98 protein-coding genes and 1 pseudogene are annotated in these 102,093 nt (G+C 68.1%); 52 read left to right on the forward strand and 47 right to left on the reverse strand.

The annotated features are described in order from the left end of the window. Positions 1-90 precede the first annotated feature (90 nt). The 3 genes from ACWDTS_RS18270 to ACWDTS_RS18280 form a co-directional block, all read right to left on the reverse strand. Positions 91-1,479, reverse strand: coding sequence for a glutamate decarboxylase (locus ACWDTS_RS18270; protein WP_197251833.1), 1,389 nt, complete (start codon positions 1,477-1,479; stop codon positions 91-93). A 122-nt stretch (positions 1,480-1,601) separates the two neighbouring features. After that, on the reverse strand, positions 1,602-2,564 hold the full coding sequence (locus ACWDTS_RS18275; protein ID WP_450118765.1) for a DUF1648 domain-containing protein: 963 nt from the start codon (positions 2,562-2,564) through the stop codon (positions 1,602-1,604). 72 nt (positions 2,565-2,636) lie between these two features. Then, positions 2,637-3,041, reverse strand: a complete 405-nt coding sequence (locus ACWDTS_RS18280; protein WP_248674522.1) for an SdpI family protein — start codon at positions 3,039-3,041, stop codon at positions 2,637-2,639. 104 nt (positions 3,042-3,145) lie between these two features. On the opposite strand from ACWDTS_RS18280, the gene leuS reads away from it, so the two are divergent. Beyond that, positions 3,146-5,995 (forward strand): leucine--tRNA ligase, encoded by a 2,850-nt coding sequence (gene leuS, locus ACWDTS_RS18285; protein WP_450118766.1) that lies wholly within the window; start codon positions 3,146-3,148, stop codon positions 5,993-5,995. Between the two features lie 33 nt (positions 5,996-6,028). Here leuS and ACWDTS_RS18290 read toward each other — a convergent pair whose 3' ends face one another. Beyond that, entirely contained in the window at positions 6,029-6,844 is an 816-nt protein-coding gene (locus tag ACWDTS_RS18290) for an alpha/beta hydrolase (RefSeq protein WP_450118767.1), read from the reverse strand. A gap of 156 nt (positions 6,845-7,000) precedes the next feature. Here ACWDTS_RS18290 and ACWDTS_RS18295 point away from each other — a divergent pair, with 156 nt between their 5' ends. Genes ACWDTS_RS18295 through ACWDTS_RS18305 form a run of 3 tightly spaced genes read left to right on the forward strand, consistent with a single transcriptional unit; the run spans position 7,001 to position 9,507 of the window. Continuing rightward, entirely contained in the window at positions 7,001-7,384 is a 384-nt protein-coding gene (locus tag ACWDTS_RS18295; RefSeq protein ID WP_197251828.1) for a nuclear transport factor 2 family protein, read from the forward strand. Beyond that, entirely contained in the window at positions 7,384-8,385 is a 1,002-nt protein-coding gene (locus ACWDTS_RS18300; protein WP_248674518.1) for an alpha/beta fold hydrolase, read from the forward strand. The genes ACWDTS_RS18295 and ACWDTS_RS18300 overlap by 1 nt, the downstream gene beginning before the upstream one ends. Positions 8,386-8,433: 48 nt before the next feature. Further along, positions 8,434-9,507, forward strand: a complete 1,074-nt coding sequence (locus ACWDTS_RS18305) for a DUF6777 domain-containing protein (RefSeq protein ID WP_450118768.1) — start codon at positions 8,434-8,436, stop codon at positions 9,505-9,507. Positions 9,508-9,517: 10 nt separating this feature from the next. Here ACWDTS_RS18305 and ACWDTS_RS18310 read toward each other — a convergent pair whose 3' ends face one another. Then, positions 9,518-10,189: an SDR family oxidoreductase gene (locus ACWDTS_RS18310; RefSeq protein WP_197251465.1), complete on the reverse strand. Its 672-nt coding sequence runs from the start codon at positions 10,187-10,189 to the stop codon at positions 9,518-9,520. Between the two features lie 117 nt (positions 10,190-10,306). Between ACWDTS_RS18310 and ACWDTS_RS18315 the strand changes: the two genes are divergently transcribed. Both ACWDTS_RS18315 and ACWDTS_RS18320 read left to right on the forward strand, forming a co-directional pair. After that, positions 10,307-11,317, forward strand: coding sequence for a PHP domain-containing protein (locus ACWDTS_RS18315; RefSeq protein WP_450108834.1), 1,011 nt, complete (start codon positions 10,307-10,309; stop codon positions 11,315-11,317). Positions 11,318-11,325: 8 nt separating this feature from the next. Continuing rightward, positions 11,326-12,762, forward strand: a complete 1,437-nt coding sequence (locus ACWDTS_RS18320) for a flavin-containing monooxygenase (protein ID WP_450108835.1) — start codon at positions 11,326-11,328, stop codon at positions 12,760-12,762. Here ACWDTS_RS18320 and ACWDTS_RS18325 read toward each other — a convergent pair. After that, the gene (locus tag ACWDTS_RS18325) at positions 12,752-13,633 is read right to left on the reverse strand and encodes a spermidine synthase (RefSeq protein WP_450108836.1); all 882 of its coding nucleotides are present in this window, start codon (positions 13,631-13,633) and stop codon (positions 12,752-12,754) included. The genes ACWDTS_RS18320 and ACWDTS_RS18325 overlap by 11 nt on opposite strands. Before the next feature lie 97 nt (positions 13,634-13,730). Here ACWDTS_RS18325 and ggh point away from each other — a divergent pair, with 97 nt between their 5' ends. The 5 genes from ggh (at position 13,731) to ACWDTS_RS18350 (ending at position 21,307) form a co-directional block, all read left to right on the forward strand. Beyond that, the gene (gene ggh / locus ACWDTS_RS18330) at positions 13,731-15,068 is read left to right on the forward strand and encodes a glucosylglycerate hydrolase (protein ID WP_450108837.1); all 1,338 of its coding nucleotides are present in this window, start codon (positions 13,731-13,733) and stop codon (positions 15,066-15,068) included. A 196-nt stretch (positions 15,069-15,264) separates the two neighbouring features. Next, positions 15,265-16,719 carry a class I adenylate-forming enzyme family protein gene (locus ACWDTS_RS18335; RefSeq protein WP_450108949.1) on the forward strand — a complete coding sequence of 485 codons (1,455 nt, stop codon included), beginning with the start codon at positions 15,265-15,267 and terminating at the stop codon, positions 16,717-16,719. 82 nt (positions 16,720-16,801) lie between these two features. Next, a complete protein-coding gene (locus tag ACWDTS_RS18340; protein WP_450108838.1) occupies positions 16,802-18,601 on the forward strand; it encodes a DUF3556 domain-containing protein in 1,800 nt (599 codons plus the stop codon). After that, positions 18,598-20,025 (forward strand): phytoene desaturase family protein, encoded by a 1,428-nt coding sequence (locus ACWDTS_RS18345; protein ID WP_450108839.1) that lies wholly within the window; start codon positions 18,598-18,600, stop codon positions 20,023-20,025. Before ACWDTS_RS18340 ends, ACWDTS_RS18345 begins: the two co-directional genes overlap by 4 nt. Next, a complete protein-coding gene (locus ACWDTS_RS18350; RefSeq protein ID WP_450108840.1) occupies positions 20,018-21,307 on the forward strand; it encodes a PucR family transcriptional regulator in 1,290 nt (429 codons plus the stop codon). Before ACWDTS_RS18345 ends, ACWDTS_RS18350 begins: the two co-directional genes overlap by 8 nt. A gap of 55 nt (positions 21,308-21,362) precedes the next feature. On the opposite strand, the gene ACWDTS_RS18355 is transcribed toward ACWDTS_RS18350, so the two are convergent. Continuing rightward, positions 21,363-23,414, reverse strand: a complete 2,052-nt coding sequence (locus ACWDTS_RS18355) for a PhoX family protein (protein WP_450108950.1) — start codon at positions 23,412-23,414, stop codon at positions 21,363-21,365. Positions 23,415-24,223: 809 nt separating this feature from the next. On the opposite strand from ACWDTS_RS18355, the gene ACWDTS_RS18360 reads away from it, so the two are divergent. Further along, positions 24,224-25,042, forward strand: a complete 819-nt coding sequence (locus tag ACWDTS_RS18360; protein WP_450108841.1) for a glycoside hydrolase family 19 protein — start codon at positions 24,224-24,226, stop codon at positions 25,040-25,042. On the opposite strand, the gene ACWDTS_RS18365 is transcribed toward ACWDTS_RS18360, so the two are convergent. Together ACWDTS_RS18365 and ACWDTS_RS18370 are read right to left on the reverse strand one after the other, a co-directional pair. After that, positions 25,043-25,786: an amino acid ABC transporter ATP-binding protein gene (locus ACWDTS_RS18365; RefSeq protein ID WP_450108842.1), complete on the reverse strand. Its 744-nt coding sequence runs from the start codon at positions 25,784-25,786 to the stop codon at positions 25,043-25,045. Positions 25,787-25,794: 8 nt separating this feature from the next. Next, complete coding sequence (locus ACWDTS_RS18370) at positions 25,795-27,594, reverse strand: ABC transporter substrate-binding protein/permease (RefSeq protein ID WP_450108843.1); 1,800 nt, start codon at positions 27,592-27,594, stop codon at positions 25,795-25,797. Positions 27,595-27,709: 115 nt separating this feature from the next. Between ACWDTS_RS18370 and ACWDTS_RS18375 the strand changes: the two genes are divergently transcribed. Continuing rightward, entirely contained in the window at positions 27,710-28,516 is an 807-nt protein-coding gene (locus tag ACWDTS_RS18375; protein ID WP_450108844.1) for an acyl-CoA thioesterase domain-containing protein, read from the forward strand. Positions 28,517-28,661: 145 nt separating this feature from the next. On the opposite strand, the gene ACWDTS_RS18380 is transcribed toward ACWDTS_RS18375, so the two are convergent. The 5 genes from ACWDTS_RS18380 to ACWDTS_RS18400 all read right to left on the reverse strand — a co-directional run bounded on the left by ACWDTS_RS18380 (position 28,662) and on the right by ACWDTS_RS18400 (position 33,654). Then, positions 28,662-29,615: a winged helix-turn-helix transcriptional regulator gene (locus ACWDTS_RS18380; RefSeq protein WP_450118769.1), complete on the reverse strand. Its 954-nt coding sequence runs from the start codon at positions 29,613-29,615 to the stop codon at positions 28,662-28,664. A 9-nt stretch (positions 29,616-29,624) separates the two neighbouring features. Beyond that, a complete protein-coding gene (locus ACWDTS_RS18385) occupies positions 29,625-31,139 on the reverse strand; it encodes a carotenoid oxygenase family protein (RefSeq protein ID WP_450108846.1) in 1,515 nt (504 codons plus the stop codon). 147 nt (positions 31,140-31,286) lie between these two features. Then, positions 31,287-32,150: an LLM class F420-dependent oxidoreductase gene (locus ACWDTS_RS18390; protein ID WP_450108847.1), complete on the reverse strand. Its 864-nt coding sequence runs from the start codon at positions 32,148-32,150 to the stop codon at positions 31,287-31,289. 26 nt (positions 32,151-32,176) lie between these two features. Next, positions 32,177-32,971: an LLM class F420-dependent oxidoreductase gene (locus ACWDTS_RS18395; RefSeq protein ID WP_450108848.1), complete on the reverse strand. Its 795-nt coding sequence runs from the start codon at positions 32,969-32,971 to the stop codon at positions 32,177-32,179. A 47-nt stretch (positions 32,972-33,018) separates the two neighbouring features. Continuing rightward, complete coding sequence (locus tag ACWDTS_RS18400; RefSeq protein WP_450108849.1) at positions 33,019-33,654, reverse strand: TetR/AcrR family transcriptional regulator; 636 nt, start codon at positions 33,652-33,654, stop codon at positions 33,019-33,021. A 111-nt stretch (positions 33,655-33,765) separates the two neighbouring features. On the opposite strand from ACWDTS_RS18400, the gene ACWDTS_RS18405 reads away from it, so the two are divergent. Together ACWDTS_RS18405 and ACWDTS_RS18410 are read left to right on the forward strand one after the other, a co-directional pair. Continuing rightward, positions 33,766-34,938 (forward strand): acyl-CoA dehydrogenase family protein, encoded by a 1,173-nt coding sequence (locus ACWDTS_RS18405; protein ID WP_450118770.1) that lies wholly within the window; start codon positions 33,766-33,768, stop codon positions 34,936-34,938. A gap of 9 nt (positions 34,939-34,947) precedes the next feature. After that, the gene (locus tag ACWDTS_RS18410; RefSeq protein ID WP_450118771.1) at positions 34,948-36,087 is read left to right on the forward strand and encodes an acyl-CoA dehydrogenase family protein; all 1,140 of its coding nucleotides are present in this window, start codon (positions 34,948-34,950) and stop codon (positions 36,085-36,087) included. 7 nt (positions 36,088-36,094) lie between these two features. On the opposite strand, the gene ACWDTS_RS18415 is transcribed toward ACWDTS_RS18410, so the two are convergent. Genes ACWDTS_RS18415 through ACWDTS_RS18460 form a run of 10 tightly spaced genes read right to left on the reverse strand, consistent with a single transcriptional unit; the run spans position 36,095 to position 41,586 of the window. Continuing rightward, positions 36,095-36,388, reverse strand: a complete 294-nt coding sequence (locus ACWDTS_RS18415) for a gas vesicle protein K (RefSeq protein WP_197250157.1) — start codon at positions 36,386-36,388, stop codon at positions 36,095-36,097. After that, complete coding sequence (gene gvpJ / locus ACWDTS_RS18420) at positions 36,385-36,606, reverse strand: gas vesicle protein GvpJ (protein WP_197250158.1); 222 nt, start codon at positions 36,604-36,606, stop codon at positions 36,385-36,387. Before gvpJ (ACWDTS_RS18420) ends, ACWDTS_RS18415 begins: the two co-directional genes overlap by 4 nt. Beyond that, positions 36,603-37,391 (reverse strand): GvpL/GvpF family gas vesicle protein, encoded by a 789-nt coding sequence (locus ACWDTS_RS18425; RefSeq protein WP_450118772.1) that lies wholly within the window; start codon positions 37,389-37,391, stop codon positions 36,603-36,605. Before ACWDTS_RS18425 ends, gvpJ (ACWDTS_RS18420) begins: the two co-directional genes overlap by 4 nt. Then, complete coding sequence (gene gvpJ, locus ACWDTS_RS18430; protein WP_197250160.1) at positions 37,381-37,794, reverse strand: gas vesicle protein GvpJ; 414 nt, start codon at positions 37,792-37,794, stop codon at positions 37,381-37,383. Before gvpJ (ACWDTS_RS18430) ends, ACWDTS_RS18425 begins: the two co-directional genes overlap by 11 nt. Then, positions 37,791-38,114, reverse strand: coding sequence for a gas vesicle protein GvpO (locus tag ACWDTS_RS18435; RefSeq protein WP_197250161.1), 324 nt, complete (start codon positions 38,112-38,114; stop codon positions 37,791-37,793). The genes gvpJ (ACWDTS_RS18430) and ACWDTS_RS18435 overlap by 4 nt, the downstream gene beginning before the upstream one ends. A gap of 13 nt (positions 38,115-38,127) precedes the next feature. Next, positions 38,128-38,373: a gas vesicle protein GvpG gene (locus ACWDTS_RS18440; RefSeq protein ID WP_450118773.1), complete on the reverse strand. Its 246-nt coding sequence runs from the start codon at positions 38,371-38,373 to the stop codon at positions 38,128-38,130. A 3-nt stretch (positions 38,374-38,376) separates the two neighbouring features. Continuing rightward, positions 38,377-39,180: a GvpL/GvpF family gas vesicle protein gene (locus ACWDTS_RS18445; RefSeq protein ID WP_450118774.1), complete on the reverse strand. Its 804-nt coding sequence runs from the start codon at positions 39,178-39,180 to the stop codon at positions 38,377-38,379. A gap of 2 nt (positions 39,181-39,182) precedes the next feature. Further along, entirely contained in the window at positions 39,183-39,590 is a 408-nt protein-coding gene (gene gvpJ, locus ACWDTS_RS18450) for a gas vesicle protein GvpJ (protein ID WP_450118775.1), read from the reverse strand. Further along, positions 39,587-40,879 carry an SRPBCC family protein gene (locus ACWDTS_RS18455; protein ID WP_450118776.1) on the reverse strand — a complete coding sequence of 431 codons (1,293 nt, stop codon included), beginning with the start codon at positions 40,877-40,879 and terminating at the stop codon, positions 39,587-39,589. The genes gvpJ (ACWDTS_RS18450) and ACWDTS_RS18455 overlap by 4 nt, the downstream gene beginning before the upstream one ends. Positions 40,880-40,884: 5 nt before the next feature. Then, positions 40,885-41,586, reverse strand: coding sequence for a hypothetical protein (locus ACWDTS_RS18460; protein ID WP_450118777.1), 702 nt, complete (start codon positions 41,584-41,586; stop codon positions 40,885-40,887). 218 nt (positions 41,587-41,804) lie between these two features. On the opposite strand from ACWDTS_RS18460, the gene ACWDTS_RS18465 reads away from it, so the two are divergent. Then, on the forward strand, positions 41,805-42,050 hold the full coding sequence (locus ACWDTS_RS18465) for a CsbD family protein (protein WP_450118778.1): 246 nt from the start codon (positions 41,805-41,807) through the stop codon (positions 42,048-42,050). A 24-nt stretch (positions 42,051-42,074) separates the two neighbouring features. Here ACWDTS_RS18465 and ACWDTS_RS18470 read toward each other — a convergent pair whose 3' ends face one another. Beyond that, positions 42,075-42,590: a TIGR04338 family metallohydrolase gene (locus tag ACWDTS_RS18470; RefSeq protein WP_197250168.1), complete on the reverse strand. Its 516-nt coding sequence runs from the start codon at positions 42,588-42,590 to the stop codon at positions 42,075-42,077. Then, a complete protein-coding gene (locus ACWDTS_RS18475; RefSeq protein WP_450118779.1) occupies positions 42,587-43,396 on the reverse strand; it encodes a DUF2786 domain-containing protein in 810 nt (269 codons plus the stop codon). The genes ACWDTS_RS18470 and ACWDTS_RS18475 overlap by 4 nt, the downstream gene beginning before the upstream one ends. 47 nt (positions 43,397-43,443) lie before the next feature. Between ACWDTS_RS18475 and ACWDTS_RS18480 the strand changes: the two genes are divergently transcribed. The 12 genes from ACWDTS_RS18480 (at position 43,444) to pcaDC (ending at position 56,326) form a co-directional block, all read left to right on the forward strand. Next, complete coding sequence (locus ACWDTS_RS18480) at positions 43,444-44,517, forward strand: ABC transporter ATP-binding protein (protein ID WP_197250170.1); 1,074 nt, start codon at positions 43,444-43,446, stop codon at positions 44,515-44,517. Positions 44,518-44,672: 155 nt separating this feature from the next. Next, positions 44,673-45,950: an ABC transporter substrate-binding protein gene (locus ACWDTS_RS18485; protein WP_248675665.1), complete on the forward strand. Its 1,278-nt coding sequence runs from the start codon at positions 44,673-44,675 to the stop codon at positions 45,948-45,950. Between the two features lie 19 nt (positions 45,951-45,969). Then, positions 45,970-47,079 (forward strand): carbohydrate ABC transporter permease, encoded by a 1,110-nt coding sequence (locus tag ACWDTS_RS18490; RefSeq protein ID WP_197250172.1) that lies wholly within the window; start codon positions 45,970-45,972, stop codon positions 47,077-47,079. Further along, positions 47,076-47,927 (forward strand): carbohydrate ABC transporter permease, encoded by an 852-nt coding sequence (locus tag ACWDTS_RS18495; protein WP_197250173.1) that lies wholly within the window; start codon positions 47,076-47,078, stop codon positions 47,925-47,927. The genes ACWDTS_RS18490 and ACWDTS_RS18495 overlap by 4 nt, the downstream gene beginning before the upstream one ends. Beyond that, positions 47,924-48,115, forward strand: coding sequence for a hypothetical protein (locus ACWDTS_RS18500; RefSeq protein WP_248675664.1), 192 nt, complete (start codon positions 47,924-47,926; stop codon positions 48,113-48,115). The genes ACWDTS_RS18495 and ACWDTS_RS18500 overlap by 4 nt, the downstream gene beginning before the upstream one ends. 232 nt (positions 48,116-48,347) lie before the next feature. Continuing rightward, positions 48,348-50,399: a transglycosylase domain-containing protein gene (locus tag ACWDTS_RS18505; RefSeq protein ID WP_450108866.1), complete on the forward strand. Its 2,052-nt coding sequence runs from the start codon at positions 48,348-48,350 to the stop codon at positions 50,397-50,399. A gap of 36 nt (positions 50,400-50,435) precedes the next feature. After that, on the forward strand, positions 50,436-51,215 hold the full coding sequence (locus ACWDTS_RS18510) for an IclR family transcriptional regulator (protein WP_450108867.1): 780 nt from the start codon (positions 50,436-50,438) through the stop codon (positions 51,213-51,215). A 70-nt stretch (positions 51,216-51,285) separates the two neighbouring features. Further along, positions 51,286-52,482, forward strand: a complete 1,197-nt coding sequence (locus ACWDTS_RS18515) for a 4-hydroxybenzoate 3-monooxygenase (RefSeq protein WP_450108868.1) — start codon at positions 51,286-51,288, stop codon at positions 52,480-52,482. A gap of 45 nt (positions 52,483-52,527) precedes the next feature. Then, positions 52,528-53,247 (forward strand): protocatechuate 3,4-dioxygenase subunit beta, encoded by a 720-nt coding sequence (pcaH, locus tag ACWDTS_RS18520; protein ID WP_450108869.1) that lies wholly within the window; start codon positions 52,528-52,530, stop codon positions 53,245-53,247. Next, positions 53,240-53,821: a protocatechuate 3,4-dioxygenase subunit alpha gene (gene pcaG, locus ACWDTS_RS18525; protein WP_450108870.1), complete on the forward strand. Its 582-nt coding sequence runs from the start codon at positions 53,240-53,242 to the stop codon at positions 53,819-53,821. The genes pcaH and pcaG overlap by 8 nt, the downstream gene beginning before the upstream one ends. A gap of 13 nt (positions 53,822-53,834) precedes the next feature. Then, positions 53,835-55,172: a lyase family protein gene (locus ACWDTS_RS18530; RefSeq protein WP_450108871.1), complete on the forward strand. Its 1,338-nt coding sequence runs from the start codon at positions 53,835-53,837 to the stop codon at positions 55,170-55,172. Continuing rightward, entirely contained in the window at positions 55,169-56,326 is a 1,158-nt protein-coding gene (gene pcaDC / locus ACWDTS_RS18535; protein WP_450108872.1) for a bifunctional 3-oxoadipate enol-lactonase/4-carboxymuconolactone decarboxylase PcaDC, read from the forward strand. The genes ACWDTS_RS18530 and pcaDC overlap by 4 nt, the downstream gene beginning before the upstream one ends. Positions 56,327-56,333: 7 nt before the next feature. Here pcaDC and ACWDTS_RS18540 read toward each other — a convergent pair whose 3' ends face one another. Further along, entirely contained in the window at positions 56,334-56,924 is a 591-nt protein-coding gene (locus ACWDTS_RS18540; RefSeq protein WP_450108873.1) for a TetR/AcrR family transcriptional regulator, read from the reverse strand. 50 nt (positions 56,925-56,974) lie between these two features. Here ACWDTS_RS18540 and ACWDTS_RS18545 point away from each other — a divergent pair, with 50 nt between their 5' ends. Genes ACWDTS_RS18545 through ACWDTS_RS18555 form a run of 3 tightly spaced genes read left to right on the forward strand, consistent with a single transcriptional unit; the run spans position 56,975 to position 60,043 of the window. Then, a complete protein-coding gene (locus ACWDTS_RS18545) occupies positions 56,975-58,207 on the forward strand; it encodes an acyl-CoA dehydrogenase family protein (RefSeq protein WP_450108874.1) in 1,233 nt (410 codons plus the stop codon). A 9-nt stretch (positions 58,208-58,216) separates the two neighbouring features. Further along, a complete protein-coding gene (locus ACWDTS_RS18550; protein WP_450108875.1) occupies positions 58,217-59,281 on the forward strand; it encodes a phosphotransferase family protein in 1,065 nt (354 codons plus the stop codon). Then, positions 59,282-60,043 carry an SDR family oxidoreductase gene (locus tag ACWDTS_RS18555; RefSeq protein ID WP_450108876.1) on the forward strand — a complete coding sequence of 254 codons (762 nt, stop codon included), beginning with the start codon at positions 59,282-59,284 and terminating at the stop codon, positions 60,041-60,043. It abuts the gene before it with no gap. Positions 60,044-60,110: 67 nt separating this feature from the next. Here the strand turns inward: ACWDTS_RS18555 and ACWDTS_RS18560 are convergent, their stop codons facing one another. Beyond that, entirely contained in the window at positions 60,111-60,638 is a 528-nt protein-coding gene (locus ACWDTS_RS18560) for an Lrp/AsnC family transcriptional regulator (protein ID WP_450108877.1), read from the reverse strand. Positions 60,639-60,802: 164 nt separating this feature from the next. Here ACWDTS_RS18560 and ald point away from each other — a divergent pair, with 164 nt between their 5' ends. Continuing rightward, positions 60,803-61,903 carry an alanine dehydrogenase gene (gene ald / locus ACWDTS_RS18565; protein ID WP_450108878.1) on the forward strand — a complete coding sequence of 367 codons (1,101 nt, stop codon included), beginning with the start codon at positions 60,803-60,805 and terminating at the stop codon, positions 61,901-61,903. A gap of 26 nt (positions 61,904-61,929) precedes the next feature. On the opposite strand, the gene ACWDTS_RS18570 is transcribed toward ald, so the two are convergent. The 4 genes from ACWDTS_RS18570 to ACWDTS_RS18585 form a co-directional block, all read right to left on the reverse strand. Next, a complete protein-coding gene (locus tag ACWDTS_RS18570; RefSeq protein ID WP_450108879.1) occupies positions 61,930-62,373 on the reverse strand; it encodes a hypothetical protein in 444 nt (147 codons plus the stop codon). A gap of 192 nt (positions 62,374-62,565) precedes the next feature. After that, positions 62,566-63,660, reverse strand: a complete 1,095-nt coding sequence (locus ACWDTS_RS18575; RefSeq protein WP_197250679.1) for an inositol-3-phosphate synthase — start codon at positions 63,658-63,660, stop codon at positions 62,566-62,568. Beyond that, positions 63,653-64,207, reverse strand: a complete 555-nt coding sequence (locus tag ACWDTS_RS18580; protein WP_197250680.1) for a PadR family transcriptional regulator — start codon at positions 64,205-64,207, stop codon at positions 63,653-63,655. Before ACWDTS_RS18580 ends, ACWDTS_RS18575 begins: the two co-directional genes overlap by 8 nt. A 200-nt stretch (positions 64,208-64,407) precedes the next feature. Further along, positions 64,408-65,247: a DUF1707 SHOCT-like domain-containing protein gene (locus tag ACWDTS_RS18585; protein ID WP_450108880.1), complete on the reverse strand. Its 840-nt coding sequence runs from the start codon at positions 65,245-65,247 to the stop codon at positions 64,408-64,410. A gap of 96 nt (positions 65,248-65,343) precedes the next feature. Here ACWDTS_RS18585 and ACWDTS_RS18590 point away from each other — a divergent pair, with 96 nt between their 5' ends. From ACWDTS_RS18590 to ACWDTS_RS18610, 5 genes and pseudogenes are all read left to right on the forward strand, one after another. Continuing rightward, complete coding sequence (locus ACWDTS_RS18590) at positions 65,344-65,766, forward strand: DUF5318 family protein (RefSeq protein WP_197250682.1); 423 nt, start codon at positions 65,344-65,346, stop codon at positions 65,764-65,766. Positions 65,767-66,338: 572 nt separating this feature from the next. Next, on the forward strand, positions 66,339-68,921 hold the full coding sequence (locus ACWDTS_RS18595; RefSeq protein WP_450108951.1) for a transglycosylase domain-containing protein: 2,583 nt from the start codon (positions 66,339-66,341) through the stop codon (positions 68,919-68,921). 10 nt (positions 68,922-68,931) lie between these two features. Continuing rightward, positions 68,932-70,539, forward strand: coding sequence for a glycosyltransferase family 87 protein (locus tag ACWDTS_RS18600; protein WP_450118780.1), 1,608 nt, complete (start codon positions 68,932-68,934; stop codon positions 70,537-70,539). A 26-nt stretch (positions 70,540-70,565) separates the two neighbouring features. Continuing rightward, positions 70,566-71,027 (forward strand): RNA polymerase subunit sigma-24, encoded by a 462-nt coding sequence (locus ACWDTS_RS18605; RefSeq protein ID WP_197250683.1) that lies wholly within the window; start codon positions 70,566-70,568, stop codon positions 71,025-71,027. Between the two features lie 191 nt (positions 71,028-71,218). Further along, positions 71,219-71,449: pseudogene (locus tag ACWDTS_RS18610) on the forward strand (response regulator transcription factor); the annotation flags it as partial. Positions 71,450-71,453: 4 nt separating this feature from the next. Here ACWDTS_RS18610 and ACWDTS_RS18615 read toward each other — a convergent pair. Next, positions 71,454-71,726, reverse strand: coding sequence for a LuxR C-terminal-related transcriptional regulator (locus ACWDTS_RS18615; protein WP_450108883.1), 273 nt, complete (start codon positions 71,724-71,726; stop codon positions 71,454-71,456). 185 nt (positions 71,727-71,911) lie between these two features. On the opposite strand from ACWDTS_RS18615, the gene ACWDTS_RS18620 reads away from it, so the two are divergent. Then, a complete protein-coding gene (locus tag ACWDTS_RS18620) occupies positions 71,912-75,688 on the forward strand; it encodes an nSTAND1 domain-containing NTPase (RefSeq protein ID WP_450118781.1) in 3,777 nt (1,258 codons plus the stop codon). 67 nt (positions 75,689-75,755) lie between these two features. Here ACWDTS_RS18620 and ACWDTS_RS18625 read toward each other — a convergent pair whose 3' ends face one another. The 4 genes from ACWDTS_RS18625 to ACWDTS_RS18640 all read right to left on the reverse strand — a co-directional run bounded on the left by ACWDTS_RS18625 (position 75,756) and on the right by ACWDTS_RS18640 (position 78,644). After that, the gene (locus ACWDTS_RS18625) at positions 75,756-76,121 is read right to left on the reverse strand and encodes a CD225/dispanin family protein (RefSeq protein ID WP_450108885.1); all 366 of its coding nucleotides are present in this window, start codon (positions 76,119-76,121) and stop codon (positions 75,756-75,758) included. Between the two features lie 117 nt (positions 76,122-76,238). Then, positions 76,239-76,652: a DUF2752 domain-containing protein gene (locus ACWDTS_RS18630; RefSeq protein ID WP_450108886.1), complete on the reverse strand. Its 414-nt coding sequence runs from the start codon at positions 76,650-76,652 to the stop codon at positions 76,239-76,241. 22 nt (positions 76,653-76,674) lie between these two features. Further along, positions 76,675-77,277 (reverse strand): GNAT family N-acetyltransferase, encoded by a 603-nt coding sequence (locus ACWDTS_RS18635; protein WP_248676078.1) that lies wholly within the window; start codon positions 77,275-77,277, stop codon positions 76,675-76,677. Continuing rightward, positions 77,274-78,644 (reverse strand): hypothetical protein, encoded by a 1,371-nt coding sequence (locus tag ACWDTS_RS18640; protein ID WP_450108887.1) that lies wholly within the window; start codon positions 78,642-78,644, stop codon positions 77,274-77,276. Before ACWDTS_RS18640 ends, ACWDTS_RS18635 begins: the two co-directional genes overlap by 4 nt. A 130-nt stretch (positions 78,645-78,774) precedes the next feature. Between ACWDTS_RS18640 and rpsF the strand changes: the two genes are divergently transcribed. The 5 genes from rpsF (at position 78,775) to dnaB (ending at position 84,045) form a co-directional block, all read left to right on the forward strand. Continuing rightward, positions 78,775-79,062: a 30S ribosomal protein S6 gene (gene rpsF, locus ACWDTS_RS18645; RefSeq protein ID WP_068161222.1), complete on the forward strand. Its 288-nt coding sequence runs from the start codon at positions 78,775-78,777 to the stop codon at positions 79,060-79,062. A gap of 64 nt (positions 79,063-79,126) precedes the next feature. Then, the gene (locus ACWDTS_RS18650; RefSeq protein WP_248676080.1) at positions 79,127-79,645 is read left to right on the forward strand and encodes a single-stranded DNA-binding protein; all 519 of its coding nucleotides are present in this window, start codon (positions 79,127-79,129) and stop codon (positions 79,643-79,645) included. 41 nt (positions 79,646-79,686) lie between these two features. After that, positions 79,687-79,929 carry a 30S ribosomal protein S18 gene (gene rpsR / locus ACWDTS_RS18655; RefSeq protein ID WP_197250689.1) on the forward strand — a complete coding sequence of 81 codons (243 nt, stop codon included), beginning with the start codon at positions 79,687-79,689 and terminating at the stop codon, positions 79,927-79,929. Positions 79,930-79,945: 16 nt separating this feature from the next. Beyond that, a complete protein-coding gene (rplI, locus tag ACWDTS_RS18660) occupies positions 79,946-80,401 on the forward strand; it encodes a 50S ribosomal protein L9 (RefSeq protein WP_197250690.1) in 456 nt (151 codons plus the stop codon). Positions 80,402-80,847: 446 nt separating this feature from the next. Then, a complete protein-coding gene (gene dnaB, locus ACWDTS_RS18665; RefSeq protein WP_450108888.1) occupies positions 80,848-84,045 on the forward strand; it encodes a replicative DNA helicase in 3,198 nt (1,065 codons plus the stop codon). 471 nt (positions 84,046-84,516) lie between these two features. On the opposite strand, the gene ACWDTS_RS18670 is transcribed toward dnaB, so the two are convergent. Then, positions 84,517-84,651: a hypothetical protein gene (locus ACWDTS_RS18670; protein ID WP_450118782.1), complete on the reverse strand. Its 135-nt coding sequence runs from the start codon at positions 84,649-84,651 to the stop codon at positions 84,517-84,519. 752 nt (positions 84,652-85,403) lie between these two features. Here ACWDTS_RS18670 and ACWDTS_RS18675 point away from each other — a divergent pair. The 3 genes from ACWDTS_RS18675 to ACWDTS_RS18685 all read left to right on the forward strand — a co-directional run bounded on the left by ACWDTS_RS18675 (position 85,404) and on the right by ACWDTS_RS18685 (position 88,617). After that, complete coding sequence (locus ACWDTS_RS18675) at positions 85,404-86,882, forward strand: glyceraldehyde-3-phosphate dehydrogenase (protein ID WP_450118783.1); 1,479 nt, start codon at positions 85,404-85,406, stop codon at positions 86,880-86,882. A 306-nt stretch (positions 86,883-87,188) separates the two neighbouring features. After that, complete coding sequence (locus tag ACWDTS_RS18680) at positions 87,189-87,944, forward strand: alpha/beta hydrolase (protein ID WP_450118784.1); 756 nt, start codon at positions 87,189-87,191, stop codon at positions 87,942-87,944. A gap of 193 nt (positions 87,945-88,137) precedes the next feature. Then, on the forward strand, positions 88,138-88,617 hold the full coding sequence (locus ACWDTS_RS18685) for a hypothetical protein (protein ID WP_450108891.1): 480 nt from the start codon (positions 88,138-88,140) through the stop codon (positions 88,615-88,617). Between the two features lie 107 nt (positions 88,618-88,724). On the opposite strand, the gene ACWDTS_RS18690 is transcribed toward ACWDTS_RS18685, so the two are convergent. From ACWDTS_RS18690 to ACWDTS_RS18705, 4 genes are all read right to left on the reverse strand, one after another. After that, positions 88,725-89,378 (reverse strand): GntR family transcriptional regulator, encoded by a 654-nt coding sequence (locus ACWDTS_RS18690; RefSeq protein WP_450108892.1) that lies wholly within the window; start codon positions 89,376-89,378, stop codon positions 88,725-88,727. A gap of 96 nt (positions 89,379-89,474) precedes the next feature. Then, positions 89,475-90,464: a transketolase family protein gene (locus ACWDTS_RS18695; protein ID WP_450118785.1), complete on the reverse strand. Its 990-nt coding sequence runs from the start codon at positions 90,462-90,464 to the stop codon at positions 89,475-89,477. Further along, the gene (locus ACWDTS_RS18700; protein WP_450118786.1) at positions 90,461-91,345 is read right to left on the reverse strand and encodes a transketolase; all 885 of its coding nucleotides are present in this window, start codon (positions 91,343-91,345) and stop codon (positions 90,461-90,463) included. The genes ACWDTS_RS18695 and ACWDTS_RS18700 overlap by 4 nt, the downstream gene beginning before the upstream one ends. Next, complete coding sequence (locus tag ACWDTS_RS18705) at positions 91,342-92,727, reverse strand: MFS transporter (protein ID WP_450118787.1); 1,386 nt, start codon at positions 92,725-92,727, stop codon at positions 91,342-91,344. Before ACWDTS_RS18705 ends, ACWDTS_RS18700 begins: the two co-directional genes overlap by 4 nt. Before the next feature lie 183 nt (positions 92,728-92,910). On the opposite strand from ACWDTS_RS18705, the gene ACWDTS_RS18710 reads away from it, so the two are divergent. The 4 genes from ACWDTS_RS18710 to ACWDTS_RS18725 all read left to right on the forward strand — a co-directional run bounded on the left by ACWDTS_RS18710 (position 92,911) and on the right by ACWDTS_RS18725 (position 95,546). Continuing rightward, entirely contained in the window at positions 92,911-93,735 is an 825-nt protein-coding gene (locus tag ACWDTS_RS18710) for a sugar phosphate isomerase/epimerase family protein (protein ID WP_450118788.1), read from the forward strand. Between the two features lie 17 nt (positions 93,736-93,752). After that, complete coding sequence (locus ACWDTS_RS18715) at positions 93,753-94,526, forward strand: SDR family NAD(P)-dependent oxidoreductase (RefSeq protein WP_450108897.1); 774 nt, start codon at positions 93,753-93,755, stop codon at positions 94,524-94,526. A 32-nt stretch (positions 94,527-94,558) separates the two neighbouring features. Then, on the forward strand, positions 94,559-94,861 hold the full coding sequence (locus ACWDTS_RS18720) for a WhiB family transcriptional regulator (protein WP_450118789.1): 303 nt from the start codon (positions 94,559-94,561) through the stop codon (positions 94,859-94,861). Positions 94,862-95,096: 235 nt separating this feature from the next. Beyond that, positions 95,097-95,546, forward strand: a complete 450-nt coding sequence (locus ACWDTS_RS18725; protein ID WP_450118790.1) for a hypothetical protein — start codon at positions 95,097-95,099, stop codon at positions 95,544-95,546. Between the two features lie 54 nt (positions 95,547-95,600). Here the strand turns inward: ACWDTS_RS18725 and ACWDTS_RS18730 are convergent, their stop codons facing one another. Then, positions 95,601-96,074, reverse strand: coding sequence for an SRPBCC family protein (locus ACWDTS_RS18730; RefSeq protein WP_450108900.1), 474 nt, complete (start codon positions 96,072-96,074; stop codon positions 95,601-95,603). Positions 96,075-96,253: 179 nt separating this feature from the next. Here ACWDTS_RS18730 and ACWDTS_RS18735 point away from each other — a divergent pair, with 179 nt between their 5' ends. Continuing rightward, positions 96,254-96,865 carry a phosphoribosylanthranilate isomerase gene (locus ACWDTS_RS18735; protein WP_248674664.1) on the forward strand — a complete coding sequence of 204 codons (612 nt, stop codon included), beginning with the start codon at positions 96,254-96,256 and terminating at the stop codon, positions 96,863-96,865. Positions 96,866-96,930: 65 nt separating this feature from the next. Here the strand turns inward: ACWDTS_RS18735 and ACWDTS_RS18740 are convergent, their stop codons facing one another. The 4 genes from ACWDTS_RS18740 to ACWDTS_RS18755 all read right to left on the reverse strand — a co-directional run bounded on the left by ACWDTS_RS18740 (position 96,931) and on the right by ACWDTS_RS18755 (position 100,579). Beyond that, on the reverse strand, positions 96,931-97,887 hold the full coding sequence (locus ACWDTS_RS18740) for a DUF808 domain-containing protein (RefSeq protein WP_248674666.1): 957 nt from the start codon (positions 97,885-97,887) through the stop codon (positions 96,931-96,933). Positions 97,888-97,992: 105 nt separating this feature from the next. Then, positions 97,993-98,751, reverse strand: coding sequence for a cutinase family protein (locus ACWDTS_RS18745; RefSeq protein WP_248674668.1), 759 nt, complete (start codon positions 98,749-98,751; stop codon positions 97,993-97,995). A gap of 82 nt (positions 98,752-98,833) precedes the next feature. Beyond that, positions 98,834-99,871 (reverse strand): TIGR03857 family LLM class F420-dependent oxidoreductase, encoded by a 1,038-nt coding sequence (locus ACWDTS_RS18750; protein ID WP_248674669.1) that lies wholly within the window; start codon positions 99,869-99,871, stop codon positions 98,834-98,836. A 54-nt stretch (positions 99,872-99,925) separates the two neighbouring features. Next, on the reverse strand, positions 99,926-100,579 hold the full coding sequence (locus tag ACWDTS_RS18755) for a TetR/AcrR family transcriptional regulator (protein WP_248674670.1): 654 nt from the start codon (positions 100,577-100,579) through the stop codon (positions 99,926-99,928). A gap of 176 nt (positions 100,580-100,755) precedes the next feature. Here ACWDTS_RS18755 and ACWDTS_RS18760 point away from each other — a divergent pair, with 176 nt between their 5' ends. After that, complete coding sequence (locus tag ACWDTS_RS18760; protein WP_197252690.1) at positions 100,756-101,982, forward strand: oxygenase MpaB family protein; 1,227 nt, start codon at positions 100,756-100,758, stop codon at positions 101,980-101,982. Positions 101,983-102,093: the final 111 nt, after the last annotated feature.

Genomic DNA, 102,093 nt, shown 5'->3' on the forward strand with positions numbered 1-102,093 from the left:
TCGACGTAGGTGTCCTGCGGGAGCCGGGCGAGCAGTTCCGGGGCCCGGGGAACGAGCCGGCGCGTTTTAGCCGCCACAAAGGCACACCGCTCAGTGAGCGAAATGCTTTTCCGTCGAATGCTTTCCGATTCCGCTCTTACGCAGCTCGTCGCACACCTCGACGAGGTCCGTGTGCAGCATCCGGGCCAGATCGGCGCTGAATCCCTCACGGACGACGATCCGCAGCACCGCGACGTCCTCGGCGTCCGCGGGCATCGTGTATGCCGGCACCTGCCATCCGCGGGCACGCAGTTCGTGTGAGATGTCGAAGACCGTGAAGCCCGGATCGTCGGTCAGTTCGAAGGAGATGACCGGGATGGCGCTGCCGTCCGTGATGACGTTCATGCCCTCGATCTCGGAGATCCCCCGCGCCAACCGGACCGCCGTCGTGCGGAGCGTTTCCATGATCCGCTGGTAGCCGGAGCGGCCGAGGCGCAGGAAGTTGTAGTACTGGCCGACGATCTGGTTGCCGGGGCGTGAGAAGTTCAGGGTGAACGTCGGCATGTCGCCGCCGAGATAGTTGACCCGGAACACCAGGTCCTCGGGCAGCGCGTCCTGGTCGCGCCACACCACGAATCCGATTCCCGGATAGGTCAGGCCGTACTTGTGGCCGCTGACGTTGATCGACGCCACGCGCGGTACCCGGAAGTCCCATTCGAGTTCCGGACGCAGGAAGGGCACCACGAATCCGCCGCTCGCGGCGTCGACGTGCAGCGGCACGTCCGGCCCACCCGACGCGGCGACCTCGTCGAGAACCGCGGAGATCTCCGATACCGGTTCCAGCTCACCGGTGTACGTGGTGCCGAGGATCGCGACGACGCCGATCGTGTTCTCGTCCACGGCTTCTCGCACCTGATCCGGCGTGATCGAGTAGCGCCCGGGTTCCATCGGAAGGTACTTGGGTATCACGTCGAAGTAGCGGCAGAACTTCTCCCACACCACCTGAACATTGCTTCCCAGAACAAGATTCGGACGGGAGGTATCGCCGCCGGCCGCTTCGTGACGTTGCCGCCACCGCCACTTGAGGGCGAGCCCGGCGAGCATCACCGCCTCACTCGAGCCGATAGTCGACACACCCGTCGCCGACGCCGGATCGAACTCCGTGAGTCCCGGCGCGTTGAACAGGTCCGCGACCATTGCGACACAGCGTTCCTCGATCGCCGCGGTCGACGGATACTCGTCCTTGTCGATGAGGTTCTTGTCGAAGGTCTCCGCCATGAGACGGCCCGCCTCCGGCTCCATCCATGTGGTGACGAAGGTCGCGAGATTGAGCCGGGAACTGCCGTCGAGCATCAGCTCGTCGTGGATGAACCGGTACACCGCGTCCGGTTCCATCGATCCCTGAGGCAGTTTCGACGCGGGCACCGGGTCGGTGTCGAGGCGGGTCGTGTAGGCGGGAGCGAGTATCCCGTCGGGGTGTGATCGTCTCCGATGACTCACTGGAACCTCCGGGCATCCGGTCGATTGTGCTCCATGGAAATTCGCATTCCATTGAACCGGACCGGTCCGTACGATGTCCCCGTTTCCCGTAGCTCGGCCGGTTCGGGATTCCGGCGCGGAGTTCAGCGGACGCGAGCGTCGGCGAGGCTGTTGAGCGCCCCGGCCATCTCCTGCGCCCGCTCCGTGGTCACGGTGAACTCGTGACCGCCCGCGGTGGTGAACACCAGCGCCGGGCCCGTGTTGGTGACCAGTCCGTACCGGCCGCGGCCCTTGGCGCGCAGCCCCCAGCCGCCCCAGTCCTCGAACGGCCGGGTCTCGGTGACCTTCGCACCGATCATCTCGTCGAGGCCGTATTCGACCGCCGTCATGCCGAGGTTGCGCACGCTCACGCCGGCCTCGTCGACGGTCACCCGGAACCGCAGCAGGCTCAGCACCAGCACCCCGACCGGCAGGAAGATTGCGAGCGGCCACCAGGATCCGGCGGACCAGCACACGAGCACGGCCGGGCCCAGCACCACGAGTGCCAGCACGGCCGTGGTGCGGGTGCCGGTCCCGACCTGGTCGACGATCGGCAACTCGACGCGACCGCGAGGGAGCTTCGCGTCAGGGGCAGCGGTCGCCGGGACCCGCTCCCGGTAGTCCCGGAGCAGCGCGGCACCGACGAGCCCGACCGCGACACCGAGCAGAACGCCGAGGCCGATCGACCACATCGGCAGCTGCGCCTGCGCCGCGTCGGAAAGGTCCAGCTGCGCCGCCAGCATGGTCACGTGGATGGTCACCAGCAGTCCGGTGACGCCCAGCCCGACGACGAGCATGTACCGCCGCATCATCAGCATGGCCTGCGCGAGCGCCGCGATCGCGCTGCAACCGCCACCGACCAGCACGATGACCAGGGCGATCGTCCACGCGTTCGACATCGGCGAGGAGAACCCGTCCGGGTCCGGACCGGACCAGTGCGTCGCGATCGCGGCGGGCAGGCGAGGTTCCCACGCAGCGGTGACCAGCACCGCGGCCACGGCGGCGGCGATCGGAAGGGCGATGCCGAACAGTGCACCGGCGGGATCGATGATGCGGCGGGTCGTCACCGGCCCAGAGTAGGGACTGCGGGACGATCCGCGAGAGTGCCCGAGACGTGTGTCGTCAGGCGCCGACCGTCGTCAGGCGGTGGGCTCGCACGCGCCGCGCAGGCTGCACGCGCCGCACGAGGTGCCGCAGCCCTCGGTCTCCTCGGGCTTGGTGGCAGCGGCCACCCGCGCCGCGATGGATCCGCCGGCCCCGGCCGTGGCGAACGCCGCCACGATCGTGACGACGACGGCGACGACACCGGCGACGGTCGGCAGCGTCAGCGCGGCGACACCACCGGCGACGAGCAGCACGGCGGAACCGAGGATGCTGGGGGCCGCGACCTTGTTGGCCAGGGCGAACGTCTCGTCGTCGCGCAGCGTGTCCGCGGTGCGGACACCTGCCCAACGGTTGCGTCCGAGCCGTCCGGTGAGCCCGGCGACGGCGACGACACCGACAGCGAGGGCGAGTACGAACAGCACGATGGCGACGATCAACACGGCGACCAGGATACCGCCGGACGCAGCCGCCGGTCCGGTCGGGTTCGGCCACGTTCTACCCTGGTCGGAGGTAACAGACGCCAGCCAAGTAGATAGCGACCGCCGTGACTCGTCCTGATCAGACTTCCACTCCGTCGTCCGACGCCACCCCGCAGCATCGGTACACCGCCGAGCTTGCCGGGCGGATCGAGCAGCGCTGGCAGGAGCTGTGGCGCGAACGCGGCACGTTCGAAGCGCCGAACCCGGTCGGCCCCCTGGCCGGCGACGTGCCCGCCGACAAGCTGTTCGTGCAGGACATGTTCCCGTACCCGTCCGGTTCGGGCCTGCACGTCGGGCATCCGCTCGGTTACATCGCCACCGACGTCTATGCGCGCTACCACCGCATGCTGGGCCACAATGTCCTGCACACGCTCGGTTACGACTCGTTCGGGCTGCCGGCCGAGCAGTACGCGGTGCAGACCGGCACGCATCCGCGCACCACGACCGAGGCGAACATCGCGAACATGAAGCGGCAGCTGCGCCGTCTCGGCCTCGGCCACGACGAGCGTCGTGCCGTCGCGACCACCGACGTGGACTTCTACCACTGGACGCAGTGGATCTTCCTGACCATCTACAACGCGTGGTACGACACGGAGGCCGGAAAGGCCCGCCGCATCTCGGAACTCGAGTCCGAACTCGAGTCCGGTGCCCGCACCCTCGACGACGGCCGCGACTGGGCCGCGCTGTCGGACGCCGAGAAGCAGGACGCGCTCGACGCCTACCGCCTGGTGTACCGCTCGGATTCGCTGGTCAACTGGTGCCCCGGCCTGGGCACCGTGCTCGCGAACGAGGAGGTCACCGCCGAGGGCCGCTCCGAGCGCGGCAACTTCCCCGTGTTCCGGAAGAACCTGCGGCAGTGGATGATGCGCATCACCGCGTACTCCGACCGTCTCATCGACGATCTCGAGTTCCTGGACTGGCCGGACAAGGTCAAGACGATGCAGCGCAACTGGATCGGCCGCAGCCACGGTGCCCAGGTGAAGTTCGCCGTCGACGGCCACGAGGACGCCGAGATCGAGGTCTTCACGACCCGCCCCGACACCCTGTTCGGCGCCAGCTACGTCACGCTCGCGCCCGAGCACGCCCTGGTCGACGAGATCGTCGGCGGCGCGTGGCCCGAGGGCGTCGACGAGCGCTGGACCGGTGGCGCCGCCACCCCGGCCGAGGCCGTCGCCGACTACCGCGCCGCGATCGCCGCCAAGTCCGATCTGGAGCGGCAGGAGAGCAAGGAGAAGACGGGCGTCTTCCTCGGCGCGTACGCCGTGAACCCGGTCAACGGCGAGAAGCTGCCGGTGTTCATCGCGGACTACGTGCTCACCGGCTACGGCACCGGCGCGATCATGGCCGTGCCCGGACACGACCAGCGCGACTGGGAGTTCGCGACCGCGTTCGGCCTGCCGATCCGCGAGGTCATCTCCGGCGGCGACATCACCGCCGAGGCGTACACCGGCGACGGTGTGCTGGTGAACTCCGACTACCTCGACGGTCTCGCCGTCGCGGACGCGAAGAAGACGATCGTCGCGAAGCTCGAGGAATCGGGTGCCGGCACCGGCACCATCCAGTACAAGCTGCGCGACTGGCTGTTCGCGCGTCAGCGCTACTGGGGCGAGCCCTTCCCGATCGTGTACTCCGCCGACGGACGCCCGCACGCGCTGCCGGAATCGATGCTGCCCGTTGAGCTTCCGGATGTGAAGGACTACGCGCCGGTGTCGTTCGACCCGGACGACGCCGACTCGGAGCCGTCGCCGCCGCTCGCGAAGGCGACCGAGTGGGTCGAGGTGGACCTCGATCTCGGCGACGGCCTGCAGCGCTACACCCGCGACACGAACGTCATGCCGCAGTGGGCGGGCAGCTCGTGGTACCAGCTGCGCTACATCGACCCGACGAACCCGGACGAGTTCTGCGCCAAGGAGAACGAGGCGTACTGGACCGGTCCGCGGCCGGAGATCCACGGCCCGAACGACCCGGGCGGTGTGGATCTGTACGTCGGCGGTGTCGAGCACGCCGTGCTGCACCTGCTGTACGCGCGGTTCTGGCACAAGGTGCTGTTCGACCTCGGCTACGTCACGTCCTCGGAGCCGTATCGCCGCCTGTTCAACCAGGGCTACATCCAGGCGTACGCCTACACCGACTCGCGCGGCGTCTACGTTCCCGCCGACGAGGTCGACGAGCGCGACGGCGAGTACTTCCACAACGGCGAGCGGGTCAACCGCGAGTACGGGAAGATGGGCAAGTCCCTGAAGAATTCCGTTGCGCCGGACGAGATCTGCGACGACTACGGTGCCGACACGCTGCGCGTGTACGAGATGTCGATGGGTCCGCTCGACCAGTCCCGCCCGTGGGCGACCAAGGACGTCGTCGGTGCCCACCGCTTCCTGCAGCGCGTGTGGCGCGCCGCGATCGACGAGGAGACCGGCGCGGTGCGCGTCACCGCCGTCGAGCCGGCCGAGGACACGCTGCGTGCGCTGAACCGCACCATCGCGGGTGTGTCCGACGACTACGCGAACCTCCGGGACAACACCGCGATCGCGAAGCTCATCGAGTACACCAACCACCTCACCAAGACGTACCCGGACGGCGCGCCGCGGACCGCGGTCGAGCCGCTCGTGTCGATGCTCGCGCCGGTGGCGCCGCACCTCGCGGAGGAACTGTGGTCGCGGCTCGGGCACACCGAGTCGCTCGCGCACGGTCCGTTCCCCGTCGCCGACGAGAAGTGGCTCGTCGAGGACAGCGTCGAGTACCCGATCCAGGTCAACGGCAAGGTGCGCAGCCGCATCACGGTGCCCGCCGATGCGAAGCCCGACGCGATCGAGGCGGCGGCGCTGGCGGACGAGAAGATCGTCGAGCTGCTCGCCGGTGCCGCGCCCCGCAAGGTGATCGTGGTGCCCGGCAAGATGATCAACGTGGTGCGCTGACCCACCGATTCCGGGTGACAGCGTTCTGCCGGATCAGTTCCGTTCCGGCAGAACGCTGTTCACGAAGTCGAGCACGTCCCCGAGGACCTCGTCGCGGTTGGTCTCGTTGAAGATCTCGTGGCGCGCACCGGTGTACGTGCCGGACCGTGCCTGCGCACCGGAGTACGTCCCCCAGCCCTGCACGGTGCCCTCGATCGGAACCAGGCCGTCGTCGGAGCCGTGCAGCCACAGCACCGGAACCGAATCAACGGGACCGGCCGCGGAGATGGTGTCGAGGCAGTTCTTCAGTGCCTGCACCGTGGGCCGTTTGAACGGGCCGTGCCACACGAGGGGGTCGGCGACGTAGGCGCGGCCCACCGCCGGGTCGCGGGAGAGCGTGTCCGGGTCGATGGGCGTGTCGGGAATCTCGTCGGCGGTGAGCAGGGCGTCGACCGCGGCCCAGGTGCCGAGCACCGGCGCGGACAGGACGACCGCGGCGAGGCTGTCGCCGTATCGCTGGGCGTAGCGCGCGGCGATCATCCCGCCCATCGAATGCCCGACGAGCACGACGGGCAGGCCGGGATTCTCGCGCCGCGCGGTCAGATCGAGCAGGTGGAAGTCGTCGACGACCTTCTCGAAGTCCTCGACGAGGACCCGCTCGCCGTCGCTGAGTCCGTGCCCGACGTGGTCGATCGCGTAGACCGTGGCGCCGTCGGCGGCGAACCGGGTCGCGACGTACTCGTACCGTCCGGAGTGCTCGCCGTAGCCGTGGCACAGCAACACGACATAGCGCGGGTTCTCGGCCGGCCAGCGGCGTCCGGCCAGGGTTCCGCCGTGACCGTCGAGGGTGAACGCGGCCGTCTCGCTCATGAAGACTCCTCTCAGCGCACCTGCAGCGTCATCCAGTTCGTGTCAGCCAAGCATCCCGCGCGCCGGGGCGGAGCCGATTCGCTGCGGGACCTGGTCTGCGGGCTCCGGTGACACTAGTCTCCTGATCTAGAACATGTTCTATTCGAGGAGGCTTTCATGGCACCGACCACCGACGCGATCCGCGAGACCGTCGAGAACTACATCCGCTCGGTCGCGAAGGGCACGACCGACGATGTCCTGGCCCTGTACGCGCCGGGCGCGACCGTCGAGGACCCGGTCGGCACCGAACCGCGCACCACCGAGGAGGCGCTGCGCGAGTTCTACGGCGTCATCGAGCCGCTCGCGCAGACCGGTGAACTGCTCACCCTCAAGATCGCCGCGAACAACGCCGCGTTCCTGTTCCGCCTCACCACGCACCTCGGCGAGCAGGACCTCGTGATGGAGGTCGTGGACGTCATGACCTTCGACGACGACGCGAAGATCACCTCGATGAAGGCGTACTGGAACCAGGACGACATGGTCACGGTGCCCGCGTCCTGATGCGCAACGTCGTGGTCGAGGTCGATGGTTTCACGTGGAACATTGCCGAAGCCGGCGACGCCGGCCGGCCCGCCGTCGTGCTGTGCCACGGATTCCCCGGTCTCGGATACAGCTATCGGCACCAGGTGAGCGCACTCGCCGCCGCCGGTTACCGGGCCATCGCGCCGGACATGCCCGGCTACGGCGGAACCGACCGGCCGACCTCGATCGACGAGTTCACCAACGCCGTGGTCGCGGATCGTCTCGTCGGCCTGCTCGACGCACTCGGCATCGAACGGGCCGTTCTGGTCGGGCACGACTTCGGGGCACCCGCGACGTGGACCGCCGCGCTCCGCCACCGCAGCCGCGTCGCCGGGCTGGTCCTGCTCGCCGTGCCGTACGCGCCGGACCCGCTGCCCGCGCGGCCCACCGAGCTGTACGCGGCGATGGCCCGCCGGCACTTCCTGCACCTGCACTACTTCCAGGACCCGGGGGTCGCGGAACACGAACTCGACGCGCGGCCCCGCGAGTTCCTGCAGCGGCTGTTCCACGCGCTGTCCGGCCGATACCGGTACCTGGACATCTGGCAGCACCCGTCGGACGGAAACGGCTACCTCGACGTGCTGCCCGAGGCGCCGGACCTGCCCTGGGACTGGCTGAGCGAGGACGAACTCGACCACTACGCGAGGGTGTTCGCGAGAACCGGATTCGGGGGCGGCCTGTCCTGGTATCGCGCCTACGACGCCAACTGGGAGGCGGTGGCGGGAAGTGAACCGGCTCTGCTCGAGGTGCCGACGTTGTTCGTCGCCGGCGCGAACGACCCCGTCATCACCATGTCCGGACCGCACGCGCTGGAGCGGATGCGGCAGACGGTGCCGGACCTCAGGGGCGTTCACCTGCTCGACGGCGCCGGTCACTTCGTGCAGATGGAACGCGCGCGCCGGGTCGACGAACTGCTCGTGGACTTCGTGGCGGAGGTGTTCTCCACACAGGACATATCGCCCGACACCCCGTTCCGGTGAATCCGCAAATCCACCGATCGCATTTGTAACCCGTCCTAGGATGTGCGGGTGGCCACCGATGCCGCTGCGCGCGGATTCGGATTGGTGCTCGTTCTGATCGCGCTCGTGGTGAGTGGATGTTCGTCGGGTGGTTCCGAGCGAACCGAACCGGTGCGACTCGAGATCGCGACCGCACAGGACCAGTACCCCTGGACCGGACTGCTGCTGCCGGCCCAGGTCCCGGTCGTGGTGCCGGAACCCGACGACGAGGATGTCGAGGGCACCGGCGATCCGGTGGCCGTGACCGACGACGGCACCGCCGCGGTCGCCGGGGACCGCCCCGCGCTCTACGGCGGCAGCCTCGAGCGCGAACTGTGCGACCGGCAGGAACTCGTCGACAGCCTCGAGCAGGATCCCGCGAAGATCGAGGCGTGGCTCGGCGTCCTGAAGGTCACCGACGCCCGCGAATACGTCCGCAAGCTGACACCGGTGCTGCTGCGGGCTGATACCCGCGTCACCGTGCACGAGTACCGCAGCGGCACCGTCGTCCCCGTGCAGTCGGTGCTCGAGGCGGGCACGGTCGTGCTCGTCGACGATCGCGGCACCCCGAAGGTGCGGTGTGCACGCGGCACACCGTTGACGGCCCCCGTGCTGACACCGGCCCCGGAACTGACGGGCGACGGCTGGGAGGGACTGGATCCGAAGCGATTGTTCGTCGTGCAGCCCGCCGCGACCTCGGTGCCGCAGCTGACGGTCGTCGACATCTCGACCGGCGACCTGCTGCCGGTGCCGATCGGAGCGGGACCGCGGCAGCCGGCACCCGCGCCGCCGGCGGAGTCCGCGGTCGCGAGCCCCACGCCGCGCACGGAAGCCGAAACCCGGACACCCGGGGCCGCCGCTCCGGTGCCGCGCCCGCAGTCCCAGGCACCGGCGCCGCCACCGCCTCCCCCGCCGCCACCGGCCGAAGCGCCACCGCCGCCTCCGCCACCCGAGCCTGCACCACCCGCACCCGAGCCTGCGCCTGCGCCTGCGCCGGCTCCCGCACCCGCACCGGCGCCACCCCCCGCGCCGGCTCCGCCCCCTCCGCAGATCCAGATCCAGATCCCGGGCGCCCCGCCGGTGGTCATCCCGCTGCCGTTCTGACCGATAGCCGCTACCGGGGGCGCAGCACGATTTCCGTCGGATGGGCGTCGGCGGGCGTGCGGATCGCGTTCCCCACCGCCTGCGCGACGGTTGCCGGGCGCAGGTACCGATCGGGCCGGTACTCGTTGCCCTCCTCGGCGACGAGCGCACGCTGCATGTCGGTGTCGATGCGGCCCGGGTGCACCGACGTCACGCGCAGGGCCGGTTCCTCCTGGCGCAGTACATCGCCGAATGCCCGCAGCGCGAACTTGCTCGCCGCGTACGCTCCCCATCCGGCCCGCGCATTCAGGCCGGAACCCGAATTGATCAGCACCACATGCCCGTTCGCGGCACGCAGGGCAGGCAGCAGGGCGCGGGTCAGGGCCACGACGGCAAAGACGTTGGCGTCGAACATCTCCCGCCACTGCGCGACATCGGATTCGGCGACGGTGCCGAGGCTCGCGATGCCCGCGTTGTGCACGAGGACGTCGAGCCGATCGATGCCGGAGCAGGCCGCGGCGACGGCATCGTGGTCGAGCAGATCCACCGGCCACGGGGTCGCGCCGGGAAGTTCCGCGACGATCGCGCCGAGGGACTCCTCGGTGCGACCACCCAGCAGCAGGTCGTGGTCGGGGGCGAGTTCGCGGGCGATCGCGGCACCGAGGCCGCGGGTTCCGCCGGTGATCAGGGCTGTCGGACGCATACGGCCGAGCGTAGGACAGGGCGCCCGGCCCGGTTCCGTGCCGCCTCTCCCGACCGGACGGACCGAATAGCGGTTTCCCGCCACCCGGGCCGCGGTGGGGCGGCCACAATGGAGGATATGGACCCGGTGAGCGCACTGCGCGAAGTCGCGTTCTGGCTCGAACGCGAGCACGCCAAGACCTACCGTGTACAGGCCTACCGCCACGCGGCGGACGTGGTGGCGGCACTCGACGAGACACAACGGGAGCACCGCCGCCGCACCGACACGTGGTCCGAACTGCCCGGCATCGGCCCGAAAACCGCCGCCGTGATCCGCGAATCCTACGACGGAATCCCCGGCTACCTGCAGGAACTGCGCGATGCGGCCGAGCCGATCGGGCGCGGGGCCGACGACCTGTGCACCACCCTGCGCGGCGACCTGCACACCCATTCCGACTGGTCCGACGGCGGTAGCCCCATCGAGGAGATGGCGCGCGCCGCGAAGACCATGCTCGGGCACGAGTACCTCGCCGTCACCGATCATTCGCCGAGACTGACCGTTGCCAACGGGCTGAGCCCGGAGCGGCTGCGCACCCAGCTTGGAGTGATCGCCGAACTCAACGCGTCGGGCGACGGAGCGCGGATCCTGACCGGCATCGAGGTCGACATCCTCGAGGACGGGTCGCTCGACCAGGACGACGACCTGCTCGCCGAGCTCGACATCGTCGTGGCCAGCGTGCATTCGAAACTGCGGGCCGAGAAGTCCGCGATGACCCGGCGGATGGTGCGGGCGGTGACCAATCCCCACGTCGACGTGCTCGGGCACTGCACCGGGCGGCTCGTCACGGGTGGTCGCGGGCAGCGGCCCGAATCGACCTTCGACGCCGAGAAGGTGTTCTCCGCGTGCCGCGACCACGGCACGGCCGTCGAGATCAACTGCCGGCCGGAGCGTCGCGACCCGCCGAGCCGGATGATCGACCTGGCGCTGCGGCTCGGGTGCCGCTTCGCGATCGACACCGATGCACACGCCCCCGGCCAGCTGGACTGGCTGGGGTACGGATGCGAGCGCGCCGCGGAGCGGGGTGTCGAACCGGAGGACGTCATCAACACGTGGCCCGTCGAGGAACTGCTGGCCTGGACCGCCGGATAGGAGCGGATGTGGAACACGTCGATGTCGTGATCGTCGGGGCCGGCCTCTCCGGTATCGGCGCCGGATACCGCCTGCAGACGCAGTGCCCGGACCTGACCTACACGATCCTCGAGGGTCGCGACGCGATCGGCGGAACGTGGGATCTGTTCCGCTACCCGGGTATTCGATCCGACAGCGACATGTACACCTTCGGATATCCGTTCCGGCCGTGGCACGGCGACCGGTCCTTCGCCGACGGCCCCTCGATCCTCGAGTACGTGCGGGCGACCGCCGCGGACTACGGGGTGGATCGACGAATCCGGTTCGGGCACAAGGTGACCGGTGCCACGTGGGATTCGGGCACCGCGACGTGGACGGTGCGGGCGATCGCCGACGGCCTCCCCGTCGAACTGACGTGCTCGTTCCTGTACATGTGCAGCGGCTACTACAGCTACGAATCGGGGTACCTGCCGGACATTCCCGGCCTGAACATCTTCGACGGCCCCGTGGTGCATCCGCAGTTCTGGCCGGAGGACCTCGACTGGTCCGGCAAACGCGTGGTGGTGATCGGCAGCGGTGCCACCGCGGTCACCCTGGTGCCCGCGATGGCCGAGGACGCCGAGCACATCACGATGCTGCAGCGGTCCCCGTCGTACATGATCTCGCTTCCCACTCGCGACCGGTTCGCCGACCGGATCCGGACATGGTTGCCGGGCAACGTCGCCCACCGTGTCGTGCGTATGAAGAACGTCACGAGAATGCTGGCGTTCTACCAGTTCTGCCGGCGGATGCCGCACCTGGCGCGCAAGGTGATTCGCACCGGTGCCGCCCGCCGCCTGCACGGGAGCGCGCCGGTCGATCCACATTTCGCGCCCACCTACGATCCGTGGGATCAGCGCATGTGCCTGGTTCCCGACTCGGACCTGTTCCGGGCGCTCCGATCCGGTCGCGCCGACATCGTCACCGGCCGGATCGAACGGGTCACCGACCGTGGGGTCCGGCTCGAGTCCGGTGAAGAACTCGAGGCCGACGTGCTGATCACCGCGACCGGTCTGCGGATCGTTCCGGCCGGTGGTATCACGCTCGTCGTCGACGGGGAACGGGTCGATCCGAGCGACAGGTACGTGTACCGCGGGACGATGCTCAGCGGCGTGCCGAACTTCGCGTTGTGCCTCGGCTACACCAACGCGTCGTGGACGCTGCGTGCCGATCTCGCGTCCCTGTACGTGTGCCGGCTGTTGAACCATATGAGGCGCAAAGGGTATCGGAGCGCGATGCCCGACTATCGCGGCGACGGACGGACCCGCCCGCTGCTCGATCTCAGCTCCGGATACGTGCAGCGCGCCGCGGGGATCCTGCCGCGGCAGGGCACCCGCAACCCGTGGCGGATGCGCCAGAACTACCTGCTGGACCTGCCGACGATGCGATTCGGCCGGATCGACGAATCGATGGCGTTCAGCCGGTGACGAGGCCCTTCTCGGCCGGTGCCGATTCGTGAGGTAGCGGAATCTCGCTGTCGCACAGTACCTTCGCTCCGGACGCGAACCGCTGCACCTCGTCGTCGCGACGGATCTGCGCCGGGACCGCGCCGCCGAGCAGATCCCGGGCGAGGCTCGCGGAGTCGCCGAGCGGCGAATCGCTGCCGGCGATGACGACGTTGCCGTAGCGGCGGCCCTTGAGCATCGCCGGGTCGGCGATGATCGCGGTGTGCGCGAACACGCTGCCGATCGTCGCTGCCTCGCGCTTGGCGGTCGTGAGGTCGCGGGTGTCCCCGCAGTTCACGACGTAGATCCCGCCGGGTGCCAGCACACGACGGGCGTGCCGGGTGAACTCGACGGTCGTCAGCGCCGCAGGTGTGCGGTTGATCGCGAACACGTCCCGCACGATCAGGTCGCGGGTGCCGTCGGTGAGCGAACTCAGCACCGCACGCGCCTCCCCGACCCGGATGCGCAGCAGCGGTGCCCGCGGGAGATCGAACCACTCGCGCACCAGCTCGGCGAGCCGGCTGTCGATCTCGACGACCACCTGCCGGGAGTTCGGAAAGCACGCGTGGACGTACCGGGCCATCGTGCACGCACCGCCACCGAGGTGCAGCACCCGCAGCCGGTCGGCCCGGGTCCAGTGCGCATCCATCAGGTGCGCGATCCACCGCATGTACTCGAACTCGAGCAGCGTCGGATCGGACAGGTCGATGTGGGAACTGGGCACCCCGTTGATCTCGAGCAGCCACCCGTCCGGCCGGTACCGGTCCTTGACGAGCTCGCACGTGCCGGTGTCGATGTCGTGGATTCCGGGCGACAGAACGGCATCGGAGGCGGGACGGGGACGGGAGCTCACCGTCCCATTGTCCTCCCGGTGCCGCCGGCACGGCACGAGGGGGCGGCCGACCGGGCTCTCGGCGTGCGCTTTTCCTCGGAAGTCGCACAATGAAACGATGCCGGACCGCGGATTCACCCATACGCAGCTCGCCGCGCGCGCTGCCTACCTGTTGCGCGGCAACGATCTGGGCACGATGACCAGTGCGGCGCCGAAGCTCTATCCGCACATGTGGAGCTGGGACGCGGCGTTTGTCGCCGTCGGACTGGCGCCGTTGAGCGTGGAACGCGCCGTCGTCGAACTGGACACGCTGCTGTCGGCGCAGTGGAGCAACGGAATGATCCCGCACATCGTCTTCGCCAACGGCGTCGACGGGTACTTCCCCGGTCCGTCCCGGTGGGCGGTGAGCGAGCTCGCCGCGCACGCCCCGGAGGGTGTGCAGACGTCGGGGATCACGCAGCCGCCCGTGCACGCGATCGCGGTGCAGCGGATCCTCGATCACGGCCGCCGGCACGGCCGCAGCACGCGCGCGGTCGCCGAGGAGTTCCTGGACCGGCGGTGGGCGGATCTGGTGCGCTGGCATCGCTGGCTCGCCCGTGCCCGCGACCTGGAGGGGAACGGCCGCATCGCGCTGTATCACGGGTGGGAGTCCGGGATGGACAACTCGCCGCGTTGGGACGCCGCGTACGCGAACGTCGTGCCCGGTCCGATCCCGGCCTATCTGCGCGAGGATCTGGTGCACGTCGGCGATGCCGGACAGCGTCCCACCGACGCCGAGTACAACCGCTATCTGTGGCTGCTCGAGGAGATGAAGGGCGTCCGGTACAACGACGAGGAACTCACCACCGCGATGAGCTTCGCGGTCGAGGACGTGTTCGTCAGCGCCGTTTTCTCGCTGTCGTGCGAGGTGCTCGCCGTCATCGGTGAGGAGCATTCGCGGCCGCACGCGGACGTGCGCGACCTCTACGGCTGGGCCGAGCGATTCCGGCGGGGCGTCATCGCGACGACGGACGAACGTACCGGCGCGGCACGAGATTTCGATCTCCGATCCGGGAAGTGGATCGCCACCGAGACTTTCGCGATGTTCGCGCCGCTGCTGTGCGGCGGCCTGCCGAGGGCGACCGAACTCGCGCTGCTGCGGACATTCGAGGGACCGAAGTTCTGCGGACATCCGGACCTGCGGTACGCGGTGCCGCCGTCGACGTCGCCGGTGTCGAAGGATTTCAGGTCCCGCGAGTACTGGCGCGGACCGGTGTGGCCGGTGATGACGTGGTTGTACTCGTGGGCGTTCGCGCGCCGCGGCTGGGCCGAGCGCGCGAACATGCTGCGCGCCGAGGGGCTCCGGCAGGCCGCCGACGGTTCGTTCGCCGAGTACTACGAGCCGTTCACCGGCGAACCGCTGGGCAGCATGCAGCAGTCGTGGACGGCGGCGGCCGTTCTGGACTGGCTGGGATAGGCATACAGAAGGCCCGCACGCGGGGCTTTTGTGCTCCGGGGACAACGCCGCGCCGGAACTCGAGCCCGCGAGGCCCTGGTTGATACGTGACATGCGTCACTACCGTTGCGGTCATCCCCCGAAGGAAGGACCGACCGCCGTGACGACCGACAGCACCGTGACAATCCACAGCGCCGAGACGCTCGACCCCGCGACGATCGAATACCTGGTGTGGCATCGCGAGTCCGACCGGCCGTGCGTGCGTGACGACTCCCTTCAGCTCACCTACTCCGAATTCGCCAGCCGGGTGGACGGTTTCGCGTCCCAGCTGCAGGAGCACGGGATCGGAGCCGGGGACGTCGTGGCGGTGATGCTGCCCAACCGCGCCGAACTGCTCGTCGCGCTGATGGCCGCGTGGCGGCTCCGGGCGACGGCGACCCCCGTCAATCCCGCGTTCACGGCCGCGGAGGCCGGCTACCAGATCGACGACGCCGGAGCGGTACTCGTGCTGGGCACCGGCCCCGAGTCGCCGTCTGCCGGGCGGCCGCTGATCCACGTCGACGACATGGTCACCGCACCGCCGGCCGGGTGGACCGCCGGTGACGATCCCGCCGCCGACGACACCGCACTGCTGATCTACACGTCCGGTTCGACGGGCCGCCCCAAGGGAGTGCAGCTCACGCACGCGAACCTGCAGTTCATGGCGGCATCGTTCCGGACGCATCTGCGGCTCACCGAATCCGATCACTGCCTGCTGATCCTGCCGCTGTTCCACGTCAACGCGATCGCCGTCAGCTTCCTCACACCGATCCTGGCCGGGGCGCAGCTGAGCATCACCGGCCGGTTCTCCCCCGCCCGGTTCTTCGACGACGTCGCCACGCTGCGGCCGACCTACTTCTCGGCCGTGCCCACGATCTACGCCCTGCTCGTCTCGCAGCCCGCGCAGGCGTCGCTGGACACGTCCTCGCTCCGGTTCGGGATCTGCGGTGCCGCACCGATTTCGAAGGAACTCCTCGATCGGGTCGAGCAACGCTTCGGGCTGGTCGTGGTCGAGGGATACGGGCTCACCGAAGGAACCTGTGGGTCCGCGTGCAACCCGATCGACGGTCCCCGCAAACTCGGCACCGTGGGGCCGGCACTGCCCGGTCAACGCATCGGCATCGTCGACGAGAACGGAAACACGCTGCCGCCCGGGCAGATCGGCGAGGTCGTCATCGAAGGCCCGAACGTCATGGCCGGCTACCTCGGCCGGCCCGACGAGACCGCCCGCACCGTCGTCGACGGACGGCTGCACACCGGCGACGTCGGCCGCCTCGACGAGGACGGCTACCTCACCCTCGTCGACCGCATCAAGGACATGATCATCCGGGGCGGAGAAAACCTGTACCCCAAGGAGATCGAGAACGCACTCGCCGAACATCCGGCGGTGCTCGAATGCGCCGTGATCGGCGCACCCCACGACGTGTACGGCGAGGTGCCGGTCGCGTACGTGGTGACCTACCCCGATCGTGAAACCACCGAGGAGGAACTGCTCGCCCACGTCGCCGACCGGTTGACGCGGGTGAAGGTACCCGAAGCGATAGTCCTGGTCGACGCTCTGCCGCGCAACCCGGTCGGCAAGATCGACAAGCCCGGCCTACGGCGCCGCCACTCGGTGCCCGCCGACGCCTGACCCCTTCCCCCACAGCTCGTCCACTCGACTCGCCGGCAGCAGGCCGGTGAGGCGATACACCCTACCCAGGAGGCGAATTCCCATGGGATTCAAGACCGGCAACTTCCCCGAGGTGGACCCCTCGACATTTCGTGACCGACCGTTCCGGGACCGTCTGCGCGCCATGTCGACCCACTGGGTCGACCACGGGTTCGGAACCCCGAAGATGGTGCACACCGTCTACATCCTCAAACTGGCGATCCTCTACGTCGGCGCGGGCACCGCACTGGCGACCCTCACGTCGGGACTGTCGTGGTTCGACGTCGCGTCGTGGTGGAACCAGCCGATCGTCTACCAGAAGCTGATCCTGTGGACGGTGCTGCTCGAGGCGCTCGGTCTCGCCGGTTCGTGGGGCCCCCTCGCCGGCCACTTCAAGCCGATGACCGGCGGCTTCCGGTACTGGCTCAAGCCCGAGACGATCCGGCTCCCACCGTGGCCGGACAAGGTGCCCGGCACGGCCGGTGACCGCCGCACCGTCGGCGACGTCCTGCTCTACGCCGTGCTGCTGGCGAACCTCGTTGCCGCCGTGGTTCTTCCGGGTGTCCATACCGGTTCGCTCGACGCACTCGTCGCCGACAACGTCGGCCTGGTCCGGCCCGCCGTCGTGGCCCCGCTGATCGCGCTGCTCGTCGTGATCGGCCTGCGGGACAAGGTCATCTTCATCGCGGCTCGCAGTGAGCAGTACCTCCCGGCCATGGTGTTCTTCACGTTCCTGCCGTTCGTCGACATGATCGTCGCGCTCAAGCTGCTCATCGTCACCGTGTGGGTCGGGGCCGGTGTCTCGAAGTTCGGACGCCACTTCGCCATGGTCGTGCCGCCGATGATCAGCAACACGCCCTGGATGCCGTCGAAGCGCATCAAGCGCATGCACTACCGCAGTTTCCCGAACGACCTGCGCCCGTCGCACCTGGGCAGCGGCGTCGCCCATGTCCTCGGCACGCTCGTCGAGATCGTCACCCCGGTGATCCTGCTGTTCTCCACCAACCGCACGGTGACGCTGCTCGCGGTGCTGCTGATGGTGGCGTTCCACTTCTTCATCGCCTCCACCTTCCCGCTCGCGGTCCCGCTGGAGTGGAACCTGCTCTTCGCGTACGCCACCGTGTTCCTGTTCTGGGGCTTCCCCGCGTGGGAGGGCTACGGCGTCGGCGACATGTCGTCGTGGTGGCTGGCGGGCGGTATCGCCGCCGCGCTGTGCTTCTTCCCCGTCCTCGGCAACCTGCGGCCCGACCTGGTGTCGTTCCTGCCGTCGATGCGGCAGTACGCCGGCAACTGGGCGTCCGCGACCTGGGCGTTCGCGCCGGGCGCGGAGGAGAAGCTCGACCGGCACATCGTCCGGGCCGCGAAGAACACTCGCACCCAGCTGCTCGAGACGTACCCGCCGGAGGTCGCGGACGTCGTGATGCACCAGCTGCTCGGCTGGCGGTCGATGCACAGCCAGGGCCGCGCGCTGTTCTCCCTGATGATGCGGCACCTCGGCGACGACATCGACACCTACGACCTGCGTGAGGCCGAGTTCTCGTGCAACTCGATCGTCGCCTTCAACTTCGGTGACGGGCACCTGCACAACGAACACCTGATCGCCGCGATCCAGCGCCGCTGCAACTTCGCGCCCGGCGAGTTCGTCGTCGCCTGGATCGAATCGCAGCCCATCCACCGCGGCGTGCAGGAATACAAGGTGATCGACGCGGCGGTCGGCGTGATCGAACGCGGCACCTACAAGGTCGCCGACGCGGTCGCCGAGCAGCCCTGGCTGCCCAACGGCCCGATCCCGTTCGACGTGCAGTGGACAATGGACCGCAGGGGCGCACATCGCGACGCGGACGATCGGGAGGTCCTGGCGTGAGCACAGCGGTCGTGGTCGGCAGCGGGCCCAACGGGCTTGCCGCCGCCGTCCACCTCGCCCGTAGCGGTGTGGACGTCCAGGTTCTCGAAGCGGCCGACGAGATCGGTGGCGGCACCCGTTCCGGCGAGCTGACCGTCCCCGGCCTGGTCCACGACCACTGCTCGGCCTTCCACCCGATGGGTGCGGGCTCCCCCTACCTGCAGACCCTCGGCCTCGAGCGGTACGGGCTGCGGTGGCGGTGGCCCGAGGTCGACTGCGCACATCCGCTCGACAGCGGTGAGGCCGCGCTGCTGTACCGGTCGCTCGACGCCACCGCCGCCGGACTCGGAACAGCCGACGGCGCGCGGTGGCGCCGGATGTTCGCGGACCTGGCCGGCGGGTTCGATGCGCTGGCCGGGGACCTGATGCGCCCGGTCCTGAACGTGCCGAGGCACCCGCTGCGGCTGGCCGCGTTCGGTCCCCGGGCGCTGCTGCCGGCCACGGTGACGGCACGCTGGTTCCACACTCCGAAGGCCCGGGCGCTGTTCGGCGGGGTGGCCGCACACGCCTACCACCGGCTGGATCGGCCCGCGACCTCCGCGGTCGGGTTGATGATCGTCGCCGCGGGTCACCGCTACGGATGGCCGGTCGCGGAGGGTGGATCGTCGGCGATCACCCGCGCGCTCGCCGCGCAATTGGCCGAGTACGGCGGGAAGATCCACACCGGTGTGCGGGTGCGACGCACCGCGGACATCCCGGCCGCCGACGTCGTACTCCTCGACGTGGCCCCGGAGGGCGCCCTCGAGATCTTCGGCGATGTGATGCCGTCACGGATCGCGAAGTCGTACAGGAAGTTCCGGCACGCGCCCGGCGCGTTCAAGGTCGACTTCGCGATCGACGGGCCGATCCCGTGGACCGACCCCGAATGCGGTCGCGCCGGGACCGTGCACCTCGGCGGGGAGTTCGACGAGGTCGCCGCTGCCGAAAGAGCGGTCGCGTCCGGTCGGATGCCGGAGCGGCCGTTCGTGCTGCTGGGTCAGCAGTACGTGGCCGATCCCACCCGCTCCCGTGACGGCGTGAACCCGGTGTACGCCTACGCGCACGTGCCCGCCGGATACACCGGGGATGCGACCGAGGCCGTCGTCGCCCAGGTCGAGCGGTTCGCACCCGGATTCCGCGACCGTATCGTCGCGACGACGGTGGCCACCCCGGCCGATCTGGCGCGGGACAACCCGAACCAGGTGGGCGGCGACATCATCGGTGGTGCGAACGCCGGTGTGCAGGTGGTGTTCCGGCCGCGGATCGCCCTCGATCCGTACGACATCGGTGTCCCGGGGGTGTACCTGTGCTCGGCGTCCACCCCGCCCGGCGCGGGCGCACACGGCATGTGCGGCTACAACGCCGCCGAATCCGCGCTGCGCCGGCTACGGAGTGGCCGTGGCTGATCCGGCGGCCACGAACGGCACAGGGACGACGACGCACGACGAGGTTCGCCGCGTCGTCGGTGAGATCGCGCAGCGGTTCGGGGACCGCCAGCAGGAGATCACCCGCGCGCTGACGACCATGATTGCCCGCGAGGTGGCCCGGCTCGACGAGGACCCGCTGCTCGTCGAACTGCTCGAGGCGAGCGTGCACGGCAACATCACGACGATGATCCACGTGCTCGCCAACGATATTCCCACCGAGCACCTCCAACCTGCCACGGCAGCAGTGGAATACGCGCTGCGGCTCGCGCAGCGCGACGTGTCGTCGCACTCACTGGTTCGGGCCTATCACCTCGGGCAGAACGAGTTCATCCGGATGTTCGTCGACGAGGTCCGCTCGATGGACCTGCCGACGAACCTGGCGTTCGATGTGATCGAGAACGTCTCGTCGGTCGTCTCCCGGTACATCGACCGGATCACCCTGGACGTGTTCGACGCGTACGAGAAGGAACGTCAACGGTGGTCGGCGGTCCGCGGGAACGTGCACTCGGCGCTCATCCACGGACTGGTCGAGGGAACCGAAACCGACACTGCCGCATTCGAATCCGAAACCGGATACCGCCTCGACCGGTGCCACGTCGCGATGATCGTCTGGTCCGCCGTCGAACCCGCCGACGGAGGTGTCAGTCCCCTCGACCGGCTGGTCCGCCGCATCGCCGAACACCTGAGGGCCGACGGCCCTCCGATCCTCACCGCCGTCGACCGCCGCACCGTGTGGGCGTGGCTGCCGTTCGGCCGGCGCCCGCCGACGATCGACACGGCCGAACTCGCCGCGGTCGTCGGCACCCACTCCACCGGCCGGGTGGCCGTCGGGCTGCCCGCGACCGGTCAGGCCGGATTCTGCCGCAGCCACGAGCAGGCCAGGGCCGCGTATTCGATTGCCATGGTGCAGAGCACCTCACATCGCCGCGTCATCGGTTTCGGTGACCGCGGTGTCGCTGTCGTGTCCCTGCTCGCCCGCAATCTCGACGCCGCACGGGCGTGGGTCGGCGAGGTGCTCGGTCCCCTCGCGGACGACACCGAGCAGGCTGCGATGCTGCGGGAAACGCTGAGCACCTATTTCGCGACCGGCGAGAGCCACCTGCACACCGCCGAACGCATGAACCTGCACCGCAACACCGTCAAGTACCGGGTCGGCAAGGCCCTCGGCGACCCCACCCGCGCACCCGCCACGCACGACAAGCTGGACGTCGCGCTCGCGTTGCAGGCCTGCGAGTACCTCGGCAGTTCCGTGCTGCGCTGACGCGCCGGTGTGCCTTTGTGGCGATGGGGGCCGCCAGAAGGGCACACGAGGGCGTTCACGCCCACTTCTTCCACACCACCACGACCGAAGGTCGCGGCTGGGCGGTGCCACCGTCGGGCCAGTGCGACGCGGGAGCGTCCCACGACGCGTCGTCGGTCTCGCCCGGATGCTGTACACACACCAGGACGCGGTTCTCCTGGACGACGGGACCACACGTCTCTGCGCCGATCGGAACGGTGAGGAACTGCTTGGTCTCGCCGCGGCGGGGCCCGTCGAGCACGACCGCGAACAGGCCGTCGTTGGATTTCAGGGCGTTGCCGTCGGTGCTGATCCACAGGTTGCCGTGCGGATCGAACGCGAGGTTGTCGGGGCACGAGATCGGGCTGACCTGCGATTTGTCGAATCCACCGAAGTAGGTGTCGGCCGCTTCGGGATCGCCGCACACGAGCAGCAGATTCCAGGTGAACGTGGTGCCGGCGTGGTCGTCGTCGAGCTCGAGGACCTGGCCGTTCTTGTTGTTCGCACGCGGATTCGCTTCGTCGGCAGCGGGTTTGCCGTCTGCGCCGCGATTCGAATTGTTGGTCAAGGCGACGTAGACCTTGCCGGTCGCCGGATTCGGTTCGAAGTCCTCGGGCCGGTCCATCTTGGTGGCACCGACCTTGTCGCCGGCGAGACGGGTGAACACCGCGACCTCCTCGGCCGACATTCCGTCGACCAGAGACTCTGCGGAACCGTCTTCGCCCGTGCGCAGCAACGGAATCCACGTGCCGCTGCCGGCGAATGCGCCACTCTCCGGCAGGGTTCCGGTGCCGTCGATCGTGTCGGGGTTGTCGCCGGTGAGCTGCGCGACGTACAGGGTGCCGGCGTCGAGCAAGGTCATGTTGTGCCGCATCGCCGCTTGCGAGTTCCCGGCTTGCATCTTCCGGGACGAGACGAACTTGTACATGTAGTCGAAGCGTTCGTCGTCACCGCTGTACGCGACGACCGTGCCGTCGGGGGTGATGTGGACGGTCGCGGCCTCGTGCTTGAACCGGCCGAGCGCGGTGTGCTTGACCGGCACGGACGTCGCGTCCCAGGGGTTGACCTCGACGACCCAGCCGAAGCGGTTGACCTCGTTCGGGTTCGCCGCGACATCGAAGCGCGGATCGAATCGCTCCCACTTGCGTTCGGATGCACCGCCTTCGATTCCGTAGCGGGTGAGCCGTTCGGCGACGATCGGATCGGTGACCTGCTCGGCGTTCGCGAAGTACTGGTTGAAGTTCTCCTCCCCCGACAGCACCGTGCCCCACGGGGTGAGTCCGCCCGAGCAGTTGTTCAGTGTGCCGAGCACTCGGGTGCCGGTCGGATCCGCAGCGGTCTTCAGCAGGTCGCTGCCGGCCGCGGGCCCGGTGACGGCGAACTCGCTCAGGGCGGTGATGCGCCGGTTGTACGGACCGAATTCCGGTGTGAGATGCCCCGTTCCGGGCTCACCCTTGACCTGCACGACGGACAGTCCGTGGCCGGCCCAGCCGATCCGCACGTGCTCTTCGGTGGGATTCTCCGCGTCGTACCCGGCGAACATGAACGGTTCGGTCGTGTATTCGTGATTGACGACCAGCAGATAGGTGTGCGGCACGCCGTCGACGGGCAGCAGGCCCGCGAAGTCGTTGTTGAACCCGAACTGCTTCTCCTGCGCCGCCGCGGTCTGATTCTCGATGTCGAATGCGGGGGCATCGGGCAGCACCGGGTCGCCCCAGCGGATCACCACGGCCTGCTCGTAACCGTCGGGGACGGTCACCGCGTCCGCGGTGTTCGGTGGTACGGGTGTGAAATCGGTTCCGGGAGCTGCCGGTCCAAGATCACCACTGCCGGGCGCCGGTGCCTCCCCGGCGCTCGCGTCGTCCGAGCACGCCGTGAGCACCCCGCCCGCGCCGACCGCGAGGACCGCCATCGCACCGCCGCGCAGCACTCCGCGCCGCGACACCGCACCCCGCACGATGTCCCCGAAGTACGTCCCTTCCGAACTGTTCGGTACTGCGTGCGAGCAGGCGTCGCCGCACTTGTAGCGGCACGTGATGTTCGCCCGTGACGACTTCCCGTCGTGGACGAACAGGGGCAGGTTTTCGATGCGCACGTGATCTCCCTCGTCGATTCGCTTCGGGGGCACCGTAGAAGGCGCAAACGAGACAAACGGAACGAACAGATGAACAGGGAGCGACGGCTTTTCGTCCGGTGGATGCTCCGGGTCCGCGCAAACGGACCGGTCGGTTATCACCCTTCCGCTTGTTCCGAGCCGGGGCCGGAGCGGTCGTAACATTCCCCGCAGTCCCTTTCGGAACCCGTGTGACAGATGTGGAGCAGTGAATACCGATGGGGCCGACCGGTTTCGCGCTGATGTGCAGAGTGGAGGGGTCCGACACGGTGTTGCGGACCCCTGTAGCGACTGTGTGATGGGACACAAATATGTAACGGTTGGGCGGTCGACGAACGATGGATGTGTCCTATTTGTGTCATGCGGGACGCAGGTGCGGGGCACGTCGGCCCTGAGCCGGTGGGCGGGTCGGTCGACAGTCTCGCCCCGGAATCGGTCCAGCTACGAGTCCTGTTGAAGCGCAACGAATCCCACGTCATCGGCGTCGGTCGCCGGAGTGGCCGGGTGAGGCCGATCGGTCGCCGCAGCCCCGGCCTCCGGGTGCCGTGATCGGGCGATTCGGGGCGCACCGAATCGAGAGCGAATGCGCTGGGTGCCGCCTTTCGGCCGCAAACGTGACATGGATCACGATACCTTGAAAAGCGCCCTACCTGCGCCGTTACCTGGATGTGACCTTAAGGCCGCTCGATGGTGATCCATCCGGGAACAAAGACTTCCCTTCGGTAACGCCCGCGGCCGCCAGTTTCGGAGGCCGAACCCGCTCGGCCGATCTTGGAGCACGACCCATGTCAGTTTCATATTCGCGCCGTTTGCGTGCCGCCGTCGCCGCGGCCGCCATGATCACCACTGCCACCGCCGCCGTTGTGGCGAATACGTCCGCCGCCAACGCCGATACTGCCTCCGTCGTGCCGGCTCGGTTCGATCAGCCTCGTGAGCAGCTCAAGGCGCTGGATTTCGAGGCCCTGTCGACCGCGGGGTGGAGTGGCGCCGCCGACGCTGCCACCGCCGAGCCGGCAGCGTCCACGGAGCCGGCCGAGGTCGCGCCCGAGCCTGCCCCGGCACCTCCTCCACCGCCCGCCGTCACCCCCGACGAGCTGGCTCGCATCGTGCCCGGTGTCCAGCCCGAGAAGATCGAGCAGTACATCGCCCCGCTCAACGACGCGATGGTGCGCAACGGCATCGACACACCGGTCCGGCAGGCAGCGTTCATCGCCCAGCTCGCCGTCGAGTCCGATTCCTTCCGCACCTTCGAGGAGTACGCCTCCGGGCGCGCCTACGAGGGCCGCCGCGATCTCGGCAATACCCAGCCGGGAGACGGCGTGCGCTACAAGGGCCGCGGCGCCATCCAGATCACGGGTCGTCACAACTACGAGAAGTTGAGCCAGGCCACCGGAGTGGACTTCGTCGCGCACCCCGAACTGCTTTCCGCGCCGGAGAATGCCTTCACCACGGCCGCCTGGTACTGGACGTCGCGCAACCTCAACCAGGTCGCGGACACCGCCGGAATCGTCCGGGTGTCGGAGATCGTCAACGGTGGCCACCACGCCCTCAACCGGCGTATCGCCGACTTCGAGCGGGGCCTGAATGTGCTGATCCAGCCGTAATCAGAGGACTTGCGACAGGAACTGTTGCAGCCGTTCGGTTTCCGGGCTGTCGAACAGTTGGTCCGGGGTGCCGGTCTCGACGACCGCGCCGTGATCCATGAACACGACGGTGTCCGACACCGACCGCGCGAAACCCATCTCGTGGGTGACGACGACCATCGTCATGCCGCCGGCACCGAGATCCGCCATCAGCGCCAGCACGCCCTTGACGAGTTCCGGGTCGAGCGCGGAGGTGGCTTCGTCGAAGAACATCACTTGCGGTTTCATCGCCAGTGCCCGCGCGATCGCCACGCGCTGCTGCTGCCCGCCGGACAGATTCGCCGGCCGCGACTCGGCCTTGTGGGCGAGACCCACCAGTTCGAGCTGCTCGACGGCGAGTGCCCGGGCCTCGTCCTTCGACATGCCCTTGAGCTTGCGGGGCGCCAACGCGATGTTCTCGATGACCGTCTTGTGCGGGAACAGATTGAAGTGCTGGAACACCATGCCGATGCGCTGACGCAGCGCGTCGGGGTTGTCCTTCAGCACCGACTTCCCGTCGAGCAGCACGTCGCCGGCGTCGGGTTCGTACAGGCGGTTGAGCACGCGCAGCAACGTCGACTTGCCGGATCCGGACGGCCCGATCACGGTGACGGTCTTCCCCGCGTCGACGTGCAGGTCGACGCCGCGCAGCACCTTGTTGGATCCGAACGCCAGGTGCAGCCCCGTGCCGGTCAGCGAGACACCCTCGAGAGTCGGAGCGGTCATGGTCGTTCTCAGCCTCTCTCCACGACGAGGTCCTGCTCGAGCGGGTCGAGCGTGACTTCCTTCCGGCCGACGCGCAGCCGATGGTCGATGTAGTTCACCAGGTGCGTCAGCGGCACCGTCAGAATCAGATAGAACAGACCGGCGGCGACGAGCGGCGACAGGTTGCCGGTCTGGGCGTTGAGGTCGCGGCCGACCGCGAACAGCTCACGTTGCGTCGCGAGCAGGCCGAGGAAGTAGATCAGCGACGAGTCCTTGATGAGGGCGATGAACTGATTCATGAGCGCGGGCAGCACGCGGCGGACACCCTGCGGCACCACCACCAGCGACATCGACCGCCGGTAACTGAAGCCCAGTGCTCGCGCAGCTTCCATCTGCCCGGCCTCGACCGACTGGATGCCGGAGCGGAAGATCTCGCCGATGTATGCGGCGGCCAGCAGCGCCAGCGCCGCCGCGCCGAGCCAGTACGGATTGTTGCCGGTGAGGCCCTGCACGACCGGTCCCACCCCGAGGCCGACGAGCAGGATGATCACGACGGCGGGCAGTCCCCGGAAGATGTCGGTGTAGACGCGGGCGGGCCAGCGCAGCCAGCGGGTACGGGAGATCCCGGCGACCGCCAGCAGCATGCCCAGGATCGTGCCGGCGATCCCGGAGGTCAGCGCCAGGATCAGGGTGTTCGGCAGGCCGGTCTTCAACAGATCCGGGAACGCTTTCTGATACAGCCCCCAGTCGAAGAAGGTCTCGCGCAGCTGCGTCAGCGTCGACTTCTGCTCGGCGGCGGGCGTGCCCGCCGGTTCGGTGCCCGTCTGGGCGGCGAGCGCCGCGAAGTCGGGCAGTTCCGGTTCGGGTGCGGCCTTGCTGCCGGGCTTCCATCCCTCGGGCAGCTCGCGCGGCACCCATTCGGTGTACAGCTCGGCCCACGTGCCGTCGGCGATCACCGCGTCCAGACCGGAGTTCAGCGCGTCGATCAGCGGCTGGTTCTCCTTCGCGACCGCCCAGCCCACGAAGTTGTTGACACTGAACGTGTTCTCCACAATGGACGTGGGGTCACCCGGTGCGATGGCCCCTTCGGCCTGCTGCGACGGCGCGACCCACGCGTCGATCTGGCCGGTCTTCAGATTCGCGTACGCGGTGTTGTAGTCCGGGAACTTGACCGGATCGAGCTTCAGGGTGTTGACGACGTAGTCGTCCTGCACGGTCCCCTGGACGACGCCGATACGGGTGGAAGCGTTCAGATCCGAGAACCCGGTGATCGGGCTGCCGTTGGGCACCACGAGTGAGAAATAGCCGAAGTCGTAGCCGTTGGTGAACCCGACGAGATTGCGGCGCTCGTCCGTCGTGGTGATCGACGACGAGCCGACGTCGAAGCGGCGCCCGGCGACCTGCGCGAGGAGCCCCGCGAACTCGGTGCCGACGAACTGCACCTCGAGTCCGAGCTTCTCCCCGATGGCCTTCAGAACCTCGTTGTCGTAGCCGGTGAACACACCCTCGGAGTTCACGCAGATGCTCGGCGGGGCGTCGGACAGCGTGCCGACGGTCAGGACACCCGGGGTGATGAGCCCCAGCCGCGACGTGTCGATGCTTTCGAGCGGCACCACGTCCGGGGTGGTGTAGCGGTCCTCCGCTTCCGTCGCGCCCTGCGCCAGGTTCGTCGGCGCGGCCGACGCGGACTCGATTCCCGGGGGCGAACACAGGTCGCGGGTTCCGGAGGCGTCGTCGCCCGACGAGCTGCACGATGTCAGCACGAGCGCCAGCAGCATCGTCAGCAGTATCGCGAACGCGGTGCGGAGTTTCCTCGCCGATCCGACCATGTTCGGAGCCTAGACCGACGAGCACGGGTTGAACGGGAACATTCGACACTGTCGGACCGCACGGTCCACGGACCCGCCGTGACCTCTCGCACGACCGGTCCGGAGAATGCGGAGCATGGGACGTACCGAACGCGGATATTTCACGGAGGTCGACGGCCGGTTCGTGCCGACCGAGTTGGCGACCAGTCCCTGGTCGTCGGACATGCTGCTCGGTCCGTGCGTGTGCGGGCTGTTCGCCCGGGAACTCGAGAACCGGCATGCGGTGGAGAACTGGGTGCCGTCGCGGCTCACCGTCGATCTGTTCAAACCGGTGCGCACCGATCCCGTGACGGTCGAGACGACCCTCGTGCGCGACGGCAACCGCATCCGGGTGGCCGACGCACAGATGCTGCAGAACGGTGACGTGGTCGCGCGCGCGACCGTCGTGTATCTCCGTCCGTCGGAACAGCCGCCCGGAACGGTATGGACCCGCGACGAACATCCGGCGCCGCCGCAGAGTCGCACGGATGACCCGGAGACCGGATTCGTGCCGACCTGGTTCGGCAGCGACGACCACCCGGAGGGTTGGTCGCAGATACGGTCCGAGCATCAGAATTCGAGCCGTAAACGCATGTGGGCCAGACAATTTCCGGTGATCCTCGGCGAGAGGATGTCCCCGTTCGTGCGGACCGCGATCGTCGGCGAGGGCACGAGCCTGGTCACCAACTGGAGCGAGCAGGGCGTCGGATACATCAACGCCGACCTCACCCTGACCCTGTCGCGGCTGCCGCTCGGTGAGGAGGTCGGAGTCGAGGCCGATCACCACATCGGCGAGGACGGTGTCGCTGTCGGCACCTCGGTGCTGTTCGACAGCCGCGGCCCGTTCGGCGCCGGCATGGTGGTGGCACTGGCGAACAAACACCGGCAGGTCGACTTCGGCTGAGCCGACCCGCCGTCCTTGCGCACCCCCGTCTTTCTCCGAGCGAGCGGTACATTCGGTCGATTGAAGGAGACGAGCGATACATTCGCTCGGAAGAACGGGGCCGCGCGCTCGGAAAACGGGGGTCGGAAGACGGAGCTGTCGGTCCCTACCCGTTCGCGTCGGGTACATCCTCGATCGCGATGGTCGCCGCGTGTACGGTGCCGTCGCACCGGTCGCAGACGAGTCTCGGCAGGAACGGCGCCCCGCATCCCAGGTGCACCGTTTCGAGCGCGGGGCCCTCGGGCGCGTGGAACCAGCGTTGTCCCCACGCGATCATGCACGCGATGACGGGGAAGAACGCCAGGCCCTTGTCGGTGAGGTGATAGGTCACCCAATCGGCCCGGCCGGGATGCGGGCGCGGCGCGAGCACGTCGAGTTCGGTGAACCGCCGGAGCCGATCGGTGACGACCGCCGGCGGTGCCCCCATCTGCTCCGCGAATTCCCCGAATCGGGTGGCGCCGCGGTGCGCGGAGCCCAGCAATGCCGCCGACCAGCGGTTGCCGACCAGTTCCATGGTGTGCGGGACGATGTCCGGGGTGCGGGCCGCACGCCCGGAGCGACGACGACCGGCCGCGGCGGGCACACACCGCGACCACTCGCCGCTCGGTCCGGTCCGCACGCTCACGTCGTGCGCGCCGGCCGGGGCCCCGCACGCGGTGCAGACGAGCCGCGGCACGAACAGCTGCCCGCACACGGTGTGGCGCCGACGCGGCAGACGCGCTTCCGCATCGGCCGACCAGCGCTGCTCCCACGCCCACATGCTCACGAGCACGGTCCACACGCTGCGTCCGCGTGCGGTGAGCACGTACTCGTGGCGTACCGGTTGCTGCTGGTAGGCGACCTTCTCGAACAGCCCGGCCTCGGTGAGCCGGCCCAGCCGCGCGGTCAGCACCGCGTGGGAGACGGGACCGCGTGCGATCCAGTCGCCGTACCGGCGTGCGCCGAGCAGTGCCGAGCGAAGGATCCACAGGTTCCATTCGTCGCCGAGGATCCCGAGGGTCACCGCGAGCGCGTTGTCGCCGCCCGGTTCGAGCGTGGTGAACGTGGTGGTGCCGGGCACCGGGGCAGCCTACAAGCCGATCGTGCTGCCCGGCCGGTCGTCCTCACGCCAGCCGGGGAGCGACGATCCGGCGGCCCATGTCGAATGCGTGCCGCTCGAGATCCGCTCGGGCAGCTGCATCCGCGCGACGGGACCGTCGGCGACGTTCTGCGCATCGAACACGAGGCATTCGGAGCGGTCCTCGTTCATGTCGGTGACGAGGGTGACGAGGTAGCCGTCGTCCTCGGACGTCGACCCGGTACGGGGCGCCATCACGGTTTCGCTGCCGAACACGCCGTCGCCGAACGCGTAGTGCTCCTCGTTGCCGGTGAGCACGTCGTGCTTGACGAGGCCGTCGAACAGGAACCAGCCGGGCACGCCCGTCGCCGCGTAGGTGTAGCGGTGCTGTACTCCCGCGTGGTGCGGGTTGATCATTCCGAATTCGGTGATCGACTCGGAGAGCCGTTCCTCCTTCACCTGCCCGGTGCGCAGGTTCAGCCGCCACCGGTGCAGGTGGGTGCCCATGCGGTCGAGGGCGAGGGACCGGAACAGACGCTTGTAGATGTTGCCGTTTCCGTCGTCGGCCGGTTCGGGGTCGCTCTGGTGGAAGCCCTCGAGGACGATCTCGTCGCCGCTCTCGTAGGCATTGGTCCAGTGCAGGACGTAGGTGGGGTCGGCGTCGAACCACACGATCTCGTCGGAGTTGCCGCGGCGCGGGATCACCCCGAGCCGCATCGGCATGTCCGGGTGGTACTTCGGGACGTACCGGCCGCGTTCGAGGAGTTGCGGCAGCCAGAACAGCGGGCAGTCGTTGAGGATCGCGTAGTTCTCGGTGAAGGCCATGTCGTGCGGAAGGCGCGGACCGGGCAGTTCCACGTCGACGTAGTGCACCAGGCGGTCCTGTGCGTCGACGACGCCGTAGTGCATGTAGGGCGCGTCGGTGGTGTAGTCGAAGAACAGCATCTCGCCGGTCCGCTCGTCGACCTTCGGGTGCGCGGAGACACCCGTGGACGGGAAATCGCCGTGCCACGTGGACTTTCCGAGCGTCTCGAGCGTGGTCGGATCCAGCCGGTACAGCTCACCGCACTGCCAGAAACTCGACAGCGCGACCCCGTTGTGCACGGTGATGTCGGTGCTCGAGCCGTCTTTCATGCGACCGCGCGCGCCCCAGCCGTCCTGCCGGATCGAGTTCTCGGGCCGCTCGGCGATGCCGGCCCACAGCGGGCCTCCGGCCTCCTGTTCGGCGAGAAAGCCGTCGGTACGGACGAATCGGTTGCGGTAGAACGCTTTTCCGTCGCGGAATCCGACGGTGTGGATCATGCCGTCGCCGTCGAACGGATGGTAGAGACCCTCGAGTGCGGGATGCGCCGGGTTCTCGGTGTTGCGCAGGTAGACGCCGTCGAGGTCGGACGGAAGTTCGCCGACGACGGTGAGGTCGTCGGCGCGCCACTCGGTGTGCTGCGGCCGCCAAGGGCCGGTGCGGTACGGGTGGTCGTCGTTCTCCGGCAGCGTGGTCAGTACGCGTCCGAGTACTTCGATGTCCATGACGTCTCTTCCCTGGGTCGACGAGGCGGTCGTTCGGGGCGAACGGCGACCACAACTACAGTTAACAGAGCGACAGGTCGGGAGGCAAGGCTCCGCCCGTGTGCCTTTGTGGCGGCAGGGACCGCCGCAAAGGCACACCGGTTCCGCCTACATCAATGCCCCCGCCAGCTCCCGATACGCGGAACTCGCGAACGTGAACGGGTCGCCGGTGAGCACCTGGATCGCGACCTCGTCGGCCCCGGCCTCGTAGTGCTTCTCGATCCCCGCGACCACGGTGTCGAGATCACCCCACGGAATCAGCGCATCCAGGAGCCGGTCGCTGCCGACCCCGGCCAGGTCGTCGTCGCCGTAGCCGAGGCGACGAAGGTTGTTCGAGTAGTTCGGCAGCGCCAGGTAGCCGCGCATGTACTCGTGCGCGATCGCGCGGGCGGTGTCCTCGTCGCGCTCGAGCACCACCGCGACCTCCGGGGCCAGCAGGGGGCCGTCACCGAGGAGCTCCCGCGCCTGCGCCGTGTGCTCGGCAGGAACGAAGTAGGGGTGCGCACCCGCGGACCGCTCGGCGGACAGGGTGAGCATGCGCGGGCCGAGGGCGGCCAGCACCCGACGCTCCGCCGGCAACCCCTCGGCATCCAGGGCATCGAGGTACTCGACCATCCGGCTGTACGGCTTGGCGTAGGTGTTCGCGCCCTTGGCCTCGACCACCGGCGCGTGGCTCGTGCCGAGGCCCAGCAGGAAACGGCCCGGATGGTTCTCCTCGAACCCGCGGACGGTTTCGGCGGTGGTCGCCGGCTCGGCGTGCCAGATGCTCAGGATGCCGCTGGCGACACCGAGACGTGTTGTCGCATCCAGTACTTCGCCGTAGATCGACGGAACGCCGTCCCCGAATCCGCCGGACGTCCACAGCCTCGAATACCCCAGTTCGTCGAGTTCGCGCGCCGCGTCCAGCGCCGCCTCCCGGGTCTTCCCGCTCAGCCAGAAATGTCCACCCCACACACTCACCTGTCGTGTCATGACCCCGACAGTAGCGGCGTGACGGGTCAGGCGAGACCGGACAGCGGCGGCGGCGAGTTCTCGTCACGCCACCCGATGGCCTCGATCAGCGGCGCCAGATCGTAGTCGGGACCGCTGGCGCCGACGGTGAACAGCGTGACCCCCGCATCCGCGTACGCGGCGGCCTGGTCGACGCCGGGCCACGGCACGGACCGTTCGATCTCCGACGCGTGCCGGCCGATCTCGGCGCACCTCTTCTCGACGATTCCCCACTTCTCGACGTGGGTGCCGAGGTCACCGAAGCTGTGCCAGATGTTGCTGTACTTCGCGACGAGCGGCAGTGTCTTCCGCGGGCCCCCACCGCCGATGAGGATCGGGATATGGCGCGTCGGGGCCGGATTCAGCTTGCCGAGCCGCGCGGTGATGCGCGGCAGATACTCGGCGAGCAGAGCCAGCCGCGAACCCTTGGTCCCGAAGTCGTAGCCGTACTCCGTGTAGTCCTTCTCGAACCAGCCCGCCCCGATGCCGAGAATCAGCCGCCCGCCGCTGATGTGGTCGACGGTGCGGGCCATGTCGGCCAGTAGATCCGGGTTGCGGTAACCGCCACACGTGACGAGTGCGCCGAACTCGACGCGTTCGGTCTGCTCGGCCCAGGCGCCGAGCATCGTCCAGCACTCGAAGTGAGCACCGTCGGGGTCGCCGGTGAGCGGATAGAAGTGGTCCCAGTTGAACACGATGTCGACGCCGGCGTCCTCGGCGCGCAGGACTGTGTCGCGGATGACGCCGTAGTCGGGCTGGTGCTGGGGCTGGAGTTGGAGTCCGATGCGGATGGGGCGCGTCATGGAAACCACGGTAGGACCACCGATCGCCTCCTGCATCCGAAACCGGATCAGCGGCTGCCGCCGAGCGCGGCGAACTGCGGCTCGAGTCCCACGAGGAACGTCTCGAGCGCGAGCTCGAAGCTGTCGTGATCGATCTCCGCGGCGCGCTCGGCGAGGCGGTGCGCGTCCGACAGATGCGGGTAGCGGTCGTCGTAGGTGTCGCGGTCGCCGCGGAATCCGCCGGCGAACGACGCGATCGCGGCGCCGAGCACGATGTACTTCACGGACGCGCCGATGAGGGTGGCGGTGCGGGGTGGCCAGCCCGCGCGGGTCAGACCGCCGTGCACGGCATCCGCCCGGTCGAGAGCACCCGGACGTGTGCCGGGACTCGAGGCGAGGTACGGAACCATGTTGGGATGCGCGGCCAGCGCCGCCCGGTACGAGCGGGCCCACGTGCGCAGCGCCTGTCGCCAGTCGCCCGTTTCGAAACCCGAGACGTCGACGTCGTCGGCGATGAGGTTGCCGATGTCGTCGAGCAGCGCGTCCTTGGTCGGGTAGTGCGTGTAGAGCGAGGGCGCGCGGACTCCGAGTTCGGTGGCGATCCGGCGCATCGAGACGTCCCCGAGGCCGTGCTCGTCGATCATGCGCAGGGTGGTGTCGCGGATCAGCTGCCGGCTCAGCAGCGGTGTCCGGGGCCGGGCCATCGGCATCCTCCTCGAAGCGGGGACCTGGACGTCCTAACAGTGTACGGTTTATCGTCGGGGCGACGCGGAGCCGCCGCGTGTCCGCGTCCATCACCGGGACGGAAGGCCATCATGAATCTGACGCTCACCGACGAGGAACTCGCATTCCGCGACGAACTGCGCACGTTCTTCACCACCGAGATCCCCGCCGAGCTCCGCGAACGCGTGGCCGCAGGCCGCCCGCTCGGCCGCGACGACATCGTCACCAGCCAGCGGATCCTCAACGCGCACGGCCTCGCCGTGCCGCACTGGCCCGTCGAATGGGGCGGCAAGGACTGGACCTCGGTCCAGCGGCACCTGTGGCTCGACGAACTGCAACTCGCGTCCGTCCCCGACCCGCTGCCGTTCAACACCGCGATGGTCGGTCCCGTCATCGCCGAATTCGGCTCCCAGGAGCTCAAGGAACGTTTCCTCCCGGCGACCGCGAATCTCGACATCTGGTGGTGCCAGGGCTTCTCCGAACCCGAAGCCGGCTCCGACCTGGCGTCCCTCAAGACCCGCGCGGTCCGCGACGGCGACGACTACATCGTCAACGGGCAGAAGACCTGGACCACGCTTGCGCAGCACGCCGACTGGATCTTCGCGCTCGTCCGCACCGATCCGAACGCACCGAAACGGCAGGCCGGTATCTCGTTCCTGCTCATCGACATGAAGACGCCCGGCGTCACGGTGCGCCCCATCAAGCTGATCGACGGTGGCTACGAGGTCAACGAGGTGTTCTTCGAGGACGTGCGCGTCCCGGCCGAGAACCTCGTCGGCGAGGAGAACGCCGGCTGGAGCTACGCGAAGTTCCTGCTCGGCAACGAACGCACCGGGGTCGCGCGCGTCGGTGCCACCAAGGTCCGCATCGCACGGGCCAAGAAACTCGCCGCCGAAGTCCGCCTCGGATCCAGGTCGATGCTCGACGACCCGCTGTTCGCCGCGCGCGTCGCCGAACTCGAAAACGAGCTGCTGGCACTGGAATTGACCCAGCTGCGCGTCGTGGCGAGTTCCGCCGACGGAAAGCCGAACCCGGCGTCGTCGCTGTTGAAGCTGCGCGGCTCGGAGTTGCAGCAGGCCGCGACCGAGTTGCTCACCGACATCGCCGGTCCCGATTCGCTGCCCGTCGGCGCCGACGACATCGACTCCCCCGACTGGGCACAACGTTCCGCGCCGGTCTACCTCAACAACCGCAAGGTCTCGATCTACAGCGGGTCGAGCGAGGTCCAGCGTCAGATCATCGCCTCCTCCATTCTCGGATTGTGAGCAGCCACCATGAATTTCGAACTCGACACCGAACAGGATCTGCTCCGCAAGACCACCCGCGACCTGCTGTCCGGGGTGTACGACGCGGAAACCCGTAACGCGATCACCGCCACCGACCGGGGTTGGAACCCGGAGGTGTGGCGGCAGTTCGCCGAACTCGGCCTCCTCGGGCTGCCCTTCCCCGAGGAACACGGAGGCATGGGCGCCGGACCGGTCGAGACGATGGCCGTGATGACCGAGATCGGGCGAGCACTCGCGCCGGAACCCCTGCTCGACGCGGTGTACACGCCCGGTGGTCTCGTCGCCGAGGCCGGGAGCGACGAGCAGCGCGCCGCGATCCTGCCGCGCGTCGCCGAGGGAGAGTTGCTGCTCGCGTTCGCGCACGACGAGCCCGGTAGCCGCTGGCCGTTCACGGACGTGCAGACCTCTGCGACCCGCACCGGTGACGTCTGGACCATCACCGGACGCAAGAACCCTGTGCTGCACGGTGATTGCGCCGACACGTTCGTGGTGTCCGCAAGACTGCCCGAGGGCGGAACCGGACTGTTCCTCGTCGAGACGTCCGCGGAGGGCCTGACCCGCACCGCGTACCGCACCCACGACGAGCGCCGCGGCGCCCAGCTCGCACTCGAGGGCGTCACCGCCGAACCGCTCGGTGTCGATGTCACCGATGCGACCGACGCGATCGTCGCCGCGCAGGTACGTGCGCAGGCCGCGCTGTGCGCCGAAGCGGTCGGCGCGATGCAGGAAACTCTGCGACTGACGACCGAATACCTGAAGCAGCGCAAGCAGTTCGGTGCACCCATCGCCCGCTTCCAGGCACTGACTCACCGCGCCGCCGACATGTACGTGCTGCTCGAACTCGCCACGAGCCTGAGCCTGTACGCGACGATGGCGCTGTCCGACGGCATCGTCGACCCGACCATCGCCTCCCGGGCCAAGCTGCAGGTCGGCAGGTCCGCCCGCAGCATCGGGCAGGAAGCGATCCAGATGCACGGCGGTATCGGCATGACCGCCGAATATCCGGTCGGGCACTACGTCAGCAGGCTGACCGCGATCGAACACACCCTCGGCAGCACCGAGGACCACCTGCGGGTCCTGGCCGGGGCGGTCGCCGAGCACGAGCGGGTCGACGTCACCGGAGACTGATCGAAGGTCAGGGTGGCGGCAGCAGGGGACCGAGCGGCCCGAGATCGATGTTGAGATCTTCGGGCGTCAGGCCGAAATGCTCGCGCAGCTCGTCCATGCGCTGCTCGAGCAGCATCAGCGTGGTGCCGATGCGTTCGATCTGCTCGTCGCTGAGGTCGCCCTGGTCGACCCGTCGCAGTGCCTGCCGTTCCATCAACTGGCGGAGGAGCTCGACGAGGGTCAGCACCAGGGTGACCAGACCCCGCTCCACGGATTCGGGGTCGGAGTCGATACGCGGTGGCAGCCCGCCGAATTCGGTCACGGACCCTCGATCCCCTGCTGTTCGATTCCCTGCTGTTCGATCCCCTGGTCCTCGGCGATGGCACGGACCGACGAGATCAGGGTGCGCAACGAGATGCGGACCATGTCCACGTCGGCGACCGAGAGCACCACGTCGCCGACGATGACGACACCCCCGGCCAGCACCCGGTCGAGCAGGTCGACGAGCGCGATCCGACGCTCCTCGGGTACCTCGCTCACGGGTTCCCCCGGTCCACACCCGCGAAGGAGTACGGGGGCCACGGACCCGTGAGTTCCAGCTCGAGCCCGTCGAACTGGGTGCGCGCCGCCGCGACCGCTTCGGCGAACTCGTCGCTACGCGCGTCGTCCACGAGGTAGGTGCCGTTGAGCACCATCCGGTCCCGCCGGCCGCTCAGCGTCGGGTCGGTCGGCGGTTGCCGGCGCCCTGCGGCCGAGTGCTGCAGCAGCAACGCATGGAGGGTGTCGGCTCGGTCCGCTGCGGCGCGTTCGGCGTCCTCCCGCGCGGACAGCTGCGCCTTACGCCGCAGCAGATAGGCTGTGCCGGTTCCCTTCTCGGCTCCGGATCCCGCAGTCTCCACCGCGCCGGCGGCGATCGCGTCCACGTCCGCGTACGCCTTCACACCCCATTCGGTACGTCCCGCGACGAGGGTGAGCGCCGCGTCGAAGTCCGCCCGGCGCGCCTCGAGCACGTCGCAGACGCGCGCGTCGTCGAGATACACGGTGGCCAGCCGCAAGGGAATCGCCGGAGCCCACCGCACCACGGCGGACACGACGGCATCGTGCGTGCGCGCCACCGTCTCGAGCCATTCGAGATTCTCCAGGTTGCTGCGCAACGCCTCTTCCCCGAACTCACCGAGCGGCACCGTGCCGACGACGGCGGTCAGTCCGGCGGCGGACACGGCGCGGACCGGCTCGCGAGCAACCCCCGTCACGTCGGAGACGGCTTCGTCCGGCAGGTCCGCACCCGCCACCGCGTACACCCACACGCCGTGATCAGCGGTCATCGTCCACCTCGTCGTCCTCGAATTCGGCATCCTCGACCTCGACCGGTTCGGCGACCGGTTCCCTCCGTGCGGCCTCGAGTTCCGCGATGCGGTCCCGCAGCTTCCGGTTCTCGACTTCGAGATCCTGTTGTGCGCCTTCGATTTCCGCTCGTTTGCCCTTGCTGCTGAGCCACGGGTCGGTCTCCCACCAGTCGATGCCCACGGCCTTCGCCGTCTCCAGCGACGCGATCACCAGGCGCAGCTTGATGGTGAGCAGTTCGATGTCGAGCAGATTCACCTGGATGTCCCCGGCGATCACCAGGCCCTTGTCCAGGACCCGCTCGAGGATGTCGCCGAGATTCGTCGACTGGTGCCCGCCGCCGTAGGGTTGCGGGGACGACGAGCCGCCACCCATCACGGTCATCTGCTACCTCCGAGGTCGGTGCTGCCGCGTCCGTAGCGTTTGGTTCTGCGGTAGGACAACAGTTCTCCGTCCGGGTCCAGTCGCACCTCGTACAACGCGAGCATGTCCGCCGTGGACGGGATGCGCCGGTCCTCGATCACCTCGATCTCGACCGTCCACCCGTCGTCGCTGGGCGACACCGACGTGACGCCCTGCGGGTCCTTCGTCGTCAACTCGGTGAGATATTCGACCGCGAAACGGGCCACCTCCGCTGCGGACAAAGGGGGCAGAGGCTCAGGCTCGGAACTGCCGCTGTCCTTGCGGGTCGTACGTCCGGCCATCGTGGTCCCCTTCCTAGATCGGCGGGGCGCCGGTATCCGGCCGGATCATCCGGTTGAGGACGGCTTGCTGCGCCGCGGCCTTCTCTTCGTCGGTGAGGCGGCCGACGGCGGCCGCCTCATCGATCTCCTCGAGTTCCCGGCGGATGGTGGCCGGGTCGTGCAGTTGCTGCTCGACCTGGTCCTGGATGAGTTCGCCGAGCCACAGCACCGCCCGGATCGGGGCAATCGGCAGTGTGAGAACGGACGAGATCAGTCCCACGGCTCAGTCCTCCGGTGCTCTTTTCATCACGAAGTCGTACGCGGCCATCGGCCCGAGCAGATCCATCTTCGCCCGGCCCTCCCATTCTTCCGCGAGAGAACGCACGATGTCCTCGAGATCGCCCTGCCGGGACAATTCGATGAGCACCGCCACGTGCGCAGCGTCCTCGTCGTGTGTCGGCTGGCGGACGTTGACCATCGGTTCGAGGTCCTCGAGCGCGTCGACGACCCGCTGGGTGTCCTCATTGCGCTTGGCTTCGATCGACTGGGTGATGATCTCGCCGAGCATCATTCGTGCGTCGCGGGTCGCGTCCTCGGGCTTGTCGCGGATCTCCTCGCGCAAGCGAGCCGCGTCGGCGTTCTCCTCGAGAATCTCACTGAGCACCGCTCTTTCGTCGTAGCGTGCTTTGACGACGAACTGCGCCTTGCCCTCGAGTTCGTTCAGCGCCGCTTCGAACTCGTCGCGATGGGCGTCGAGCAGTTCCTCGGACACCGCGTCCTCGTCCGACAGCACCGCCCCGAACCGGAGCGGCAGCACCGGTGCCACGGCGGCGGTCCCGTCCAGCAGTTCCGCATGGGCCTTGAGGTCGTCGGGCGTGCCGAGGGGCCGGTCGACCGGAATCTCGCTGACCAGCGCAGCGATCTCGCCGCTCCGCACGACCGAGACGTTGCTCGGGGGGTCGCCCACACCGGTGGCGTGCGATTCCGCTTCCACGTCCCCCGGGACGATGCCGTAGACGTAGATGCCCGTGCTGCCGGTGATGCCCTGCTCTTCCGGCGTGCGTTCGTCCGCCGACGTGTCGGTCATCGTTACTCCCCTCTCTTCGATCCGCGCGGGGCGCGCTGCCGCCTGTCGTCGACGTCTCCGAGGAACTCGGAGACCTTCTCGGTAGCTGCTTCCAGTGCTCCCTTGGTCTTGTGTTTCGCACCGCCGGAGGTGATGTCACCGACGAGATCGGGCAGACCCTTCGGTTCACTGTCGGAGATCTCCAGACGGTTCACCGCTTCGGCGAAACGCAGGTAGGTGTCGACGCTGGCGACTACCACGCGGGCGTCGATCGTCACGAGTTCGATACCGACGAGGGAGACCCGCACGAACGCGTCGATCACGAGACCCTTGTCGAGAATGGTGTCGATGACTTCGGCGAGACCGGACGAGTTCGGGCGTGCCATCCCGCCGCCACCGCCGCCACCGCCACCGGCGGGTTGGATGGTCATTTCCTGGCTCCTCGGTTCGTGCCGGCCGTGGACCGTGCCCTGCTTCGCGCGGGGGCCCTACGGCGAGCGGGCGGTTCTTCCTCTGCTTCGTCCTCTTCGGGCTCCTCTGCTTCGTCCTCTTCGGGCTCCTCTGCTTCGCCCTCTTCGGGCTCCTCTTCGTCGGGCTCTTCGTCCTCGAGCTCGTCGTCGTACTCGTCTTCGTCGTATTCGTCCTCGGGCTCCTCGTCCTCCGGCTCCTCCCCTTCTTCCTCTTCTTCGGGTTCTTCGGCAGATTCGTCCTGCTCCTCGTACCCTTCGTCCTCTTCTTGTTCCTCCTGCTCCTCGCGGCGAGCGGTCTCGTCGTCCTTGACCACCTTGCTTTCGTGGATCTCGCCGTGCCACCCCGCGATGTCGTCGGGATGCAGGATGCTCTCGGTCATGACGTGACGCTGGAAGTGCTTGAGTTCCAGTCTGGATCGCCGTCCCACGGCACGCCAGAGATTGGCGGTCTTCTCGAACAGGCCGCGGGGGTGGTACTCCAGTACCAGAACGATCCGGGTGAGGTTCTCGGTGATCTCGTGGAAGGTCACCGCGCCGTCGATGTAACCCTTGCCGCCCTTGGAACGCCACACGATCCGTTCGAACGGAACCTGTTCGAGAATCGTCGACTCCCAGTTCCGGCGCGACCAGAAGACCTTGCCGGTCCACTGCAATTTCTCGTCGGCGGCCTGCTCGACCTGCTCGACCTTCTTCATGAACTTCGGCCAGTCGGCGAACTGGGTCCACTGGTCGTAGGCGAGCCGGACGGGCACCCCGACGTCGATCTGCTCGACGATGTTGGTGAGCTTGATCTTCTTGCCGCCCGAGCCTTTCCGGCCACCGCCGCCGCCGAAGGACTCCTTCACGTCCTGGAACTTCTGTTTGGCCGTGCCCTTGACGCCCTCGAAACCGGCGCTCATGGCGGCCTTGAGCGGTGAAGCGCCCTCCGAGAGCTTGTCGACGCCGGTCAGCGCCGACAGCAGACCGGTGTTGCCGGTGCCTTCGGCATAGTCGTGCAGTCGCCCGGCCGTTCCGGTGATCTTGTCGGTGACGGTGTCCACGGCCCGCTCGGTGACGGTTCCGGCGAGGGTCTGCAGCGCGTTCTGCAGATGCCCGGTCGGCGAGGCCGCGCTGGCCGCCTTCTGCGCCGTCCCGGTCGCGGCCTTACCGGCTCGGCCCGCGGCGCCGGTTGCGGTCCTGCCGGCTTTTCCTGCCGCGCCGGTCGCGGCCTTACCCACCTTCCGGGTGGTATCGGACAGTGCCTTGGTCATGGGACTCAGCTCCTCGTACGTCGCACGGGGGCGCGCCCGGATGCCGAACTCTCGGTCCGGGAGCTTCGGCGGCGTGGCTTGGGCGCTTGTTCGTCGTCCTCATCGGACTTCTTCCGGCGGGGAGCGGATCGTGATCGTGTCGACGAGGCGCTCTCGGATGTCCGGCGCCGGGCCGGGGGCCGCTTCTTCGCGGGCTTCCGCTCCTCCTCGGAATCGACGTCCTCCGTGTCCTCTTCGCCCGAGGCCTCTTCGCCCGTGCCTTCGTCGTCGGTGTCCTCGTCCGAGGTGTCCTCTTCGTCGGCGGTGTCGGTCGGCTCGTCCTCGTAGGCTCCCTGCTCGTCCTCGTCGTATTCGTCCTGGGGTTCCTCGTAGTCCTCGTCCTCCGACTTGGTACTCCTCTTGCTGCGTAGCAGACCCCCGCCCTGCTGGAGTCGCTCGTTGAGCGAGTCGATCTGGTTGCTCGCTGCGGTCACGGCCGCGGCCCGCGCCGCGCCGAGCAGTTCGCCCCGAACGGATTCGGTGATCTTGCTCAGTTCAGGTGAGGACCCCAGAGCGGATACACCGCGTTTCATCAATTCCTGAGGGGTACCGGGGAGGCGCCCGCTCAATCCCGCCCCCGCGAGCATCAGCGCGAGTCGCATCTTGTGGGTACGTCCCAGCATGTAGCCGATGCCGACCCCCGCGGCAATTCGTGCTCCACCCTTCATGGTCATCTCCTTCGGCTGCGACCCGTCCCGTGGGGAGAGTCGGCGATCGAAACTCTGCGGGCGTCCGCCTGCACGTGGGACTGGAGTAACCTGCGTCACACTTCGTGAAACATCAATCCGAAGTTGATCTTCAACCCTATAATGCGGACCGGTCGGTATGTTCGCGTCCGGTTTTCCTCCGAGTTGTGGGGGTATCCGAAATCGTCGAACGACCGCACGTGGCCGGACAGGAGCACACCATGGCGCACCTCGCGGACAGGATCAAACACAGCGCAGAGGCTGCCGCCGGCAAGGCGAAGCAGACGCTGGGCCGGTGGACCGGAAACCGGCGCGCCGAGGACAAGGGCAGTCGGCAGCGCTTCGTCGCCGAGTCGAAGAAGCTGGGAGACAAAGTTATTCACGCGGCCGAGCACGGACGCTCACGGGTGCGCCGGTGGTCGCACCGTCGCCCCGACATGCCCTGACCGCGCCCGGAAACTTCACCACCGTCATTCGCAGGCGGCGAAGCCGCACGCACGCAACGCGAACGCCGCTTCGGGTCCGATGATCTCGCCCACCAGCGTGAGGAAGCGGTCGACGAACGCCGCCCCGTGTGCCGGTTCGGCCGGATCGTCCGGATCCGACGGATCCAGATGGTGCGCGAGTTCGTGCAGGACCACCAGTTCCCGGAACGCCCACGCCGTGTTCGCCCGGTGCTCCGGCAGTGCGATGACCGCAGAATCACTTTCGTAGTGCGCTGCCGTGTTCCCGGCGCGCGCTCGCACCCGTACCCGCACGGCGGCGCGCGGCCAGCGCTCCCGCACCCAGTTCAGAGCCAGCACCGCATCCAGATACGCCTGCACCGACTCGATCGACGCGAACCGGCGCTCCACCGGCAGCGTCACACGAGACCCGGCGATCTCCACCTCCCGGATCCCCCGCTCGTCGGCGAGGTCGAACATGCGCCGCACCAGCGACTCCGCCTCGTACACCGCCGCCCGCTGCGTATCCCGAACGCGGGTCATCGGGTCAGCCTCCGGCCCCCGGACGGCAGCTCCGGCGCCGTCCCCAGCCGCGCCCGCCGCCCGGCCCGGTCCCCGGCCCGCTGCGCGTCCGACGAGTGCGCGGCCGTCGGACGGTTGCCGCGCCAGCTGCCCCGCGCCTGCGACGTGCTGGTGTAGAAATCGCGCAACTCGAGCTGCTTGTCGCGCAACACCAATTCCGTGCCCGGCACCGCGACCTCCGCTTCCTGCTCGGTCTGCTGCTTCGCCTCGGCCAGCCGTGCCCCGATCCGCGCCGCGAACGCCGACTGGAAGTTCAGGCGCGCGGTCACCCCGGCGACGGGCTTGCGCACCCGCGTGCGGACCCGCCGTCCCCCGCGCTGCTCGACGACCGTGCGCACCGTCGTCTCCTCCCGATAGCTGCCCGCGCGCAGGTACGCGTCCGACGCCCGCACCATCTGCACCAGCAGCGACGAGTACAACGCCTCGCACACGTCGATGTCGTCGGCGAACCCGTACGCATAGATGACGGTGGAGGTGGCGGTGATGTCGCACTGCACGTCGTTGGCGGCGGCGATCGCCAGGAACAACTGCGCGTACGTGCGCAGCCCCTTCTTCCCGCTCTCCCCGATCGTGATGAGCCGCTGCACCGGCGTGGCCCGGCGTTCCCGGGACGCGGTGTGGGCACGCGCGACCGCGAGATCCACGGACGACGCGGTCGCCAGACGTTGCGCAGCCGCCAGGAACGCGTCGGCTTCGTGCTGGTTGTCGGTCGATTCCGCCTGGCGGAGCAGGCCGCCGATACGGGTCAGCATCCGGTCGGAACTCACCGACAGAGAATAGGCGCGTTCGGCTTTGTCGCCTATTCTCTCGTGCCATGGCCTCAGTGACCTTCGACAAGGCGACCTGCCTCTTCCCCGGCTCGACCACGCCGGCGGTCGACGCATTGGATCTGAAGATCGAGGACGGGGAGTTCCTCGTGCTGGTCGGTCCGTCGGGTTGCGGCAAGTCCACGTCGCTGCGCATGCTCGCAGGTCTCGAGCAGGTTCACAGCGGCCGCATCCTCATCGGCGACACCGATGTCACAGGGCAGGACCCGAAGCAGCGGGACATCGCGATGGTGTTCCAGAACTACGCCCTGTACCCGCACATGTCGGTCGCCGAGAACATGGGCTTCGCGCTCAAGCTCGCGAAGACCCCGAAGGCGGAGATCCGCGCGCGGGTCGAGGAGGTCGCGAAGATGCTCGACCTCGAGCAGTACCTCGACCGCAAGCCCAAGGCACTGTCCGGTGGACAGCGTCAGCGCGTCGCCATGGGCCGCGCCATCGTCCGGCAGCCGCAGGTGTTCCTCATGGACGAGCCGCTGTCGAACCTCGACGCGAAGCTGCGGGTGCAGACCCGCACGCAGATCGCGCAGCTGCAGCGCCGCCTCGGCACGACCACCGTGTACGTCACCCACGACCAGGTCGAGGCCATGACCATGGGCGACCGGGTCGCGGTTCTCGAGAAGGGCATCCTGCAGCAGTGCGCGTCGCCGCGGGTGCTCTACAACAGGCCCGCGAACGTGTTCGTCGCCGGATTCATGGGCTCACCTGCGATGAACCTGTTCACGTTGCCGGTGTTCGACCGCGGCGCGATCCTCGGCGAGACGTACGTGCCGATCCCGCGTGACGTCGTCGGTGAGGTCCACGAGACCGAGGTCGTCGTCGGTATCCGTCCCGAGCACATCCAGATCACCGAGTACGGTCTCGCGATGGACGTCGACGTCGTCGAGGAGCTCGGCTCCGACGCCTATGTGTACGGCCGCGCGTACATCGCGGGTCGCTCGCAGGAGATCGTGGCGCGCGGCGACTGGCGGAATCCGCCGCAGAAGGGCGAGCGCATCTACCTGAACTTCGATCCGGAGCAGGTGCATGTGTTCTCGACGAAGGACGGTCGCCGGCTCGGCTGAGCACGGCCGACGACGAGGCCTGCGGGAACGGACATGACCGATTCAGGTTGGGAGCAATATCCCCTTTTCCCGGTCTCGCATGCCAGAGTAGGTGCCGGTGTCGGTGGCCATAGGCTGCCGACGAGGAGTTTTCCGAATCCGAACGGGAGTAATCCATGGTTCTGAACACGAAGGCGGTCCGCCGCGCAGCGATCGCTGCATCGGCGGCGTCGCTGCTGGTCCTGACGGCCTGCTCGTCCGACGACAGCTCGAGCAGCGACAGCAGCGGCTCGGCGTCCGCGGCAGGCGAAGGGCGCGGCCCGATCACCATCGTCGAGGGCCAGGACCCCCTGAATGCGGCGCTCGAGAACATCATCTCCGACTGGAATGCCGAGCATCCGGACGAGAAGGTGACCTTCAAGCCGCTGGCGAAGGAAGCCGACGACCAGTACGCCGACATCGCCCAGCGCATGCAGGCGAAGAGCGACGAGTACGACCTCGTGGCCGTCGACGTCACCAACACCGCCGAGTTCGCCGCCAACGGCTGGCTGCTGCCGCTCGAGGGCGACTACGCGATCTCGACCGACGGCCTGCTGCCCGCGACCGTCGAGTCGGGCACCTACAACGGCACCCTGTTCGCGGCCCCGAAGAACACCAACGCCGCGTTCCTGTACTACCGCACCGACCTCGTCGACAAGGCCCCGGCCACGTGGGCGGAACTGCAGGCGGAGTGCCCGAAGGCCGTCGAGGCGGGCATCGACTGCTACCTCGGCCAGTTCAAGGACTACGAGGGCCTGACGGTCAACGTCACCGAGATCGCCAACGCCTTCGGCGGCAGCTTCGTCTCGGAGGACGGCCTCACCCCGTCGATCGACGACAAGACGAGCGAGGGTCTGCAGTTCATCGTCGACCGCTTCGCGGACGGCACGATCCCGGCGGCCGCGCAGACCTACACCGAAGGTGAGTCGCAGACCGCGTTCGGCGACGGCAAGGCCCTGTTCCTGCGCACGTGGCCGGGCTTCTTCACCGACGGCGAGTCCTCCTCGATCGCCGGCAACTACGGCATCGCGGTGCTCCCCGGCGTCGACGGACCGGGCGTCTCCACCCTCGGTGGCTACAACGTCGGCATCAGCGCGTTCTCGGATGCGCCGGCGACCGCGCGTGACTTCCTCGAGTTCATGCAGACCCGCCAGTCGCAGACCTACTACGCCGAGGTCGGCGGCGCGCCGGTCCTCGCCGAGGTCTACGACGACCCGGCGATCCTCGAGCAGTACCCGTACTTCGCGACGCTGAAGCAGGCGCTCGAGAGCGCGAAGCCGCGTCCGTCCTCGCCGTACTACTCGAACGTGTCCAAGGCGATCGCCGACAACTCGTACGCGGCGATCCGGAACGAGAAGACGGTCGAGCAGGCGCTCGCCGACATCAAGGCCGGCATCGAAACCGCCGGCAACTGATCCACTAGGAGCAGTACCTATGGCAGAACCGCAGGTCCAAGCCGGTCACGAAGACCGCCGACCGGTTCCCGCGGATCCGCCACACGATTCCGCGGTCGGGACCGAGTACCTCGGTCCCGACCGCGACCGTGTGCACGGACGGCACCGGGTGACCGAACCTCCGGAGCCGAGCGCGCCCGCGATCAAGCAGGGCCGCCGGATCCCTCCGTGGATGTTCGTGGCGCCGTCCCTCGCCGTGCTCGCCGTCATCATCCTGTACCCGCTCGGGCGGGCGGTCTGGATGTCGCTGCACGGCGACGCGAAGAAACTCGATCCCGAAACCGGCCGGTTCGTCGAGGGCGGTTTCGTCGGTTTCGAGAACTACGTCCGGTGGATCACCCAGTCCTGCGGTACCGCCACCGGCAGCATTCCGTGCCCGCCGGGCACGCTGGGCTCCCAGTTCTGGGGCTCTATCTTCAACACGTTCTTCTTCACCGTCGTCACCGTCTCACTCGAGACCGTCATCGGTTTCGCGATGGCGGTCGTGATGGCGAAATCGTTCCGCGGTCGTGGGTTGCTCCGCGCGTCGGTGCTGGTGCCGTGGGCGATCCCGACCGCGGTCACCGCGAAGTTGTGGTTCTTCATCTTCGCCAACGACGGCATCGCCAACAAGATGCTCGGCACGGACATCCTGTGGACGGCGGATCCGTGGCCGGCCCGGTTCGCGATCATCGTCGCGGACGTGTGGAAGACCGCGCCGTTCATGGCGCTGCTGATCCTCGCCGGCCTGCAGATGATCCCGGCGGAGGTGTACGAGGCCGCGAAGGTCGACGGCGCGAACGCGTGGCAGCGTTTCAAGATGATCACCTTGCCGCTGGTCAAGCCGGCGCTGATGGTCGCGATCCTGTTCCGCACGATGGACGCGCTGCGCATGTACGACCTGCCGGCCATCATGATGGGCTCGAACCCCGCGACCTCCACGATCTCGGTGCTGGTGGTCGAGCAGATGCGTCAGGGCGCGAACTCGGCGTCCGCGCTGTCGACGATCACGTTCCTCCTCATCTTCGCGGTCGCGTTCGTGCTGGTGCGGTTCCTCGGTGCCAACGCCGTGCAGACGCAGGAGGCGCAGCGGAAGGGAGACGTCGGATGAGCAGTCCCGGTACCGGAGGCACGAAGGTGCGCTCGGCCGGCACGTATGCCGGGGTGATCCTCATCGTCCTGTGGGGCCTGGCGCCCTGCTACTGGATGATCGTCACGGCGCTGCGCGAGCCGTCCGAGACGTTCAGCACGTCGCTGTGGCCCGCGAACCCGACGCTGCAGAACTTCGCCGACGCCCTCGATCCCGACGCGAAGGTGAACTTCTCCCGCGCGCTGGTCAACAGCGTCATCATCGCCGGTGCGACCACCGCGGTCGCGCTGCTGCTCGGTGTGTTCACCGCCTACGCGCTGGCCCGGTTCGATTTCCGGGGCAAGTACTTCGTCACCGGCATCATCCTGGGCGCGTCGATGTTCCCGGTGGTGGCGCTGGTGACGCCGCTGTTCCAGTTGTTCACCGACATCGGCTGGATCGGCAGCTACCAGGCGCTGATCATCCCGAACATCTCGTTCGTGCTGCCGCTGACGGTGTACACGTTGACCTCGTTCTTCTCGGAACTGCCGTGGGAACTCGAGGAGGCGGCCCGGATGGACGGTGCGACGCGCGGGCAGGCGTTCCGGTTGGTGATGCTGCCGCTCGCCGCGCCGGCGATGTTCACCACCGCGATCCTGGCGTTCATCGCGACCGTGAACGAGTACCTGCTGATGTCGCAGCTGTCGAGCGAGAAGACCGCGCCGGTGACGGTCGCGATGGCACGGTTCACCGGCACCGACCCGTACGTGACGCCGTACGCCTCGATCATGGCCGGCGGCACGCTGGTGATGGTGCCGCTGGTGATCATGGTGCTGATCTTCCAGCGCCGCATCATCTCGGGTCTGACCGCGGGCGGCGTGAAGTCGTGAGACGAGTCCCCCGGCGGCAGCGGCTCGAGATGCTGCTGGGGTTCCTGACCGTGTTCACGGTCATGGCGCTGATCGCCGCGGTCGCCGAGTTGTGGTCCCCGGCGCCGGGTATCGTCCCGGGACTGGTGCTGCTCGGATTCGCGACCGCGTGGGGTTTCGCGTTCCGTGCCTGGCGGAGGGCGCCGTAGGCGCCGGTGTGCCTTTGTGGCGGTGGGAGGCGCCACATATAGACACGGGACACGGCCCGTGCGCCTTCGATCACAGTTGTCCCGGACTACGTACCATACGGATGACAGGGTGCGATGATCTGTCGAGCCCGGATTTCGCCAGAAAGTAGCCCGTGTGAGTTCTTCGTCGTCGTCGCCTTCCAGACCTGCCACCCCCGCCAAGTCACGGGGGTGGCGCCTTGTCCGTTACCTGGTGCTCGCCGTCGTGGCGCTCCTGGTGATCGTGCCCGGCATCGGTTTCGCGGTGGCATACATGTCGGTCGACGTACCGCGTCCGTCGGACATGAAGAACGATCAGGTGGCCACGATCTACGCGGCCGACGGCACCACGGTGCTCAGCACGGTCGTACCGCCCGAGGGCAATCGCACCGAGGTGGACATCGAGGAAGTGCCCGAGCACGTCCGCAACGCGGTGCTGTCCGCGGAGGACCGCAACTTCTACAGCAATCCCGGCTTCTCGATCTCCGGGTTCGTGCGCGCGGCGCGCGACAACGTGATGGGCAAGGAAACCGCCGGTGGTGGTTCGACGATCACCCAGCAGTACGTGAAGAACGTGCTGGTCGGCGCGGACCGGACGATCACCCGCAAGATGCGGGAGCTGGTCGTCTCCACCAAGATGGCCCGGCAGTCGTCGAAGGACGAGATCCTGCAGGCCTACCTGAACACCATCTATTTCGGTCGCGGTGCGTACGGCATCGCGGCGGCGTCGGAGGCGTACTTCGGCAAGCCCGTCGGCGAGCTGTCGGTGTCCGAGGGGGCGGTGCTCGCAGGGGTCATCCAGAGCCCGTCGTCGCTGGACCCGGAGTTCAACCGGCCGGCGATCGAGGCGCGCTGGACGTACGTGCTCGACGGCATGGTCGAGATGGGCGTGCTGGACGCTGGCGAACGTGACGGGCAGCAGTTCCCGCCGACGGTGCCGTCGAATCAGCTTGCGCAGCAGAATGATTCGACCGGACCGGAAGGTCACGTGAAGAACCAGGTGCTGCGTGAACTGTCCGCCGCGGGCATCAGCGAGCAGACGCTGAACACCGAGGGTCTGCGGATCACGACGACCATCGATCCGGTCGCGCAGCAGGCGGCGATCGACAGTGCTCGCAGCACTCTCGACGGTGAGGACGAGAGCCTGCGGACCGCGGTGGTGTCGATCGACCCGCGCACCGGTGCCGTGCGCGCCTACTACGGCGGCGAGGAGGGCGCAGGCTTCGACTTCGCGCAAGCGCCGCTGCAGACCGGTTCGTCGTTCAAGGTGTTCGGTCTGGTCGCGGCTCTGCGGCAGGGCATCGGCCTGAACGCCCGCTTCGACAGTTCGCCGCTCAAGGTCGGCAACATCGAGATCGGCAACGTCGAGGGCGCCTCGTGCGGCAAGTGCACGATCGCCGAGGCCCTCAAGCGGTCGCTGAACACGAGCTTCTACCGGTTGATGATGTCGATGGACGACGGCCCGCAGGCGATCGCCGACGCCGCGCACGACGCCGGCATCCCCATGACCATCCCGGGCGTGGAGGGGACCACGCTGAGTCACGAGGGCGGCCCGCCGGAGGGCGGAATCGTTCTGGGGCAGTACCAGTCCCGCGTCATCGACATGGCCTCGGCTTACGCGACGCTCGCCGCGTCCGGCACCTTCCACGAGCCGTTCTTCGTCCAGCGGGTCGAGACGGCCGACGGTGACGTGCTGCTGGACCGCCCCGCCTCCCCCGGCGAATTCCGGCTCGATCCGGCGGTCGCCGACAACGTCACGCAGGCCATGCTGCCGATCGCCGCGTACTCGCGCGGTCACGCGCTGGCCGGGGGTCGTCCGTCGGCGGCGAAGACCGGCACGACCCAGCTCGGGGACACCGGCCTGAACAAGGACGCCTGGATGGTGGGGTACACGCCGTCGCTGTCGACGGCGGTGTGGGTCGGTACCCCGGACGGCGAGGCGATCGTCAACAGCTGGGGCGGATCCATCTACGGTTCGGGCCTGCCGTCGGACATCTGGAAGGGCACGATGGACGGTGCGCTCGAGGGCACCGACTTCGAGAGTTTCCCGTGGCCGGACCCGATCGACGGTCAGGCCGGCGTGCCCGCCGACGCGGGGATCAGCGAAACGACGACGACGACCGCTCCCCCGCTGCCGCAGCTGACGTTGCCGGAACTGCCGCCGATCACCCTGGAAGCGCCGCCGGTGGACATCCCGGACGTACCGATCGACCTGCCGCCGCAGATCGAGGTGTTCCCCGGTATCACGATCAGGATCCCCGGCTGACGCGGGCGCAGGTGCCGCGGCGCCGATAATCGGGGCATGGCCAATTCGCCGTCCGGTGACTCGATTCTCGACCGCGTCGTGCGCATCCTCGAATCCTTCGACGACGCGCAACCGGCGTTGACCGTCAGCGCCCTGGCCCGCCGGTCCGGTATCCCGCAGGCGACGATGTACCGGCTCGTCGGCGAGATGGTGCACCACGGCATCCTCGCGCGGGAACCGGACGGCACGGTGCGTCTGGGCATGCGTCTGTGGGAACTCGTCGCGCGCAGTTCCCCGGCGAAGGACCTGCGGGAGGCGGCGCTGCCGTTCCTGCAGGATGTGCAGTCGGTCGTGCACCAGCACACGCAACTGTCGGTGCTGCGCGACGGTGAGGTTCTCGTGCTCGATCGGCTTTCATCGTCCGGGTCGGTGATCAACCAGGCTTCGGTGGCGGGCCGGATGTCGGCACACGACACGTCGATGGGCATGGTCATGCTCGCGTTCTCCCCCGCCGACGTGCAGGAGGAGTATCAACGACTCCACCCCGAGGTGAATCTCCGATCTCCCACCACCACAAGGGATTTCCGTCGCGATCTGGCGGAGATCCGGCGCCGCGGCTACGCGAGCTACGACGGGGTCCTCGACGTGGGCACCACGGGCATCTCGGTTCCGGTCGTCGGCCGGTCCGGGCACGCCCTCGCGGCGCTCGGCGTGGTGGTTCCCACCGGGATCGCGCAGAGGCAGGCGATCATCGCGGTGCTCATGGCCGCGGCGCGGGGCATCGCCCGCGCCGCCGGGGAACAGCCCCCGACCACCTCCGATTTTCTCGTTCAATGAGAAGAGTTGTTCGCTTCGGGTGAGGTGCGCACCACACTTGCGTTCATCCGAGCACCCCTGGAGGAATCCGATGACCGCACCCCGAACGACCGTCACCACGCAGGTCGGCATCGTCGGTGGCGGTCCGGCCGGGCTGATGCTCTCGCACCTGCTGGCGAAGGCCGGCATCGACAACATCGTCGTCGAGAAGCGCGACCGCGAGACCATCCGCACCACCCACCGCGCGGGCATTCTCGAGCACGGATCGGTGAAGCTGCTGACCGACAGCGGCGTCAACGGTCGCGTCCTGTCCGAAGGCCACCGGCACGACGGCATCGACCTGCGGTTCGACGGGCGCAGCCACCGCATCGACTTCCAGGACCTCGTCGGCGAGTCGGTGTGGCTGTACCCGCAGAACGAGGTCTTTGTGGACCTTGCCACGGCGCGCGAGCGTGACGGCGGCGACGTCCGCTACGGCGTCCGCGAGACCGAGGTTCTCGACGTCACCACCGACACGCCCAAGATCCGCGTCACCGAGGCCGACGGCACCGAGGTCGAGATCCACTGCCGCATCCTCGTGGGCGCGGACGGATCACAGAGCATCTGCCGCAAGGCGATTCCGGCTGACGTGCGCACCGACCACTTCATCGAGTATCCGTTCGCCTGGTTCGGCATCCTCACCGAAGCGCCGCCGAGCGCACCCGAATTGATCTATGCCCGTTCGGAATACGGCTTCGCGCTGATCAGTCAGCGCAGCGAGACGGTGCAGCGCATGTACTTCCAGTGCGACCCGGCCGAGGACGCCTCGAGCTGGAGCGAGGAACGCATCTGGGACGAACTGCAGCGGCGCGTCGACGGCCCCGACGGTCTCGAGTTGAAGCGCGGCCGCATCTTCGAGCAGATGGTGCTGCCGTTCCGGTCCTACGTGTGTGAACCGATGCGCCACGGCAACCTCTTCCTGGCCGGCGACGCCGGGCACACCGTCCCGCCCACCGGTGCGAAGGGCCTGAACCTCGCGCTGGCGGACGTACGCGTGCTGTTCCGTGCCCTCGACTCCTTCTTCTCGACCGGTTCGGGTGCGCTGCTCGACGCCTACAGCGACACCGCGCTGCAGCGGGTGTGGAAGGCGCAGAACTTCTCCTACCGGATGACCTCCATGCTCCATACCCGTTCCGATGCAACATCGTTCGAACGCCGTCGCGCCCTCGGCGAGCTCGCCGCCGTCACCGGTTCCCGGTACGGCCGGCAGTACCTCGCCGAGGCGTACACCGGCGGCCCCGACAACTGACACCACGTCGCCCCGTCCCTTCCCGATTCGACACGCGAGGTTCCCGTGCTTCATCTGCCACCACGATTCGTCCGCCCCGAGGGCGTGCACCCACCACTGGACTTCCCGGACTACCGGACCACCGCCCTGCGCCGCCCCGCCCAGCCCCTCACGCTGATCCCGCAGCGCCTCGGCGAGCTGACCGGCCCCGTCTTCGGTGAGGACCGGGTGCAGGACGGCGACGCCGACCTGACCCTCGCCAACGGCGGCGAAGCAGCCGGCCAGCGCATCATCGTCCACGGTCGCGTCCTAGACAGCGACGGCAAGCCCGTCCCGCACACCCTCGTCGAGGTGTGGCAGGCCAACGCCGCCGGCCGGTATCGCCACGTGAACGACAGCTGGCCCGCTCCCCTCGACCCGTACTTCAACGGAGTCGGCCGCTGCGTCACCGACGCGCAGGGCGAATACCGCTTCACCACCGTCAAACCCGGTGCCTACCCGTGGCGCAACCACCACAACGCGTGGCGGCCCGCGCACATCCACTTCTCCCTGTTCGGCACGGCGTTCACGCAGCGGCTCGTCACCCAGATGTACTTCCCGGACGACCCGCTGTTCTTCCAGGACCCGATCTACAACTCGGTGCCCGCCGAGGCGCGGCACCGCATGGTCAGCGTGTTCGACTACGACGCCACCGTCGACAACTGGGCCCTCGGGTTCCGCTTCGACATCGTGCTGCGCGGCCGCGAGGCCACCCCCTTCGAGAACGAGGAGGACGACGATGAGTGACTTCGCTCCCCGTTACCCCGTCACCCCCGGCGACCAGAGCACCGCCACCTTCGGCCCGACACCGTCGCAGACCGTCGGACCCTACTGGAAGATCGGTCTCGACTGGGGCACCGACGGCGAGAACGTCGTCCCCGCAGACACTCCCGGCCGCATCACGGTCCGCATCACGGTCCTCGACGGCCACCGCGAACCCGTGGCCGACGCGATGCTCGAGACGTGGCAGGCCGACACCGACGGCCGTTACGGCGCACCGGGATTCCGGGGCTTCGCCCGCAGCGCCGCCGACGAGACGGGAACGGCCGTCGTGCACACCGTCAAGCCGGGTTCCGGCGACGGCCAGGCGCCGCACCTGCTGGTCGGGATCTTCGCCCGCGGCACGCTGGACCGCCTGTACACGCGCATGTATTTCCCCGAGGACCTCGCGGAGCACGCGACCGATCCGGTACTGACGGCCCTACCCGAGTCGCAGCGCGCCAAGCTCGTCGCCGACAAGACCGGCGACGGCTACGAGTGGACGGTGTACGTTCAGGACCTCGATCCGAACGGTGTCGAGACACCGTTCTTCTCGATCTAGACGGGAGCCTGCGTTGTCCGAGCCGGCACGGTCCGACCACACCCGCGGGAGCCTGTTCGACCCGGTCTTCGGGGCCGGGGAGCTCGCGCCGATGCTGTCCGATCACGCATGGCTGACGGCCCTGCTCGACGTCGAGGTGGCGATCACCCGTGCCGCGGAACGTCACGGCCGCGCCACCGCCGCCGACGTCGCAGCGGTCGCCGCGGCGGCCGCGCGGATCGCCCGCGAACTGGACCCGGCCGAACTCGGCACGCTCTCCGCGGCCGGCGGCAATCCGGTGATCCCGCTGGTGAAGATCCTGCGGGAACGCGCCGATGCGCCGGCCGCCGCCGTGCACGTCGGCGCCACCAGCCAGGACGTGCTCGACACCGCGCTGATGTTGCTGGCCCGCAAGGCAGGTCGACGCGTCGTCGCCGACCTACGGGCCGCAGCGGATGCCGCCGCACGGCTCGCGTCCACGTATCGCGACACCCCGATGGTCGCCCGCACGCTCGGCCAGCAGGCGTTGCCCACGACCTTCGGGGCGCTCGCGGCGACCTGGCTCGTCGCGCTCGACGACGGTGTCGCCGCGATCGAGCGGGCGCTGGACATGCTTCCGGTCCAGTACGGCGGTGCGGCAGGAACTCTCGCCGCGGTGTATCCCGAGGGTCTCGCGTTCGCCGACACGCTCGCGGACCTGCTCGGCCTCGCCCGGCCGATCGTGCCGTGGCACACCGTGCGCACCCCGGTCACGACTCTCGCCTCCGCGCTCGGTGTCGCCACCGGATCGGTGTCGAAGGCCGCCACCGACGTCGTGCTCATGGCCGCAACCGAATTCGGCGAGGTCGGCGAGGACGCACCGGGCGGGTCCTCCGCCATGCCGCACAAACGCAATCCGGTCGCGTCGATCACCGCGCGGGCCGCCGCGCGACGGGTGCCGGGTCTGGTCGCCACGGTGCTCGCCGCGGCGGACCACGAGTTCGCCCGCGCAGCCGGTGCCTGGCATGCCGAGTGGGAGACACTCACCGACCTGATCCGGCTGTCCGGTGGTGCGGCACACCAGCTTTCGGTGAGCCTCGGCGGGTTGCACGTGCACCCGGACGCGCTGGCCCGCAACCTCGGGCTCACCGGCGGCGCGATCCTCGCGGAGAAGGTCACCGCGGCGCTGGCCGAGCACACCGACAACGCCCGCGACATCGTCACCGCCGCGGCCCTGGCCGGGACCCCACTCGACCGCGACCCGGCGATCACCGGACCTCTCGGCGCCGACCGCGTTCGCGAATTGCTCGACCCCACACACTATCTCGGTCACGCGGGCGATCTCGTCGACCGCGCGGTCGCCCGCCACCACACAACGGAAGGACCGGCATGACCGTCGCTCTCCACTACGAACAGCACGGCGACCCCACCGCCCCCGCGGTGCTGCTGCTCGGGTCGCTCGGCTCCGACCTGTCGATGTGGGAGCCGCAGATCGCCGCGCTGTCACCGCTCGCGCACGTCGTCGCGGTGGACCACCGAGGGCACGGCAAGTCACCGGTCGTCGACGGCCCGTACACGATGGACGACCTCGGCGGCGACGTCGTCGCGCTGCTCGACGCACTCGCTCTCGACACCGTCCACGTCGTGGGGTTGTCCCTCGGCGGGGCCGTCGGACAGTGGCTCGCCGCGCATCATCCGGCACGTGTTCGCACGCTCACGCTGCTCTGCACCTCGGCAGCCTTCCTCCCGGCCGAACCGTGGCGGGAACGGGCCGTGACCGTCCGCGCCGAGGGCGTGGCCTCGATCGCCGAGTCGATCGTCGGTCGCTGGTTCACCCCCGAGCTCGCCGCACGCGACCGCGACCTGATCGACCGCCACGTCGCGATGGTGTCCGCGACGAGCGACGAGGGCTACGCCGGGTGCTGCGAGGCCCTCGCGACGTGGGACGGCCGCGCCGACCTGGCCCGGATCGTCGCGCCCACCCTCGTGATCGCGGGCGCCCAGGACCCGGCGACCCCGCCGGACGTGATGCGCCGGCTCGCCGACGGCATCGCCGGTGCCGGCTTCCACGTCGTCGATCCCGCGGCGCACCTGGCGAGCGTCGAGCAGGCGGGCCGCGTCACAGCCCTTGTCCGCGAACACCTCACCCGCGCGACCCCCGCCGGTGCCCAGCGCACCGCCGCGTTCGAACTGGGCATGCGGGTGCGGCGCTCGGTGCTCGGCAACGCCCACGTCGACCGCGCGATGGCGGCGGCCACGGAGATCACCGCGCCGTTCCAGGATTTCATCACCCGCACCGCGTGGGGCGACATCTGGGCGCGGCCCGGTCTGGACCACCACACCCGTCGGCTGCTGACCCTCGCCATCCTCACCGCCGTCGGCAACGAGCACGAACTCGACATGCACATCCGGGCGGCGTTGCGCGCCGGTGTGGACCCCGACGAGCTCGTCGAGGTGTTCCTGCACACCGCCGTCTATGCGGGGGTACCCAACAGCAACCGGGCCTTCGCGCTCGCCAAGGCCGCGGTCGAGGACGCTCGGTCGTAGATGTCCTTCACGCCAGCACGGCCCGCAGGGTGCGGAGGGCGAAGTCGACGACGTCGTCGACCGTGACCGACGGCTCGGTGGTGCGGTCGATCGCGACCGATTCGACCATCGACCACCAGCCGCACACCTTCATGGTGGTGGCGGTGCTCGCCTGGGTGCCGGTGGCGTCGAGGATCCGCGCGGCCATGGTGGTCTTGACGTTCTCGTGGATCTCCCGGATCTGCGGGTCGTAACCGAATCCGGCTCCGTGGAACAGCATCTGGTAGTTCCGGCCGTGCCGGTCGATGAACGAGACGAACGCCCGCACGATGCCGCGCAGCGGGTCGTCGTCGCCGGGGTCGGGCACCGCGGCGCGGAGCAGGCGGCGGGCGGCCGCACCGACGACCGCGGCGTAGTAGTCCTGCTTGGTCGGGAAGTAGCGGAAGAGCAGGCCGCGGGAGATGCCGGCGATCTCGGCGACCCGGTCGACGGACAGCGCGTGGATGGGACGCGCGGCGAGTTCCTGCAGGCCGATGGCCACGAGTTGCCGCTTGCGTTCCTCCGGAGGCAGTCGCCGCCGGGGTGCGGGCTGCGGTGGTGCTTGTCGTGCTGGGGTCACCCCGATACTCTAACTGAGCATTGCTCATTTAGAGCTCGACGGAGGAACCCATGGATTTCGCACAGTCGGAACGTTCCCGCGACAACCTCGAACGTCTGCGAACCTTCATCGCCAGCGAGGTCGAACCGTTCGAACAGCGGATGCACGCGGCGCGCGTCGCACCGTTCGCGCAGCGCGGCGACAGCTCCGGGGCGGCCACCTGGTCGGTGCCGCCCGAATTCCGGGAGTTGCAGCGCAAGGCCAAGGAACAGGGGCTGTGGAATCTGTTCCTCCCGGACGCCGAGCTCGGTGCCGGTCTGTCGAACGTCGAATACGCACCGCTGGCCGAGGAGATGGGTCGCTCCCAGTTCGCGTCCGCGGTCTTCAACTGCTCCGCCCCCGACACCGGGAACATGGAGGTCCTCTACCACTACGGCAGCGCCGAGCAGAAGGACCGCTGGCTGCGTCCGCTGCTCGACGGCGAGATCCGCTCCGCGTTCTGCATGACCGAACCCGCCGTCGCCTCGTCGGACGCGACCAACATGGCCGCGACCGCGGTCGTCGAGGGTGACGAGGTCGTCCTCAACGGCCGCAAGTGGTGGAGCACCGGTGTCGGGCATCCGGACTGCAAGGTCCTGATCTTCATGGGCCTCACCGACCCGGAAGCCCACAAGTACCAACGCCATTCGATGGTGCTCGTGCCGATCGACACCCCCGGTGTGAAGGTCGAGCGGATGCTGTCCACGATGGGCTTCTACGACGAGCCGAGCGGCCACGGCGAGGTGTCGTTCACCGATGTGCGCCTGCCGCTGGACGCGATCATCGCCGGGCCCGGCCGCGGATTCGAGATCGCGCAGGGGCGCCTCGGACCCGGCCGCATCCACCACTGTATGCGCCTGATCGGTCTCGCCGAACGTACCCTCGAACTCGCCTGCCGCCGCGGCCTCGAGCGGGTCTCGTTCGGCAAGCCCCTGGTCAACCTCGGCGGCAACCGCGAACGCATCGCCGACGCCCGCATCGCCATCAACCAGCTGCGGCTGCTCGTCCTGCACACCGCCTGGCTGCTCGACACCCAGGGCCTGGCCGGGGCCCGGTCGGCGGTGTCCGAGATCAAGGTCGCCACCCCACGCGTCGTCCAGCAGATCGTCGACTTCGCCATCCAGATCCACGGTGGTGCAGGGCTTTCCGAGGACTTCCCGCTCGCAGGTGCCTGGACGGCCGCGCGGGCACTGCGGCTCGCGGACGGTCCGGACGAGGTGCACCAGGGTCTCGTGGCCCGATTCGAACTCGGCAAGTACAACTGAGGGGGACCCGTGAGCAGCCTTCCCGACAACGCCCGGCCCGTTCGCGACGAGGACAACTTCGACGTCGCCGCCGTCGCCGCGTGGCTCACCGAACGCGCCGGTATCACCGGGATTCCCGAGGTGCGTCAATTCGCCGGTGGTGCATCCAATCTCACCTACCTTCTGCGGTATCCAGATCGCGACCTGGTGCTGCGACGTCCTCCGGCCGGCACAAAGCCGAAGTCCGGGCACGACATGGTCCGGGAGTACCGGATCCAATCGTTGCTTGCCCCCGTATATCCGCACGTGCCGAAGATGATCGGGCTGTGCACCGACCCGTCGGTGCTCGGCAGCGACTTCTACGTCATGGAGAGGGTCGAGGGCACCATCGTGCGCCCGGGGTCGACGTCCGCGGATCTCGGGCTCACCCCGGAGAAGACGCGGGAGCTGTGCCTGCGCGTGATCGACCTGCTCATCGAGCTGCACGGCGTCGACACCGAAGCGTCCGGTCTCGTCGAACTGAGCCACGGTTCGGGCTATGTGGCGCGCCAGGTCGAGGGGTGGACCAAGCGGTTCGCTGCCGTCCGCACCGACAACGTCCCCGACTTCGCGCGCGTGACGAAATGGCTGGCGGACAACCAGCCTGCCGACGTCGCTTCCCGGGTGATCCACGGTGATTTCAAGCTCGACAACATCGTTCTCGGCGACGATCTGACGCCGCGCGCCGTGCTGGACTGGGAACTCGCCACGGTCGGCGATCCGCTGATGGATCTCGGGTCGACCCTCGCGTACTGGGTGCAGGCCGACGACGATCCGACGATGCTCGCCACCAAGCTGCAACCGACGGACCTGCCGGGCATGCTCACCCGTCGCGAGATCGTCGAATACTACGGGGAGCGAACCGGTCTGCCGATCGGCAACTGGAGCTTCTATGAAGTCTTCGGGGTCTTCCGGCTCGCGGTGATCGCCCAGCAGATCTACTACCGCTTCCACCACGGGCAGACGACCAACCCGATGTTCGAGAACTTCTGGATGATCGTGGGCTACCTGGACGCCCGCTGCAACGAACTGATCGACAAGGCGGAGGGGAAGTAAGTGGGCAGGGGCACGACACGCAAGAACATTCTCATCACGGGCGCCAGTTCAGGGCTCGGTCGCGGCATGGCACGTGAATTCGCCGCGCGCGGGCGCAATCTGGCGCTGGCTGCCCGCCGCACCGACAGGCTCGAGGAACTGCGCGACGAACTACTCGCCGCACACCCGCAGATCACCGTCGCGATCCGCACGCTCGACGTGGACGTGCACGACGACGTCTTCCGCGTCTTTCGGGAGTTCGACGACGAGCTCGGCGGTCTGGACCGGGTCGTCGTCAACGCCGGTCTCGGCAAGGGACAACCGTTGGGCACGGGCTACTTCCACGCGAACGTCGCGACCGCCCGCACGAACTTCCTGGGGGCGCTGGCCCAGAGCGAGGCGGCGCTCGAACTGTTCCGGCCGCGCAATGCCGGTCACCTGGTGCTCATCTCGTCGGTGAGTGCGGTGCGCGGCATGCCCCGCAACCTCACCACCTACGCGGCGTCGAAGGCGGCGGTGGCGTCGCTCGGCGAAGGCATGCGCGCGGACCTCGCGCAGACCGGTATCGACGTCAGCACGATCTTCCCCGGCTTCATCCGGTCGGAGATCAACGAGAAGGTGAAGAAGGTGCCGTTCATCGTCGACACCGAAACCGGTTGCCGGGCACTGGCTGCGGCTATCGAGAAGGAACCGGCCAACGCGTACGTCCCGGCGTGGCCGTGGACGCCGATCGCCTACGCGATGAAGATGCTGCCGATGGCGGTCGTGCGGCGCATGGCCTGACGAATCCGAGACCACCCGGGGCGGTGACGGGATCCGATCGATCCCGTCACCGCCCCGGTGCGTCGGGCTATGGGGAGTTCTCCGATCGCGGGCTCGGCCGTACGTGCTCGAAGATCAGGCTGGTCTCGGTGGAGGCGACGGCGGGGTTTGCGCTGAGGTGCTCGACGAAGCGCCTCAGCGCGTCCGTGTTCGAGGTCGCGACGTGGATGAGGTAGTCGTCGGCACCGGCGAGGAAGTAGACGTTGAGGACTTCGTCGAGATCGTTGAGCTGTTCGGCGAGTTGTCCGAGATGTCGGCGTGCGCCCGGCAGGACACGGACCGCGATCATCGCCTGAAGGTCCCGTCCCAGGGCCGCGGGATCGATCTCGGCGTGGAAACCGCGGATCACTCCCCGCTCGATGAGCGACCGCACACGGCCCAGGCAGGTCGACGGGGCGATACCGGCGGCAGCGGCCAGGGCGTTGTTGGGTATTCGCGCATTCCGTGAGAGCTCGTCGAGGATGATCCGGTCGACGGCGTCGATCGTGACGCCCGGCCGAACATCGTTCGATCGAGCGTCCCCGACGACCGGGTTCTTCGAATTGTCGCCAGGCATATCCCGATTCTAGAGAATTATGTTCGGATCTCTTGTGCTGATTGTGCAGTTTCTTCAACATTTTCGGTGAGCGATCACCTTCCCGACGCTCTCCCTCACACAGTCCGACAATCCCACGCAGTCCGGCAACGCCGCCGACGCGACCCCCATCATCGGAGCTTCACATGCGAGTAGGTATCCCCCGCGAGATCAAGAACCACGAGTACCGGGTGGCGATCACCCCCGCCGGCGTCCACGAACTGGTCGACCGCGGCCACGAGGTGCTCATCGAGACCGGCGCCGGTGTCGGCTCGTCGTTCGCCGACGCGGACTTCAAAGCCGCAGGCGCACAAATCCTTTCCGACGCCGACCAGGTCTGGGAGGGTGCCGATCTGCTGCTGAAGGTCAAGGAGCCCATCGCCGAGGAGTACTCGCGTCTGCGCCGGGACCAGGTGCTGTTCACCTATCTGCACCTCGCCGCCTCCAAGGAGTGCACCGACGCGCTCCTCGCCTCGGGAACCACCTCCATCGCCTACGAAACCGTCACGGCCGCGGACGGTTCGCTGCCGCTGCTCGCGCCGATGAGCGAGGTTGCGGGCCGCCTGGCCCCGCAGGCCGGTGCGTACCACCTCATGAGCCAGGGCGGTGGCCGCGGCGTCCTGATGGGTGGTGTTCCGGGTGTGCGTCCGGCCAAGGTCGTCGTCATCGGAGCCGGTGTCTCCGGCAAGAACGCCATCGCGATCGCACACGGAATGCGCGCCGACGTCACCGTCCTCGACCTGTCCGTCGCCCGCCTCCGTGAGATCGACGCCCTGTACGGCGGCCAGGTCAAGACCGTCGTCTCGAACACGCTGGAACTCGAGCAGGCGGTCCTCGATGCGGATCTGGTGATCGGCGCGGTCCTCGTGCCCGGTGCGAAGGCTCCGAAGCTGGTGTCCGATCACCTGGTGTCCCGGATGAAGCCGGGATCGGTGCTCGTCGACATCGCCATCGACCAGGGCGGTTGCTTCGAGGACTCGAAGCCCACGACGCATGCCGAGCCGACCTACCGGGTGCACGACTCGGTGTTCTACTGCGTCGCCAACATGCCGGGCGCGGTCCCCCGCACCTCCACCTTCGCGCTCACCAACGCGACGCTCCCCTATGTCGTAGCCCTCGCGGACAAGGGTTGGGAAGAAGCTGTAGCGGCGGATCCCGGCCTCGCGGAAGGTCTTTCGACGCACCGAGGGGAACTGCTGTCCGCCGAGGTCGCCGAGGCGCACGGATACGCTTCTGCCCGCCTCTGATCCGACGGTGCCGCTGCCCGGCGTCGTTACGACAGCAACGCGTCGGTGCTCACGGCGATCAACGCAACCAGTGCGAGCACCTTGACCACCTCGAGTGCGACGTACACGTAGTGGGCACGCGAGCGGGGCAGCTCGGCGCCGGCCAGCACCTGATCCGACCGTCTCGTCAGGGCCGGCCGCACCCCGAGCACCTGCACCGGCAACACCACCGTGACCGTGCCGAGCAGCCACCACATCGCCGTGGTCGGGGCCGCCGTGGCGGCGAGGATCGCGATCCACAGCACCACGAGGATCACCACTTCGGTGATGTTGAGGGCCCGGAACACCAGGCGCCCGATGCCCAGGCCGATCGGGATCGTGACGCCGGGCGCGCGGAACTTCAACGGCGCCTCGAGGAACGAGATCGCGAACACCGACCCGAGCCAGAACGCGGGTGCGAGCAGTTGCAGTGCCGTCCACCAGGTGTCCATGACCGCTCCTTCGGCGCATACCGGGTCCACCCACCGCCGCTGGCCCGAGCCTAGTCGAGTGTTCTACCGCGACTGGAGCTTTCGTGGAAGTGAGTGTTCGTCCCGTTCCGTCCCGGCCGGGAACACGCCGACGGCGGTGGGTCGCCCGGAGAAATCCGGACCGACCCACCGCCGTCGGGTGAGATTCGAGACTCAGGCCTCGATGATGAAGGCCTCGAGCTCGGCGCGAGCCTTGTCGTCGGCCATCTGGACCGGCGGGGACTTCATCAGGTACGCCGAGGCCGGGAGGATCGGGCCACCGAGGCCGCGGTCCTTGGCGATCTTCGCGGCGCGGATGGCGTCGATGATGATGCCGGCGGAGTTCGGCGAGTCCCAGACCTCGAGCTTGTACTCGAGGTTCAGCGGGGCGTCACCGAACGCGCGACCCTCGAGGCGGACGTATGCCCACTTGCGGTCGTCGAGCCACTCCACGTAGTCCGAGGGGCCGATGTGGACGTTGCGGTCGTGGACCTTGCCGGCCAGCGGGCCGTTGAGGTTCGAGGTCACGGCCTGGGTCTTGGAAACCTTCTTCGACTCCAGACGCTCACGCTCGAGCATGTTCTTGAAGTCCATGTTGCCGCCGACGTTCAGCTGGTAGGTGCGATCCAGCACGACACCGCGGTCCTCGAACAGCTTGGCCATCACGCGGTGGGTGATGGTCGCGCCGACCTGGCTCTTGATGTCGTCGCCGACGATCGGAACACCGGCCGCCTTGAACTTCTCGGCCCACTCCGGGTCGGAAGCGATGAACACGGGCAGCGCGTTGACGAACGCGACCCCGGCGTCGATGGCGCACTGGGCGTAGAACTTGTCGGCTTCCTCGGAGCCCACCGGCAGGTAGGAGACGAGAACATCCACCTGCGCGTCCTTGAGAGCCTGGACGACGTCGACGGGCTCGGCGTCGGACAGCTCGATGGTCTGCGCGTAGTACTTGCCGATGCCGTCGAGGGTCGGGCCGCGCTGGACGGGGACGTCGAGCGGCGGGACGTCGGCGATCTTGATGGTGTTGTTCTCCGAGGCCAGGATCGCCTCGGACAGGTCGAAGCCGACCTTCTTGGCATCCACGTCGAACGCGGCGACGAACTTGACGTCGCGCACGTGGTAGGAACCGAACTTCACATGCATCAGGCCGGGAACGGTCGAGGTCTCGTCCGCGTCCTTGTAGTACTGCACGCCCTGGACCAGGGACGAGGCACAGTTCCCCACGCCCACAATGGCCACGCGCACCGAGGTGTTGTTCTCACCCATGGTCGGGTTCTCCTTCTTTCTTGCTGGGTGCTGTCGACTGCTCGGCGGCGATCAGTTCGTTGAGCCAGCGGACTTCGCGTTCGCTGGATTCGAGACCGAGCTGGTGGAGCTGACGGGTGTAGCGGTCGAGAGTGCCGCTTGCCCGTCCGATTGCGTCGCGGAGCCCTTCTCTGCGCTCCTCGACTTGGCGGCGCCTGCCCTCGAGAATCCGCATCCGCGCTTCGGCGGGAGTGCGGCTGAAGAAGGCGAGGTGCACGCCGAATCCGTCGTCGGTGTAGTTCTGCGGTCCCGTGTCGGCGACCAGTTCGGAAAAACGTTCCCGACCGGCGTCCGTCAATTGGTACACGCGACGGGCCCGCCTGACGGTGCCGGGAACTCCGGAGTCCTCCTCGATGAGGCCGTCCGCCTGCATGCGGCGCAGCGTCGGATAGAGGGAACCGTAGGAGAAGGCGCGGAAGGCGCCCAGTAGTCCGGTCAGACGTTTGCGTAGCTCGTAACCGTGCATCGGGGACTCGAGAAGCAGCCCGAGGATTGCCAGTTCGAGCACAGGGGTTACCTCCTCGACTCTCCCGATCCGACAAAACCGACTTGATACGACGCGGAACTATATCGCACCGATATATACGACGATACTCCGCGCTGATAGGTTTGCCACATGTGTCGGGGGGACCGGCCTGTTCGAGGCGTGCGGGAACCCGACCGGCGCCGCGGTCGCCGCGCGGATCGAGCGGTCGCGCCGACGCGGAGTCAGCGGTATTCGCGCAGGACGGATCCGTCGAAACCGGCCTTCAGATACCCGTTTCCCAGGTCGTTGCGGTAGTCGACGTAGATGTTGGTCGTGGGCGTGCCGTCGTCCCGGACGATGACGTGGGTCACCACGCCCTCCGGCGCGCCCAGCAATCCCGGGGCCCGGGCGATCAGGTCGTCCAGGGCCGCAGCATCGACCAGGGCGGCATCGAAATCGCGAAAGCCGGGGAAACGCGACGACGCCGGCACGTTCGTCCGCTCCCAGCCACCCTTGAACGTGTAGGGCACGATGCGGTCGGGAGCCTCGGGCAGCGCACGACCCGCCGCCGCCCGTTCGGGATACAGGATGACCTCGTACGCGATGGTGTCGCCGAATTCCGCGCGGTAGCTGTCGACGACGCGCTGGAAGCCGCCGGGCCGGAGCGGGCGCACCGGTTCGACGGCCGCAACCGCGCTCGATTCGGCCGGACCTGGGGGATCGGCCGGCGCGGCCTCGCCCGCAAGCGCCGGCGATCCGGATTCGGGGGAATCGCTCCCGTTCGCCACCACGACGGCGACCGCGATCGCGACGGCTGCGGCCGCGACGACCCAGGCCGATTTCCGGCCACGCCCCGAGCGGGCCGCAGGAGAGGTGACCTCGACGGATTCCACCGGTGGTTGCAGGTCGCGGACCAGGTCGGCGAGTTCACGCAGTGTCTTCGCGGACTGTGCCCGGGCCACGAACTCGCGGTGCTCGGATGCGTCGAGCTGGCCGTCGGCGTAGGCCTGGTCCAGCCGGGCGCACGTGTTCACGCGATCGATGTCGCGGGCCCGGGTCTGCGGCGTCTGTCGGGTGGACACCGGTGCAGAGTAATTCGTCCCGAACGATCGCGGGGAAACCGTCACGCAGCACACACCCCGACCACTTCGACAGCACCCGCACGTACTCTGGAACGCGTGCGAACACAGCGGCAGGTGGTGGACTACGCGTTGCAGCGACGGTCGCTGCTCGCCGAGGTCTACTCGGGACGACGGGGTGTCGCGGAGGTCTGCGACGCCAGTCCCTATCTGCTGCGTGCCGCGAAGTTCCACGGGAAGGGCAGCGAAGTCGTCTGCCCGATCTGCAGGAAAGAGCAGCTCACACTCGTTTCGTGGGTGTTCGGCGAGAAACTGGGCCAGGTGTCCGGTTCCGCCCGCACCGCCGAGGAACTCGACCGCCTGGCAGCCAGCCAGGAGGCGTTCTCGGTCCACGTGGTCGAGGTGTGCCGCACCTGCAGTTGGAACCATTTGGTCCAGTCCTATGTCGTCGGCGCCGAGCCTGCGCCGCCGCGGCCGCGACGCCGGTCGACGGGGCAGAGCCGTCGCACCGCGAGCGAGTGAACGAGGACGCCCGGTCCCGTGATCGAACGCTGCCTGAACGTAACGCTGTCCGTTGAGGCCCGACGATGTTGTCGGGTGCCCACCGGCGTGAAACGAGGACGTGTCGTACCGCGTCCGCGCAACCAGTTGGAGATGAGTACGTGAATTCCCCTGACAACGATCCACAGGTCGATCGGTCCACCCCGCCGCGCCGGACCGGCCCTGCCGATCCGCGCCAGCAGCGGGTCCCGGGACCGGGACCGGTCGGGGGATCCGCCCAGGACCGGCCGCTGCCGCCGCAGCCCGGCCAGGGCCGGCCGTACCCTCCGCAGCCCTATCCGGGTCAGCAGGGCCGGCCGGGTCCGCAGGGGCAACCCGGCCCGCGCGCCGGGGGCCCGCCGGGACCGCCGCCGATGCGGAACCCGATGCCCCGGAATCCGCAGCAACCGCAGCAGCAGGGCCCGCAGCAACCGCAGGGCCCCCAATATCCGCAGGGGCCTCAGCGTCCCCAGCAGTCTCCGCGGAGCGGGCCGATTCCGCAGCAGAATCCGCGCAGCGGACCGGTTCCCCAGCAGAACCCCCGCAGCGGACCCATGCCCCAACAGAACCCGCGCAGCGGACCGATGCCGCAGCAGCGTCCCCAGCAGTTCGCCGCCGCGCCGCCGAACCGTGCACAGACGGGTCCCCAGCAGCCCGCCGGCGGCCGGCCTCAGGCCGACCCAACCGTACGGATCCCGCAGGAAGGGGCCCGGCCCCAGGCCGACCCGACCGTACGGATCCCGCAGGATCAGGCCCGGCAGGCCGTGGCCGCCAACCGGCAGCCTCCGTCACGCCCCGCAGGTACCCCGCCGGGTGGACGTCCGCCGACTCCGCCCCCGACCGCCCGCGGCGGTGGCGGCGGAAACAGCGGTGGCGGCAAGGGCGGCAAGTCGTCCCGGTGGCGCACCATCCGGCGCATCGGTTACGTGGCGGTCGCGCTCGGCCTGATCGTTCCGATTCTCACGTTCATGGTCGCCTACGTCGTCCAGGACGTGCCCCGGCCCGGCGACCTCAAGACCAATCAGGTCGCCACGATCTACGCGTCCGACGGCTCGACGGTCATCACGAAGGTGATCCCGCCCGAAGGAAACCGCACCGAGGTCCGGCTCGACGAGATCCCCGAGCACGTCCGCAACGCCGTGCTCGCCGCCGAGGACCGCGACTTCTACACCAACCCGGGCTTCTCGGTCACCGGCTTCGCGCGCGCGGCTCGCGACAACATCCTCGGCCGTGAGAGCGCGGGTGGTGGCTCGACCATCACCCAGCAGTACGTCAAGACCGCCCTCGTCGGGTCGGAGCGCACGCTCACCCGAAAGATGAAGGAGCTGGTGCTGTCGTCGAAGATGGCCAACCAGTGGTCGAAGGACGACATCCTCGCCGCCTATCTGAACACCATCTACTTCGGTCGCGGTGCGTACGGCATCGCCGCGGCGTCCAACGCCTACTTCGGCAAGCCGGTCGGCGCGCTGACCGTCGAGGAAGGTGCGGTGCTGGCGTCGTCGATCCAGCTGCCGTCGCTGCTGGACCCGGAGCAGAACCCGGAGGGTGCCGAGGCTCGCTGGAACTACGTGCTCGACGGCATGGTGACGGCCGGAACCCTCAACGCCCAGGATCGCGCCGGCATGAAGTACCCCGCGTACGTGCCGCTCGCCGAACTGGACAACGGAGACGAATCCTCGGGTCCCGAAGGACTCCTGAAGAACCAGGTGCTGCAGGAGCTGTCCGCGGAAGGCATCGACGAGAAGCTCCTCAACACCGAGGGCCTCGAGATCACCACGACCATCGACCCGCAGGCACAGGAAGCGGCCCTGGACGCGGTCCGCTCGACGATGGAGGGTGAACCGGAGGAACTGCGCACCGCCGTCGTGTCCGTCGACCCGCACACCGGTGCCGTCCGCGCGTACTACGGCGGCGAAAGCGGCATCGGGTTCGACTTCGCACAGTCCGGCCTGCAGACCGGTTCGTCGTTCAAGGTGTTCGGCCTGGCCGCGAACCTGGAGCAGGGCAAGCCCCTGTCGACGACCTACGACAGCGGCCCGCTGACCGTGAACGGCATCAAGATCGGCAACGTCGAGGGTGAGCAGTGCGGCCAGTGCACCATCGCCGAGGCGTTGAAGCGGTCGCTGAACACCAGCTTCTACCGGATGATGCTGTCGATGGACAACGGTCCGCAGGCCATCGCGGACATGGCGCACAAGCTCGGCATCCCCAAGGAGATCCCCGGTGTCGGGGAAACCCTCACGGAACCGGACGGCGCCGGCCCGAACTACGGCATCGTCCTCGGCCAGTACCAGTCCCGCGTCCTCGACATGGCCTCCGCGTACGCGACCCTCGCCGCGTCCGGCACCTACCACGAGCCGTACTTCGTGCAGAAGGTCGTCACCGCCGACGGCAGCGTGCTACTCGACCGCGGCTCACCCACCGGTGAGAAGGTCGTCGACGACGCGGTCGCCGACAACACCACCGCCGCCATGCAGCCGATCGCCGCGTACTCCAACGGGCACGCTCTCGCGGGCGGACGTCCGTCGGCGGCGAAGACGGGCACCGCACAGCTCGGCGACACCGGTTCCAACAAGGACGCCTGGATGGTCGGGTACACCCCGTCGCTGTCGACGGCGGTGTGGGTCGGCACCGAACAGGGCCTGCCGCTCGAGAACAGCTGGGGCGGCATGATCTACGGTTCCGGTCTGCCGTCCGACATCTGGAAGGCGACGATGGACGGCGCTCTCGAGGGCACGGACGTCGAGAAGTTCCCGACCCCGGGCGCCATCGCCGGCGTGTCCGGTGTGCCCGCCTTCACGGCCGAGGTCACGGCTGTGCCGACGACCACCAAGGCCCCGGAGACGAGCCGCACGATTCCGTCGTTGCCGGAGATCCCCGAGATCACGACGCGCGACGTCGAGATCCTGCCGGGCGTGACCATTCAGCTGCCGGGGGTGGCGCAACAGCCGACCACCACTCCGCAGCGGCCCGGCCGGGAGACGGAGACGACCCCGGAAGAGGACTCGCCCGGTTTCGGAACCGAGGAGGATTCGGGCGACGAGCAGGGAACGGAACCGTCCGTGGAGGAAGCGGTTCCGGCTCCGGGCGGACAGGCCGGCCAGCAGCAACCCGGCGGAGCAGTACCCGGCAGGTAACCTCGCCTCCGTGAGCGACAAGGAGGCGACCGGCAGGCCCGCGGGCGCGAAGACGAGGGTCGTGTCGCCGGCACCGCTCGCACCCGACCTCCGCTCGGCGGACTGGCGCGACACCCCCGGATGGAACGATCCGATGGTGTCGCGCCTGTCCACCGCGATCGGTGGGCCGGTCGGCCGGTACGCGCTGCTCGGCCGCACCCGCTTCTTCACCCCGCTGCGGGTGCTGCTGCTTCTGGCCGTGGTGTTCCTGTCCTTCGGCTGGTTCACCAAGGCCGCCTGCATCCAGCAGGCGCCGATCGGACCGAACGGTGAACTGGGACTCGACTGGCGAGGCAACCGCCAGTACGTCGCGATGTGCTACTCGGACGTGGTGCCGTTGTACGGCGCCGAACGCCTCAACGAAGGCGCGTTCCCGTACGCGACGTCGTGGGAGGAACCCGCACCGGACGGCGGCACGCAGGTCCGCTACATGGAATACCCGGTGGTCGCCGGGCTGTACCAGTACGTGTCGATGCGGGTCGCGAAGGCGTGGGATTCCGCGTCGTGGCTGCCCGGCGGCCTGCAGGTGGCGATCTACTTCAACGTCGTCGCGCTCGGCTCGGCCATGGCATGGCTGGTGACGGTGTGGGCGACGGCGCTGTCCGCCGGCCGCCGGATCTGGGATGCCGCGCTCGTCGCGGCGTCCCCGCTGGTGATCGTGCACGCGTTCACCAACTTCGACGCACTCGCCACCGCGTGCGCTGCCGGTGGTCTGCTCGCCTGGGCGCGACGCCGGCCGGTGCTGGCCGGTGTTCTCCTCGGACTCGGCGGCGCCACCAAGCTGTATCCGCTGCTGCTGCTGGGCCCGCTGTTCCTGCTGTGTCTGCGCGCGGGCAAGATGCGTGCCTTCGGCCGGACCGCGGCGGCGGCTGCGGCGGCGTGGCTGGTCGTGAATCTGCCGATCATGCTGCTGTTCCCGCGCGGATGGGCCGAGTTCTTCCGTCTCAACACCGAACGCGGCGTCGATCCCGATTCGATCTACAACGTGGTGCGTTCCCTCACCACGTGGTCCGGGTGGGATCCGGAGACGTCGAACCTGGTGTCGCTGCTGTTGTTCGCGGCCGCGTGCGCGGCGATCGCATGGCTCGCCCTGACCGCCGCGCGCCGGCCCCGGCTGGCCCAGTTGTGTTTCCTCGTGGTCGCGGCGTTCCTGCTCACCAACAAGGTGTGGAGTCCGCAGTATTCGCTGTGGCTGGTGCCGCTCGCGGTGCTCGCGCTGCCTCATCGCCGGGCGCTGCTCGCGTGGATGACGATCGATGCGCTCGTGTGGGTTCCGCGCATGTACTACTACCTCGGTCCTGCGGAGAAGGGACTGCCCGAACAGTGGTTCACCGTCACCGTCCTGATCCGGGACTTGGCGGTGCTGGCGCTGTGCGTCGCGGTGATCCGGCAGATCCGGAGACCCGCCGAGGATCTCGTGCGTTACGGGTTCGTCGACGACCCGATCGGTGGGGTCGTCGATCAAGCTCCAGACGACTTCCCGCGCTGGTGGCCGAGGGTGCTGCGCCCCCGGGACGGCCGCGAATCACCCACGAAGTCATCCGATGGGACGACGCGGACTGTCGGTGCTTCGACCTAGTCTCGACGGGGACGTGAGGAGGCGCTGTGGCTGCGAATCACCGCGGCTCGTCGGGGCAGGCGACGACCGGATCGGTTCCGTGTGAACTCGCGTGGGCTGTTGCTCGCGGCGACTCGTCCGCGATTCCGGCCTTGTTGCGTGTGCTGCACCCGCGGGTGGTGGGCTATTGCCGCGCCCGGGCCCACGACGGTGGTATCCCCTTCGCCGAAGCCGACCGGATCGCTCTCGACGCATGCCGGACCGTGCTCGCCGAACTCTCCTCCCCCACGGGTGCGAATCGGAACTTCGCCACCCTCGTCTACGAGATCGCATCCCGTGCCGTCGATTCGGTATCCACGGACACGGCGGTGCAGTTGCGCCGGGAAGTGCTGATCATGCGCACGATCGTCGGGCTGGATCCCGAACAGACCGCGGCGGTGTTGAGCATCAGCCCCGGCCGGGTCCGGCTGGAACAGCACGCGGCGTTGAAATCCCTGCGCGTGGCATGACGTCGGCGCGACGTTACGTTTGCGCTCTGTGACGATTCCCTTGCAGTCGTCGGACGGCCTCGTCGGTCCGTAACCGTTATTATCCCAAACATCACTTTTCGGAAGGTCGGGGGACCTGCGGCGGTGGGCCGATCGAGGAGGATCCCGTGTCAGCTGATGTTTCGTGGTCGGTTGCTGCCGTAAACCCCGAACCGAGCCGCCCGTCGCTGTCCCCTCGTGAAGTCGAGGTCCTCCGCGGCTGGCTCCGATCCGATTCGAAGACCGAAGTCGCCGCCGAGCTGTTCATCTCCGTCGCCACCGTCAACACGCATCTGGCCCGGATACGGGAGAAATACGCCGCGGTGGGCCGGAATGCCGGTACCAAGGCCGCGCTCACCGCTCGGGCCCTGCAGGACGGCCTCGTCACCCTCGACGAGCTGTAGTCGGCTACCACTCGTCGAGCGTCGTCAGACCGTCCTGCAGGGCCCGCGCGAACAACGCGGCCTTCGTGGGTGCGCTGCGTCCCACCGACGCGTACTTCGAACGGATCCGCGTGATGTGGGTGTTGAGCGTCGATTCCGAGACGAACAACTCCTGCGCCGCGCGAGATTTCGAATCCGACGACAGCCAGGTCAGCAACACCTCCACCTCGCGGGCGCTCAGCAGCGGTCGACGTACCAGGGATGAACGGATCCGGGTCACGGGTTGGGGCGCAGTCATGGAGCTCCTTCCGGAGGAAGCCGAAACGGGGTGCGGCGCGAGAACGCCGGGAAAGGGGAACGGCGCGAGCGCGCCGGAATCCATCCTCGCCGCCACCCGGGCCCGGTCAGAAGTACACCGAACGGTTCGATACGGAATCCGTACGGCAGAACGTCTTCTACCTGCACCGATACGAAAGGGCATAGATGCCGCACCAGAGCACGGAGCCGCTGGATCCCGAACGGATCGGCGCCAGAACGCAGTTCGCCGAGGCACTGACCGAGCTCCGCACCCGGGCCGGACTGTCCGTGCGCGACGTCGTCGCCGCGTCCGGGGCACAGCACGGCACGGTCGCCGGATGGTTCGCCGGCCAGCACCTGCCGACGAAGGCGAGCAGTGCCGCCCTGACCGCGGTGCTCGCCGCGTGCGGGGTCGACGACGAGGCGGAAGTGGCGGCCTGGCAGGCCGCCGCCGGACGGGCCCGGCAAGCCGCGATCCGCCGCGCCGACAAGTCGGTCGTCCCGTACCGGGGACTGGCACCGTTCGGGGAAGAGGACGCCCCTTGGTTCTTCGGGCGCGACGACCTCACCGCCGAACTGCTCGCTCGCGTCCGGGGCGCGAGCACCGGTGCCGCCGGCCGGGTGCTCTTCGTCATCGGACCGTCCGGGGCCGGGAAGTCCTCACTGCTGCGCGCCGGCCTGGCCGCCTCCGTCGCCGAGGCGTTTCCGGAGTGGCGGCGCACCGTCGTGACCCCTGCGGGTATCGGGGTGAGCGCGCTGGTCGCCGCGCTGACCGAGACCGGACCCGCGCTGCTCGTCGTCGATCAGTTCGAGGAACTGTGGACCCACTGCGGGCCCGACGACCGCGCGACGGTCCTCACCCGGCTGGCCGCCGTCGGCCCCGACGTCGTGGTGGTGCTCGGGTTGCGGGCGGACTTCTACCCTGCTGCCGCGCGCGAACCGGTGCTCGTGCCGATCCTCGCGGCGGGTCCGCTCGTCGTCGGACCGCTGACCGACACGGACCTGGAGAAGGTCATCGTCGCCCCGGCCGAGAAGGCCGGTGCCACCGTGCCCGACGAACTCGTCCGTGTTCTCCTCGCCGACCTCACTCCGCGCACCACCCGCACGGCGACCGATCCGGGCACGTTGCCGTTGCTCTCGCACGCGCTGCTCGGCACCTGGCAGCGGGCCCGTCGCCGCACCCTCACGGTCGCCGACTACCTGGCCACCGGTGGTGTCTCCGGCGCCGTGCAGAAGAGCGCCGAGGAGGTCTACGCGGAACTGACCCCGGAGCAGCAGGTGCTCGCCCGGCGAATCTTCCTGCGGTTGGTCAACGTCGACGACGACACGCAGACCCGCCGCCGCACACCGTGGAGCGAGCTCGCGATCGGGGACACCGCCGATGTCACCTCGGTCGTCGACCGTTTCGCCGCGCGGCGGTTGCTCACCGTCGACGAGGACACCGTGCAGCTCTCCCACGAAGTGCTGCTCACCGCCTGGGATCGGCTGCGTGAGTGGATCGACTCGGACCGGGTCGGTCTCGGGGTGCACCGCCGCCTGACCCGCGCCGCGCAGGTGTGGCAGGACAGCGGACGCGACACCGGGGCGCTCCTCACCGGAGGGCGGCTCGAGCTGTTCGAGGAATGGGTCGACGACGATCGGCGGGACGCGCTCAATTCCCTGGAGTTGGAGTTCGTCGACGCCAGCCTTCGCCACCGCGACCTGACCGTCCGCGACGAGCAACGCCGCACCCGGATGTTGCGGCGGCTCGTCGGTGCCCTGGCCGTCGTGTCCGTGGTCGCGGTGACGGCCGCGGTCGCCGCGGGGTTACAGGCGAACGGGGAACGGGCCCAGGCGCAATCGGCACGCGACGAAGCGATGTCCCGGCAGATCGCAACGGTGTCCGCGCAGTTGCGCGACGACGATCCCGCGCTGGCGTCGCAGCTCGCGGCCGCCGGTTATCAGGTCAGCGACACCCTCGAGGCCCGGTCCGCATTGCTGGACGCGACGGCCGTGCATGCGCCGACCCGGATCGCCGGACCGGAAGGAGGATCGGTCGCGCGGGTGGATCCCGATGCCCGGATCGTCGCCTCCGCCGGCAGCGACGGCGTGGTGCGTCTGTTTCCGGTCATCGGCGGGCGGCCCGCCGTGACACCGGTGGCCGAGTTGCCGGCCACGGTGGACGGCGCGTTGTACGCACTCGAGTTCGGACCGGACGGAAGCACCCTGGCCGTCGGGGGGCAGGGCGGCGCACGGCTGTGGGACGTGCGTGATCCCGCAAACCCGCGGGTCGTGACCGAGCTGACGGACACCGATCGAGTGATCTACGGATTCGCGTTCGATCCCACCGGCACTCGGCTGGCCGCCGGCGACGCCACCGGCCACGTGTTGCGCTGGAACATCGATGGCGCTGCCGTCACGGCGCTTCCCGAACTCGAACATCCCGGTGCTGGAACGGCATTCGTCGCCTTCTCCCCGGACGGGAGAACCCTGGCGACGCTCGGGCGCCAGGCATCGATGCGGTTGTGGGACACGAGCGGATGGGATACGGCGATGACGCCGCGCTTCGATCTGCCACCGGACGGCTCGACGGTGCACCACCTGAGCGCCACGTTCTCGCCGGACGGTCGCACCTTGGCGTCCGGAACGACCCGGCGCGAGGTGGCCCGGTGGTCGCTGGCCGACGACGCGCCGCCGGTTCCCTTGCCGCCGCTGACCGGATTCTCCAGTTACGTCAACGATGTCGCCTTCGACTCCACCGGAACATGGGTGGCGGCCGGAAGCTCCGACAACACGGTGCAGATCTGGCGGGCCGCCGACGGCGAACCGGTGGAGATGTTGCCCGGCGCGAACCCCGTTACCTCCGTGCGCTTCTCCCCCGACGGATCGGCGATCCTCACCGGTGCGCTCGACGGCGTCACCCGATGGTGGCCGCTGCCCGGCCCGGCACTGCCCGGCGCGCGCGACACGGTGTATGTCAACCCGATCGGGGACGGCACCCTGCTGCTCGCCGGGGCAGGTGGTCGCGCGGGCGGAATTCCGTTGTGGGACATCGACGATCTGCGCAGACCGCGTCCGCTGCCCGAACTGGTCGTGGAACCGGGAGTGCAGACCGGGGCGGCGGCGATCACGAGCGACGCCGACCTGGCCGCCGTCGGAACGGTGTCGGGTGCGGTGGCACTGTTCGATCTCACCGAACCCACCGCGCCCCGATCGCTGGGATCGACGCCGCCCGTGGTGGCGGGAATGGTCGGCGTGGTCGCCTTCGACCACGAGGGGCACCGGATGGCGGTGTCCGCGCAGGACGATGCGACGGTCGCGCTGGTGGACGTGACGGACCGGAACGCGCCGCGGACGATCGGAACCTTCACGGCCGGAAACTATCCGCAGATGATGGCCTTCGCCCCGGACGGCACCCTGGCGGTGCCGACCGCGGACGGCGAGGTCGAACTGTGGGCGACCGCCGGGTCGTCGGAACCGACCCTGCTGTCGACCGTCGGTGGATTCGACAGTCAGGCGCAGGCGGTCGCATTCACGCCCGACGGTGCGACGCTCGCCGCGGGCAGCGCCGATCGCAGCATCCGGTTGTGGGACGTCACCGATCGCACTGCGCCGCGCGATCGGGCTCGGATCACGGGGCCGGCGGATGCGGTGTATTCGCTGCAGTTCTCACCGTCCGGCGATCGGCTCGCCGCCGGGGTCGGCGGTGGCGCGGCATGGCTCTGGGATGTGCAGGATGCGGAACACCCTGCGGCCTACGCCGTACTGTCCGCGTCCGGGACACGGGTCAACGACGCCACGTGGGCGCACGACGGCGAGATCCTCGCCGGGGGTGGACCGGACCGGCTGGTGCGACTGTGGACCACCGACACCGAGGCCGCGACGGACCGGGTGTGTGAGAACGCCGGATCCGCGATCACAGAGGACGAGTGGGAGCGGTACCTCCCTGGTGTCCCCTACCGGAATCCGTGCGCCGGGCAATGAGCCCTGTGACTGCCGGGTTGCGGTCGGCGACCCGGCAGTCACAGGAGTGATTCGGGTTTCGCGACGGTCAGTAGCCCGACGAGGCGACGATGGCGAACATGACCACCCAGTACAGGAAGACCAGAACCCACATCGAGACGAACGCCACCGCAGACCAGATCGCGAGCTTCCTGGCATCGGCGGCGGACTTGCGGGCGGCGTCGAATTGCCCGTGTGCCCACAGCGTATTGACCTGATTGGCCTTGATGATCGACACGATACCGAGGGGCAGGCAGCACAACACCGTGGCCAGAATGGCCCAGACCATGTTGTTCTCGGGCGGCGGCCCGAACTGCGGGCCGGCCGGGTACTGCCCGTAGCCGTAGCCCGCGGGTGCGGCCGGGGGGTAGTACCCCTGTGGATCGTTCGGCGGGTACTGCGGATACTGGTTCACGTCGGTCCTCGCTCGTCGGCCGGGTATCCGGTCCGATCCGGACCCGGTGCGTGAATTGAACCAGCCCGGGCGCGAATTCGCAGTATGCGGGCCGGTGCCGGAGTTCCGCCGGGAGGCTCATATCCGGAGGGACGCGAAAGGCCCCACGGGGATGTTGCGAATCACGAACCAGCACAAGACGACCACCAGCACGATCTGTGGGGACCGTCGCCACTGGTACCACTGGACGTAGCGGCGGTCGCGGGCCCGTCCCACGGTCCACACCGCGAACGACCACAGCAGAACCACCACCGCGAGCACACCGACGGCGTTGTACCGCAGCGCCGACGGAACATCCAGATGCAGAAGCGAATACAACATGCGGGACGAACCGCAGCCGGGGCACCAGAGTCCGAACAGGGCGCGGGTGGGGCACGGCGGGATCGGTCCGCCCGGCGTGGTGGGGTCGGCCCACACCACGGCGGCGCACACGCACGCGGACAGGGCCGCCACCCCGGCGGGGGCGGCGAGCCTGCTCAGCGCGGCGTGCACGGTCGTGGTCCTCGCCCGGTGTTCAGGGTTGTGCGGAACTGTCGGCGACCCGCGCCTCGAGGCGAGCGCGGGCGAGCGGCCAGTCGTCGTCCGTCATGGAGAACAGCGCGGTGGTCCGCCAGCTGCCGTCGCGCCGGCGACGGTGCTTGCGCAGCAGTCCCTCGAATTCGGCGCCGAGTTTGGCGATGGCCCCGCGCGAGTGCGCGTTGCGTTCGTCGGTGTGCCACTCGACGCGCACCGCGCCGAGCTCCTCGAAGGCGCGGCGGAGCAACAGCAGTTTCGATTCCGCATTGACGCCGGTGCCCTGGGCGGCGCGCGACAGCCACGTGTAGCCGATGACGAGTTTCCGGTGGGCGGGGTCGATCCCGTAGTAGGAGGTGGTGCCCACGACCGAATTCGTGCGGATGTCGACGATCGCGTACGGCAGGCGATCGGAGTCGTCGAGCGCGGCGCGCACGAATGCTTCGGCGTCGGCGAGTTCCTCGATGATCACCGACGTCCACCGGAAGATCGCCTCGGCGTCGTCGACGGCAGCCAGCAGTCCCGGCGCATGTTCCATGGTGAGCGGCTCGAGGCGGACGAGGGTGCCTTCCAGAGTGGGTTGCCGGTACCAGGATTCGCTCATCGGGCACGTCCAGCGGTCGTCATCGGCCTGGTCCTTTCGGGAGCCGGGGCGGGGGCACGCATCCGCAGGGATGCGCGCGCGAACACGACGAAGAGTACGGCCAGCAGGATCGCGCGTCCCCACACGCCCACGTGGGTGAGCAGCATCGCCGTGGTCATGTCGCGCTGACCGGCGGTGGCGGCGAACCAGAGGAAGACGCCGACGCCGATCGCGACGTCGGCGACCAGGTACGCGGCGACGAGCGACCACCGGACGCGCACGAGCACCAGCAGGGGCAGCAACCACAGCGTGTACTGCGGGGAATGCACCTTGTGCAGCAGCAGGAACCCGCACAGCATCGCCGCACCGATCGCGATCCACGGGTACGTGCCCTCGCGCCGGTAGCGACGCCAGCCGATCGCCAGGGCCACCGCGAAGGACACGCAGATCAGCAACGGCGACAGGACGGAGACGAGACCGTTGTAGGCGGGGGTGACCTCGGTGCCCTCGTAGCCGCCCAGCAGCGGGCGCAGTCCCCAGAACCAGATCGAGTTGCTCGTCGAATCGGCCGCGCGGTTGCTCTGGAACTCGAAGGACGCGCGCCAGCCCGGGTAGCCGAGCAACGCGAACGGCAGGTTGACGGCGACGACGGTCGCGGCACCCGCGGCTGCCACGGCTACGGCACCGCGCACGTCGAAGCGAGCAGCCGCTCCGGCGCGGTCGGCCGGGTCCCGATCGGTGCGGTCACCGCGGGTCAGGACATAGGCGACGAGTGTCAGCAGGAAGATCCCGGGATAGAGCTTCAGGCAGCAGCCGATGCCGAGCAGCACCGCGGCGAGCACCCCGCGGGTACGCAGCGACCAGCGTCGGGTGGCGACGATCGCGATCGCGCCCACCGTCGTCGCGACGACGGGCAGGTCCCAGTTGTGGAAGGCGTACAGCACGAGCGGGGGCGTCGCCGACCAGAGCAGCGCGGCCCAGCCGGCGAGCCGGCCCAGCATCCACGCGGTGAGCAGACCGAACGGTGCCAGCAGCATCGCCGACCAGAACAGGAATTCCGCATCGGTGTGGGCGGGGACGGCCCCGAGCCACATCAGCACACCGCTGAGCACGGGATATTCGACGGTGCCGCCGACGAGGTGGCCGGTGGCGGTGATGGCGCCGTCGAGGAACGGGAAGCGGTGCAGGTTGATGTCCCGTCCGATCCACAGTTGCTGGATGTCGGAGTAGCAGACGTCGGCATCCTTGACCGATTCGAAACGCAGAGTGCGGCCGAGCTCGTCGAAACGCGGTCCGGCGCAACGTGCCTTGTTGAGATAGCCGAGGACGAGCGTGACCGCGCACAGCAGGACGGCGACGAGCGCGGGGATCCGGGTGCTCGTGCGCATGTTCCTCACCCTAGGTGAATTTCGCTGGTCAAGGCGTGGTCATGTACCCTTCTTGGGTTGCTGACGCAACGACCCTCCTGTCACGGATCGTCCGTGACCGTTCACAGTCCATGGGAGGTGATGAGGTCTTATGCGTCATTACGAATTGATGATCATCCTGGACCCCAGCCTGGATGAGCGCACTGTCGCTCCCTCGCTGGAGACGTTCCTCAACGTGATCCGCCAGGAAGGCGGCAAGGTCGACAAGGTCGACGTGTGGGGTAAGCGTCGTCTCGCATACGAGATCGCCAAGAACAGCGAAGGCATCTACGCGGTGATCGACATCAGCGCGACGCCTGCTGCCGTTGCGGAGCTGGATCGCCAGCTCGGCCTGAACGAGTCGGTGCTCCGCACCAAGGTTCTGCGCAACGACAAGTGAGCCTGTCGGCGCCTGACCGTAGGCTCGGGCGCATCAGGACTCCACACACAGCAGGAGGAACCACATGGCAGGCGACACCGTCATCACCGTGGTCGGCAATCTGACCGCCGATCCCGAACTGCGTTTCACCCCGGCGGGTGCCGCGGTCGCGAACTTCACCGTCGCGTCCACGCCCCGCGTGTTCGACCGTCAGTCCAACGAATGGAAGGACGGCGAGGCTCTGTTCCTGCGCTGCAACATCTGGCGTGAGGCAGCGGAGAACGTGGCCGAGAGCTTGACCCGTGGCTCGCGCGTGATCGTGCAGGGCCGGCTCAAGCAGCGCAGCTACGAGACGCGTGAAGGCGAGAAGCGCACTGTCGTGGAGCTCGAGGTCGACGAGATCGGCCCCTCGCTCCGCTACGCGACGGCCAAGGTCACCAAGGCCGGCCGTGGTGGCGGCGGCGGTGGCTTCGGTGGTTCCTCCGCAGGATCGGGCGGCGGGCGCGCAAGCGCCGGCGCGAGCACCGGTGGCGACGACCCGTGGGGCAGCGCTCCGCAGGCCGGCTCGTTCGGTGGTCCCGGGGACGACGAGCCCCCGTTCTGATCCGACCTCGATCGGAACATCCAGAAATACGGAGAAAGACCATGCCTAAGGCGCCTGCGCGCGACAAGGTTTTGAAGAAGAAGGTCTGCACCTTCTGCAAGGAAAAGAACGTGCAGATCGACTACAAGGACACGACGCTGCTGCGTAAGTACGTCAGCGACCGCGGCAAGATCCGCGCTCGCCGCGTCACCGGCAACTGCGTGCAGCACCAGCGCGACATCGCTGTTGCTGTGAAGAACTCTCGTGAGGTCGCCCTGCTTCCTTACGTTTCGACGGCTCGCTGAGGAAAGGGAGGAACCGATGAAGCTCATTCTGACTGCTGACGTGGACAACCTCGGTGCGCCTGGCGACACCGTCGAGGTCAAGGACGGCTACGGCCGCAACTACCTGCTGCCCCGCGGCCTGGCGATCGTCGCCACCCGTGGTGCCCAGAAGCAGGTCGAGGGCATCCGCCGTGCCCAGGAAGCGCGCGCCGTGCGCGGCCTGGATCACGCCAAGGAGCTCAAGGAGACCATCGAGGGTCTCGAGAGCGTCTCGCTGAGCGTCAAGACCGCCGGCGACTCGGGCAAGCTGTTCGGCTCGGTCACCGCCGCCGACGTTGCCGGTGCCATCAAGGCTGCCGGTGGCCCGGTCGTCGACAAGCGCATCATCGAGCTGCCCAAGGCTCACATCAAGGCGACCGGCAAGCACGCCGTCGTCGTGAAGCTGCACCCGGACGTCACCGCGAAGTTCACCCTGAACGTCGTCGGCGCCTGATTCCGGCTCCCGAAGAGCCCCACGCACCAAGTGCGTGGGGCTCTTCGTCGTCTATCCACAACCCTGTGGATAGACATGCTCCGATGTGACCTACGGCATATCGTTTCGGGAACGAAGCAGCGAACACGCCCGGTGTGCGACACGCCGAAATCGTCGTTGTACACAGTTGTGAAAAGCGATTTTGGGCCGATGACCTGGTCGTATCCCAAGTGTGAGATGTGTTGTCCCCAGTTTTTCCACAGGAGGTGCACAAGCGTGTCCTCCCCTTTCCACATTTCATCCACAGATATGTGCACAACCCGATTTGGATCGGCGCGTCGGAGTCCCTAACGTCGAGCGAGCCTGCACGCTGAATGTCGGTGGGGGCGAGTAGAACGTGTGTACGGACATACGCGTCGACCACGCCCTACCGAACGTGGAACGCGGATGGGGAAGGATGGCATCGCGTGGCTGTTGTGGACGATCGAGGCCATTCCGACTACAACGAACCCCCGGAAGAACCGGGCGGCGACTTCGGTCGGCAGCCTCCCCAGGACATGGTCGCGGAGCAGTCGGTGCTCGGCGGCATGTTGCTCAGCAAGGACGCCATCGCAGACGTCCTCGAGGTGCTGCGGCCCGGCGACTTCTACCGGCCCGCCCACCAGGTCGTCTACGACTCGATCCTCGACCTCTACAGCCGCGGTGAACCGGCCGACCCGGTGACCGTGTCCGCCGAACTCGACCGCCGCGGCGAACTCAAGCGCATCGGCGGCGCCGCCTACCTGGTGACACTGACCCAGACGGTGCCCACGGCCGCCAACGCCGGCTACTACGCCGAGATCGTCGCCGAGAAGGCAGTGCTGCGCCGCCTCGTCGAGGCGGGCACCCGCATCGTCCAGTACGGCTACGCCGGCGCCGAAGGACAGGACGTCGCCGAGGTCGTCGACCGCGCCCAGGCCGAGATCTTCGACGTCGCCGAGCGACGCACCACCGAGGACTTCGTTCCCCTCGAGGAACTGCTGCAGCCGACGATGGACGAGATCGACTCCATCGCCAGCCGCGGCGGCATCTCCCTCGGTGTCCCCACCGGCTTCGCCGAACTCGACGAACTCACCAATGGCCTGCACGCCGGGCAGATGATCATCGTCGCCGCGCGCCCCGGTGTCGGTAAGGCGCTCGCGCTGGACACTCCCCTGCCCACCCCCACCGGGTGGACCACGATGGGCGAGGTCGCGGTGGGCGATCTGTTGCTCGACGCCCACGGCGCGCCGACACGCGTCGTCGCCGCGACGCCGGTCATGACCGGCCGTCCCTGCTACGAGATCGAATTCTCCGACGGCACCGTCGTCGTCGCCGACGAACAGCACCAGTGGCGCACGGTCGCGGGGATCCGCACCACCGGCGAGCTGGCCGCGACCGTCGCGGACGGTCACGTCGTCGCCAACAGTGCGGCGCTGCAGTTGCCGGACGCGGACCTGCCGGTCGCGCCGTTCACGTTGGGTGCGTGGCTCGGTGGGCCCTCCGAGGACCCGGACCTGCACATGCGGATGGAAGGCGACGGCGACTTCGCCGAGGAGCTGATGACGCTCGGCGCCCACATCCCCGAGGCCTATCTGCGAGCCTCGGAACGGCAGCGCCGCGACCTGCTCGCCGGAGTCCTCGATGCCGGGGCCACCGTCGAGGACGACGGCACCGTCCGTTTCGAGAGCGACTGCCCGCGCTTGCTCGAGGACATCGCCGAACTGCTCGCCGGCCTCGGCTACACCCGCACCCTCGAATCCGGTTCGGTGTCCTTCACCGCCGACGACGACGTGTTCGTGCTGCCCAGCAAAGCCCTGCAGCACAAGGAGAACCGTCCCGCCGTCGCGCAGGAACGCCGCGTCGTCGCGGTACGGCCCGTCGCGTCGGTGCCGGTGCGGTGCGTCGAGGTCGACGGCGAGCACCTGTACCTGGCGGGCCGGTCGATGGTCCCCACCCACAATTCGACGCTCAGCATGGACTTCATGCGGTCGTGCTCGATCAAGCACGGCATGGCGTCGGTCATCTTCTCCCTGGAGATGGGCAAGACGGAGATCGTCATGCGTCTGCTCTCCGCCGAGGCGAAGATCAAGCTCGGCGACATGCGGTCCGGCCGTATGACCGACGACGACTGGACGCGCCTGGCCCGACGGATGAGCGAGATCAGCGAGGCCCCGCTGTTCATCGACGACTCCCCCAACCTGACGATGATGGAGATCCGCGCAAAGGCGCGGCGGCTCAAGCAGAAGCACGACATCCGTCTCATCGTCATCGACTACCTGCAGCTGATGTCGTCCGGCAAGAAGGTCGAGTCGCGTCAGCAGGAAGTCTCCGAATTCTCGCGTAGCCTCAAGCTTCTCGCGAAGGAACTCGAGGTTCCGGTCGTCGCGGTGTGTCAGCTCAACCGTGGCCCCGAGCAGCGCACCGACAAGAAGCCGCAGGTTTCGGACCTCCGCGAGTCGGGCTGCCTTCCCGCGAGCACTCGGGTGCTGCGGGCGGACAACGGCTGTGAGGTCACCCTCGGCGAGTTGCTGGAGTCCGGCGAACAGCCGGAGGTGTGGTCGCTCGACGAGCGCATGCGCATGGTCGCCCGCCCGATGATGAAGGTGTTCCCGTCCGGGCGCAAGGAAGTGTTCCGGCTGACGCTCGATTCGGGTCGTCGGGTCGAGGCCACGGCGAACCATCCGTTCCTCACCGTCGACGGCTGGATTCCGCTCGGCGAGCTGATGGCCGGCGAGCGTGTCGCGGTTCCCCGCGCCCTGCCTGCTCCGCTCGAGGTCGTCGAACTGTCGGACGACGAGGTGTTCGATCTCGCGGGTCGTGCGGTCGCGCAGGGTTGTGTTCCCGCACAGGCATTTTCGCTGCCGAAGGCTCAGGTTGCGGCGTTCGTCTGCCACGTTTGGGAGGACGGCGGCGAGGTCGCGTGGGATGCCGAGGCCGCGCGCGCGGTGATCCGCTTCCCGTCCGCCGGTCGGCGGCTCGCGGACGACCTGGCCCGCCTGCTCCTACGGATCGGTGTGTTCGCGCGGATCGTCGAGACCGCTGCGGGCTGGGGCGTGGTCGTCACCGGCCGCGAGAACGAGGCCGTCTTCCTGCACGACGTCGGCAAGTACGGCACCGCAGCGCAGTGGGTGCTCGCGCAGCTCGGCCCGAAGCTGGTGCGGCACAGCGCCGATACGGTCACCCCCGAGATCGAGGCCGAACTCGCCCGGCTCCTCGCGGTCGAGAACCTCGCCCCCGCCGAACTGGTCGCCGCCGCGGTATCCCGGTCCGCATCGGGTGCACGATCGAGCCTGGCGCAGGTCGCCGGTGTCCTGGACACCGCCGACATCGACATGGTCGCGACGAACAACGTGTTCTGGGACGAGATCGTCTCCATCGAGAGCCTCGGCGAGCAGGACGTGTTCGACGGAACCGTCCCGGGCACCCATAATTTCGTGGCCGACGGCATCTCGGTGCACAACAGCCTCGAGCAGGACGCCGACATGGTCATCCTGCTGCACCGTCCCGACGCGTTCGAACGCGACGACCCGCGCGGTGGCGAGGCGGACCTCATCGTGGGCAAGCACCGTAACGGTCCGACGGCCACGATCACGGTTGCGCACCAGCTGCACCTGTCACGCTTCGTGGACATGGCGCGAGGCTGAGCCGATAGACCGCGGCGGTGCCGCTGCGTGCGGTTGCTCCGCCGTCCGTCATCTCGGATTGAACCCAGGTGCGTCCGAAATCGTGGTTGGCGTACCGATATATGCGTACGCCAACCACAATTTTCGTCGTGTGTAGACAAATCTGAACATCTGACCGATTGTTGAGACGGCGTTCCACCGTCCCCGACGTGTGAGGTGTCGACACACGAGTGCAGCAAGGGACGGCTGGTTTGCGCGAGTCCAATCCCGTTGGCCGGGGCCGCTTCACACTCGGTTGACGCGGCGTGTGGTGTCCCGGTTGACGAAGCTGCCCCGGATTCCCTCCGAGGTGCAGTGGTCGGGCATCCTGACCGTCGCCGCCGCGGAGCCTGTCCGCAGCCGCGTGGCGCTCGCCCTGGCCTGCACCGGTGATGCAACGACGGAAGTGTCGATGCGTCGGGCCGCAGGAGTTCGTTCGGGGCGAGTGGGGTGTCAGTGGCGGACGGGGTTGCCTGCCTCGTCCCAGTCGGGCAGCTCCGGGATCCGGGTGGCCAGGACGGTGTCGGCGAGAATCAGGGCGACGGCGATTGTGCGAGCAACCGGTCGGAGGACGAACGAGGTGATCATCGGAGGGGTTCTTTTCTTTCTGGGGTCGCCGTCGGGATGGGGTGGGGCGAGTTGTCGACCCTGGTTCCACGAACTGCCGCAGGGGGCGATTCGTGGCAGCGAGGTCGTCCGAGCGGACGGAGACAGCTGCGCACCTTTCCTTCAGGGTTACGACACTCGGTGCCGAAAATCAAACAGGGACGGTGGTCCGTGCTGCGCCGCCGCAGGGGTCCTTTCGACGGCGGAGGCGACCGGTCTTCGGTCCGCGGGAGCCCATGACTGAGCGCCGGCGGGGGTCGCGTGTTCGATCACCGCAGCGGGTGAGAGCGTGGCCGGTGGGTCGGACATGTGTGCCTCACGGTGAGTGGAGCGTTTCGGGTTCTTCGAGGATCGCGTGCGCGCGGGAGTTCGGAAACGGTCGACCGGCGGGGTGGGGTACCCGTTTCGGACCCTGCTCCGTACCGACCGGTTTCCTTCTTCCGGGAAGGTTCCGGTGCCGCCCGGATCGGCATGAGGGTGCTTTCCGGGACACGCCCCGGGAGAGATTCCCGGTCATCCCGTGAGACGACCAGGCCCACGAGGGTCGGTTTCCGGCTACCGGGCGTCGACCTGTAAGAGCGCTCTCATATGATGGCGCTGCACACGTCGAAATCGGCGTCGGTCGCGAACTGTTCCACCGATCCAGAACGCTGACCGGCGAGTGACGTGCGTCTCGTCCGGGTGGCACCCAACCTGCGGACGGGTCAGTCGAGCCGGAAGGACAGAGGAGCGCAGTGAGCACCCCGGAATTGGCACATTGGAACTCCGAAGAGGCGCTTGCGGAAGCGATGATCCCGATCATCGGCGGCCTGCACCGCCGGCACTCGGTCACGATCTTGCTTCACAGCCGCTCCCTCGTGAACAAGTCGGTCATCGACATTCTCCGGACCCATCGTTTCGCGCGGCAGATCCGCGGCGACGAGCTGTCCGTCGAGGAGACCTTCCCGTTCCTCGAGGCGCTGACCGACCTCGACCTGCGGCCGTCGAAGATCGACCTCGGCCTCCTGGTGACGGCGTACCACGCCGAGAGCGCCGGACGATCGATCCCCGAGTTCGTCGCCGAGAGCCTCGCCGACCTGGTCGGTGGCGGCCAGACGCACACTCCGAAGCCGCAGGACGTGGTCCTGTACGGGTTCGGGCGAATCGGGCGTCTCGTCGCCCGTCTGCTCATCGAGAAGGCCGGCTCGGGTAACGGCCTGAACCTGCGCGCCGTCGTGGTTCGCAAGGGTGGCGGTGACGACCTGACCAAGCGCGCCTCGCTGCTGCGCCGCGACTCGGTCCACGGGCAGTTCAACGGCACGATCAAGGTCGACACCGAGAACAACACCCTGATCGCCAACGGCAACGTCATCAAGTTCATCTACAGCAACGATCCGGCGACCGTCGACTACACCGAGTACGGCATCGACAACGCCATCCTGATCGACAACACCGGGATCTGGCGCGACCGTGACGGACTGTCGAAGCACCTCCGCCCCGGTATCGCCAAGGTGGTGCTCACCGCACCGGGCAAGGGCGACCTGCCCAACATCGTGCACGGTGTCAACCACCGCAGCATCGATCCGGCCGAGAAGATCGTCTCGTGCGCGTCCTGCACCACCAACGCCATCGTCCCGCCGCTGAAGACCATGGACGACAAGTTCGGCGTTCTGCGCGGCCACGTCGAGACCGTGCACTCGTTCACCAACGACCAGAACCTGCTGGACAACTACCACAAGGCCGACCGCCGCGGTCGCTCCGCACCGTTCAACCTGGTGCTCACCGAGACCGGTGCCGCTTCGGCGGTTGCGAAGGCCCTGCCCGACCTGAAGGCCAAGATCACCGGCAACTCGATCCGCGTCCCCACGCCGGATGTGTCCGTCGCCATCCTGCACCTGCAGTTGAACCGTGAGACCACCAAGGAAGAGGTGCTCGAGCACCTCCGCCAGGAGTCGCTCACCGGTGCGCTGAGCCGGAACCTCGACTACACGGCTGCCACCGACGCCGTGTCCAGCGACTTCATCGGATCGCGCGCGGCGTGCATCGTCGACGCGAACGCTGCGATCGTCGACGGCGACACCGCCATCCTCTACGTCTGGTACGACAACGAGTTCGGCTACTCCTGCCAGGTGGTGCGTACCGTGCAGTACCTCTCGGGCGTGGAGTACCCGGTCTACCCGTTGACGGACGGTGCTGCCGTGGAGCAGGCCGACCAGCCTGTCGCTACGCACTGACATCGCCCGGCGGAGCGCCTCCGATCTACTCCTGAAGTGGTGGTTGGTGTACGGAAATATCCGTGCACCGATCACCACTTCGGTGCATTCATGGACCGGAACTGCTCAGCGTGTGTGCGGGCAGAAAATTGAATGGACGGGCTTCGGCTCGGATTGATAGCGTGCGCCCGACCGTGACTTCACGCGAGGAGGTGAGACCCATGAACGCAACAACCATGTGGGTGCTCCCACTCGTGTTCGCGGTCGGGTGATCGATGCAGGTATCGCCGGGAGCGCCTGAACAAGGCAACCCCGAAAGGCTGCATCATGCACTTCACCTCCGAGACATCGTCGAACGGTGTCATCGAACGTCGATTCACCCTGGATGAGATCACCGGTGTGCTCTGGACGCCCACGTCCGGAACCTCAGGCGCACCGCTGCTGCTGTCCGGGCACTCCGGCGGCATGCACAAGAAGGCGCCGGGACTGGTGGCCGGCGCACTCCACGGCGTGACCGCTCATGGATTCACCGTCGCTGCCATCGACGCGCCAGGCCACGGTGACAGACCGCGAAACGCTCAGGATCAACGGTGGGTCGAGGCCATCCATCGGGCGCGCACGGAAGGCGAGCCGATCGCTCCGATCGTCGCCGAGTACAACATGTCGCTGGCGGAGCGTGCGGTGCCGGAATGGCAGGCGACCCTCGACGCGCTACGGGCACTACCCGAGATCGGTGTCGAAGCGCCGATCGGCTACGGCGGCATGAACCTGGGCGTGGCAACCGGGGTGATGTGGGCGGCGGTCGAACCCCGGATCGCTGCCCTCAGCTTCGGCGGAGTCTTCGTGAACGATGATCTGATCGAGGCCGCAAGGAAGGTCACCGTTCCGGTCGAGTGCCGAATTCCGTGGGACGAGAAGGAATTCGACAACGCATCCGGAGTCGCGTTGTTCGACGCCTTCGCCTCGAAGGAGAAGGCGCTGCACGCCTATCCCGGCAGACGCATCCCGGATTACGAGCGCGACAGCTCGGCGCGGTACTTCGCTCACCATCTCGGCCGCGCTGCCGACGCAGCTTCGAGATGACGTGACCGGTATCGGCGTCCGGTTCCGTGCCGGACGCCGATACCTGCCGTCTCCCGATCGTCCTGGTCGGGAGCGGCACGAGGCGTTGCGATTCGGACCCTCTTTCGCGATGTGTTCAGCAGTGGTGTGCTGGACAGGTCATCACCCGGCCTCCGGGGCGGGAGCGGATCACTCAATCATCGAGGAACACGCCATGACCACGATCCACCTTCACCAGACGACCACCGCGACACCCGAGCAATTCATTGCCGGTCTCACCGACTTCGGGCCCGGTCGCAAGGAACTCTTCGGCAACAGCGCGGACAACTATCTCGAGGTGCACAACCGAGGCCCCCACGACGCCGACGTCACCGAGGGCTCGAGCGGAATCTGGGAACGCCTGCACTACGACTGGAGCGACCCTCACCACGTCGTGCTGACGACCACCGATTCCAATCTGTGGGGCGGGGCCTCGAGCCACACCTACACTCTGACGCCGCAGTCCACCGGAAAGACCGACGTGGACGTCGTTGTGGTCCGTGACGGCAAGAACCTCAAGGGGAGGGTTCTCGCGGGCGTGCTCGGAATCGTCGGAACCCGAATGTTGGGTAAGCAGTTCAGGAAGTCCGTGGAGGCCATCGAAGCTCGCAGCCACGGCGCGAGCGGACAGGACACGCAGGGGGCAGAAGGGTGATGTGAAGAGATCGACAGGCGTCGATCGGATTATCGATCAGCTCCGAAGATTCCGGACCGGGCCGTCTTGCAGGTGCGAGACGGCCCCAGGGCCACCATGGCCTGACGTTATGACACCAAATTGTTTGCTGCCCAGCTCATATGGGCTCGTACGGCTGCAGCCGCTTCGTCTGCGTCACCGGTTTCGACCGCGTCGACGATGGCGCTGTGGCGACCCACGTCCATGTTGCCGACAGCTTTCTCGAGGCCCGCGAACATGATGGACATGCGGATGGATCCCTCGAGGGACTGCCAGGAGTGCATCAGCGTCTCGTTCCCCGTGACTTTGCACAGGGACCGGTGAAAGTCGAGATCCGATTCGATCCGGGCCTCGAGATCGTCCTCGGCTGCTGCCATGACGGTGAGTGCCTCGCGCAACTCCGGGATGACGTCGGCGCGGTCGGGGCGGGCGGCGAGTTCTCGGACCGCCAGCGCTTCGAGCGCGGCGCGGACGGCGAAGATGTCGCGGATCTCCTTGGCGTCGAGGTGCCGCACGTAGAGCCGGCCGCGGGCTCCGGTGGTGATCAGGCCCTCTTGCTGCAGTTGGCGCATCGCTTCACGGAGGGTGCCGCGGCTGATCTGGAGTTTCTCGGACAGTTCGGTCTCGACCAGGGGGCTGCTGGGAGCGAGGGCACCACTGGTGATGGCGGTGCGCAGCGCAGCAACGGCCTGCTGCCGGAGGCTGGTGCGTTCCAGTCCGAGGAGTGCGGGTTGGGCGGCCATGGTGCCTCCGGTCGGTGTCGGCGGGTAACTGTTGACAGCAGTCCTGTCGACAATGGTACGGGTCCGCGCGCCCGCCGGTGCGGACCCGTACCGGTTTCAGCCGAGTTCGGCGAGAACCTTGGCGACGACCCGATCGGTGCTCAGCCCGTAGCGGTCGTGCAGGGTCGGTAGCGCGCCCGCGTCGAGGAACTCGTCCGGCAGGGCGATCGGCACGATCTTCCGGCCGACGCCGGCGCGCGCGGCGGTGGCCGCGACGGTCTCGAACAGCCCGCCGACGACGGTGTGGTTCTCGAGGGTGACGACGAGCCGGTCGGTGTCGATCTCGGCGAGCACCGTCGCGGTGTCGAACGGCTTGATGGTGGGTGTGTGGACGACGGCGACGTCGACGTGGTGACGCGACAGCTCCTGCGCGGCCTGCAGCGCTCGCATCGTCATCAGTCCACTGGAGACGAACACCACGTCGTTCCCGCCGCGGAGCACCTTCGCCTTCCCGAGTTCGAATGTGTAGTCGTACTCGTCGAGAACGGTGGCGACCTTGCCCCGCAGCAGCCGGAGATAGGTCGGGCCGTCGCTGGCGGCGAGCTGTGGGACCGCCTGTTCGATGTCGACCGAATCGCAGGGGTCCACGATCGTCAGGTTCGGCATGCCGCGGAAGATGGCGATGTCCTCGGTGGCCTGGTGGCTCGGCCCGTAGCCGGTGGTGAGGCCCGGAAGCCCGCCGACGATGTTGACGTTGAGGTTGGGTTCGGCGATGTCGAGGCACAGGAAGTCATAGGCGCGGCGGGCGGCGAACACCGAGTATGTGGACGCGAAGGGGACGAGTCCGGTCTCCGCCATCCCGGCGGCCGCACCGAACAGGAGTTGCTCGGCCATGCCCATCTGGAAGAACCGATCCGGGAACGCCTCGGCGAAGATGTGCATGTCCGTGTACTTCGCCAGATCTGCGGACAGACCCACAATCTTGTCGTTCTGCTGTGCCGCGGCGACCAGTGCATGCCCGAACGGTGCCGCAGCCGTCTTCTGGCCGGGGTCGACGAACGAGGCGATCATCGCCGAAGTCTTGAGCTTGGGGGTAGCGGTGGTCATCGCGGGTCCTCGGGGTTGTGTCCGGCGGTCAGCTGGTCTCGGCAGATCTGCCATTCGTCTTCTTCGATGCGCATGAAGTGCGCCTTCTCCCGGTTCTCGAGCAGCGGGACTCCCTTGCCGACGCGGGTGTCGCACAACACGATTGCCGGTGCACCTTGGTCCGCGCAGCCTGCTACCGCGTCGTCGAAGGCGTCGAGCAGCGCGGAGGTGTCGTTGCCGTCGACGCGATAGGTGCGCCAGCCGCAGGCGGCCCACTTGTCGTGCACCGGTTCGGTGCTCAGGACGCCGCGGGTGGGGCCGTCGGCTTGCAGGGAGTTGATGTCGACCATCGCGACGAGGTTGCCGAGCCGGTGGTGGTGGGCGCTCATCGCGGCTTCCCATGTCGACCCCTCGTCGAGCTCTCCGTCCGACAGGAAGTTGAATACTCGCGCTTTCGATCCTCGGTGCCGCAGTCCGAGTGCCATCCCGACCGCGACCGTCAGCCCGTGGCCCAGGGACCCGCCGGAAATCTCCATTCCCGGTGTGTACGAGGCCATTCCGGACATGGGGAGTCGGGAGTCGTCCATGGCGTAGGTAAGCAGCTCGTCGCGGGAGATGATGCCGGCTTCGGCGAGGGCGGCGTAGAGCCCGATCGCATAGTGTCCGGTCGACAGCAGGAACCGGTCGCGGTCCTCCCATTCGGGATCCTCGGGCCGGAAGCGCAGTTGGGTGGCGTAGACGGTGGCGAGGATGTCCGCAGCTCCGAGAGCCTGTCCGACGTAGCCCTGTCCTTGTACCTCGCCCATGTCGAGGGCGTTGTGCCGGGCGCGATAGGCGAATTCGTCGATGGCGGCGATCCGTACGTCGCGGGGAACGGCGTCCGTGGGCGCGGTGGTGGTCACAGCAGTTCCTTTTCCTTGAGAGTCGATGTGGAAGGGGGGAGCGAGGACCCACCGTGCTCGGTGTGGTCGTTACGGCCGGCCTCTGCGGCGAGGTGGCGTTCCGCCGGCCCCCAGGTTTCGCGGGTGAACACCGCCGTCACGAGGCCGAGCAATCCGTAAGCGCTGAAGAGGAGTGCGGGACCGAGCCACCCGAAGGAGAAGTAGAGCAGGGTGGTGACGAAGGGAGTGAAACCGGAGATCATGGCGGAGATCTGGTAGGCGAGGGACGCGCCGGATGCGCGGCGTGCTGCCCGGAACAGTTCCGGGAACCAGGAGCCCTGGGTGCCGGCGAGGGCGTTCTGGCACACCGCGTAGGCGATGACGATGGTGGCGATGACCAGAGCGAAGGTCCCGGTGTTGACGAGAAGGAACATCGGCACGCCGAACACGGTGGCGAACGCGCAGACGCCGAGGTAGACCGGCCTGCGTCCGACGCGGTCGGTCAGCGTCGCCCATCCGATGGTCGCGAAGATGCCGATTGCGGCGGCGATGCACAGTGCGACAAGGGTTTCCGACTTACCAGCGAGACCGTTCTCGTGCAGGTAGGAGATCATGTAGGTGATGGAGACCGCATAGCCGGCGGTCTCGGCGATCCGCAGGCCGATGCCGCGCAGGATGTCGCGCCAGTCCTTCTTGATCGAGTCGAGGACCGGTGACGCGGCGATCTCGCCACTGTCCTTGACGTCCTCGAACACCGGGGATTCCGGAACCTTGGAGCGGATGATCAATCCGACGACAACCAGGACGATGCTGGCCAGGAACGGTACTCGCCACGCCCAATCGTCTCCGAGATGGACGCTGAACAAGAAGACCAGGTTGGCCAACAGCAGTCCGACCGGAAACCCTGCCTGCACTATGCCGGTGTAGCGCCCCTTGGACTTCCAAGGTGCGTGCTCGTAGCTCATGAGGATTGCGCCGCCCCACTCTGCTCCGAATGCAAGGCCCTGGATGATGCGCACCGTCACCAGCAACGCCGGCGCAACGAGTCCGGCCTGGGTGTATGTCGGGAGCAGGCCGATCGCAAAAGTGGCCAGTCCCATGATGATCAGGGACGCGACCAGCACCGGCTTCCGGCCGACGCGGTCGCCGAGATGCCCGCCGATGATGCCGCCCAGTGGACGGGCGGCGAAGCCGACGCCGAGCGTGGCGAAGGCGGCGAGGGTACCGATGACCGGATCCCCGCTCGGAAAGAACGCGGTGCCGAAGTAGAGCGCGGCAGCGGTACCGAAGCCGATGAAGTCGTAGGTCTCGATGACCGCGCCCACCGAGGATCCGATCGCGACGCGTTTGGCGTCTTTCGTTCCGTGGACCGGTCCCCGCATCTGCAGAGCGTCTGTGCTCATGTCGTTCTCCTGACGAACCGGGAAATCCCCGGCGAGGCGATGAGGAAAGTATGTCGACTGTCAACAGTGACCTCCAGTGTGACCGGCACCACCATTGATGTCAACTACCAACCGGCGACCGTTGACTGTTAACAGTCAAACGCATACCGTGGTCCCCGTCACCACCACCAGGAGGAAGCGACTGTGATCCACCCTCGGCTCGGCTGTTCGACGATCAGCTTCCGTCACCTCGACCTCGAGTCGGCGCTGGCGACCATCGCGGGCCTCGGTTTCGACGAGATCGATCTCGGGGCGCTGCCCGGAGTCTGCGACCACGTCCCCTACGTGCTCGACCGCCGGACCGTCGACACCGTCACGGCGGTGGTGACGGCATCAGGAACGCGGGTACGCAGCGTCAACGGCGATATCGGCGATCTGAACGCGATCCTGACAGGACCGCAACGGCACGTACGGAAGGAGCATCTCGAGCACCTTCTCGCCCTGGCCTCGGGAGTCGGTGCCGAGGCGCTGGTGTTGCCGTGCGGTGCGCTCGACCACGACCCGGTCCGCTCCCTCGACGAGGACCTCGATGTCGTCGCAGCCGCGCTGTCGTGGGCGTCGGATCTCGCATACGACTTCGGTGTCGCTGTGTGGACGGAATCACTGCACCTGCATCGCCTGTGCCGCGACATCACCAGGGCTTCCGATCTGACCGGGCGGCTCTCTCCGGACATCGGCATCGTCATGGACTTCAGCCACATCGTCGCGTCGGGTAGCGATCCGGCCATGTTCGTCGACCTGTTCGGGCCCCGGATCACCCACGTTCACCTGCGCGACGCCGTCCCCGGCAACATCAACCTGAGCATCGGCAACGGCGCCGCCGACTTCGCCTGCGGCATAGGTGCTCTCGCCGACATCGAGTACGCAGGTCACTTCAGTCTCGAACTCGAAACCCGCGACGTCACCGACCCCCAGCGCGCCGACGCCACTGCGGCGGCAGCACGATTCATCTCCCCCCTCATTCCCTGACCCAGAAGGAGATCCCCATGTCCACCACCGCTCGCACTGCTGTGATCACCGGAGCCACCTCCGATCGTGGTATCGGCCTCGCCACCGCCCGCCGCTACGCCGAAGACGGCTGGGCCGTCGTCGTTCTCGATCTCGACGGCGAGAAGTCCGCCAAGGTCGCCGCCGAGATCGGCAGCGAGTACTCGGTGCCCGCTTTCGGCCACGCCATCGACGTCGCCGACGAGGACTCCGTGCATCGCGCGCATGCCGCCGTCGCTGCGGAAGTCGCGGCAGGCAACCTGCCTCCGGTCGGTGCCCTCGCCAACATCGCCGGCATCACCTCCCCCGTCCCCTTCCTGGAAACGACGCTCGACCTCTGGAACAAGGTGATGGCGGTCAACGCAACCGGCACCTACCTCGTCACGCGCGCATTCCTGCCGGCCATGATCGACAACGGCTGGGGCCGGATCGTGAACATGTCCTCCGTGTCTGCCCAGCGTGGTGGCGGAGTGTTCGGCAAGGTCCCCTATTCCTCCGCGAAGGCCGCAATCCTCGGCTTCACCAAGTCGCTCGCCCGCGAACTGGAAGACAGCGGAGTCACCGTCAACGCCGTCACCCCCGGCGCCGTCGACACCAGCATCCGCGTCGGCAGCACAGACGAGCAGGAAGCGGCGATCCGCGCCGGGGTCCCGCTCGGCCGTACAGCAACCACCCGTGAGGTCGCCTCCGTCATCACCTTCCTGTCCTCGGATGACGCCGCCTACCTCACCGGAACCACCATCGACATCAACGGCGGAAGTCACATGCACTGAACGGATTCCACCTGCGTGCACGCTCGATGCCGATGAAAGCAACAACGTATGAGGGGCGGGCGCGAGAACCTGCTCCACCCGCAGATGACCGGAACGATGCGGCGTGGCGACGGGAGGCGCTCTGCCGAAACTTTCTGTCGAACCTGTTCTTCGGTCACGACGACGAGACCCGAGGCGAACGAGCCCGGCGAGAACGAACCGCCCTCGAAATCTGTGCGCGCTGCGCAGTCGTCGACCGATGCCGGCAGCACGCCGTCGAGACCGGGGAAGCCTTCGGAATCTGGGGAGGCACAACCGAACGGGCCCGACAGTCGATCCGCCGGATTCGCTCCTGAAATGGTGGTTGGTGTGCGGAAATATCCATACGCCAACCGCCATTCAATACGTCTACAGCCGTTCCGAACTCCACGCCCGGTGTGGACGACGCTACAAGAGGTTCGACATCGTCGCCTCCGTCCTGTTCCGACCCCGTCCGAAACCAGGAGTGGAATGATGCTGGCGTGGCTCCCGGGTGCCGCTGATCGTGACCCACCCGGAAACTGCTTCGGCATTCACGAGGGGATGGAACCGATGGCGAAGAACACCGGAGACGAAACGAGCTTCACCGAGGCAGAGCGCGCCGCGATGAAACAGCGCGCCGCCGAACTCCGCGAGCAGGGCCGGAGCGGCAAGGGCGCCGCGAAGCGGGAGCGTGAGGCGCAGGCGTGCCTCGACGCGATCGCCGCGCTGACCGGCGCCGACAAGCAGATCGCCGAGCGTCTCCACACGATCGTGACCGAGGAGGCTCCCCACCTCGACCCGAAGACCTGGTACGGCTTCCCCTCCTATTCCCGCGACGGCAAGGTCGTCGTCTTCTATCAACCTGCGTCGAAGTTCGACACCCGGTACGGAACGGTCGGTTTCAACGAGGATGCCCTCCTCGACGACGGATCGTTCTGGCCCACGGCTTTCGCGGTGCTCGAGGTGAACGACGAGATCGAGCAGCGTCTGCGGGAACTCGTGCGCAAGGCCGCGGGATAGGGCGCTCCGTCCTTCGCGACGTCACCACGGTGGGGCGACGCGCTGCAGTATCGGTCATCGAGCAGTGGAGCGTTTCTCGTCCTTCGGCGTGCCCCGGGCGGCTCTCGCGATTGCGCGGAGGTCCTTGCGGAGCGCGCGGGCGAGCAGAGGTGCGAGCACCGGCAGCAGGACTCGGGCCACCGGTGTGTTGGGTTCGATTCTCCAGCGGTAGGACAGTCGGGTATCCGGTCCTTCGGGACCGAAGACCGTCTCGTAGGTGCCCCCGAAGAGACCGCCCAGCACGGCGTTGACGGTTCTGCGCGGTCGGTCGTAGACGGAATAGTCGGAGATCCTGCGGATCGTGGTGGGACCGATGCGGAAGACCATCGCGTACCTCGGCGTCCCGTTCGCGCGCATCTCGTAGTCTTCGACCGCGACGATGGAGGGGGACAACTCCACGAACCGCTGTAGCCGGTTGCCGAAGACGAGGTCCCAGGTCTGTTCGGGTCCGAGCCGGAACAGTGCATCGGCGTGGATGATTCGATGCATAAGGATTTCCTCCCGGTCGCTCGGCGCTTCGGTGCTGGTGTGATTCAGCGTGCGCCCCCGGGCGTGGTCCCGATACCCCCCACGCGGGGGGTGGTTCCTCCCGAAGCGGATCGTGTTCGCCGGAGACCGGCACCTGCAATATCGTCGATGAGAAGGCACGCGAGGACGAGAGGCATGCGGTGACGTTCATCAAGATGTGTGGGTTGCGCGACGAGGCGACGGTGGAGCTGGCCGTCGGACTCGGGGTCGACGCAGTCGGCTTCGTTTTCGCCGAGAGCCCGCGCCGCGTGTCCGTCGAGCAGGCGGCGCAACTGCGATCGCGGGTTCCCGCGGGAGTCCTCGCGGTCGGGGTGTACGTGAAGATGCCGCTCGACGAGGTCGTCGCGACCGCGAAAGCCGCGAACATCGATCATGTTCAGGTGCACGACCTGCGGTCCGCGGACGACGTGCGGATGCTGCACGACGCCGGGCTGACGGTGATCCGCGCCGTGAACACCGGCGGTGCCGAGGCACTCGACGAGGACTTCGGCGCCGACCTCCTGCTGGTCGACGGTGCGGTCGCCGGTGCCGGGGTCACGTGGGACTGGCAGGATCGCAGCGGACTGCCGCAGGGCCGGTGGATTCTCGCCGGCGGGCTGAACCCGGGCAATGTGGCCCGCGCGGTCGAGACGTCGGGTGCGTGGGGTGTGGATGTGTCCAGCGGCATCGAGTCGAGCCGCGGCGTCAAGGACCCGGAACTGATGAGAGCGTTCGCCGACGCGGTGCGCGGGATCGGCCGGGCAGGGGCGTAGCGAACCGGATCCGCCGAGCGAGAAGACAGCGGCGCGCGGACGGCAGCGCGCGGCTGTCTACCGCCTCAGTGGACCTCGTGCGCGTGCTTCTTGCGCTTCGGAATCAGGTGCATGATCAGCACGACCAGCGCGCCGAGGACGAGGCCGACGAGGGCCGATGCCACCGTGCCCGCGGTCCACGACAGGACACCACCGAACCCGCCGTGCACGAGCTCACCGAACCAGTGCTCGAGATCGTGGAGCCGATCGGCCGGCCAATGGAACCCGGCCTCGCCGACATTGACAATCAGGATGTGGCCACCGACCCACAGCATCGCGGCGATACCGACGACGGTCAGCACCGACATCACCTTGGGCATCGCGGCGACGAGACCGCGGCCGATCTTCTGGCTGAACTTCGATTCGCGTCCGGCGAGCGCCAGGCCCACGTCGTCCATCTTCACGATCAACGCGACCACGCCGTACACCAGGGCGGTGATGAGGATGGCGACGACGATGAGCACCAGCAGCCGGGTGAGGAACGGTTCGTTCTCGACCGACGACAGGGAGATCACCATGATCTCGGCGGACAGGATCAGGTCGGTGCGGATCGCACCGCTGACCATCGTCTTCTCGAACGCGGGCCCCTTCTCGGCCGCGGTGGCGCCCTCTTCCTCGTGGTGCCCGCCGGTGAGCGCTTCGTAGACCTTCTCGGCGCCCTCGTAGCAGAGGAACAGGCCGCCGGCGATCAGCAGGTACGGCAGCGCCTGCGGCAGGAACTCACTGAGGATCATCGCGACCGGCAGGATGATCAGCAGTTTGTTCCGGATCGATCCGATCGCGATCTTGCGGATGATCGGCAGCTCGCGGTCGGGGGTGAACCCGTGCACGTAGCGCGGGGTGACGGCCGTGTCGTCGACGACCACACCCGCCGCCTTCACGCTGGCCTTACCGGCGGCTGCACCTATGTCGTCGATGGATGCTGCAGCTGCCTTCGCAATCAGCGCGACGTCGTCCAGCAGGGCGACGAGACCACCAGCCACGGGAACCTCCCTCTTTCGGCTGTGCCGAGCCGAACGCGACACACACTGTTGCGAGTCCTCTCGAACGGTACCGAATTCGCGGTGACGGACACCAACGAGCCGCGGTCAGCCGATCCGGACCACTGCGGTCCGCGGATGCTCGACAAGATCGATCATCGCGTCGACGAACGGACGGTCGCCGACGGTCAGTTCCACATAGTGCTGATGAATCGCGAAGTAGCGCTCGACGCGGCGCGCGGCTTCACTGGAGTCCGCGCGCGGGTCGACCATGTCGCAGACGGCGTCGCCCAGGGCGCAAACCGTGGCGACCGGAACGGTCCCGAACCCAGCACGCTCACCCGTGAACGAGATCCCCGGAAGAGCACCGGGCGCGACGACCTCCGCGCCGGTGCCGGGGGTACGCGGGTCGGCGATCACCACCCCGGCGAGATCGGCCGGGCGGTCCAGGTCCTGCGTGAGATCGGCGAGGACGTCACCGGCGATCGCGGCACCCTGGGAGAAGCCGACGACGCGATACGCCGCCCCGGGGCACTCGGCGTGGGCGAGGGTGATCTGCCGGTGCAGTTCACGGACTCCGATCTCCTTGGACCGGTCGTACGTGTGGCTCCCGAGCGGACTGATCTCCCCCGGATAGTCGATCCGCACGGTGCGTGCCCCGCGTTCGGCCAGGCCCTCGAGGATCGGATGGACCGTCGATGTGGGCTTGCCGACCTTGAGGGTGCCGTCGACACCGAAGACGATCGTGTGCGGACACGTACCTTGTTCCGGCGGGGACGCAGCGGCGGGACCGGTCGCGAGCCCGGCGATCGCGACCGCGGCAACGGCGATCGTACCGAACCGTGTCGCTCGCGGCCGCCGGTGCATGTGTGCTCCTCCCCTGATCCGCGTGGACGGTATCAGGGGTCGGTGGTCGGCGTCGTCGTGCGTTCGGACGACCGTGCCCGGATCACCTCGCGCGATAGGCGGTGACGATCGGCTCCAGTTCGTCGGGTGTGCAACCGTGCAGGATCACCGCGTCGGCGCCGTAGTCGAACTCGCGTCGGATCCGCTGTGCGCACTGCCCGGCGGATCCGGTGGCCGCGGGTTCGAGCCATTCGTCGGGAAGCAGCGTCGCGATGTGCTCGATCTGGTCGGCCGACGCCTTGTGGTCGATCCCACCCGGAATCGAGAGAAGCACCGGGTCGCTTCGGAAGCGTTGCAGCACAGCGGGATCCCAGTTGTTCGTCCGCACCAGCAGATCGCCGTAACCCTGCAGGTACGTCGCGAGCCGCGCCACCGACTTCTTCAACCGCAGTTCCTCGGGCAGGTGGTCGCCGACGGTCGCGAGGCACGACCACACCCGGACGTCGTCGGGGTCGCGGCCCGCCTCTTCGGCGGCCTTCTTCACGATTGCCACCGACCGTTGCAGGGTCTCGGGTGTGAAGTAGGTGTGCAGGACGACGTCGTCGAACGCCCGTCCTCCCAGCGCGAGTGAGCGTGGCCCGAACGCCACCAGGGCGAGGCGGATGTCCTCGTCGAAATCGGGATCGAGGAACAGCAGCGGGTATTCACCGATCGGACCGGAATGTCCGACGACGACCTCGCCGCGCCACAGCCTGCGCATGACCTGCGCGAAGTCCTCCATCTGCGCGGTGGTCACCTCGGGCACACCGAACGCGGAGTACAGAGCGGCGATGCCGCGGCCGATCCCGAGGGTGAACCGGCCACCGGAGAGGCGGTGCATCGTGGTGGCCCACGAGGCGGTGATGAGCGGGTGCCGGGTGTTGTGGTTGGTCGCCGCGGTGGCGATGCGCATGCGCTCGGTGACCGCGCACGCCGCCCCGGTCAGCGACGAGGCCTCCTTGATGTTCCACCGTTCGGAGATGAACGCGGTGCCGAAGCCGAGTTTCTCCCCGCGGCGGGCCTCCTCGACCAGAGTTCTCGGCCCGTCGCCGCCCGCCCCGGCCAGCAGGTAGTAACCCAGTTCGTCGAGCGTGTGGTGCACGGTTGGGCCTTCCGACGACGGCGGGGTGGGAACATCCTTGCTTCGGTGGGTGACTCAGCCGGCTTCCTGTTGCGGCACCTGCAGCATGGGCACCAGGAATCGGCGTGCGATCGCCGTCAGTTCGGCGTCGTCGTCGAGATCGACGATGCGACTGGGAAAAGCGAGGAACGAGCCGGTGATCCGGACCATCATCTCCGCGACCAGGTCGACGTCGAGTTCCGCGGCGACGGTGCCGGACGCCTGCTCGCGTCGAAGCTGCCCGGCAACGAATATCTGTACTGCCGAGAGCATTTCGCCGTTCGCACCGATGATGGATCCGGCGAACGAGGTGGGGTCGGTTTCGATCAGCGCGGTGACGAGCGGATTGGTGCGGATCGTCCGCAGTGAGCTCACGAAGCCGAGAATCACACGGTCGGCGACCGTGGGGGCGCCGGCGACCTCTTCGATGAACCGGGTGAAATACCGGCTGAACTCCCGCAGGATCACCTGGTCGACCAGGGCCTCCTTGGTGTCGAACTTGCGGTAGATCGTGATGCGGGAAAGGTTGGCGCGCTTGGCGACATCCTCCATCGTCGACCGCTGAATGCCCATCCGGCAGAACTGGTCGTATGCCGCATCGAGCAGACGGGTTCGGGTCGTGTCGGGGTCGTCCGCCGGCTCGACGGCGTCGCTGTACGCGCGTTCGAGAAGCGACGTCGATCTGAACAATCCCGACCTGGTCGACGATCTTGATTCCACGGCTACCTCCTGTGATGACCCTGTTACAGGGTGACGCTTCGGGACGGATTCCGGGAATCTTCCGTGAGGATCGTGGCGATGTGCTCTCCTGATACAGGGTAACTGCTGCTGTTACATTGCCACATCGAAGCCAATGGGGGCTGCGGATGTCCGATTTGAGCAGACGGAACGTTCTGAAAGCCGGAGGGGCGCTCGCGGCGCTCGGGGCGGTCGCGGCGGCGACCCCGGCGCAGGCTCGTCCGTGGAGATGGTCGCCGGCCGGGTCGATACCCGGTACCGGCGACGGAGCGGATCCTCACCTGGTGTGGGATGAGGAGGCGGACACGCTGGTCGCGTCGCTGTTCGAGCGCGGTGAGGTCCCCTTGGTCAACGACCTGTTGCGCGGGTGGAAGAAGAACGGGCAGCCGCTCCCCGCCGGGCTGCCTGCCGACCTGCACGCCTTTCTCGAGCGGCATCGACAGCTCCCGGAATGGGCGGATGTCGGAAAGCTCGCCACTGCAGTGAAATTCAACGACAAGCGCGGGCTCTATCTCGGTGTCCTCTACGGCTTCGCGAGCGGCATGATGAGCACCGTCATCCCGAAGGAATCGGTCGCCGTCTACTACTCCAAGGGCGGCGCCAACATGAAGCGCCGCATCTCGCGGACGGCGAAACTCGGCTACGACATCGGTTCGCGCAACGCCTATCTGCCCGACGGCGAGATGATCGTGACGGGCCTGAAAACACGTCTCGCGCACGCCGGGGTGCGGCACCTGCTGCCGCAGTCGTCGCACTGGATCGACGTGGCGCCCGAGGAATATCCCATCAGTCAGCACGACATCATGGTCACCTGGCACAGCCTCCCGACCTCGGTGATGCGCGTGCTGAAGAACTGGCAGGTGCCGGTCGCCGCGGACGAGAGCGAGGCGTTCCTGCATTCGTGGCAGGTCAGCGCGCACATGCTCGGTGTCCAGGACCAGTACATTCCCGCGACGTGGGCAGACGCCGAAGCCCAGGCGACGCAGGTGCTCGATCCGATCCTGGCGCCGACCCCGGAGGGGCTGAAGCTCGCCGACATGCTCCTCGATCTCGGTGCGGGACTGGACTTCACGTTGCTGACCCGGCCGATCCTGGGGGCACTGACCCGCTACGTGCTCGGCGACCGGATCGCCGACTGGCTGAAGATCCCTCCCGAGCCGGTCTGGGGCACGCTGCTGAACGTCGGGTGGCGGCCGTTCATCGCGGTGCGCGAAGGCCTGCTGCCGTTGCCGCTCGCACCGGACGCCTACTGGGCGTTCGACGAACTGCTGCGCCAGTTCGTGTTGTTGTACATGTCGGAGTTGCAGACGATCAGCATCGAGATCCCGACGTTCAACAACCCCAACTACCCGTAGGTGCGGCTTCGCCGCCGGTGTGCCTTTGTGGCGGTCAGGGCCGCCACAAAGGGATACAGGGGTGTAACAGGAATATTATACGCCACCCCGCAAACCGACACCACACCTCAG

It is taken from the genome of Rhodococcus sp. NPDC003383 (genome assembly GCF_053589115.1).

Excerpts from the sequence above, each read along its gene's own strand:
- ACWDTS_RS18705 (WP_450118787.1), bottom strand. The coding sequence starts at position 92,727 with ATGAGCACAGACGCTCTGCAGATGCGGGGACCGGTCCACGGAACGAAA.
- ACWDTS_RS18575 (WP_197250679.1), bottom strand. The coding sequence starts at position 63,660 with ATGGGTGAGAACAACACCTCGGTGCGCGTGGCCATTGTGGGCGTGGGG.
- ACWDTS_RS18560 (WP_450108877.1), bottom strand. The coding sequence starts at position 60,638 with ATGCCTGGCGACAATTCGAAGAACCCGGTCGTCGGGGACGCTCGATCG.
- ACWDTS_RS18390 (WP_450108847.1), bottom strand. The coding sequence starts at position 32,150 with ATGACACGACAGGTGAGTGTGTGGGGTGGACATTTCTGGCTGAGCGGG.
- ACWDTS_RS18295 (WP_197251828.1), top strand. The coding sequence starts at position 7,001 with ATGGCACCGACCACCGACGCGATCCGCGAGACCGTCGAGAACTACATC.
- ACWDTS_RS18385 (WP_450108846.1), bottom strand. The coding sequence starts at position 31,139 with ATGGACATCGAAGTACTCGGACGCGTACTGACCACGCTGCCGGAGAAC.
- ACWDTS_RS18680 (WP_450118784.1), top strand. The coding sequence starts at position 87,189 with ATGCACTTCACCTCCGAGACATCGTCGAACGGTGTCATCGAACGTCGA.
- ACWDTS_RS18745 (WP_248674668.1), bottom strand. The coding sequence starts at position 98,751 with ATGCACCGGCGGCCGCGAGCGACACGGTTCGGTACGATCGCCGTTGCC.
- rpsF (WP_068161222.1), top strand. The coding sequence starts at position 78,775 with ATGCGTCATTACGAATTGATGATCATCCTGGACCCCAGCCTGGATGAG.
- ACWDTS_RS18495 (WP_197250173.1), top strand. The coding sequence starts at position 47,076 with ATGAGCAGTCCCGGTACCGGAGGCACGAAGGTGCGCTCGGCCGGCACG.
- rplI (WP_197250690.1), top strand. The coding sequence starts at position 79,946 with ATGAAGCTCATTCTGACTGCTGACGTGGACAACCTCGGTGCGCCTGGC.
- ACWDTS_RS18725 (WP_450118790.1), top strand. The coding sequence starts at position 95,097 with ATGGCGAAGAACACCGGAGACGAAACGAGCTTCACCGAGGCAGAGCGC.
- ACWDTS_RS18685 (WP_450108891.1), top strand. The coding sequence starts at position 88,138 with ATGACCACGATCCACCTTCACCAGACGACCACCGCGACACCCGAGCAA.
- ACWDTS_RS18400 (WP_450108849.1), bottom strand. The coding sequence starts at position 33,654 with ATGGCCCGGCCCCGGACACCGCTGCTGAGCCGGCAGCTGATCCGCGAC.
- ACWDTS_RS18405 (WP_450118770.1), top strand. The coding sequence starts at position 33,766 with ATGAATCTGACGCTCACCGACGAGGAACTCGCATTCCGCGACGAACTG.
- ACWDTS_RS18715 (WP_450108897.1), top strand. The coding sequence starts at position 93,753 with ATGTCCACCACCGCTCGCACTGCTGTGATCACCGGAGCCACCTCCGAT.
- ald (WP_450108878.1), top strand. The coding sequence starts at position 60,803 with ATGCGAGTAGGTATCCCCCGCGAGATCAAGAACCACGAGTACCGGGTG.
- pcaG (WP_450108870.1), top strand. The coding sequence starts at position 53,240 with ATGAGTGACTTCGCTCCCCGTTACCCCGTCACCCCCGGCGACCAGAGC.
- ACWDTS_RS18650 (WP_248676080.1), top strand. The coding sequence starts at position 79,127 with ATGGCAGGCGACACCGTCATCACCGTGGTCGGCAATCTGACCGCCGAT.
- ACWDTS_RS18615 (WP_450108883.1), bottom strand. The coding sequence starts at position 71,726 with ATGACTGCGCCCCAACCCGTGACCCGGATCCGTTCATCCCTGGTACGT.
- ACWDTS_RS18720 (WP_450118789.1), top strand. The coding sequence starts at position 94,559 with ATGAAAGCAACAACGTATGAGGGGCGGGCGCGAGAACCTGCTCCACCC.
- ACWDTS_RS18490 (WP_197250172.1), top strand. The coding sequence starts at position 45,970 with ATGGCAGAACCGCAGGTCCAAGCCGGTCACGAAGACCGCCGACCGGTT.
- ACWDTS_RS18730 (WP_450108900.1), bottom strand. The coding sequence starts at position 96,074 with ATGCATCGAATCATCCACGCCGATGCACTGTTCCGGCTCGGACCCGAA.
- ACWDTS_RS18510 (WP_450108867.1), top strand. The coding sequence starts at position 50,436 with ATGGCCAATTCGCCGTCCGGTGACTCGATTCTCGACCGCGTCGTGCGC.
- ACWDTS_RS18470 (WP_197250168.1), bottom strand. The coding sequence starts at position 42,590 with ATGACCCGCGTTCGGGATACGCAGCGGGCGGCGGTGTACGAGGCGGAG.
- ACWDTS_RS18480 (WP_197250170.1), top strand. The coding sequence starts at position 43,444 with ATGGCCTCAGTGACCTTCGACAAGGCGACCTGCCTCTTCCCCGGCTCG.
- ACWDTS_RS18455 (WP_450118776.1), bottom strand. The coding sequence starts at position 40,879 with ATGACCAAGGCACTGTCCGATACCACCCGGAAGGTGGGTAAGGCCGCG.
- ACWDTS_RS18690 (WP_450108892.1), bottom strand. The coding sequence starts at position 89,378 with ATGGCCGCCCAACCCGCACTCCTCGGACTGGAACGCACCAGCCTCCGG.
- pcaDC (WP_450108872.1), top strand. The coding sequence starts at position 55,169 with ATGACCGTCGCTCTCCACTACGAACAGCACGGCGACCCCACCGCCCCC.
- ACWDTS_RS18340 (WP_450108838.1), top strand. The coding sequence starts at position 16,802 with ATGGGATTCAAGACCGGCAACTTCCCCGAGGTGGACCCCTCGACATTT.
- ggh (WP_450108837.1), top strand. The coding sequence starts at position 13,731 with ATGCCGGACCGCGGATTCACCCATACGCAGCTCGCCGCGCGCGCTGCC.
- ACWDTS_RS18595 (WP_450108951.1), top strand. The coding sequence starts at position 66,339 with ATGCCCCAACAGAACCCGCGCAGCGGACCGATGCCGCAGCAGCGTCCC.
- ACWDTS_RS18485 (WP_248675665.1), top strand. The coding sequence starts at position 44,673 with ATGGTTCTGAACACGAAGGCGGTCCGCCGCGCAGCGATCGCTGCATCG.
- ACWDTS_RS18360 (WP_450108841.1), top strand. The coding sequence starts at position 24,224 with ATGTCAGTTTCATATTCGCGCCGTTTGCGTGCCGCCGTCGCCGCGGCC.
- ACWDTS_RS18635 (WP_248676078.1), bottom strand. The coding sequence starts at position 77,277 with ATGAGCGAATCCTGGTACCGGCAACCCACTCTGGAAGGCACCCTCGTC.
- gvpJ (WP_197250160.1), bottom strand. The coding sequence starts at position 37,794 with ATGACCGTGATGGGTGGCGGCTCGTCGTCCCCGCAACCCTACGGCGGC.
- ACWDTS_RS18425 (WP_450118772.1), bottom strand. The coding sequence starts at position 37,391 with ATGACCGCTGATCACGGCGTGTGGGTGTACGCGGTGGCGGGTGCGGAC.
- ACWDTS_RS18395 (WP_450108848.1), bottom strand. The coding sequence starts at position 32,971 with ATGACGCGCCCCATCCGCATCGGACTCCAACTCCAGCCCCAGCACCAG.
- ACWDTS_RS18460 (WP_450118777.1), bottom strand. The coding sequence starts at position 41,586 with ATGAAGGGTGGAGCACGAATTGCCGCGGGGGTCGGCATCGGCTACATG.
- ACWDTS_RS18515 (WP_450108868.1), top strand. The coding sequence starts at position 51,286 with ATGACCGCACCCCGAACGACCGTCACCACGCAGGTCGGCATCGTCGGT.
- ACWDTS_RS18760 (WP_197252690.1), top strand. The coding sequence starts at position 100,756 with ATGTCCGATTTGAGCAGACGGAACGTTCTGAAAGCCGGAGGGGCGCTC.
- ACWDTS_RS18290 (WP_450118767.1), bottom strand. The coding sequence starts at position 6,844 with ATGAGCGAGACGGCCGCGTTCACCCTCGACGGTCACGGCGGAACCCTG.
- ACWDTS_RS18365 (WP_450108842.1), bottom strand. The coding sequence starts at position 25,786 with ATGACCGCTCCGACTCTCGAGGGTGTCTCGCTGACCGGCACGGGGCTG.
- ACWDTS_RS18435 (WP_197250161.1), bottom strand. The coding sequence starts at position 38,114 with ATGGCCGGACGTACGACCCGCAAGGACAGCGGCAGTTCCGAGCCTGAG.
- rpsR (WP_197250689.1), top strand. The coding sequence starts at position 79,687 with ATGCCTAAGGCGCCTGCGCGCGACAAGGTTTTGAAGAAGAAGGTCTGC.
- ACWDTS_RS18310 (WP_197251465.1), bottom strand. The coding sequence starts at position 10,189 with ATGCGTCCGACAGCCCTGATCACCGGCGGAACCCGCGGCCTCGGTGCC.
- ACWDTS_RS18570 (WP_450108879.1), bottom strand. The coding sequence starts at position 62,373 with ATGGACACCTGGTGGACGGCACTGCAACTGCTCGCACCCGCGTTCTGG.
- ACWDTS_RS18545 (WP_450108874.1), top strand. The coding sequence starts at position 56,975 with ATGGATTTCGCACAGTCGGAACGTTCCCGCGACAACCTCGAACGTCTG.
- gvpJ (WP_450118775.1), bottom strand. The coding sequence starts at position 39,590 with ATGACCATCCAACCCGCCGGTGGCGGTGGCGGCGGTGGCGGCGGGATG.
- ACWDTS_RS18445 (WP_450118774.1), bottom strand. The coding sequence starts at position 39,180 with ATGACCGACACGTCGGCGGACGAACGCACGCCGGAAGAGCAGGGCATC.
- ACWDTS_RS18410 (WP_450118771.1), top strand. The coding sequence starts at position 34,948 with ATGAATTTCGAACTCGACACCGAACAGGATCTGCTCCGCAAGACCACC.
- ACWDTS_RS18375 (WP_450108844.1), top strand. The coding sequence starts at position 27,710 with ATGGGACGTACCGAACGCGGATATTTCACGGAGGTCGACGGCCGGTTC.
- ACWDTS_RS18670 (WP_450118782.1), bottom strand. The coding sequence starts at position 84,651 with ATGATCACCTCGTTCGTCCTCCGACCGGTTGCTCGCACAATCGCCGTC.
- ACWDTS_RS18315 (WP_450108834.1), top strand. The coding sequence starts at position 10,307 with ATGGACCCGGTGAGCGCACTGCGCGAAGTCGCGTTCTGGCTCGAACGC.
- ACWDTS_RS18620 (WP_450118781.1), top strand. The coding sequence starts at position 71,912 with ATGCCGCACCAGAGCACGGAGCCGCTGGATCCCGAACGGATCGGCGCC.
- ACWDTS_RS18370 (WP_450108843.1), bottom strand. The coding sequence starts at position 27,594 with ATGGTCGGATCGGCGAGGAAACTCCGCACCGCGTTCGCGATACTGCTG.
- ACWDTS_RS18640 (WP_450108887.1), bottom strand. The coding sequence starts at position 78,644 with ATGCGCACGAGCACCCGGATCCCCGCGCTCGTCGCCGTCCTGCTGTGC.
- ACWDTS_RS18300 (WP_248674518.1), top strand. The coding sequence starts at position 7,384 with ATGCGCAACGTCGTGGTCGAGGTCGATGGTTTCACGTGGAACATTGCC.
- ACWDTS_RS18695 (WP_450118785.1), bottom strand. The coding sequence starts at position 90,464 with ATGACCACCGCTACCCCCAAGCTCAAGACTTCGGCGATGATCGCCTCG.